The sequence below is a fragment of the Siphonobacter sp. SORGH_AS_0500 genome, assembly GCF_031453245.1.
Taxonomy (GTDB): domain Bacteria; phylum Bacteroidota; class Bacteroidia; order Cytophagales; family Spirosomataceae; genus Siphonobacter.
On record NZ_JAVIYT010000008.1, the window covers coordinates 230,686 to 346,028 of the forward strand.

The 115,343-nt window shown below is 45.2% G+C and carries 79 protein-coding genes (1 of these 79 running past the window's edge); 31 read left to right on the plus strand and 48 right to left on the minus strand.

The window, feature by feature from the left end; all coding sequences use genetic code 11:
• Positions 1-146: 146 nt before the first annotated feature.
• The 5 genes from QE357_RS24220 to QE357_RS24240 all read left to right on the plus strand — a co-directional run bounded on the left by QE357_RS24220 (position 147) and on the right by QE357_RS24240 (position 12,709).
• Positions 147-986, plus strand: coding sequence for a DUF2911 domain-containing protein (locus QE357_RS24220; RefSeq protein ID WP_309713673.1), 840 nt, complete (start codon positions 147-149; stop codon positions 984-986).
• An 879-nt stretch (positions 987-1,865) separates the two neighbouring features.
• Positions 1,866-6,029, plus strand: coding sequence for a two-component regulator propeller domain-containing protein (locus QE357_RS24225; protein WP_309713676.1), 4,164 nt, complete (start codon positions 1,866-1,868; stop codon positions 6,027-6,029).
• A 282-nt stretch (positions 6,030-6,311) separates the two neighbouring features.
• Positions 6,312-9,443 (plus strand): TonB-dependent receptor, encoded by a 3,132-nt coding sequence (locus QE357_RS24230; RefSeq protein ID WP_309713680.1) that lies wholly within the window; start codon positions 6,312-6,314, stop codon positions 9,441-9,443.
• 12 nt (positions 9,444-9,455) lie between these two features.
• Complete coding sequence (locus QE357_RS24235) at positions 9,456-11,138, plus strand: RagB/SusD family nutrient uptake outer membrane protein (protein ID WP_307144193.1); 1,683 nt, start codon at positions 9,456-9,458, stop codon at positions 11,136-11,138.
• Positions 11,139-11,206: 68 nt separating this feature from the next.
• Positions 11,207-12,709 carry a glycoside hydrolase family 30 protein gene (locus QE357_RS24240; RefSeq protein WP_309713684.1) on the plus strand — a complete coding sequence of 501 codons (1,503 nt, stop codon included), beginning with the start codon at positions 11,207-11,209 and terminating at the stop codon, positions 12,707-12,709.
• Between the two features lie 52 nt (positions 12,710-12,761).
• On the opposite strand, the gene QE357_RS24245 is transcribed toward QE357_RS24240, so the two are convergent.
• From QE357_RS24245 to QE357_RS24260, 4 genes are all read right to left on the minus strand, one after another.
• Entirely contained in the window at positions 12,762-13,169 is a 408-nt protein-coding gene (locus QE357_RS24245) for a Dabb family protein (RefSeq protein WP_309713687.1), read from the minus strand.
• A gap of 278 nt (positions 13,170-13,447) precedes the next feature.
• Positions 13,448-13,951, minus strand: a complete 504-nt coding sequence (locus QE357_RS24250; RefSeq protein WP_106636028.1) for a hypothetical protein — start codon at positions 13,949-13,951, stop codon at positions 13,448-13,450.
• A gap of 249 nt (positions 13,952-14,200) precedes the next feature.
• On the minus strand, positions 14,201-14,908 hold the full coding sequence (locus QE357_RS24255) for a hypothetical protein (protein ID WP_309713693.1): 708 nt from the start codon (positions 14,906-14,908) through the stop codon (positions 14,201-14,203).
• 414 nt (positions 14,909-15,322) lie between these two features.
• Positions 15,323-17,725 carry a TonB-dependent receptor gene (locus tag QE357_RS24260; protein WP_309713696.1) on the minus strand — a complete coding sequence of 801 codons (2,403 nt, stop codon included), beginning with the start codon at positions 17,723-17,725 and terminating at the stop codon, positions 15,323-15,325.
• Positions 17,726-18,164: 439 nt separating this feature from the next.
• On the opposite strand from QE357_RS24260, the gene QE357_RS24265 reads away from it, so the two are divergent.
• The 4 genes from QE357_RS24265 (at position 18,165) to QE357_RS24280 (ending at position 25,095) form a co-directional block, all read left to right on the plus strand.
• Positions 18,165-19,040, plus strand: coding sequence for an alpha/beta hydrolase-fold protein (locus tag QE357_RS24265; RefSeq protein ID WP_309713700.1), 876 nt, complete (start codon positions 18,165-18,167; stop codon positions 19,038-19,040).
• Positions 19,041-19,065: 25 nt separating this feature from the next.
• Positions 19,066-21,441: a family 78 glycoside hydrolase catalytic domain gene (locus tag QE357_RS24270; RefSeq protein ID WP_309713703.1), complete on the plus strand. Its 2,376-nt coding sequence runs from the start codon at positions 19,066-19,068 to the stop codon at positions 21,439-21,441.
• Between the two features lie 351 nt (positions 21,442-21,792).
• Positions 21,793-23,016, plus strand: a complete 1,224-nt coding sequence (locus tag QE357_RS24275; RefSeq protein WP_106636164.1) for a PQQ-dependent sugar dehydrogenase — start codon at positions 21,793-21,795, stop codon at positions 23,014-23,016.
• A gap of 318 nt (positions 23,017-23,334) precedes the next feature.
• Positions 23,335-25,095 (plus strand): ATP-binding protein, encoded by a 1,761-nt coding sequence (locus QE357_RS24280; protein ID WP_309713707.1) that lies wholly within the window; start codon positions 23,335-23,337, stop codon positions 25,093-25,095.
• A 4-nt stretch (positions 25,096-25,099) separates the two neighbouring features.
• On the opposite strand, the gene QE357_RS24285 is transcribed toward QE357_RS24280, so the two are convergent.
• The 5 genes from QE357_RS24285 to QE357_RS24305 form a co-directional block, all read right to left on the minus strand.
• Positions 25,100-25,510 (minus strand): response regulator, encoded by a 411-nt coding sequence (locus tag QE357_RS24285; RefSeq protein ID WP_309713711.1) that lies wholly within the window; start codon positions 25,508-25,510, stop codon positions 25,100-25,102.
• Between the two features lie 639 nt (positions 25,511-26,149).
• Positions 26,150-27,319, minus strand: coding sequence for a Pycsar system effector family protein (locus QE357_RS24290; protein ID WP_309713715.1), 1,170 nt, complete (start codon positions 27,317-27,319; stop codon positions 26,150-26,152).
• Between the two features lie 35 nt (positions 27,320-27,354).
• Positions 27,355-31,017: a BamA/TamA family outer membrane protein gene (locus tag QE357_RS24295; RefSeq protein ID WP_309713718.1), complete on the minus strand. Its 3,663-nt coding sequence runs from the start codon at positions 31,015-31,017 to the stop codon at positions 27,355-27,357.
• A 17-nt stretch (positions 31,018-31,034) separates the two neighbouring features.
• Positions 31,035-33,407, minus strand: coding sequence for a hypothetical protein (locus tag QE357_RS24300; protein WP_309713721.1), 2,373 nt, complete (start codon positions 33,405-33,407; stop codon positions 31,035-31,037).
• A gap of 184 nt (positions 33,408-33,591) precedes the next feature.
• Positions 33,592-34,935, minus strand: a complete 1,344-nt coding sequence (locus tag QE357_RS24305) for a peptide MFS transporter (protein WP_309713724.1) — start codon at positions 34,933-34,935, stop codon at positions 33,592-33,594.
• A gap of 421 nt (positions 34,936-35,356) precedes the next feature.
• Between QE357_RS24305 and QE357_RS24310 the strand changes: the two genes are divergently transcribed.
• Both QE357_RS24310 and QE357_RS24315 read left to right on the plus strand, forming a co-directional pair.
• Positions 35,357-35,566, plus strand: a complete 210-nt coding sequence (locus tag QE357_RS24310; protein WP_106636019.1) for a hypothetical protein — start codon at positions 35,357-35,359, stop codon at positions 35,564-35,566.
• A 99-nt stretch (positions 35,567-35,665) separates the two neighbouring features.
• Positions 35,666-36,085, plus strand: coding sequence for an SRPBCC family protein (locus QE357_RS24315; protein WP_309713727.1), 420 nt, complete (start codon positions 35,666-35,668; stop codon positions 36,083-36,085).
• Between the two features lie 452 nt (positions 36,086-36,537).
• Here QE357_RS24315 and QE357_RS24320 read toward each other — a convergent pair whose 3' ends face one another.
• Positions 36,538-38,103, minus strand: a complete 1,566-nt coding sequence (locus tag QE357_RS24320; RefSeq protein ID WP_309713730.1) for a serine hydrolase — start codon at positions 38,101-38,103, stop codon at positions 36,538-36,540.
• 214 nt (positions 38,104-38,317) lie between these two features.
• Here QE357_RS24320 and QE357_RS24325 point away from each other — a divergent pair, with 214 nt between their 5' ends.
• A complete protein-coding gene (locus tag QE357_RS24325) occupies positions 38,318-38,851 on the plus strand; it encodes a DUF4833 domain-containing protein (RefSeq protein WP_106636016.1) in 534 nt (177 codons plus the stop codon).
• Between the two features lie 163 nt (positions 38,852-39,014).
• Here QE357_RS24325 and QE357_RS24330 read toward each other — a convergent pair whose 3' ends face one another.
• The 3 genes from QE357_RS24330 to QE357_RS24340 form a co-directional block, all read right to left on the minus strand.
• On the minus strand, positions 39,015-40,037 hold the full coding sequence (locus tag QE357_RS24330) for a FecR domain-containing protein (RefSeq protein ID WP_309713733.1): 1,023 nt from the start codon (positions 40,035-40,037) through the stop codon (positions 39,015-39,017).
• Between the two features lie 30 nt (positions 40,038-40,067).
• Positions 40,068-40,667 carry an RNA polymerase sigma-70 factor gene (locus tag QE357_RS24335; protein ID WP_309713736.1) on the minus strand — a complete coding sequence of 200 codons (600 nt, stop codon included), beginning with the start codon at positions 40,665-40,667 and terminating at the stop codon, positions 40,068-40,070.
• Between the two features lie 122 nt (positions 40,668-40,789).
• Positions 40,790-42,130 carry an MATE family efflux transporter gene (locus QE357_RS24340; RefSeq protein ID WP_309713741.1) on the minus strand — a complete coding sequence of 447 codons (1,341 nt, stop codon included), beginning with the start codon at positions 42,128-42,130 and terminating at the stop codon, positions 40,790-40,792.
• Positions 42,131-42,617: 487 nt separating this feature from the next.
• Here QE357_RS24340 and QE357_RS24345 point away from each other — a divergent pair, with 487 nt between their 5' ends.
• The 5 genes from QE357_RS24345 to QE357_RS24365 all read left to right on the plus strand — a co-directional run bounded on the left by QE357_RS24345 (position 42,618) and on the right by QE357_RS24365 (position 48,192).
• Complete coding sequence (locus QE357_RS24345; RefSeq protein ID WP_309713744.1) at positions 42,618-43,820, plus strand: multidrug effflux MFS transporter; 1,203 nt, start codon at positions 42,618-42,620, stop codon at positions 43,818-43,820.
• Between the two features lie 52 nt (positions 43,821-43,872).
• Complete coding sequence (locus QE357_RS24350; protein WP_309713747.1) at positions 43,873-44,748, plus strand: LysR family transcriptional regulator; 876 nt, start codon at positions 43,873-43,875, stop codon at positions 44,746-44,748.
• A 75-nt stretch (positions 44,749-44,823) separates the two neighbouring features.
• Complete coding sequence (locus tag QE357_RS24355; RefSeq protein ID WP_309713751.1) at positions 44,824-45,735, plus strand: LEA type 2 family protein; 912 nt, start codon at positions 44,824-44,826, stop codon at positions 45,733-45,735.
• Positions 45,736-46,322: 587 nt separating this feature from the next.
• Positions 46,323-47,666 (plus strand): Gfo/Idh/MocA family oxidoreductase, encoded by a 1,344-nt coding sequence (locus tag QE357_RS24360; protein ID WP_309713754.1) that lies wholly within the window; start codon positions 46,323-46,325, stop codon positions 47,664-47,666.
• Between the two features lie 166 nt (positions 47,667-47,832).
• Positions 47,833-48,192, plus strand: a complete 360-nt coding sequence (locus tag QE357_RS24365) for a hypothetical protein (RefSeq protein ID WP_309713757.1) — start codon at positions 47,833-47,835, stop codon at positions 48,190-48,192.
• A gap of 8 nt (positions 48,193-48,200) precedes the next feature.
• Here QE357_RS24365 and QE357_RS24370 read toward each other — a convergent pair whose 3' ends face one another.
• Positions 48,201-49,028: a helix-turn-helix domain-containing protein gene (locus tag QE357_RS24370; RefSeq protein WP_309713760.1), complete on the minus strand. Its 828-nt coding sequence runs from the start codon at positions 49,026-49,028 to the stop codon at positions 48,201-48,203.
• A gap of 123 nt (positions 49,029-49,151) precedes the next feature.
• Between QE357_RS24370 and QE357_RS24375 the strand changes: the two genes are divergently transcribed.
• Positions 49,152-50,141 (plus strand): YhdH/YhfP family quinone oxidoreductase, encoded by a 990-nt coding sequence (locus tag QE357_RS24375; RefSeq protein WP_309713763.1) that lies wholly within the window; start codon positions 49,152-49,154, stop codon positions 50,139-50,141.
• Between the two features lie 175 nt (positions 50,142-50,316).
• On the opposite strand, the gene QE357_RS24380 is transcribed toward QE357_RS24375, so the two are convergent.
• The 3 genes from QE357_RS24380 to QE357_RS24390 all read right to left on the minus strand — a co-directional run bounded on the left by QE357_RS24380 (position 50,317) and on the right by QE357_RS24390 (position 52,308).
• Positions 50,317-51,285, minus strand: coding sequence for a zinc-binding alcohol dehydrogenase family protein (locus tag QE357_RS24380; RefSeq protein WP_309713766.1), 969 nt, complete (start codon positions 51,283-51,285; stop codon positions 50,317-50,319).
• Position 51,286: 1 nt separating this feature from the next.
• Complete coding sequence (locus tag QE357_RS24385) at positions 51,287-51,649, minus strand: DoxX family protein (protein WP_106636005.1); 363 nt, start codon at positions 51,647-51,649, stop codon at positions 51,287-51,289.
• Between the two features lie 83 nt (positions 51,650-51,732).
• Positions 51,733-52,308 (minus strand): Crp/Fnr family transcriptional regulator, encoded by a 576-nt coding sequence (locus QE357_RS24390; protein WP_309713769.1) that lies wholly within the window; start codon positions 52,306-52,308, stop codon positions 51,733-51,735.
• A gap of 125 nt (positions 52,309-52,433) precedes the next feature.
• Here QE357_RS24390 and QE357_RS24395 point away from each other — a divergent pair, with 125 nt between their 5' ends.
• Positions 52,434-52,802 (plus strand): hypothetical protein, encoded by a 369-nt coding sequence (locus QE357_RS24395; RefSeq protein ID WP_309713772.1) that lies wholly within the window; start codon positions 52,434-52,436, stop codon positions 52,800-52,802.
• A gap of 110 nt (positions 52,803-52,912) precedes the next feature.
• Here the strand turns inward: QE357_RS24395 and QE357_RS24400 are convergent, their stop codons facing one another.
• The 4 genes from QE357_RS24400 to QE357_RS24415 all read right to left on the minus strand — a co-directional run bounded on the left by QE357_RS24400 (position 52,913) and on the right by QE357_RS24415 (position 55,801).
• Entirely contained in the window at positions 52,913-53,059 is a 147-nt protein-coding gene (locus QE357_RS24400) for a hypothetical protein (RefSeq protein WP_309713775.1), read from the minus strand.
• Positions 53,060-53,536: 477 nt separating this feature from the next.
• On the minus strand, positions 53,537-53,959 hold the full coding sequence (locus QE357_RS24405) for a hypothetical protein (RefSeq protein WP_309713778.1): 423 nt from the start codon (positions 53,957-53,959) through the stop codon (positions 53,537-53,539).
• 477 nt (positions 53,960-54,436) lie between these two features.
• Positions 54,437-54,934 carry a hypothetical protein gene (locus tag QE357_RS24410; protein ID WP_309713781.1) on the minus strand — a complete coding sequence of 166 codons (498 nt, stop codon included), beginning with the start codon at positions 54,932-54,934 and terminating at the stop codon, positions 54,437-54,439.
• Positions 54,935-55,093: 159 nt separating this feature from the next.
• Entirely contained in the window at positions 55,094-55,801 is a 708-nt protein-coding gene (locus QE357_RS24415; RefSeq protein ID WP_309713783.1) for a class I SAM-dependent methyltransferase, read from the minus strand.
• A gap of 660 nt (positions 55,802-56,461) precedes the next feature.
• Between QE357_RS24415 and purL the strand changes: the two genes are divergently transcribed.
• Positions 56,462-60,118 carry a phosphoribosylformylglycinamidine synthase gene (purL, locus tag QE357_RS24420; protein ID WP_309713786.1) on the plus strand — a complete coding sequence of 1,219 codons (3,657 nt, stop codon included), beginning with the start codon at positions 56,462-56,464 and terminating at the stop codon, positions 60,116-60,118.
• Between the two features lie 55 nt (positions 60,119-60,173).
• Here the strand turns inward: purL and QE357_RS24425 are convergent, their stop codons facing one another.
• A complete protein-coding gene (locus tag QE357_RS24425; protein ID WP_309713789.1) occupies positions 60,174-61,091 on the minus strand; it encodes a cation diffusion facilitator family transporter in 918 nt (305 codons plus the stop codon).
• A gap of 283 nt (positions 61,092-61,374) precedes the next feature.
• On the opposite strand from QE357_RS24425, the gene QE357_RS24430 reads away from it, so the two are divergent.
• The gene (locus tag QE357_RS24430) at positions 61,375-62,244 is read left to right on the plus strand and encodes a sugar phosphate isomerase/epimerase (protein ID WP_307144092.1); all 870 of its coding nucleotides are present in this window, start codon (positions 61,375-61,377) and stop codon (positions 62,242-62,244) included.
• Between the two features lie 75 nt (positions 62,245-62,319).
• Here the strand turns inward: QE357_RS24430 and QE357_RS24435 are convergent, their stop codons facing one another.
• The 11 genes from QE357_RS24435 to QE357_RS24485 form a co-directional block, all read right to left on the minus strand.
• Positions 62,320-62,781 carry a GyrI-like domain-containing protein gene (locus QE357_RS24435; RefSeq protein WP_106635995.1) on the minus strand — a complete coding sequence of 154 codons (462 nt, stop codon included), beginning with the start codon at positions 62,779-62,781 and terminating at the stop codon, positions 62,320-62,322.
• A gap of 334 nt (positions 62,782-63,115) precedes the next feature.
• Complete coding sequence (locus QE357_RS24440; protein WP_309713794.1) at positions 63,116-63,853, minus strand: hypothetical protein; 738 nt, start codon at positions 63,851-63,853, stop codon at positions 63,116-63,118.
• A gap of 32 nt (positions 63,854-63,885) precedes the next feature.
• Complete coding sequence (locus tag QE357_RS24445; protein ID WP_309713797.1) at positions 63,886-64,836, minus strand: bestrophin family ion channel; 951 nt, start codon at positions 64,834-64,836, stop codon at positions 63,886-63,888.
• A gap of 66 nt (positions 64,837-64,902) precedes the next feature.
• Positions 64,903-65,259: a potassium channel family protein gene (locus QE357_RS24450; RefSeq protein ID WP_309713800.1), complete on the minus strand. Its 357-nt coding sequence runs from the start codon at positions 65,257-65,259 to the stop codon at positions 64,903-64,905.
• Positions 65,260-65,573: 314 nt separating this feature from the next.
• Complete coding sequence (locus QE357_RS24455) at positions 65,574-66,020, minus strand: hypothetical protein (RefSeq protein WP_309713803.1); 447 nt, start codon at positions 66,018-66,020, stop codon at positions 65,574-65,576.
• Positions 66,017-66,370 carry a DoxX family protein gene (locus tag QE357_RS24460; RefSeq protein WP_309713805.1) on the minus strand — a complete coding sequence of 118 codons (354 nt, stop codon included), beginning with the start codon at positions 66,368-66,370 and terminating at the stop codon, positions 66,017-66,019. The genes QE357_RS24455 and QE357_RS24460 overlap by 4 nt, the downstream gene beginning before the upstream one ends.
• 75 nt (positions 66,371-66,445) lie before the next feature.
• On the minus strand, positions 66,446-67,201 hold the full coding sequence (locus QE357_RS24465; protein ID WP_309713808.1) for an SDR family oxidoreductase: 756 nt from the start codon (positions 67,199-67,201) through the stop codon (positions 66,446-66,448).
• Between the two features lie 91 nt (positions 67,202-67,292).
• Positions 67,293-67,661, minus strand: a complete 369-nt coding sequence (locus QE357_RS24470; RefSeq protein ID WP_309713811.1) for an AraC family transcriptional regulator — start codon at positions 67,659-67,661, stop codon at positions 67,293-67,295.
• Between the two features lie 635 nt (positions 67,662-68,296).
• Complete coding sequence (locus tag QE357_RS24475) at positions 68,297-69,550, minus strand: DUF2264 domain-containing protein (RefSeq protein WP_309713813.1); 1,254 nt, start codon at positions 69,548-69,550, stop codon at positions 68,297-68,299.
• 436 nt (positions 69,551-69,986) lie between these two features.
• Positions 69,987-71,129, minus strand: coding sequence for a glycoside hydrolase family 88 protein (locus QE357_RS24480; protein WP_309713816.1), 1,143 nt, complete (start codon positions 71,127-71,129; stop codon positions 69,987-69,989).
• A 50-nt stretch (positions 71,130-71,179) separates the two neighbouring features.
• Positions 71,180-73,519: a glycoside hydrolase family 127 protein gene (locus QE357_RS24485; protein ID WP_309713818.1), complete on the minus strand. Its 2,340-nt coding sequence runs from the start codon at positions 73,517-73,519 to the stop codon at positions 71,180-71,182.
• A gap of 240 nt (positions 73,520-73,759) precedes the next feature.
• On the opposite strand from QE357_RS24485, the gene QE357_RS24490 reads away from it, so the two are divergent.
• A complete protein-coding gene (locus tag QE357_RS24490; protein ID WP_309713821.1) occupies positions 73,760-73,882 on the plus strand; it encodes a hypothetical protein in 123 nt (40 codons plus the stop codon).
• Positions 73,883-73,955: 73 nt separating this feature from the next.
• Here the strand turns inward: QE357_RS24490 and QE357_RS24495 are convergent, their stop codons facing one another.
• The 3 genes from QE357_RS24495 to QE357_RS24505 all read right to left on the minus strand — a co-directional run bounded on the left by QE357_RS24495 (position 73,956) and on the right by QE357_RS24505 (position 80,840).
• Positions 73,956-75,593 carry a RagB/SusD family nutrient uptake outer membrane protein gene (locus QE357_RS24495; protein ID WP_309713823.1) on the minus strand — a complete coding sequence of 546 codons (1,638 nt, stop codon included), beginning with the start codon at positions 75,591-75,593 and terminating at the stop codon, positions 73,956-73,958.
• Between the two features lie 24 nt (positions 75,594-75,617).
• Positions 75,618-78,638: a TonB-dependent receptor gene (locus QE357_RS24500; protein ID WP_307144106.1), complete on the minus strand. Its 3,021-nt coding sequence runs from the start codon at positions 78,636-78,638 to the stop codon at positions 75,618-75,620.
• A 282-nt stretch (positions 78,639-78,920) separates the two neighbouring features.
• Positions 78,921-80,840 carry a family 43 glycosylhydrolase gene (locus QE357_RS24505; protein WP_309713827.1) on the minus strand — a complete coding sequence of 640 codons (1,920 nt, stop codon included), beginning with the start codon at positions 80,838-80,840 and terminating at the stop codon, positions 78,921-78,923.
• A 182-nt stretch (positions 80,841-81,022) separates the two neighbouring features.
• Between QE357_RS24505 and QE357_RS24510 the strand changes: the two genes are divergently transcribed.
• Together QE357_RS24510 and QE357_RS24515 are read left to right on the plus strand one after the other, a co-directional pair.
• The gene (locus QE357_RS24510; protein WP_309713830.1) at positions 81,023-85,240 is read left to right on the plus strand and encodes a two-component regulator propeller domain-containing protein; all 4,218 of its coding nucleotides are present in this window, start codon (positions 81,023-81,025) and stop codon (positions 85,238-85,240) included.
• Between the two features lie 892 nt (positions 85,241-86,132).
• A complete protein-coding gene (locus QE357_RS24515) occupies positions 86,133-88,559 on the plus strand; it encodes a TonB-dependent receptor domain-containing protein (RefSeq protein WP_106635986.1) in 2,427 nt (808 codons plus the stop codon).
• Positions 88,560-88,608: 49 nt separating this feature from the next.
• Here QE357_RS24515 and QE357_RS24520 read toward each other — a convergent pair whose 3' ends face one another.
• Positions 88,609-89,574: an AraC family transcriptional regulator gene (locus QE357_RS24520; protein ID WP_309713834.1), complete on the minus strand. Its 966-nt coding sequence runs from the start codon at positions 89,572-89,574 to the stop codon at positions 88,609-88,611.
• Between the two features lie 94 nt (positions 89,575-89,668).
• Here QE357_RS24520 and QE357_RS24525 point away from each other — a divergent pair, with 94 nt between their 5' ends.
• The 7 genes from QE357_RS24525 to QE357_RS24555 all read left to right on the plus strand — a co-directional run bounded on the left by QE357_RS24525 (position 89,669) and on the right by QE357_RS24555 (position 97,458).
• On the plus strand, positions 89,669-90,781 hold the full coding sequence (locus QE357_RS24525) for an NAD(P)/FAD-dependent oxidoreductase (protein WP_309713837.1): 1,113 nt from the start codon (positions 89,669-89,671) through the stop codon (positions 90,779-90,781).
• Between the two features lie 251 nt (positions 90,782-91,032).
• Entirely contained in the window at positions 91,033-91,314 is a 282-nt protein-coding gene (locus tag QE357_RS24530) for a DUF427 domain-containing protein (RefSeq protein WP_106635983.1), read from the plus strand.
• A gap of 51 nt (positions 91,315-91,365) precedes the next feature.
• Positions 91,366-92,748, plus strand: coding sequence for a mercuric reductase (locus QE357_RS24535; RefSeq protein ID WP_309713844.1), 1,383 nt, complete (start codon positions 91,366-91,368; stop codon positions 92,746-92,748).
• Positions 92,745-93,695, plus strand: coding sequence for an ATP-binding cassette domain-containing protein (locus QE357_RS24540; protein WP_309713847.1), 951 nt, complete (start codon positions 92,745-92,747; stop codon positions 93,693-93,695). Before QE357_RS24535 ends, QE357_RS24540 begins: the two co-directional genes overlap by 4 nt.
• Positions 93,695-95,266 carry a glycine betaine ABC transporter substrate-binding protein gene (locus tag QE357_RS24545; RefSeq protein WP_309713850.1) on the plus strand — a complete coding sequence of 524 codons (1,572 nt, stop codon included), beginning with the start codon at positions 93,695-93,697 and terminating at the stop codon, positions 95,264-95,266. Before QE357_RS24540 ends, QE357_RS24545 begins: the two co-directional genes overlap by 1 nt.
• Positions 95,238-96,404, plus strand: coding sequence for an ergothioneine biosynthesis protein EgtB (gene egtB / locus QE357_RS24550; RefSeq protein WP_309713853.1), 1,167 nt, complete (start codon positions 95,238-95,240; stop codon positions 96,402-96,404). The genes QE357_RS24545 and egtB overlap by 29 nt, the downstream gene beginning before the upstream one ends.
• A 112-nt stretch (positions 96,405-96,516) precedes the next feature.
• A complete protein-coding gene (locus QE357_RS24555; protein WP_309713856.1) occupies positions 96,517-97,458 on the plus strand; it encodes an L-histidine N(alpha)-methyltransferase in 942 nt (313 codons plus the stop codon).
• A gap of 57 nt (positions 97,459-97,515) precedes the next feature.
• On the opposite strand, the gene QE357_RS24560 is transcribed toward QE357_RS24555, so the two are convergent.
• The 11 genes from QE357_RS24560 to QE357_RS24610 form a co-directional block, all read right to left on the minus strand.
• Positions 97,516-98,745, minus strand: a complete 1,230-nt coding sequence (locus tag QE357_RS24560; protein ID WP_309713859.1) for a multidrug effflux MFS transporter — start codon at positions 98,743-98,745, stop codon at positions 97,516-97,518.
• 161 nt (positions 98,746-98,906) lie between these two features.
• Positions 98,907-99,611, minus strand: coding sequence for a hypothetical protein (locus tag QE357_RS24565; RefSeq protein WP_309713862.1), 705 nt, complete (start codon positions 99,609-99,611; stop codon positions 98,907-98,909).
• A gap of 106 nt (positions 99,612-99,717) precedes the next feature.
• Entirely contained in the window at positions 99,718-100,305 is a 588-nt protein-coding gene (locus tag QE357_RS24570; RefSeq protein WP_309713865.1) for a Crp/Fnr family transcriptional regulator, read from the minus strand.
• Between the two features lie 244 nt (positions 100,306-100,549).
• Positions 100,550-101,458 (minus strand): helix-turn-helix transcriptional regulator, encoded by a 909-nt coding sequence (locus tag QE357_RS24575; protein WP_309713868.1) that lies wholly within the window; start codon positions 101,456-101,458, stop codon positions 100,550-100,552.
• 14 nt (positions 101,459-101,472) lie between these two features.
• Entirely contained in the window at positions 101,473-101,817 is a 345-nt protein-coding gene (locus QE357_RS24580) for a DoxX family protein (protein ID WP_307144122.1), read from the minus strand.
• Between the two features lie 25 nt (positions 101,818-101,842).
• Complete coding sequence (locus QE357_RS24585; RefSeq protein ID WP_309713873.1) at positions 101,843-102,619, minus strand: SDR family NAD(P)-dependent oxidoreductase; 777 nt, start codon at positions 102,617-102,619, stop codon at positions 101,843-101,845.
• A 508-nt stretch (positions 102,620-103,127) separates the two neighbouring features.
• Positions 103,128-106,286, minus strand: coding sequence for a carboxypeptidase regulatory-like domain-containing protein (locus QE357_RS24590; protein ID WP_309713876.1), 3,159 nt, complete (start codon positions 106,284-106,286; stop codon positions 103,128-103,130).
• 319 nt (positions 106,287-106,605) lie between these two features.
• Complete coding sequence (locus QE357_RS24595; RefSeq protein WP_309713879.1) at positions 106,606-110,862, minus strand: cobaltochelatase subunit CobN; 4,257 nt, start codon at positions 110,860-110,862, stop codon at positions 106,606-106,608.
• Positions 110,855-112,186, minus strand: a complete 1,332-nt coding sequence (locus tag QE357_RS24600) for a cobyrinate a,c-diamide synthase (RefSeq protein WP_309713882.1) — start codon at positions 112,184-112,186, stop codon at positions 110,855-110,857. The genes QE357_RS24595 and QE357_RS24600 overlap by 8 nt, the downstream gene beginning before the upstream one ends.
• Before the next feature lie 17 nt (positions 112,187-112,203).
• On the minus strand, positions 112,204-113,739 hold the full coding sequence (locus QE357_RS24605) for a PepSY domain-containing protein (protein WP_309713885.1): 1,536 nt from the start codon (positions 113,737-113,739) through the stop codon (positions 112,204-112,206).
• 46 nt (positions 113,740-113,785) lie between these two features.
• Positions 113,786-115,343: the 3' portion of a TonB-dependent receptor gene (locus QE357_RS24610; protein ID WP_309713888.1), read on the minus strand. It continues 809 nt past the right edge of the window; only the last 1,558 of its 2,367 coding nucleotides appear in the window; the start codon falls outside the window, past its right edge; its stop codon occupies positions 113,786-113,788.

The window sequence follows — 115,343 nt, forward strand, 5'->3', positions numbered from 1 at the left end:
GCTTATGGACGAAGAATGAAATAGCACTTTCACCTGCTCCTGGTGATGCTCAAGCATTTTTTTCTGGAAGTTACTGGATGTAATTTGCGGACGAATGAGCTGACGTCGGTTTCATTTCTTGATTGCAAAACATCTTTTAATTCATTATGAAAAAAGTTATTATCTGTCTGGCCAGTGCCTGTTTATTATCAACAGCGGCGATGGCTCAGGATATGAAGTTACCTTCTGCAAGCCCTAAAATCAGCCTGACCCAACAATTTGCTACGTCTAAAATCGAGCTGGAATATTCTCGTCCTTCGATGAGAGGTCGTAAAGTATTCGGTGAAATGATCCCTTACGGTAAAAGCTGGAGAACCGGAGCCAATGCTTTGACGAAAATCACGTTTGGTGAGGACGTTATCTTCGGCGGTCAGAAAGTGGCGGCGGGTGCGTATAGCTTATACACCATTCCCGGAAAAGACAGTTGGACGGTTATTCTGAACAGTGGCCTTCAAAGCAAGGGCGAGCAGTTTTTTGATGCGGCGAAAGACGTAGCAAAAGTTACCGTTAAGCCCGTTGTTTCCAAAGAAAATTACGAAACGTTTACGATTGATTTAAATGACATTACCAGCTCGTCTTTAACGCTGAATATTCGTTGGGAAAATGTAAAAGTCCCCGTGAAGATTGTGGCGGATAACCAGGAGAAAATCATTGTTTACCTGGAAAAGGAACTGAAGGGAAGTAATCCTCCCTACCAGGCCGCAGCGGGTTATTTCAATGAAGTGAATTACAAGCTGGAAGATGCCATCACCTACGCGGACAAAACGCTGGCAGTAAACCCTAACGCCTTCTGGATTCATTCCCTGAAAGCTCAAATCTACTCCAAATTAGGAAAGAAAAAAGAAGCTATTGAATCGGCTCAGAAAGCAGCAACAATGACGAAAGGTACTGATTTTGAGTTTGAATATGCTCATAAATTGGATCAGTTGAAAAAAGGAGCCAAGTAATACTGCTTGCAGCAGAATTGAATACAAATGCAAGGGAGGTTTTCTATCCCATAGAAAGCCTCCCTTGTATTGTTTTTAGTCGGATTTAGTGTGGAAAAGCTCTGCTTTAGGTCTGCTTTTGTCGAGAGCCATTACTTTCAGTATGTATCATCATTTTTTCGTAGAGACGTAATCAAGTCGCGTCTAGCTTTCCATACCATGACTGGTGTCTCACCAACCACGACATAAACAACAACCCCGGAGGGGTTAAACACGGATAACCCCTCCGGGGTTCAATTACGAATAGCCCCGGATGAAATCCGGGGAAGCAATTTCCCCAAGATCAAATAAGGCCGCAAAAAGTCATAAGCTCCTTCGCTTTGCTCGCAAACAGTGGTTGGTGAGACACCAACCACGGCATAAGGATAGGATTCAACGATTCTAAACAGTTTCTTAAATCTGCCTAAAAATTATCTAGGTAAGCCAAAAACATAACGTTTATCTTATTTAAGGTTTAATTGTAAATACTTAGATAACGATGACTAAATGTAAAACCCCTGATTTATATAATATACAGTTTACCAGTATCGTTTAATGAATTGAAGATTCAAATTGTTACTATTTATAAGAAACAATCTAATTCATCTAGTAAGTAATTATGTCTTTATTAATAGCGTAAATTACTTAGTGTATTTTGTTTGCCAGTGAGTTTATTCCATTCAATGGTTGCTTCCTAAGTCTAATTGATTGGGAATAAGAAGGTAAGCTAGCCCATCCAGAGTTCTTACGATCATTCTACATAAAATTGCTTAATTTTAAGGCTATTTTTTCTCGGACTTACTTCGGTCATTGCCGAAAGTCTTCGTTTAGATGATACGGATAAGTAATAAAAAATATCAAATGAGGGGCAGGGAAGGACGCATAACGTTCACGAGCTTACTTGCCTTGGTTATTCTGTTGCTCTTGCCTTTAATAATGCGGGCGGAAGAGCCCCATTCAGGTCGGGTGCTAAATTATTCGCTTAAAGACGGCTTGTCGCTAGGAGTGGTAAACAGTATTCTACAGGATAATCAGGGGCAGATGTGGTTTGCTACCAGCGATGGTCTGAATCGATTCAATGGAACGTCTTTTCAGGTTTTCAGGCATTCTTCTGCTCAGACCAATACGATTGCCGGAAATTACATCAAAAGCATTTTTAAAGATCGTCACGGAACCCTCTGGATTTCTTCGAGGGACGGTTTGAACGAGTTTATTGAAACGGAAGGGCAATTCAGGCGTTACCATCCTCAGCCCGAAGCAGGGGAGAAGAGCAGTGATATTAGTGACATCTCGCAGGCCAAAGACGGGAATCTATGGCTTTCGCTGAATGGATCGGGTTTTGCCTCTTTTCACGTCAACGACCATCGATTTACCTATTATACTCAGAAAACCTTAGCAGGACTTTCGACGAATGCGATCTTAAACGTATTCGAAGATTCGAAAGGGTTACTTTGGCTGGGCACTCGCGAGGGGGGCATTGATTTGTACCAGATTGACGCTCAGCGAAAATTGAAGAAAGCGTACCTTGATTATAGTCAGGTTCCTAAAGCCCGGGTTCACCGAATTTTTGAAGATCATCAGCAGAATATCTGGATTGCTACGGCCAAAGGGCTGGTGTTATTCAAACGCAATGAGTCCCGATTTTATAAACTCAATTTACCCACCGACTCGGGCAGCGAAATTTTTCTCTCTTTCGTAGAAACCCGGCAGCATCAACTTCTGATTGGTGTGCAGGAAGGCGGTTTATACCGAATTGATTTAAGCCAGTCCCGACGGCCCGAAGCGTTGCGGCTGGAACGGGTAAAGGCTTCAAACCAGTCACCTATCACCGGGCGTTCGGTACAGTCGCTTTTCATTGACCGGGATGAAAATGTATGGGTAGGTACTTACGGTGATGGCGTCTATCTAATCGGACATGAGCCTGAAAAATTTGCCCTGCATACCCAGCGAACCAGTCCGGCCAAAGGTGAAAATTTCATGCGTTTTTATGGCATGTGTCAGGACAAGGAGGGGAAACTATGGCTGGGAACAGACGGGGGCGGTATTTTTAAAAGTAACCCCAATGGTGAAATAATTAAACATTACGTGCCTGGAAATCAAGCGAGTGATTTAAAAGATGGGGCGGTGATTGCTGCCCATCGGGATCGGGAAAATAACCTCTGGTTTGGTACGTACTCCAAAGGACTCTTCCAGTATCATCCTCAATCCGATTCTTTTCAGCAATATGCTCATCAGGCTGACAATCCCGGTAGTCTGGAAAAAAACGACGTGCGGGTAATTTATCAGGATCGGCAGAAACAACTCTGGGTGGGCACGAATGGCGGAGGGCTAAGCTTGCTCAACCAGAAAACAGGTCAGTTTCAGCATTTTAAACCTTCTAACAGTAGCATTAATGCCAACGATGTCAGGGCTATTGTGGAAGATGCAAAAGGAAATCTCTGGATTGGAACCTATGGGGGCGGGTTGAATTATCTGGATGTTCAGACGAAGCAATTCAAGGCCTTTTTCAATCAATCCACCGATTCGTATTTTATCTCAAACCGCATCGTCATTTCGCTGGCCTTGGACGCGTCGGGCCGGTTATGGATTGGGACCGAAGGCGATGGGTTACTAGTCTATGACGTGGTCAATCAAAAGATGGATTGGTTCAATGATACCAATGGTCTGCCGAGCAATGTTATTAATTCCATTCAAATAGACGCAGCTCAGGTAGCCTGGGTGAGTACCAACAAAGGCCTTTCCAGTGTTCGGCTGAAAGACCGTAGGATACAGAATTTTGATCAGCAGAATAACCTGCAAAGGGGACAATTTAATCCCGGATCGAGCCTTTATGATGCCCAGAAAGATCTGATGTTTTTTGGAGGAACGGAAGGCTGGAATTCCTTCCAGCCCGGTCGCATTAAACCTTCGGGTTACCATCCCAAAGCCATGATTACGGGACTTCAGGTGTTTGACAAACAGGGTGGAAAAGGGAGCACACCGATGGAGGAATATGCGGGTAAACAATCCATCGTATTAGACCCTTCCCAAGCCGTCTTCACGATTCAGTTTTCTTCACTCAATTACGCCTATCCTGAAAACACGCGTTTCGCTTATCAACTGGAAGGACTGGACAAAGACTGGTATTATACCGATCAGGAACGCTCAGTTACGTACCGTTACTTGCCCGCAGGCAATTATGTTTTCAAGGTTAAAGTAGCCAATCAGGATGGGGTCTGGTTTGAGGATTACGTAAGCCTGCCCATTCAGATTCTGCCGCCTTGGTATCAATCCTGGTGGGCTTATGCGGGCTATGCTTTAGGTTTGGTGATGGTTTTGTACGGGTATCAGCGGTATCGGTTGAAACAGACAAGATTGACCTACGAGGTGCAATTGGCTCAGTTAGAAGCCCGGAAAGAGAAGGAGCTGCACGAAAAAAGACTTTCGTTTTTTACCTACATTTCGCACGAATGCCGAACGCCTTTAACCCTGATTATTAACCCCGTAAAAGAACTTTTGGCCAATCGACCGGAGGGAAAGGAGCAGTCGCACCTCACGCTGATTTACCGCAATGCCCGCCGTCTGCTGAGTATGATGGATCAGTTGTTACTCTTTCAGAAAGTAGAACTGGAAACGGATCAACTGAAACTTTCGTCGGTGAATCTCTACGAAATGGGTAATGAAGTTTTTCAGTGCTTTCTGCATCAGGCCGAGATGCACCAGATCACGTATACCTACACCTGCGAAAATGAAAATCTGGAAATTCCCTGCGACCGTGAGAAACTGGAAATTGCCTTATTTAATCTGATTTCCAATGCTTTAAAATTTACACCAGCGGGGGGCTCTGTCCAGGTAGTGATCCGGGAAAAAGAAAAACAGGTGATCCTAAGCGTAGAAGATTCAGGCATAGGCATTGATCAGCAGTCGGGTGCGGATATTTTTCAGCTTTTTCAACAGCAAAAAACAGAAAACAGAGCCAGCAAAGCCGGGTTTGGGATTGGGTTATACCTGACTAAAAATTACGTTGAAAAACACGGCGGTACGATTACCTATCAGTCGGAGAAAGGCAAGGGGACTTCGTTTTTTATCACACTTCGTAAGAAAGAAGTGGCTCCGCTTAGTCCCGTTTCCCAAAACCAGCCTTCGGTATTTTTGGAAGAACTTTCGGGAGCGGAAAACCTCGAATGGCTTCCAGCTCCGCTCATCCCGGCTAAAGGGATGATTTCTGAACTCGCTCAGGAAAAAGATACGCTAGTACTGGTGGACGATGAAGAAGACATCCGAACGTATTTGCGTCAGTTACTCGAAGATCAGTATCGCATCATTGAATGTGGCAGTGGAGAGGAAGCCCTTGCGGCGGCTCATCAATACCAACCCGATCTGATCATTAGTGATGTAATGATGGCCGGAATGTCCGGTTTGGAATTATGCCATCAGCTTAAATCAGAAGCAAGTTTGAGCCACATTCCTCTGATTCTGTTAACGGCAAGCTCGCGGCAGGAAATTGAACTGCAAAGCATGGAAGAGCGGGCCGATGCTTTCCTGCGAAAGCCTTTCGAGCCTAGTCTATTGTTAGCTCAGATTGCCTCCATTCTGAAAAACCGGAAGGACTTACGAAGTTTCTTTTATAATGAAATCACGCTTCAATCCAGTTCTTTCAAAGTCTCGCCAGAGTATAAAGAATTCCTTCAGGATTGCATCCAGATTGTAGAACGACACGTGATGGATTCGGGCTTTAATACAAAAGTGCTGTCCGCTGAAATTGGCTTGAGTCAGTCCACGTTGTACAATCGAATCAAATCCATTTCCGGAAAATCCATTAATGAATTCATTCGTTTTATCCGCCTGAGAAAAGCGGCTCAATTGCTGCTAAGTACGGATATTACCATTGCCGAAGCGGCCTATCAGGTTGGTATGAATGATGCAAAATATTTCCGGGAACAGTTTCATAAACTTTTCGGGATGAACCCTTCAGAATACGTCAAAAAATACCGAAAAGCCTTCCACGAAAACCAGACACTCGGCCAGCAATTCTTCAAAGGGTAAGGCCTGAAATGGGGGAGTAAATCACCGAAATGGTCAATTTTTTATGGGAAATGACCCTTTTTAATGAATTACCCCCCATCAAATGTGAGATTGTCCCCCTATGGTGCTGTTCAAATAATCCTAGTTTTGTTCGGTTAAATTATAGAACGAATCCCACTCCGTTTTTCTCCATTTCCATGAGATGAAGAAGTACAACCTGTGCTGATCCCAGCCACAGCAGAGAAACTACGGCCTGTTGATTCCTATTTTATCCTAATCATTAGATCTATTTTAAATCCGTTTATGGAAAAACTTTTTCTTGAAAAATGGGTGCTGCCTCAACCCTTCAGAGGCGTGCTGAGTAATCCAGTGAAGCAGTTATTGCTCCTGCTCCTGATCGGCATTAGCTCCGTTCAGAGTTTTGCTCAGACTACTCAGATTCGTGGAGTAATTAGCTCGTCCGACGGGCAGCCTTTACCTGGTGCCACGGTAGTAGTCAAAGGCACTACCCAGGGTACAACAACCGATAATGAGGGTAAGTATACGCTGAATGTACCTGCGAACGCCACTACAATCGTGGTTAGTTATGTAGGATACATCAGTCAGGAAGTGGGGATCGCCAATCGCAGTCAGATTGACGTTTCTCTAACCGCTAATAACGAGACATTGAATGAAGTGGTGGTCGTAGGTTACGGCACGCAGAAAAAAGCAACCTTAACCGGATCGGTTTCGGAAGTAAAAGGAGCGGACATTGTGAAAAGTCCCCAGCCTAACCTTTCGAACTCACTGGCGGGTCGTTTCTCGGGTTTCGTAGCCAACAACCGGGGCGGCGAGCCGGGTTATGACGGATCAAGCTATAAAATTCGTGGTTTTGCCACAACGGGTAACAGCGATGTACTGATCGTGGTGGATGGAATTCCCGGTCAGGTAGGCGGTCTGGATCGTCTGGACCCGAACGATGTCGAAAGTATTTCCATCTTGAAAGATGCTTCGGCGGCGGTTTACGGTTCGCGGGCAGCCAACGGGGTTATTCTGGTAACGACTAAACGCGGAACCACGGGTAAGCCTGTGATTTCCTACAGTTTCAATCAGGGCTTTTCGTCACCTACGCGTTTGCCTAAAATGGCCGATGCCGCGACTTTCGCCACGATTATGAACGAGATTGATTATTATAACAATCCGTCGGGGGGCATGAACCAGTTTTATTCAGCCGAGCAAATTGAAAAATTCCGTAACGGTTCAGATCCGATCAATTACCCCAATACCAACTGGCAAAAGGTGGCTTTGAAGCCTGTTGCTCCCCAAAATCAGCAAAGCCTGTCCATTAATGGCGGTACGGAAAACGTGAAGTATTACGTTTCGCTGGGTACAATTTATCAGGATGCTTTATACCGCAATGGAGCAACGAAGTACAAGCAGTATAACTTCCGTTCAAACATTGACGCGAACGTTACGAAAGATTTCAAAGTAAGTCTGATGCTTTCAGGTCGTCAGGAAGATCGGAAATTCCCCGTTTCTTCGGCGGGCAATACCTTCCGCTCCATTTATCGGGCTTACCCAACGGTGATTGATCAATACCCTAATGGATATTATTCAACGGGTGTGGAAAACAGTAACCCTGCCGTGCTAGGTACAGCTATGGGTGGAACTACGAATAACCCCACGTCGATTTTCAACGGTATTTTACGGGCAAGTTATAACCTCCCCTTCGTAGAAGGACTGTCGCTGGAAGGCTTCTATTCAGCGGACAAATCGTTCAATTTCTCCCGTACGTTCAGCATTCCTTACACGTTGTATAATTACAACAGTACGAGCAATACTTATCAGCCCGTCGTGGCGGGTGGTTCGGCAGGCAAACCTTCCCTGACTCAGTCGCAAACGAACATTACCAACTTAACCCAGCACATTCGTTTGAACTACGTGCGTCAACTGGGCAAACACAATGTAAATGCGTTTGTGGCTTATGAGCAAAACCGCCGCAACGACATTCTGATGGGAGCCAGCCGGATTAACTTCCCCACGGCTTCTACGCCCGAACTTTCGCAGGGGGGTGCTGCCGCTACCGACAAGAATAACTCAGGAAGCAGCGTAAACTTTACCCGTAAGAGTTACATCGGTCGTGTGGCTTATAACTTCGACGAGAAATACCTGGCTGAAGTGCAGGCCCGGGTGGACGGTTCGTCCAATTTCCCCGTAGGAAAGCAGTACGGTTTCTTCCCCTCGGTATCTGCTGGTTACCGGATTTCTCAGGAAGACTGGTTCAGGAACAGCGTAAATTTCATTGACGACTTGAAAATTCGTGCGTCATACGGAACGCTGGGTAATGATAACGTAGCTCAGTTCCAATATTACAACAACTACAGTTTCAATAACCAGTATGTAACGGGTGCCAATATCATCACCACGGGTATTGATTTAACGAAACTGGCGAACCCTCAGATTACCTGGGAGACGGCGAAAAAACTGGATATTGGTATTAACGCAACGTTCCTGAAAAACTTTAGTCTGGAATTCATTTACTTCAATCAGCAGCGTTCGGACATTCTGGCGGCTCGTAATGGTTCTATTCCAGGGGTTACGGGTATCGTAAACCCTTACGGTTCAGATCGATTATTACCTGATCAAAACTTCGGTAGAGTCAATAGCAGCGGGGTTGAGGGTTCGTTAACCTACAGCCACTCGGGTCCCTTCCGTTATAGCATTTCAGGTAATGCCACGTATGCGAAGAGCAAAATCATAAACATGGACGAAGCTCCCGGCTTATTGCCGTATCAACGTCAGACGGGTGGGCCCTTGAATACGGAGTTATTATACCGTTACCTCGGCATTTTCCGTACCCAGGCCGATCTGGATCGTTATCCACACCTATCAGGAGCACAGTTGGGTGATTTAATCATCGAAGATTACAACGGCGATGGAAAAATCACGGCAGATGATCAGGTTCGTACAAAATACGGTAACGTACCTTTATTAACGTTCGGTCTGGTGCTGAACGGCGGCTACAAAGCTTTTGATCTTTCGATGGTATTCTCGGGTCAAACGATGGTTCGTCAGTTCGTCTTACCCGAATCAGGTCAGGTGGGTAACTTCTACAGTAGCTGGGCAAATAACCGCTGGAGCCCCAATAACCCCGACGGCAGCTATCCTCGTGCTGATTCCCGGGCTTCTTCTTCGATCAACGGGGGCTTGTATCCCAGCACGTTCTGGTTCAACGATGCATCGTTCGTTCGTTTGAAAAACGTTGAGTTAGGGTATACGCTTCCGCAGGACGTATTGTCTAAAATCAAAATTTCATCGCTCCGCGTGTACGCTAGTGCCTTTAACCTCTTCACGATCACGAAAGTGAAGGATTATGATCCCGAGGGAGATAACCGTAGCGGACAATTCTATCCTCAACAGCGAATCGTGAATCTGGGTGTTAACATTAAGTTCTAATTGAGATTGATCATGAAAAATATAAAATCAACCAAACTGTTAGCGGCATTACTGGCTCTGGGGTCGATGGTAAGCTCGTGTAAGCAGGATTTTCTAAGTATCGTTCCTACGGATCGGGTTTCGGATGCGGCTATTCTATCGGATTCTGTGCTTTTTGAGGCCTATGTGGTGAATCGTTACATGGGGGTTCGCCTGACTGATAAGGAAGCCGAAGGAACGCCTCCGGGTTTTGGTCGAGGGTTCGAGTACGCCATGTGGTCGTCGCTGACGGATGAATCCATCTATAATAACGATGATAATACCTGGCTCATTCAGCGGGGACAAATCGCTCCTGAAAACACGGGTATCGCCGGAACGTTCTGGAGCCGGAGTTACCGCAGTATTCGGGAAATTAACTACGCCCTGGCGAACATTGAGCAGTTACCGATGTCGGCAGCTCGTAAACGTCAGATCAAAGCCGAACTTCGTTTCATCCGGGCTTTCCGCTATCATGATCTGATTCGTAACTATGGTAAGGCCGTACTGGTAGGCGATAAAGTTTTCCAGATTAGCGATGACCTAACCAGTCAGGAGCTGTTCAATCGTTCTTCCATTAAAGCAGGTATTGATTATGCCGTAGCCGAGCTGGATGCTGCTGCCGCTGACTTACCCTTGTCGAATGACGGAAGCTGGGCTTTAGGTCGGGCTACCAAAGGTGCCGCTCTGGCCCTCAAGTCACGATTACTTTTATACGGAGCCAGTCCCTTGTATGAAAATGCCGCCACCTGGGCTTCGGCTGCTTCGGCTGCCAAAGCGGTAATGGACTTAGGCAAGTATAGTTTATACACCGGAGGCTACGGTAACCTGTTTTTAACGAACGATAACTCGGAGATTATTTTCAGCCGGGTATACGCTCAGGGAGCCCGCCACGTGTGTCTGGAAATTTCGAATGGTCCGAATAGTTACAATGCCTGGGGTGGTAACGTGCCTTTGCAAAACCTGGTGGATGACTATGAAATGATGGACGGAACCCGTATTACGGATGCCAATACGAGCTATAATCCTAGCCGTCCGTATGCCAACCGCGATCCTCGTTTTTATGCGACGATTCTCTATAACGACGCTCCTTACCGCAACAGCACGGTTCAGACGTTCACCCCTGGCGGAAAAGACAGCAAGGATGGCCCATCCAACTGGAATACGTCTAAGACGGGTTATTACCTGAAGAAATTCATGAATGATAACCTGCCAATTGATAACCCCTGGGACGTTGCCGGAACGCAGACCTGGATTTACTTCCGTTATGCCGAAATCCTGCTTAATTACGCCGAAGCACAAAACGAAGCCAGCGGCCCGGATGCCTCGGTTTACGCAGCCGTTAATGCCGTCCGTCAGCGGACGGGCGTAGGCATGCCTGCTTTACCAACGGGGCTGACGCAGGCTCAGATGCGGGAGCGAATTCGCAATGAACGCCGGATCGAATTAGCTTTCGAAGAGCATCGTTTCTATGACGTTCGTCGCTGGAAGACGGCTTCAACCGTAGAGAATGTTCCTGCTTACGGCATTGACATCAATAAGAGCGGTACGAATTATACCTACAGTAAGAAAGTAGCCTTAACCGGTCGTGCTTTTACCGACAAACAATACTGGTTACCCATTCCACGGGCTGAAATTCAGGCTTCCAATAACAAACTGGAGCAAAATCCCGGGTATTAATCTTTCTTTGTCCCGGTGGAGGTAACTTCACCGGGATTTTTTCATCAAACCTTTCTTCTCATCCCCTCATGAAACGTATTGTTATACCCATCCTCGGATTATTTTTAAGCGGTAACGTCGCTTTTGCTCAGCAGGAAAAGTCTATTCGCATCCAGATTGATCCCAACCAGCGTTATCAGGTGGTGGAGCACTTCGGAGCTTCGGATGCCTGGTCTGGACAATTCATAGGGAACTGGCCTGCGACTCAGAAAGAAGCCATTGCTGATTTACTTTTTTCAACGGAAACTACGGCTACGGGTCAACCTAAGGGCATTGGTCTTTCGCTCTGGCGATTCAACATCGGAGCCGGAACTGCCGAGCAGGGAAAAGAAAGCGGTATCCGGGACGAATGGCGTAGGGCCGAAGGCTTCTTACAGGATGATGGAAGCTACAACTGGAACAAACAACAGGGGCAACTCTGGTTGCTGGAAGCGGCTAAGAAACGCGGCGTTCAGTCCTTTCTGGCTTTTACCAACAGTCCGCCGGTTCAGTTAACCAAAAATCATAAGGGCTTTGCTACCAACAAGCAGCCTAATTTAGATTCTGCCAACTTCGATAAGTTCGCCGATTTTCTAGCCGAAACCATCAAAGGAGTGAAAAAGAAAACGGGGGTTCTTTTTCAGTACGTAAGTCCCGTGAATGAACCCCAGTGGGACTGGAGCGACGGAGGACAGGAAGGAACACCTTTCTTTAATACGGATATTGCAGGCATTACCCGATCATTAAGTAAGGCTTTGCTTAAGGCCAAACTGCCTACAAAAATCTCCATCGCTGAGGCCGGACAGATTGATTACCTGTATTCGGAGCATAACCGAAAAGGACGCCAGAACCAGATCGCGGATTTTTTTACGAAAGGCTCAGCCAATTACGTGGGTAACCTGCCGAATCTGGTTCCTGCCATTTCAGGGCACAGTTACTTCACAACTTCGCCTTATGCTAAGGCTGTCGAGAAAAGAAAACAGTTGGCTGCGGCACTTAAACCCGGCGTGGGTTACTGGATGTCAGAGTATTGTATTCTGGGGGATAACGAAGGAGAACTCAATGCCCAGGGCCGTGATTTAGGAATCACTCCGGCTTTATACATCGCCAAAGTGATCCATAATGATCTGGTAAACGCTCAGGCCTCGGCCTGGCACTGGTGGTTGGCATTAAGCTGTTACGATTACAAAGATGGATTAGTCTACGTGGATCGGAATGAGAAAGAAGGTAAGTATTACGACTCCAAAATGCTTTGGGCATTAGGTCAATACAGCCGGTTCATCCGTCCTCAGGCCACTCGAATCAAAGCATCGACGGAAACGAGTCAGGAAGAGGTGCTGGTTTCGGCTTATAAAAACAAGAATGGTAAAGTCGTTCTGGTGGTCATTAATCCTTCCAGCGAAGCATTTAAACTACAGCTTGATAAGCCTGCCTCACTGAAGTTTTCGAAAAGTTATACTACTTCTCCATCGCAGGATATGGCTGTGGCGAAGGTTTCCTCGTCGGACTTGTCTATCGCTCCCCAAAGTATAGTTACTTTAGTGACTGAGTAAAAAGTGAATGCGTAAAAAAGGCTCGGAATTTCAAAATCCCGAGCCTTTTTCTTTATACATCAATCGCATCGTAAACCACTACTTTGTCCCATAGGGCACTGCAATCTTTGATGAATTGCTGGTGAATGGGGTGCGTCTGGTAGCTGGCCTGATCTTTCTCGTTTTCAAAAAACATAAGTTCAGAAACCGCCCAGCTTTGGTCTACTACATCGCGTTTTTCCGTATTTGCCACGATTCCAATGCGTAATTCCTTAATCGCTTCAATCTTTCTCAAGGTTTTCAAACCCGCAATGATCTTATCACGATCAGCGACGGAACCTGGGTTTTTAAGCCAGAAAAAAACGTGGTGAACGAGGGGATATTTGGCTTTCTCCGTATGAACGGGGGCGGCCATCGTTGCGGCAGTTCCAGCGGCCAAGGTAAGAGAACTAGCAAGAAAGGTACGACGCGTGTTTTTCATCAAATGGAGAATTAGAGTAAATGAAACCGAAATTCAGAATGGAAATGACGGTGTCAACAAAGATTGAATCATTACTAATCATGGCTTCCCGAATAAGCTATTCAGAAAAAGCTATTCAATAGAATGAGCAATCTATTCATTAAAAGGGGAAAATCCACTTACATGAAGAGGTTTTCGCAAGCACCAAGTCTTCTGGTCAACCGCTCAGCTAGAGCGGGCTAGGTTTGGTTCACGAAGCCAGATGGGTTTTAAAAACAAGCAACTAGTTTACGGCCCGCTTACCAACCCATGCATTTGAAGACACCAAGGATGTTATCTGCGGTCTGCTGAGGGATGACAGATACGAATGACTCATGCTCCGAATAAAGCCGGTATTGCGTTAGTCTTTTCGTTAAAAAAGCGACCAGGATGGGTTGATTTTCTCGTTCCGATAAGTCATAGGATACGTTTCCTTTACAATCCATCTTATCCATCATTTTAAGCGAATACTGACTCCCTCCTTCAAAAACGAAATAGGCTTTATCCGTTGATTTGATGCAACCATGAGCAGCTAACTTCAAATACCATATGTATTCGTTTTTATTCTTCCTGATCGTAAGATAAATGGGGTTCTGATCCTGATCAAAGATTTGAAAGTCAGCTAGTTTAATATATCCGCTGGCAACGGTTCTGACAAACTCATTACAAAAATTTTTAGGCACGGGGGAAGCGGAAGCAGATACTTGTGCAGAAGCGTTTCCAAATGCCCAAAGAAGGCACAAGGACAGTACTAATTTTTTCATTAGAAGTGGCGGCAAATACTTAGTGGGTTACAAAAATAAATAGTGACTTTAATATTCAAGACCTTAAAGTCACTATTTATCCGTTAAAAAAAGACGGCTTAGACGTATTTATAGATTATTTATTTTGCTAGTTCATCAATAGTTAAAAAATTAATATATTTTTTTATTCATATTGAAATGATTGTAAAAATATACATACAATCAAATATCAATTAATTTTTGATATACTCATAAGTATATGTACTTCAATCAATCGAGTTTAACTAATGTAAATGAAGCGACGTGAAACCCGTCCATAAAGTGAACCGAACCGCTGATGGGAATAATTCCTGTTCCTAAAGCAAGCTTAATCGTTGAGTTAGCCGCCAGTCTGATCATGTGATTTCCGCTAGTATTTAATCGAGAACTCAAACCCATAGTGGAATACTGACGTGCAATGTTATTATTGATAACAATATGCGTAAAAAAATGACCTGTTGATGAGCTAGGCGTAATAGAATAGGTAATCTGATAAATACCTCCTTTGGTTACTTTAATTGAGGTTTTATCCTCAAGAATCTGGATGTCTTTTGAATACATTAAGGAATCAAAGGCAATAGGAGTTATGGCAAAGTTAGAGCCTGTCAATGTAATACTTTCAGGATTAACTCTTAAGCCTGAAAAGTAACTGGGGGTGGTTATTTCAGATTGACGAACCAGTTTTTCCCAGGCATTCTCATGGTACGCATAGAAACCTGGTTCGTGGTCGGTTTGGTAAATCATTAGACCCGCAACGGCCGGATTTTTACCGGGACTTCCCGGACGGTTCGCGTAACTTACTCGCGGAATGAGAAGCCCCTTATCAATGGAGCTGATTTCAAACTGAGCACTAGGATCTGGATACGAGGTTCCTATACTCATTTGGGCTAACACTGAATATGAAAACAGAGTTAGCAGAAAGGCGTAGAAGTGTTTCATGGAAGGTGTGGTAGGAGGTAGGATAAATGAGCCTGATCACTAATAGAATCAGGTTTTAAAAAGCCAGAAGCTAGTTTTTAGAGCATAGGTTTGTTCCTCTTAAATAAAAAAAAAGGAGAATTAACCTATGGTAATAAAAAAGCCAATGCTGCGAAGCCAGCAGCTTTGGTGATAGTAGAGGATACATAGAAGAATTAAGTTTTAAGGTAATGGGCTAAAAATTTTCCAATACTAGGTACTTATTAAATAAACACAAAATTATTGATGGGCTATGCGTACCAGAAAGGGAATAAATCAATTTAATCTTTTAAATTGAAATGAATTTATATGACGGTTTTAAACGGTAATAAGCTCTGTAATACAACCATTTATTTACACATTAATGGAGAGAAGAGTATAGTGTGGGAAGTATCATTAGAAGTCAACTTTGTAGTAAAACAGCGGTAAAAAGCCCAGTTGATACTGCCGCTTTAAATAACTCTCTGAAGGAGCTGCTCCGGGGATTGGGACGAAGGTAACGCCCAGCACATTTTTTCTGCCGCTAATGTTGATGAGATCAATGCCGAGCTCATGATTAAGCCCTAAGGCGTTTTTTCGGAAACCTAATTTCAGATCCATTCGAAAGTAATTGGGAAATTGCTGGGTATTACGCAAAGCATCCTGAAAAACGACCTCACGTTGCAAAAGTGAAGCCTCTACATTCAGCGGTCCATAACGTCGACCTCCGGCCCAGGTTACTTTTCCGCCTGCCAGTAACGTCGTACGTTTGCGTTTGCCCACGGGCCATTCGCCGCCCGCCAGGGCATTAAGGGCAAAGCGACCGTTATAATCTGTATTTCGCCAGACCTGATCATTCGCCCGGTATTTTGAATCGTATAGCGAAGCCGTAAACAGTGCGTAATAATTCTTACTAAACTGCTTTTCAAGGGTTAACTCAACGCCGACATTGTAACCCACGCCCGTATTTTCGAGAGAATCCGGGAAGGCTCTGCTAAAAGTAGAGCCCTGATTGAGTAAAGAAAACGAAGAAGTCGAAAGAACGGAAACCGGAATCTTAGCCAATCGCTGGTAATAGGTTTCGGCTTTCAGGTGCCAGGTTTCACTCAGGCGACGATTATACCCTAATACCCAATGCTGATTGCGGGTTAGCCCCATATTTTCGTTATAACGTGAATATTGATTCCCCAGCGGTTTTTGAATAAAGTAAGTATAACTCGCCTGCGTCTGATGGTGCATGCCGTAGGCTAAACTCAGCGATTCTTTATCATTGAAGGTATACTGAAGTCCCGCTCTGGGATCAAGCCCTTTGGAATTGGAGTTTAACGTATAAACTAAAGCGTTTATTCCGGCGGTAACGGTTAATCGTTCGCTGGCTTTCACTTTTACCTGAGCAAAGGGCTGCACAAGCCAGGCCGAGGTAGCATAATCCCAGCGTCGTTCCCAGTAAGAAACCGGAAAACGGGGCTGTTCCCGTAAAATGCTATCAACGTCACTGTAACCAAACCGATCCAGAAAAACACCCGTTTTAAGGGTAGTTGAGGAGGTTAATTTTTTAGTTAAGATTGAATTAATGGAACTGCGGGCATCTTTGAAATCATACCCCATGCTGTAGTGCTTCCCTATCATCTGTCCAGAGGCCGTGTAATCAATCAGGTCGTGATTAGCCCAGCTTCGCAGGCGACTGTGCGAAAAGATGGTTCGCAGATAGGTCGTTGCATTAATCGGGAAGTCGTGTTTCACGCCGACGGTATAACTCGATGAACGGAAGTACTGATCACGGTCTTTGTCGGCGTATAAATCTTCCTGCAAATCCTCATTCTTCGAAACAACAATGTTAATAGCACTGGTGCCTCCTATCCCAAACACCGAGAACGTTCCGGCTTTAGCCGTTGGGAAATTGAGTTTGAAAGTTAAATCCTGATAGTTAGGTACGGCAGAAGTGCCAATCTGAATACCTAATTTCTGAAAAACATCAAGTGTAGAATACCGATAGGCTACCAGAAAGGAAGAACGATTTTTCCGGGAAATAGGCCCTTCCAGCACTCCCTCCAAACCCAAAAGACCTGCTTGAAGTGTTCCTTCTGTTTTTTCATTGTTACCCGAGCGAAGGCTCAGGTCAAAGACGCCCGCCAAGGCATTGCCGTATTCAGCGGGAAAGGCTCCGGTAAAAAATTCAGAATTTCCCAGGGTTTTACTATTCAGCATGGTAACCGAACCGCCCTGGCTGCCCGGAATGACAAAATGGCTGGGATTAGGAATGTTAACGCCTTCCAGCCGCCAAAGCAAGCCCTGAGGAGAGTTACCCCGAATGACAATATCATTACGCGAGTCGTCAGAACCCTGTACGCCCGCGAAGTTGGAAGCCATCCGGGCGGGATCATCCCGGCTGGCGGCATAACGCCCCGTTTCTTCCACTGAAAAAGGTTGAGAGCTGAGTAAGGCCATCTCATTTTTGGGCGTGGTTCGGCCACTTACCCGTACTTCCCGCAATTGTTGGGTATTACTTTCCAGCTCAATGGCTAAAACAGTTTCTTTGCCGCTTACTACAATTAAGTTGCTGATTTGTTTGGTGTTATAGCCCACGCAGGAAACCCGAAAAGAGCGACGGCCAACGGGTATATTGGTCAATTTGAAGTATCCTTCCGGGTCGGTAATGACACCAGCCCCCGAGCTGGAGTCCTGCATGACTCGAAAGCTTGCTCCGGGCAGGGCGGATTTGGTTTCGGCGTCTACCACGCGACCACGTACGGTTTGCGTTAGATTTTGGGCAAATGCAGCATGGGTAAAGAGTAGAAAAAATAAGTAAATATATTTCATAGGCGAAGCCAGAAAATGCAGTTGGAGTGATGCTAATTTTCCTGCAAGAAATACAAACTTCAGGAGAAAAGTTATAAGATCTTCCTTATAGAATTTTTTCTATAAGAAAATGCCCAATCGGTTAAAGGATCTTCTAAAATTGATAATCGTCGGAATCTGACGCGAGTCCTGGCTTCTGAAATCATCACCAGTTGAGAGTCGAAAGGTAAGAGAAGAGACGTTTGCGTTACTAACGCGAAATAATAGGTAGTAGAAATACAAACACCTGCCGAACGAAGGAAGTGAAAGCATAACAGGAACCCCTTTGTCTTTGATAAACAAGATTCGGTATTCACCTCTGCAATTCCGATAGAAATACTAAAGATTTCAATTCTTTTGGGATTATTGTGTCCCGCTGGCCCGATATTCGTTGCATCATTTCTACTAAACCTCTTGAAACATGTTCAGTCGATTTTCACTTTTTTGTTTCTTTACGTTAGTTAGTTTGCAAAGCTTACGAGCTCAGGTCATGAGCGATTCGCTTCAAATTGAAGGAAATTACCGAACCTTTTACTTCAATAAACCTGCCGCCACCGAAAAACCTCAAAATCTGGTGTTCGTCATGCACGGATCAGGAGGAAATGGTCGCGACATGATGCGTTCGACCGAGTCGATGGAAAAAGAAGCAAAAGCTTCCCACACCTTAGTGGTCTATCCCAGCGGCTATAAACGCTACTGGAACGAATGCCGTAAAGCGTCTCCGGCTCTGGCCAATAAGGAAGACGTGAACGAGCAGGCGTTCTTTGCGGGCATGATCGACTATTTCCAAAAAAAATACGGAGTTAATCCCAAGCGTGTTTTTGCGGTTGGCACTTCAGGAGGTGGACACATGGCTTACAAACTGGCTTTAACCATGCCTGAACAATTTCGGGCGGTTACGGCCATTATCGCCAATTTACCCGATACAGATAACATGGACTGCGTACCGGCGGGTAAGGCGGTCCCGATTATGATTATCAACGGGACAGAAGATAATGTAAACCCTTACCAGGGTGGGGTCGTTGACTTAGGACCAGCTATGAACATGGGCCGGGTACGTTCCACCGAGCGATCCTTGGCTTACTGGGCTGATTTGGCGGGTTATCAGGGAAAACCCAAGCTGGAAAAACTTCCCGATACGGACGCAAACGATGGCCGAACCATTGAAAAATATTCGTATCAGGCCCGAAATAAACCAGATGTGATTTTATTGAAAGTAATTGGCGGGAAACACGATTACCCCCATGACATTGACGTACACGTAGAAGCCCTTCGTTTTTTTCTACGTCAGAACTAAGGAGGTTGATTCAAAGGGTACGCACATGAATGTAAAAATCTGGATTCTTTACGGCTGGTTTACTATGCTTGCAACGTCTGGTTTGGCTCAGTCCATTCATCCCGATATTCTGGAAAAACCCTGGGCGGCTCACTGGATTTCTCCCGCCAATATTTCTCCTCAGGGTTACGGGGTCTACCTGTTTCGGAAAACGCTTCGGTTACCCACCCGGCCCGAGCAATATATAATTCATATTTCTGCGGATAACCGTTACAAGCTTTATGTAAACGGTAATCTGGCTTCCATGGGGCCCATTCGGGGCGATTTGCAGCACTGGCATTACCAAACGCTGGATATTTCAGGTCTTCTGAAAGACGGAGATAACCTCATTGCGGCGGAGGTTTGGAATGAAGGAGAATTTCGACCCGAGGCCCAGATTTCGCTTCGAACGGGATTGATTATTCAGGGGAACACTGCGAGCGAGGCCGGAATTAACACGAACGAAACCTGGAAAACGTTTCAACAGACAGATTATCAGCCCATTTCAGTGAAAATGCAGGCGTATTACGTAGCGGGTCCGGGCGAATTTATAAAGATGAATTCAGCCCTTAGAAACTGGCGAAACGCTGATTTTGATGACAGCCGCTGGGCTGCTGCCCGATTACTCATGCCCGGTGTGCCTAAAGATGTGAAAGGCGGTTTTGGGACGGTCAGTGGCTGGATGTTAACCCCGGCGACCATTCCCGAAATGGAACTCAAGCCGCAGCGTTTTGCTCAGATTCGTCGGGCGGCTGGTGTCAGAATTCCCGAAGGCTACCCGGCGAAAGCCTCCGCCTTAACCATTCCTGCCCACTCCACTGCAACGTTGTTGTTTGATCAGGGGGAGTTAACCAATGCTTATCCCGTTCTTTCTTTTCAGGGTGGAAAAGATGCGTCGATCACTTTGCACTATACTGAAGCTCTGTATTCGAAATTTCCCGTCAAAGGCAATCGTAATGAGATAGAGGGGAAAGTGATCATAGGAAGGAAAGATAGTTTAATAGCGGATGGAAGTCCGGCACAACGCTTTACTACCCTTCAGTGGCGGACTTTTCGTTACGTCGAAGTGAAGGTCCTTACCAAAGATGAACCGCTCATTCTGGAGGATTTTAGCAGTGTGTTTACGGGTTACCCGTTTCCCTATCAGGCCCATTTTGAAAGTGACCAGCCTGAATTATCGCAGATTATCAAAGTAGGATGGCACACCGCCCGCCTTTGTGCGGTAGAAACGTATATGGATTGTCCGTATTATGAGCAGTTGCAATACATCGGCGACGCCCGCATTCAGGCTTTGATTTCGCTTTATAATACAGGTGATGATCGACTAGTAAAGCAGGCTCTCAGTCAAATGGATCAATCCCGACAGCCGGAGGGAGTTACCCTCAGCCGCCATCCTTCTTACACGCCGCAATACATTCCTACCTTCTCCTTGTGGTATATCGGGATGCTGCATGATTACTGGAAGTATGGGAACGATCAGGCTTTTATCAAAGCTAAACTGAACGGCGTACGCCAGATTCTTGCCTATTTCCAGCAGTATCAACAGCCAGACGGTTCATTAATGGGTCTGCCTTATTGGGTGTTTACGGATTGGGTAACGGCCAGCGACTGGAATGATGGCGTCGCTCCGAAAAGCAAGGATGGGAGCTCCTGTGTGGTGGATTTACAGTTACTATGGGCTTATCAGGCAGCGGCTGAGCTGGAAAGGGAATTAGGTTATGAGGAAATCAGTCGTCGGTATGTTAAACAGGCTGAAGTATTAAAAGCGTCTGTTAAACAAAAATATTGGGAGCCTCGACGGAAGCTTTTTGCGGATCGAATGGAAAAAGACCGATTTTCCCAGCATAGTAATGCACTGGCGATTTTGACTGGGGTTATAACGGGAGCGGAAGCAAAAGACTTGGCTCAACGCCTGTTACAGGACCATAACCTAGCTTCTGCCTCCATCTATTTCAAGTACTATTTGCATCAGGCCTGTATTCGGGCTGGCTTGGGGAATGAATATCTGCAATGGTTGGGAAAATGGCGTGAAAACCTGTCCATGGGACTAACAACCTGGGCCGAAATGTCAGATATTAACGAGTCTCGCTCGGATTGTCATGCCTGGGGCTCCAGTCCTAATATTGAGTTATATCGAACGGTTTTGGGCATTGATAGCCAGTCTCCGGGATTTAGTGAAGTAAAAATTGAGCCCCATTTGGGTAACCTGAAAAAAGCATCGGGGACCATCCCGCATTCCCAAGGCCCCATTACGGTGTCCTACGAACTACAGGAGTCGGAATGGCAGATGATTATTCAGACTTCTATCCAAGGAGAATTCATCTGGAAAGGAAAGAGTTACCGTCTAAAACCAGGAAGTAATACGTTCCATATAAAAGAATAAGTTAACCAAAGGGACAAAGTGACAGCCTGTCACTTTGGTTTTGTTAGTGAGGTAACCTGTAGTCAAGAATCAGTAGGATTTTAATTCTCAAGTAAAAGTTTATTAATTAATAAGTAAAGGTATGAATTTCAGTTGTTTGGTAGCGATTTATGAAAAGCTTTGAAAGGTAGAAAAGCTTTATGAAAATCAAAGAATGATGGAGCTTACTTCCATTGATGAACCCGGCTTTAATTCTGTTGTGTTACTTTAGTAGTTCTATTTTCTACACTCCTTTATGCCTGATTTTCGCTTGAAAACAAGCCTAGGCGTTTCATAGTTTTGTTTTTGAACTTAGATCACGCCCTTAAAAAAATGACTAAACCTATCCTGACTCTATTGGCTGCCGCCGTAGCCCTGGCTTCCTGTTCAGAAAAAAAGCCTTCGCACGAAGGTTCTGCCGATAGTACGTTGGCCCCCGTTGAAACCAAGGAGCCTAACTCAGCTTACAAACCGGCTTTTGAAGGACAAACGCGTATTGCGGGGGTCAAAACTTCAACCCCTTACGAATCAAAAGCCATCAGTGATGGCCTGAAAAATCCCTGGGGCATTACCAGCCTGCCCGATGGTCGACTCATCATTACTGAGAAATCAGGGACGATGCGTATTGCCAAAGTGACGGGTGAACTGAGCGAACCTATTACGGGGATTCCAACCGTTAACCCTGATGGCCAGGGTGGTTTGCTGGGGATTCGGGTAGACCCCGATTTTGAGCAAAATCGCATGATTTACTGGGTGTTTTCTGAAAAACGCCCTGACGGTAATCTGACGGCTGTAGCGAAAGGAAAGCTTTCGGCTGACGAGAAAAAGATTGAAGGAGCAACGGTTATCTACCGGGCTACCCCCGCCTACAAAGGCGATTTACACTATGGAGGACGCATCCTGATTGACAAAGATGGAAATCTCGTGGTCAGTACTGGTGAGCGTTCAGATACCGTTACGCGTCCGCAGGCTCAATTCCTGAATTCAAGTCTGGGGAAAGTCCTGAAAATTACTAAAGACGGGAAAGCCGTGGCTGGAAACCCCTTCGAAGGAAAAGCGGATGCTAAACCTGAGATTTATTCATACGGTCACCGTAACGTACAGGGGCTGGCATTCCACCCGGTTACAGGTGATCTTTGGGAAACCGAATTCGGTCCTCGGGGTGGCGACGAATTGAACCGCATCGAGCCGGGTAAAAACTACGGCTGGCCTACAATCACGTACGGGATCGAGTACGCCGGACCCAAAGTAGGCGAAGGTATCCAGCAGAAAGAAGGACTCGAACAGCCTGTTTATTACTGGGACCCCGTCGTTTCTCCCAGTGGAATTACCTTCTATACGGGTGACGCTATTCCCGAGTGGAAGAATAATCTTTTCATCAGCGGATTGAGCAGTACACACATTGCCCGACTGGTGATTGAAAATAACAAAGTGGTTGGCGAAGAACGCCTCCTTGAGAAAGAAGGCCAGCGGTTCCGGGACATTACCCAAGGTAAAGACGGAGCTTTGTACGCGATTACGGATCAGGGGAAACTGTATCGAATCTCTAAAAAGTAGTCTGAGTATTTTTCGATAACACAAAAAGGAGCATTTGGAAACAGTGCTCCTTTTCTATTATTGAAAATTAAATCCTATATTAATGAGTGCTACATCAAGAGGTAATCATGAGAAGCAGCTTGCATTTTCTTAAGCTATTTATATAAAAAATTCATTTAAAATAAAAAATTATATAGTTGAGTTTAAATTTAATGTGGTTATTTAAGTACTTATTGCTAATTATGGACAGCCTTGATAGGGAAACCTACCTGAGCTGGTTCATATTTTTAGCATTTTATGCAACACGATCAACCTTATTAAAGTACAGTGTCTGAATACATGGAAAATATATATGAAGACCTTCCGACCTATGCCTTTTTGCAGGGCGGGGGGGAAATGGGAGAGTTAATTCGAACCTATGACTGGTCCAGTTGTCCATTGCAGACGCCCGATCAGTGGCCTTCCAGTCTTAAAACGATTATCCCGCTCATTTTACATGCCAAAGTCCCCATGTTTGTGTGGTGGGGTAAAGAACTTATTCAATTTTATAATGATGCCTACCGGGATCTGCTGGTTGCTGGTGGTCGGCATCCCCATTTTCTTGGGAAAAGTGCTTATCAGTGCTGGCCTGAATCCTGGGGGATTATTAAGCCTCTGATTGATCAGGTGTTAGAGGGTGAGGGGGTGTATATGGAAAATCTGCTCATACCACATTATCGATACGGCACTTTACTCGATTCCTATTGGACCTTCGGTTATAGTCCAATCTATGATGAGGAAAATCATCCTGTAGGAGTATTGGTTAACTGCACCGAAACTACGCAAACCGTGGTAAGCCAGCAGCAATTGGAAATCAGTGAAGCATTTTCTCAACAGATATTTCATAGTTCGCCAGTTGCCAAATGCGTATTTATGGGCGAAAATATGGTCATTCAGATGGTGAATGAAAGCATGTTAACGCTTCTGGGCCGGGACCGATCCATTATCGGGAAAACATTCATGGAAGTCATGCCTGAGCTGACGGTTACCCCCCTTATGGGTCGATTGCGGCAGGTTTTGGCAACGGGAGAAACGTATATTCAACCCGAAGAAAAACAGGAACTGATTCGGTTTGGGCAACCCTATACCGGTTATTACCACTATACCTGCTCCGTACTCAAAAATGAAATCGGAGAAAATACGGGTGTAATTGTTGCGGTCATTGAAATAACTGACCAGGTTCGGATCCGGCAACAGGTGGAAGAACGTGAGGCTCAATACCGTGACCTTTCCGAACATCTGGAGCAGGTGGTGAAATTCCGCACGGAAGAACTGGAGGCAAGCAATGAGGAATTGGTAAGTTCTAACGAAGAGTTGCAGGAGTTGAATAAGCAATTGCAACTGGCAAATGACCGGTTACAGCAATTTGCTTATGTGGCTAGCCATGATTTACAGGAACCCCTTCGAAAAATTCAGACCTTTAGTTCTTTACTCAGTCAGAAGTACGAGCAGCAATTCGATGAATCGGGACTGATGATGCTTTCGAGGATGTATAAGGCTGGAGAGCAGATGTCAACCTTAATTAATGATCTGCTTGCTTATTCGCGGCTAATATCTCCTTCCGAAGAGTTTAACACCATTTCGTTGCAGCAAATCATCGCCTCAGTCCTGGAAACGCTGGAACTCACCATTGAACAGTCTGGTGCCATCATCAGTATTGAACCTTTGCCCACGGTCAGAGGAGATGCGATGCAACTGGGACAGCTCTTTCAGAATTTGATTTCGAATGCCCTGAAATTCACCAAAAAAGACCAGATGCCCCGTATTAGTATTGCGGCTGAATTAGTACTGGAAAAGGATTTTCCAAAATCCCTTAAACCTACTGCTAAAGCGGAATGCTATCATCTGATACGCGTAAAAGATGAAGGGGTTGGTTTTGATTCTAAGTACGCCAGCCGAATTTTTGGGGTATTCGAACGCCTGCACACTAAACAGGAATTTGCAGGTACGGGTATTGGCCTGGCTATTTGTCAGCGTGTGGTAGAGAATCACGGTGGAGCGATTTACGCGGAGAGCGAAGTAAATAAAGGAGCTACCTTCCACGTATATCTACCAGCGTAAGCTCTTAACTACCCTGGGTCGGCATCACCCATGACTTATATAATTGTTGCCAGACTTCCTGTAAACCTTCAAACGTAGGAGGTTTGCTGATAAAACTACTGACTCCATTGTCGTAAGCTTGTCGGATCGTAGACTCAGTCGTGGTGGTAGAGAGCATGATTACGGGTATTTTAGACCAGCTGGAAGAGTTCTTGAGTTCCCGCACAAACTCCATGCCGTCCATGAAAGGCATGTTCAAGTCAGTTATAATCAGGGCTGGAGGCGTCTCCATCGTTTCCAGCATGTCAAGAGCATTTTCTCCATCCCGGGCAAAAGCCAGTTGGCAGTTCAACTTGGACTTATGCATGGCTGTTTCGAGCAAGAGGCGGTCATCATCATCATCTTCAACAACCAGAATAACAAAGGAGCTAGACATAAATTTATAAGAGCGGGGTAGTAGGGTAGTAGGACCCAAAATGGGAATAGTAATTATTTACTAACTGGACAAAAATACACTTAATCTTATTAACTCTATTTTCATTTGCTAATTTTCTGACTTATGTAGACCTATATCACATCAATTAGTGATTAGCATAAATCAGATGAATGTGTAAAGTAATAAAAATGGATCAGTATTAAAACAGAGGTCTTTCCGTTAATTAATTCACAGGATGCATTTTACAAAAAAACTGAGAGATTACTGTTTAGGTTTTGAACTAGTATGCCTATACGCCTTTGAACTACTAACAAATAACGGTGATTCGTTATGCTATTCATTACTTATTATGGTTGATATAAAAGACTTCAAAACTTGTATTAGCCGAAACCTCCCGAATTTTCCCTATTTGTAAACTTTCAGCGAAAACCCGGTAAGGCTTGTTCTGTGTTTTCATCAATTTCAGGTATTCAGGAACCTGAAGGGGCTGCTTTAACCTTTTCAATTCAATGAAGAAAGCCAGGTAAATAGGTTATCATTAAATTTTGTAACGCTTACAATGTATTTTTTTATTAATGAACTGAATCGGCTAATCCTTAGCTTATTAGCATAGATAAAACTAAGTTTTGTACATTCATTCTATGCTTCATCAATGAACAGAAACACGTACAAATAGGCCAGAATGGAAGCCACAAAACCAAACATAAATATGTTATAGGCAATGCGAAGAAGCTTATATTTCTTACCTAAAACCACACCCAGATAATAAATATCACGAGTCATACTGCCGTATAAAAAATCGGAATTATGCATCATGGCCGAGATCCCGTGTTCGTAATCTTTAAGACTCATGTTATAAAAGTTACCGAAGAATAGCAAATTCGCTTTTTGCTGCTCAATGTCTTCCCGACTAAAGGTCCCCTGCGTAACGTTAGGTCGCGTTGCCAGTACGGAAAAGATGATGGTAAGGACTGCCGTTGATAAAAACAGAGCCGTAGGGGGAATCAAAGAAGGGTGATTTTCAAGACGATGCGAAAGCACCGACACCACAACTGATACCATGATTGAATTGACGGAAATCATGATGTTCGCTTTACTATCCGCAATTTCACTCAGTCGAAGGTGATTGGAAGAGGTAGTGCGGAACATCGTTTCGATGCCACGTTCGGGGTTATCTTTCTTTTTCTTTTTTTCAGGAACTTCTGTTTGCTCTTTTTTATCCTGTTTTTCGAGTAAGCGTTCAAGATTTGCGGTTTTACCCGACTGGTAGATGCTGCGGGCGTAGTGGGTGAAATACTGGTGATTCTGAAAAAACAGTATATTCGCCGTTCGCCAGTCTGCTCCCGAAAGCGTATAGCCCTTCAGTAATTCTACTTCCTGCCGTAGCAGTTTCGATTTTTCTTTGTAATCAGCACTAGCCAGGTGACACAGATCGGCATCGCAGATGATTTCTTCAAGCAAAGTATTCGGTTTTTGAGGCATCCGGGTGGCTAAAATGCAGGCCCGAACCTGAGCTATGAAAGAGTCACTAAAGCCTTTCTTGTTCAGATAATCGGCGGCTAGTTCAGCACTTTTCTGTTCATGCTCGGCGGCTGAACCATAGAGGTAACCCAAATCATGAAACCACGCGGCTGCCATCACGATCTGATAAGGTTCTGTACTCAACTGATAATGCTGACTGAGGGTATGTACCGCTGCTACGACTTCCCGTGTATGCGTTAGGGTATGATAGACCAGCTCAGGGACCACTCGATCCTGATACGTCTGAACGACATGTGCTTCAACCTGAGAAAAATCCAACTCCATCATTACATCAATTTTTTGGTAAGGTAAAAGGTTTATGCTTAAAAACGGAAACCCAACGAGGCATACGGTAAAGCACCTTCGTTGGAAAAAGCCACGGAGGCATTAAAAATAAGGAGTTGAGCTGGTGAAATATACAGCCCGGCTCCGTAACCATCGTGCCATTTTTGGGAGGTTTCATTCCTGGCCCATACGCGACCTACGTCATTGAAGAGGGTCAAACCAACCGTTCCCGGGAATAAATAGGAGTTGAAATCAAAAAGCTTCGTTCGCAGTTCGATATTATGATAGACCATTTTGTCTCCGGCAAAACGGTACTTTCGAAAACCGCGAAGATTATCTTGTCCACCGAGGTACTGTAACTGATAAAAGGCTGGGTTTCCGTACGTTAATCCTCCCCCCAAACGATTCACAATCACAAATCGGGCCTTTTGGCTGAAACTGGCATGAATACTAAGATCTGTCGTAAACTGACTCAAATGATTGCGATCATTACCAAAACCCTGCAACGTGGTTGCCCGCGTGTCCCAGTGCAGTCCCCGGGTAGGCAGGGTGGGGTGATTCCGATTATCAATTAAAAACGAGGCCTGAAACCCAGCGTAGGCCTGTTGCCGCAAAAAGGTTCGGTTTTCAGGTAAGGTGTATAGATAATCTTCCAGAAAGCGGCCTCTGTTGTCTTCAAGATCTACGTTGAAATACTGAAAAACCGGGCCAGCCGTAACCTGTACCTGCTGACTCAGGTTTCGTTTTAAGGTAACGGCAACCGTGCTCAAGTCGTAACGCGTCCGGTAGTATCGGATGCGGCGATTTTTATCATAGGCTGTTTCATTTCCAATGCCAAAAAAGTTGGTAACGTTATCCGGGGCTCGCAAAATGGCATTAATCCAGAGATCATTTTTCCCAAGTACGTTGGTGAAAATTCCGTCGTATTTAATGGCGGTAGCGTTAGTGGCCAGGGCATGACTGATTAACAACCGATTCATGGAGGCATAGGGAGCCTTGCGGAAATGATGCTTCGTCAACTGAAATCCGGCCCCAAGCAAAACGCCATCGTCCACGTTAAAGCCCGCTGAAGCTAAGGGAGCGAGTCGATCGTACTGAAAGGCGTGCGCATCGAAGTGGTTAATACTGGCCGAAGTCGAGGTATGAATCTGAGCGTTTTGACTGCTCGGAAACGTATTATTTTCCGTGGAAAGGTCATAAATCAGATTTTCACATTTTTTGCTTTCGTTCACCTGATACCGATCCAAACCCGGTCCGCCGATCATACGTATTTTTATTTTTCGGGATGATTTTCCCGTCACTATAAACTGATCGTTGCCCGCCTGTCCATACACGCGAATTTCGCGGGTTTGTTTGGGGTCAAAAAGGCGGGAATAAAGTTGCTGTTTAAGCGTACTGTCTTTGCCAATCTTGAAAATGTGAAGAGCTATTTTGCCGTCATTCTGGTGTTCAATACTGAAACGCTCCATCTTATCCGAAGCGGCAATGTCTACTTCTTTGGCTAAAAAACGATAATAGGTAAGGCCATACTTTTGCAGGCGGTCCCGGCGGGCTTTCAGCGTTTTTAAAATTTCATCACCCGATTGCCGGCGAATAGGATCGGGCAAGGTCTGGATGGCTTTTTCAAACACCGCATCGCTCCAGGCCGATTGAAGCTTGGCAATCGTCTTTTCCCAATCGGCCTGACTTAAGTTATTCAGAAAGAGCCGATCAAAGTAACGGGCATTGTACATGAAACCGTTCACGTTGGACAGATTTTCCCGAAAACCCTGAAATTTGGGCTGAATCCACGAACGGGAAGCGATATACGGGAATAAACCATCAGACTTGAAAAAGACCTGATCGCGGTCACGGGGGACGGGCTGATAGACTTTCCCGTTTTTAGTTTTATGACTAATCCAACGCCATTGATCCTCGTGCCGATCCCAGTCGCCTATCAATAAATCCAGGAGTCGAGCCTCCAAAACGGCTTGTTGGTCAACCTGATTATCATTGTCTTTCTGTAAAGCTTCCAGCAATTTCGGCGTACTTACGCTTTTGTCCGAATCAGGATTGCGTTCCTCCAGTAAGCAAACGGTATTGGCAAAGTCAACGCCATACATGCCCAGGGCTGGATCATCGGGCACAAAAAAGAGCCGTGGGTGGGCATGTGGTACCGCTGCCGCCTCGGCCAGAACTGGAACGACCAGCGGAGCAAAGGGAAAAGCCGCCGAAATTTGATCCTGGATGACATCGCGGGCAACGGTTTGGCGGAGGTAATCGGGAAGGGCTTTTTCGGGGGCTTTCTGGATGGTTCGCAAAACCCATTCTTTACCGGAAGCGTCTTTCAGTCGTAATGATTTCGTTTGCTGGCCGCCGCCGCGTTGGAGAATCGTAAATCCACCCTCCACCTTGTTAATGTCAAAAACCGGAAAGGAAACGGGCGTAGCCCAGGTTTTTCGGTAATTTTCGCCAAAAAGAAGCCGATGAAATCTGCTGACTTTATCGTAATCCGACGCGATAGAAACGTGAACCGAATCAGGCCAGGTTTGGGTGGGCGTTCGAGTAGAATTTGATGGCGTTGTCAAGTTAATTCTGAAAAGTGTAGCCGAGTGAGCCAGCGTAGCCTCGGCGGCTTCATTAACTGTATAAAAATCTGACCGAACGCGACCATCCGTTAATTCATCAAGAACGACATAACCCCATTCGCCACTCACGAATGAAGCTTTCTTACCTTTTTTTACCCGTTCCCGATTGATGCCTGACCCACTGACAATGAAATTCCGATTATGATCAACGATGTGTTGGAGGGCATGGTCGTGTCCTGAGACAAACACGACGTTGGGGGCGGGCTCCAGGGCCTTTTCCAGCACTTGGGCCATGTGTTTGTAAATAGGGTTGGGTAAATCCTGAACCGTTCCAAACACGCCCCGGGCAATCGGATAGATCGAACCGATGAGGGGTAAAGGAATGTAAAGCTTGGGGTTTATATCCGTCAGCGGAAAAATATGTTGCTTTAGGGTATAGTAACCTCCGTGAATTCCATAACTACGAAAGGGCTGGTGCGTAGCCAGAATAATACCTTTATCTTTATTCAGGTAAACCAGTTCCGAAAGTCGGGCGACCACTTCATCCTGGGTTTTACAGGCACAATCCGATTCTTTCCCCGGCTTTTCGTTAGGGTGTAACCACCATTGGGTATCAATAATAATCAATACCAGATGATCATTGAGGTTCACCAGTTCCGGTCCGGGGCAGCCGCCTTTGGGCAAGAGCTGGATATGGGGAGCGTGCAAACTGTCGAGCCACTGGCCCTGCCGTTTGATTTTCTCCCATCCGTCGGCGTGATCTTTGCTCCAGTCGTGGTTACCTGGAATGAATAGAACCTGAGACGATTTGTTGAGCCCTAAGGCAGCCTGATACCGCAAAATCGTTGTTAGCGAATCGTAATCTGGCGAGCTTGAATCAGATAAACCTCTGGGATATACGTTATCTCCCAGATACAAAAGTGTCGTATGTGGATCGTCAAAGGAATACCGATTGCGAACGGCATCTACCACCGGATTTTTCCCCTTGTATAATCGCCCCGCATCACCAATTAATACCAACCGATGCCGAACCGAATCAGGTCTGGTCTGCTGAGCGTAGGTAAGGCCCGATGAAAGGAAGAAAGCTAATCCTAAGAATGCTATTAATTTATATAAGTTCAGGAAGGTATTCATCCGTTCATTATCTGATGTTATAGTCTGACCTGTTCCAGTTGTAAATCCTGCACCGGGGCCGAGTTTGTATACTGGATTCGAAGTCGAATGGCTTTCAGGCCTACTAATCCCTGAACGGGTTCAAGTTCAAGGTATTCAATTTCAGCCGCAATCTGATTTTTCTCCTGTAACTGATGAATCAGCGGTAAAAAATCCGAAATTTCCTGCTGATTCATGTACACCAGAGCAATCTGGTCGGGCTGCGTCAGGCGTTCTCCACTGCCCAAAACTACGGCTTTATCGATCCGTTTTTTAATAACTTCGTAACGAATGCTGTACGAACCTTCTACATCAAAACGATGCTCGTCTTCGCGGAAACTAATGGCAACGGGTTGAGCATGAGCCAGGATCAACTGCGTGGTTTGCAAAGGAAGGGGCAGATGCGGTAGTAAGCGATGGGTTAACTGAGCCATTTCGATCATGGACGTTAATTGCCACAAACGAAGCCGACGCAGATCATCCGCTACAAAAGGGGTTTTTGGAGCAATGGACTGACCGACGTAGATATTATATTCCATGCCGTCCGTCCGGTACTTTTCGAAGTAATGCGGATAGACCGACTGAAGTTTTTGTTCTTCCTGTTCGATGTAACTGTTAACGGTCGAGTTGATCCAGTCCAGACTTTGTTCGTAATCTCGCTGAGCCCGGTGAAAAATCCCGCTCTGCGGATCGGTTTGCCTGAAGTAAGATTCAATTGGCTCCTGAAGTTCTTTCTGAGATTGCTGCAAATGCCGTAAATAGGGGCTTACCTGCTGAATCAAAAACAAAGTAATACTTTCCTCATCGTCAGGACTAAGGTCTAGTAGCAGTACATTCTGATAATGCTTATTCCATTCCAGCAAAGCCTCGTGGCGATACTCCCGCTCTTTTACTTTTTCCAGCAAATGCTCAACGCCGGACAATTGCTGGCTCAAATCGTGCCGAACGGCCCGGTGACGTTCACTGGAAGAGTTTCGAATGTCAACGGCTCCGTAAAGTGGATATACCTGCGGAAAACGGACGCGGGCAAGTTCTGGCTGAGTAGGCTTGCGGTTCCCCGCTTTCAGGTATTGCCAGGCTACCTCATTGAATTTCCACTCCACCGCGGGTTGCAGGGACGTAAAACGCTGTCGGATTAACCGATCCACATTTTTGTTGAATTCATTAATCTGAAACAACAGTAACTCCCGCACCAGTGGCACTACTTTCTCAACTTTAAAGAGGACTTCTTCTCCCAGTGAGTCGGCGTTTTCGGAAGCCATTTCAATAACTCCAATCAATTCATCGCCTGCTTTAATGGGATAAAGCATGAAACTTTTTAATCCGTTGTTATGCAGTAATCGTAACTCTGGTTCAGCAAATTGATTTAAATCGCAAAACAGGTGTGGATGATCGTGCTGCTTTAATCGCTGAGCAATGGTTTTCTGAATGTCAGGCTGCTGTAGTAAATCACCGTGCTGTTCGCACGTTCGAATTTGCGTGAAGAAAACGCTTCGGTTACTAAACTGCGGATGAAAAACGTACGTATCGTTTACCTTAAAGAAAGGCATCAACCCGATATGAATGTCAGGAAGACCGCACAAGTCACGTAAGGCTTTCTCGAAACGGTTATAAATAAGTTCTTCGGAATCCGTTTGTAAATGGATAAAAACCTCTTTCAACTGCTGTAAGGAACTTTCTTCCGTAATGTCTTCCACCAGAAACACACAAAAACCAGAGAGTGTAAACAAATGAAGAGGTAGGGTAGAAGTCATTTGCTCGAAAGAGCGGTACCCTTTCGCAAACTCCACCCACTCATTTTGCAGCGGGGGTAATTCAGATTGATAATACTGTGGCTCTACGAAATTGACATTTACCTTTAGTCGGTAATATTTCGTAATGCCACGTTCCGTTTTCTGAAAGGATATGGATGGAGTTAACTCCTTTATAAACCGAATAGTATAACAGTTTTCCAGAATCAGCTGGTAAAAGTAGCGAAGCTTATCCGTGGGATTTTTATGTTCTTCATTCCCCATTTCCAAAGCAGGGGTAATGTACTGGATGAAGGTATCCGAAGCGTGAAAAAGCTCCAGTGGGATGGGGAGTCCAAAGGCATAGGGAATTTCCCGCTCCGTACCCACGATGGGTAACACGCTTAACTTCAGTAACTGGGCAATGGCTTCAAGCTGATCGGGCGTATAGGTTTCCTCAATAGAGTCGGCGGGGATAAGTGGATTTAGTTGTTCCAGTAAGTAATCAACCACTTGCGACTGCACGTCGCCGGCGGGAATAGTAGCCTTTCGTTGTGTTAAATACTTAATAAAAGGCTTGAAAGATAACCGAAGGTCCATCGGATGAGCGGGAATTTCGGGAAGATTCAAATGGGTATCCATTAGCAGGACTATTAATTCATGGCAATTAGAATAATAATTGAAACCGTGGGCTTTGGGTTCATTAAGTTGAAAATATTGTATGAAATACGCTTTTTATGTGATAAACGAATAGCCTTAGTTTCAAAATAATGCCGCTGTAAAGTAAAAACCTCCCAAATCGCCGAATTTGGGAGGTTTTTCTGAGTCAGGACTCTATTAAGGTATCATCGTCGGCCCCGTGTGTAAGGCGTTTGAGTGGTTTGAGTAACAAGAGAATTAACCCGCCAAAAAGTATACAGAAAATGGCAATGCCCGTGAAGGTCTGAAGCTCGCCCCAGTGTTCGGAATACGCTCCAATCATACCCGCCAGCTTCTCGCCGAGTCCGGTTGCTGCCCAGTAGGCTCCCATGATGATCGAAGCATATTGAGCCGGAGCCAGTTTGGTAATGAAAGATAACGCTACGGGAGACGAAGAAAGCTCGCCTATTACGTGAAATAAATAAGCCAGAATGAGCCAGTACATGGCAGCCTGACCCATTTGCTCGTACTGCAGAGCGGCGGCAGTCATGAAGAAAAAGCCGGAACCCATGATCATGGTACCAATGGCCATTTTCGCTAATGACGAACTTTCTTTGCCTTTCAAAGCCCGGCGAGTCCAGAAATTAGCAATCAACGTACCGAGTGAGATAACAAAAAAGCCCGTTAAGGACTGAAACCAGGAAGCCGGAATTTCCATGCCCAATAAGTGACGATTGGTTTTCTGCTCGGCATAAAGGTTCATTAATCCTCCGGCCTGTTCGTAAGCTCCCCAGAACGTAACCACAATCAGGAAAGAAAGTAACAACACCCAGATGCGGTCTTTTTCGACTTGAGTTAGCGGCTGACGAAGTTTGGCACGATCTTCCGCGTGGCTACTTTTGCCGAGAAAGTCACCCACACCCACCAGATGCTTTTGACCCTGAGCGTAGAGAATCAGGCTTAACAACATGCCAATGCCCGCCAGAGCAAAGCCGTAGTGCCAGCCGTATTGGTACGCCACCCACCCCACCAGAATCGGAGCAAACGCCGCCCCCAGGTTAATGCCGATGTAAAAAATTGTAAATCCCTTATCCCGACGTATATCATGTTGAGCGTATAACCCACCTACCATCGTCGAAATATTAGGTTTCAGCAAGCCCACACCGAGTACAATCAGGAAAATACCGCCGTAAAAGGCCTGCATGTTCTGGAAGGCTAATGTTAAATGCCCTAATGCCAGCAGTAACGCTCCAATTAAAACAGTTTTTTTCTGCCCTAAAAAGCGATCGGCTAGGTAGCCGCCGGGCAAACTGGCCATGTAGACGCTAAAGCCGTACCAGCCATAGAAAGTAAGTGCTTCAGCATTGGTCCAGCCGAGTCCGGGGTTGGCACCGGTAACTGAAGCGGTGAGGTATAGAACCAGAATGGCACGCATGCCGTAGTAACTGAATCGTTCCCAAAGTTCGGTCATAAAAAGGACAAAAAGACCTTTCGGATGGCCGAACCACTGGGCTTGTGAAGGAGGCGTCATTCGTCAATGAGATGAGGGGAAAATGGAAAAATTAGGATTAGGGGCGGGGTAACAAATCTTGAATGTACATGGGGATTCCCGAGAATCGCTTATTAAGCTGCCGAATATAATGAGTTTTTAAGTTTTGAAAGCGGGGAATGTGCTATATAGTCAGGAGGCGTTCTGGTCTGTTTTAAAACAATCGATGTAGACCGTGTACTTATAAAACTCACGATTTATGTGAAAATTTTCTGCTTTCCTTTTTTCTGTCTAGTGAAAAATGGAAGGTGGTTTATGCAGTCATTGCTAATGTTTTTTTCAACGAATGCAGGGGTATATCGTAGAAGTATGACTAGAGGGAGGTTGCTGAAAAGAGATAGCGAATCATGTTTCAACTAAGCTGGCATTCGATTTTTGAGTACAATTCTAAAACTTCAACACTATGAAAGGATTAGGAATTGGGCTTATCGTAATCGGAGCCATTATGGTCATCTGGACCGGATTTTCGTACACCAAAAAAGAAAAAGTGGTTGATGTAGGACCAATCGAAATCTCAGCCGATAAAAAAGAATCTGTTAACTGGCCGCCTTATATCGGTGGATTGCTGGTGCTGGGCGGAATCGTTATTGTGGCTACTGCGAAAAAAAGCTAATAGGGGTGATTGTCACAAATCGCCTCAACTTTGGCACTTTCAGCATCTTCGACAAGGTTAGATTTGCCGTAGGTTTGTCGTATCAAACGACACAAACCTATGGCAACTTTTGAGAAGATAACCATCGAAACGCTCATTAACGCACCCGTTGAAAAAGTATGGAAACTATGGAGCGAACCCGAACATATGATGCAATGGAACACAGCTTCTGAAGACTGGCATACAACGCAGGCAACGAACGATTTGCGTACGGGTGGTACATTTTCATCCCGCATGCAAGCAAAAGACGGCAGCTTTGGTTTTGACTTTAGTGGAACGTATACCGAGGTAATTCCTCAGTCGTTGATTGCCTATGTGCTTGGAGATGAACGTACGGTGACCATTACTTTCTCAGCCAAAGGCGATCAGACACTAGTGGTAGAAACGTTCGACGCAGAGACTACGAATCCAGTCGCCATGCAGCAGGAAGGCTGGCAGCGTATTCTGGATAATTTCAAGAAATACGCTGAGCATAACTGAGTTATTTTGAAGAGTATCGATTTGCCCTATTGCTGCCAGCTGAAAAGCTGGCAGCTTTGTTTTTGGGATAATCAAAATAGGTTTGATGTTAGTTTTTTGGGTTTACTAGTGGCTCAGGCTGCCAGCAAAAGGGCTGGCAGCGGCACTAGATAACTCTGCTATTGAAGATCTTCCAGCTATAGCTTTCTAGCTAATGTAGCCGCTGCCAGCCTTTCTGCTGGCAGCATTGCTTGGGGATAATTAAAATAGGTTCGATGTCGGGTTTTGAGTTTAGTAGGAGCTCATGCTGCCAGCAGAAAGGCTGGTAGCGGCATTACTGGGGTAGCTGTTGTTCTAACAAGTTAGCCTGACCAGCTTTTCCGCTGGCAGCGGAATCTCTAGCGGTATCTTTGTTGCTCAGCTTTTTCGGCTTTATATATTAAAGCAGTCTAAGTCAGATTCGTAATCCTAACCTAAGCCAATTTTCCTTCCAGAACCGGGCGTTTATCTTCGGTGTTGTCAATAATGGAAAGACTGCGGCGGAATTTAAGGGTGGCTTTATCGCCTTCGATGTGCACACGCAATGTATCATAATGAGCCGATTCGATGTAGCGGAGGGTAATTAAAAACGTTTGCTCATCACTCCAGGCTCCGCTGGTTGCCAAGCGGGTTGGTAATTCTTTAGGTAAGGTAGAACGGGTTAATTTCAGGGCAGTTAGGGGCAGGCTGGTAGTGCCTAACTTCCAATAGCCAATCCCTCCTTCAATGCGATGTTCACGAGTACCGTCTTTCAACATCAACGTAAAATCTTTTCCGTGAAAATTTAACTGAACCTGACTGATGCCCTGAGCATTCGACTCGACTGAAATTTTCTTACTGCTAAGGGTAGCCGTTAACGGAGAAGTGGGCGAACCCGGCGTAAGGGGTAATGCCAGCGAAGTAAGTTTTTTCTTTAATTCCTGCTGTACTCCAGCCGAACCCAATTGTCCCACGGCGGGAAGAATATGATTCCATACCGCATTCAGAATGCCTTGCATGTTACCACTTTCACTGGTCGTCACTACCACCATTTCTTTTTCAGGAATGACGATACAAAACTGGCCGAAAGCCCCGTCGCCCCGATAGGCATTATGCCGGCATCGCCAGAATTGATACCCGTATCCCTGTAGCCAGTCGTTACTTTCTTTGGGTTGATTGCCTCCTTTGGATTCTACCTGAGCCTGGGTCGCTTCCTTAATCCAATCGGCTGGTATTAGTTGTTTGCCCTGCCATTTGCCTTCCTGCAAGTACAGTTGTCCAAATTTGGCAATGTCCTCGGTGCGGAGTCTCAATCCCCAACCTCCGGTATTAATCCCTTTAGGGTCAATTTCCCAGTCGGCTCCGGTAATGTCCAGGGGTTTGAATAACCGGGGTGTCAGGTAATCCAGCAGTTTTTCTCCCGTTAACTTTTCGATCAGGGCCGAGAGCATGTAAGTCGCTCCGCTGTTATAGACGTAGAAGGTACCCGGCTGGTGCTGAACGGGTTGTTCAAAAAAGGCTTTCACCCAATCATCGGTTTGTGAAATGGGTCCAGTTGTATCCTTATCATGGCCCGTTGACATGGTTAATAAATCTTTCACCCGCATGGCGGCTAGGTTAGCACTGACACTGGCGGGAGCTTTATCAGGAAAAAAGGAAAGAATTTTGTCTTCCACCCGAAGTCGTTTTTCGCTCACCGCAAAACCAATGGCCGTAGAAGTAAAGCTTTTACTGAGCGAGTATAACGTATGTTTAAGATCGGCCTGATAGGGTTTCCACCAGCCTTCGGCGATTACTTTACCTTTCCTCAAAATCATCAAACTGTGTAGGTTGAGTTTTTCATTTTCAACGGTTTGAATGAAGTTTAGCAGGCCTTCCGAAGAAACCCCCTGAGCTTCGGGAGTTGTTCGGGGAAAAGCAGAACCGGGCGAAACGGCCCAGACCGGTAAAGACGAAAGAAGGCTGGCTTGAGCGGTCAGAAAGCCCGCTTGCTTAAGAAATTCACGACGATTTAGAGGCATGTGAGGTAGTTTTGAAAATTTTGTAAAAATCTAAGAAATATCTTCATTGAATAAAAATAAAAAATATCTACTTTTAATAGGGGATAAGGCAGAGTCAGTGGTCATAGGGTCAGGTACTTCGGTTATGGAAACAAAGGAAGAAGAATCGTGACAGGAAAACCGAAATGTTGTGCTCTTTAAACATTCATAATCAACAGTTATTACAGGAAAGCTTATGGTTAAGTTTGCACTGATTCCACTTGTATTGATAACCTTTTCGCTGGTCAATTCATTCACAGCCCGGGCGGACGGAAAGCCTCCTCTGGCCATATCCAAACAGTTGTTTTCGCTTCAGTTGAGTCGTAACTCTAACACGGTTATGTATGACGCAAACATTGGAGCAAACCAAAAACTTAATCCTGAGAAACCGATTGATGTTTACTGGATTCGTCATGAAGAACAGGGCCAACGCGAAAGCCTATCCAAAATTCAATGGAAATTGGCGTATGGATACACACATACCAAAACCAGTGCGGATACGTATTCAGTAAAGATCAATGCTTTTAAGGACCGAGCTTTTCGTGTGGAAGTGAATGAGGGAAAAGCAGTTGCTCTGGCTACGATTGATGGAAAGAAGTCTTACCTGCAAAAGATTTTCGTGCAGCTCGATCCGAATTCTTTCCTGATTCCCAAAGTTCAGTATGTAGAGCTGTTTGGGGTTGAGGTTCAGGGCAATAAATCTGTTTATGAACGCATCTTACCCAAATAAAATTTAGTATTAAATCGGATGTGAATTATTGCAAGGGCTCTTTTGTGGGTGTATAACTGGAAGTTTCGACCACTGTAGAGCACAAGACCATAATGATAAGGGGTATAACCAAAGAAGCCGATGCTGCAAGCATCGGCTTCTTTGGTTACTGAAAATGTTAACATTAACAACCCGTGCCGTCCAGAATAATCTGATTTCCGTTTTGACGAATGTGTAACTGGAAAGAATCCGCAATTACTTTAAGAATTGTGTCCAGACTGTCTTTGGTGTCGAATGGGACGTTCAACTGACAGTTCTTAATCCGATCATTAGCTAACTGAATATCTGCCTGGTATACTTCCCGAAGCGTTTCAATCACTTCCGACAAAGGCGTTTTTTCAAAAATTAGCTTGCCTGTCTTATAGGCAAAAACGTTCGGATTCAGATGGGCTGTGGTTTCAATGGTGTGCGAAGCCGAGTCAAAGGAAGCCTGCTGATTTTTAACAAGAGAAACTTCTTTCTTCATCGCTGTAAAAAGTACTTTTCCCGTTCGAACGGCTACTCTGACGTTGGAGTTATACGCCCGAACACTGAATGAAGTCCCAACCACCCGCACAGTTGTGCCATTTGCTTCAATAATAAACGGTTGCGAAGGATTGGGCGTGATGTCAAAAAAGCCTTCGCCTTTCAGTTGAACTACCCGCTGACCTTTTTCAAAACGTTGGGGATACGTCAACTGACTGCCTCGGTTAAGTAACACCATACTGCCATCGGGTAAGTGTTGCTCCAAAGCCTGTTCAGTTGCTGTAGCTACCTGCTGGGGAGCTTGTCCGAATGGATTAAACATAAACCAGCATAATCCGAAAACTACCAGAATGGCAGCGGCGGCGGGCCAGAAATTTCTACGTTTAATCGGAATTACTTTGGCTTCCGATGCTATGTCGAGCGTTTGAACAGCAGGAAGGCCAAGTTTGTTTTTGACGCTATGCCAGGCTGCTTCCGTATCCACCGCGGCGGCGGGACTTTTGAGTACGGCACTCGACTCCCAGATTTGCTGTAGACGGTCAAATTCCCGCTGATGGTTTTCCCCGTTGGTAGGGTCGTGTCTTAACAGCCACTGCTGAACCTGCTCAGTTTCAGCCTCGTTGGTTTCGCCAGCCAGGTATTTTCCGAGTAGGCTATCATCTATACTATCCTGATTAGCCATGTTGGGAAGGGTGGTTAAAAATCGTAATGGTTAGTCATACACATGAATGCCTAGTAAAATGAGTAAGGGTAAATAATCCGCTAATTCGGTCCGCAAGATTCGCAGGGCTTTCCCGATCTGATTTTCAACCGTTTTAATGGATAAGCCCAACTGATCGGCGATTTCTTGATACTTTAATTCTTCAAAACGACTCATCATAAAAATCAGTCGGCACTGCTCGGGCAATCGTTCGATGGCCCGCTGTAACTGAATATCCAGTTCGGAGGCCATTAATTCCTGCACCGGACTTTGGTAAACATCGGAACCGTCGGCTTGCACATAACTCTGATACTCTGCCTGAACGGATAGATGTTTAATTCGGTTCAGACAGCGATTATGAACGGCCCGGTAGAGGTAGGATTTCAGCGAAGTCGTAATGACTAGTGAATCGCGTTTTTCCCAGAAAGCCAGAAACATGGCCTGCACGACCTCCTCGGCATCATCCCAGTCTTTTAAAAACGAAAATCCGTATTGGCATAAAGGGGAATATTGTTGCCGAAATAACAGCTCAAACGTGCGTTCATTGCCCGTTCGAATGGCCTCCAGAAATTGCTGATCTGTTAAGATCTCCGCCCCTTTTTTGTCATTCATGATTTGATGGTCTGCTAGGATGACATCTCAAACGGTCTTTCCCCTACCGAAGGATGAATTTTTTTAATATAGGCATTGAAAGCGTGGGAGAGAAGTCACTCCCACGCTTTTGTGATTATACATCAGGCCGCTACGACCGTATTATTTTTCTTCGACAATTTTAAAAAGCGGAATAACAGAAAGACGGAAGCAAAAGTAAGTCCACTAATAAAACCTAGCCACATCCCAGAAGCACCCATGTTGCCGTGGAAAGCGAACCAGTAACCCAGCGGTAAGCCCACCACCCAATAGGCAATAGCAATGATAACGGTAGGCACCTGGACGTCTTTAATGCCCCGCAATAACCCAGCTCCGATGGCCTGCGTACTGTCAGAAATCTGGAAAACGGCGGCAAAAAGTAATAATAAGCTAGCAAGCTGTAATACTTCTGTGTTCTTATTAAAGAAAGTTGGCAACTGATCGCGAAGCAGAACGAACCCAACGGCACAAAGTGTTCCATAGATTAGGGCTGTTACCAGCGTACTCTTACCGATGGTGGCAATGAGTGGCCAGTTGGAACGTCCCAGGGAGTTACTTACCCGAATCGACCCGGCCTGGGCCAAGCCCATGGATACCATGAATGTAAAGGAAGCACAGCTCAGGGCAATCTGGTGAGCGGCCTGAGCGATGGCACTGATCGTTCCGATAATAATGCCGGAAACAGCAAAAGCTCCGGCTTCCATGCCAATCTGTAAACTGCTGGGAATGCCAATGTGCAACAATTCCCGCATGGTAGTTCCGCTCAGATACCACTGTGATTTACGAACCGCCATGTATTTCCGAAAATTAGGATGATAGATGACATAAAGCGTAATGGCGATGAAAATTAAAGTCCGCGTAATGAGCGTCGCCCAGCCTGCTCCGATGAGTTCAAGTCGGGGAAAACCTAAGTTACCATAAATGAGTAACCAGTTTAGAAAGGCATTGATGGGCAGAGCCGACAGCGAGAAAAACATGGCCGTGCGGGTAAGCTCTAGTCCATCGGTGAATTGCTTGAGCGTCATGAATAACAACATCGGAATAATAGACAATCCCATGAGTTTCATGAAGGGCAACGCCAGTGCTACTACCTCTGGGTCCTGTTTGAAATAAAACAGAATATGGTTCCCGAAAAAGAGCGTCAGAGAAATGAGCAGAGCCGTTAAGGTGCAAAGAATGAAGCCATTGTAGAGGTAATGTGAAACCTGCTGACTATCATGACGACCATGAGCCAGCGACACCATCTGCGAAACAGAAATAGTCATCCCAATACCGATGACAAACGGGATGTTGACGGTATTCAGAACCAGAGCTGCGGCTGCTAATTGTTTATAACTAATGGCCCCGACCATCGCAGTATCAATGATATGCAGCACCATCTGAGCCAATTCTCCGATAATAATGGGAAAAGCTAATCGTAAAGTTTTAAATGCCTCCGTTTTCATGACTAGTGGAAAGATAATAACGCAATTGAGCCGCGAAGGTACGGAGGATTCCAGCGAAGCCCTAGTAGAGTGACAAAGAAAGAGATGGGGAAGTGGTTTATCCCCAGATCTGTCATCCAGAGCGAAGCGAAGGACCTTATAGATTTTGACAGGTTGCTTGGCCCTGGGAAACTCCGTTAGCCCGCGTTGGAAATGTGGATGATCACGACTGGAGCGAGATTCCATCTCGTTCCTACTCATAAGGCAGGTTCCCACCTGCTTTTATGCTCCGAACCTCTCAGCCAGAGCGAAGGTAACTCACTGTACTTTGAATCAGAAAAGTTTATATCGAATCCTATACAAGTTCTAATCATAGGTTCAACAATCCTATGTTTCAGACTACCTCCAATAAGTTTATATTATTAAAATATAAGTAATAGATATTGGAAAAAGATAACAGATATGTCGATTTTTGTGTTTAAATCTAGAAATAAGACAATTAGAAACGATGAAACAGAAGCAGGGACTTATCATTACACTTGGATTATTAACTGCGGTTGCTCCATTTTCAATTGACACTTATTTACCAGCCTTCACCGTTATTTCCCGGGATCTTCAGGCCGACATTAGTTATGTCGCCTATTCATTAACCAGTTTTTTCATTGGTATTTCTTTAGGTCAGGCTCTGTGCGGTCCCTTACTGGATCGCTTTGGTAGAAAGAAACCCCTGTTGATTGGTTTGGGCTTGTATGTGCTCGCCGCTATAGCCTGTGCCAGTGTACAAAGTGTGAACTGGCTGATTGCCATTCGTTTTCTCCTGGCCTTAGGGGGTTGCGTAGGGATGGTAGCGAGTCGGGCGGTGGTTAGAGATTTGTTTACTCCGCAGGAAATGGCGGGCGTTTTATCTACTCTGATGCTGATTATGGGCGTTTCTCCCATCATCGCACCCACCATTGGCGGTTATATCTCAGAAGTAGCTGGCTGGCGGTATATATTCGGATTTCTGGCTTTGGTTGGAGTCACGTTGATTATGCTGGTGCTTCGCTATTTACCCGAAAGTAAACCCGCTGATCCCAGTATTTCCCTAAAACCTGCCCGTATTTTAAAGGATTATGGAACGGTGTTAAAAGAACCGATTTTCTCCATTCACTCCCTGGTAGCGGGTATGGCTTCGGGAAGCATGTTTTCTTACATTGCAGGTTCGCCTTTTGTGTTCATGAAATTGCATAACCTTTCTCAAACCGAATACGGCTGGGCTTTTGGATTTAATGCCTGCGGGATGATACTGGGAAGTCAGGTGAATCGTTTTTGGTTGAAACGTGCCAAAAGTGAAGAGATCCTGAAGAAGATCAGTGCATTTCAGTGGATCACGGCCCTGTTACTGATCATGGGTACCGTGCTGAACCTGTTCAATGCCATGGGTTTGTTAAGTATTATGTTCATATATCTGTTCTTCCATGGATTTATTAGCCCCAATGCAGCCGCGACGGCCTTGTTTCCCTTCAAACGTTACGCGGGTAGTGCTTCGGCGTTATTGGGTTGTATTCAGATGTTAATCGGGGCGGCGGCTTCGGGTCTGGTGAGTTACTTCCATAATGGTACCGCCCTGCCGATGGTGGTAGGAATGGCCCTTTCTTCGACCCTGGGTTACTTTTTATTAATCTCTCCGAAACTAGCCCGGCGAAATCTTCAGCCTGTAAGCGGTTCCTGAAAATCAAATCCAGTACCTTCGTAGGGCATTATCCCTATGAACGCCTGTATTCGTGGAATTACGTCAGCTAAGGTATTTTATTGAAGTCGCGAAAGAATTGCATTTTGGCAAAGCTGCTCAGAATCTTTTCGTATCACAACCCGCACTAAGTCAGCAGATTCAATTGCTGGAAAGTGAGCTGGGAGTAGAGCTGTTCGACTCGACCCGACGTAAGCAGTTCCGTAGGGTCGAATTGACCCCCGCCGGACAGGTGTTTCTCAATGAAGCTCATAAAGTAATTCGGGCGTCTCAACGGGCAGTAGAGTTAACTCGTCAAACGGCTCATAAAGGAACGCTTGTCAAGTTGGGTATCTACAAAATGTTACTTCGCGAACGGATAGTGGAGATACTAACCCTTTTTTCCGAACATTTTCCCGAAGTAAACATCCAGCTCGTCGAGTTACCAACCTACATAAGCGTACAGGAGGCTCTGGTGGAAGGGACCATTCAATTAGGAATGACCCTTTGGCCTCTTCGGCTGGATGCTTTGCAGGGACACGTGTATCGAAAAGGGCATCTTTGTGTGATCTTACCTAAAAATCATCGGCTTGCGTCTCAGGCTGAACTTCATTTAAATTCGCTCAAAAAGGAAAAATGGATTGAAATTCCGGCTACGCTTCATCCTTTTTATACACAGGTAGAATCCATTTTTCAGCAAGCGGGAATTAACCGTAAAGCCTCTATAACTCAGGAAGTTTCTTCGCTGGACTTAGTGGGTGAACTGGTAAGTATGAACCAGGGAATTGCTCTGGTACCCATCCTCTTCGACTGGACTCGTTACCCTGACATTCTCGTTAAAAACATTCAGTGGGACGCAGATCAGCATCCTTTAGAAATTGAATACGCCATTGCCTACCATCCTGAACACCTGACTCCCCGGTTGAAGTAAATGATTCAGACCTTGCCCAGCCTGCCCTAGGCATGCTTTTCTAAGGCTTTGTGGCTTATTTTTAGACACACCCTTATGAAAAAGGTTTTTATTACCCTGGTAATTCTTATCATTCTGGCTGGAACAGGTTGGTTTCTATTCAAGCGATACGAACGTAAAAATGCGAATCCGGTCTCTGGTCTGAAGCCACGCGTAGAAATGAGTTTGGCGGAAATTTCGTCCATTACCGATTCTACGATGGAAATGTCCATGAAAATGCTGATTGACAACCCCTTACCCTTGGGAATGGATATTGAAAATTTTGCTTATCAGGTAAAAGTGGATGGGGTTCAGATTATCGAAAGCGATTACATGAAGCCGCTCAAGATTGAGCCCAGAGACAGCGTTACGATTGATATTCCTACGGAGTTAAAGATTGATACGTTTTCTAAAGTGGCAAAAAGAGGAGAAGCGGCGGGTCAGGATAGTGCTTTATACCAGTTTGAAGTCTTCTTAAAACTGGCGAAACCAGTGCTGGGTCACGATACACTTCGAATCGAAATGGAAAAACGATTGCCTTTGTATCACCTTCCAGAAATTGAAGTAGTGGGCATTGACCTGGAAAAATTCAAGCTCAAAAAATCTGAACTGAATGTAGACCTTCGGTTTATTAATAAAAATGACTTCGCCATTCAGTTTAAAAACATGAGGTATTCCATCGACCTGGGTAAAGAAAAAACTACAATCAATGGTCAATCACCGGGAGTTACCCGTGTTCCTGCCAAAAGTGATAAAGTGTACCAGATTCCGGTGCAGGTGGAACTCGGAAAAATGATTAGTGCAGGCACACAAATGCTGTTTCAGGGTAAAAAATTCCCTTTCACCGTCCATCTTCGTTCGCAGATAATATCAGATAACGATATGCTCAAAAATAGCAAGTTAAACATGAGAATTAGAGGCAATATGGAAGACATGAAAGCCGCGAAGAAGATGGTGGAAATGAAGTGATAGTGAAGAGATTGGTTAAAAAGAAGTAAGCTTCTCCATTTCGGGAGAACCATAGGGGGAAGAATTTATGCTGCCATCTGTCATCGAGAGCGAAGCAGAGGAGGTAACTTGGTTGCTTCCCTGGATGAAATTCGGGACAGGGTTGCTATTTATGCCGTGGTTGGTGTCTCACCAACCACGAGGAAGTCGCGTCTTTATCCTTTCAAAACCAGAAGACGTTTCTTCGCAGCTACTGTCCTCACCTGTCCTCTCGAACGAAGAAAGACCTTCTGTAAAACGGCACGGCTAAAGTTTCCTCATGACCGAGATAAGTTAATAAAACCCAAAAGATCCTTCGCTTCGCTCTGGACGACAGGTCGGAGGTAAGGTTTTCTTCCCACGGCTCGCTCGAACGGAGGGAGAGGTTAACTCACTTTTATTTAAATCTCACTTTTAGGATAATTTTAGGAATGTTTGGGTATAAATTGAATCATGAATTCTTTATACTGAAAAGTTTGCAAAGAATACATGACTCAGAAAAGAAGTAGCTTTAATGAAAATAATGACTTACTTCTTACTGAAAACGCCTCTATTAACCTTCTATTTCCATGCAAAAATCCCGGAGAGATTTTATTGTCAAAGCCGCACTAGGAACCGCTGGTATCACTTTCGGTGGTCTGGCCCAGGGCATGTCTGCCAAAAGTTATTCCCGTATTATAGGGGCTAATGATCGTTTAAATCTGGCAATTGCCGGTTTAGGTCGTCGACTAGGAGCTTATTTTGATCCCATTGCCCGTAAAGACAGTAATGTGCAACTCATTACGCTTTGTGACGTGATGAAAAAGCAGCGGGAATCCGCCGTGAAGCAATTTTCCAAACACATTGATTACACCCCAAAGCTGGAAAATGATATTCGGAAAGTGATTGAAGACAAGAATATCGACGTATTAATCAATGCTACGCCTGACCACTGGCATGCTCCGGGAACCTGGATGGCCGTTCAGGCGGGTAAGCATGTGTATGTGGAGAAACCTTGCAGTCATAATCCCCATGAAGGCGAGTTACTGGTTGCTTTTCAGAAGAAGTATAACAAGGTAATTCAGATGGGTAATCAGCAGCGTTCGTCTCCTGAAACCATCGATATTATTCATCAAATTCATAACGGAGCCATTGGAACCCCTTATAAAGCGGTGGCTTTTTATTCAGCTACTCGCGGGGAAGTGCCCATTCCGAAGAAAGCACCGATTCCAGAAGGCTTAGACTGGGATTTATTTCAGGGACCCGCTCCTCGCACGGACTATACGCACGACACCTGGGACTATAACTGGCACTGGTACGGTTGGATGTATGGTACGGCAGAAAGTGGTAATAACGCTACCCACGAACTGGACATAGCCCGTTGGGCCTTGCAGGTTGAATACCCGGAATTTGTAGAGGTAGAGGCGGCCAAACGTCATTTCCTGGACGATGGTTGGGCGGTATATGATACGATGGATGCAACTTTCAAATTTGGTGGTAATAAAATCATCAAGTGGGATGGAAAAAGCCGCAGCGGGTATAAAACGTACGGTACTGATCGCGGAACGATCATCTATGGCTCTACGGGTAGTGTATACGTAGATCGGGATGGCTACAAGTTATACAGTCGCGAAGGTAAATTGCTGAAAGACAGCAAGGCCAAAGGTTCTGAAGCGGGTACGGCATTAGGAGGCGGTGGCGACATGACGACGGGCCATATGGTTAACTTCTTCGAAGCCATTCGGGGAAAAGCCAAACAAAATTCACCCATCGACGAAGGAGCGAAAAGTACTTTACTCTGTCACTTAGCTAACATTGCCTATCGTACCAATAAGTCATTCAAAGTGGATTCGAAAAATGGCCGTATTCAGGACAAGGAAGCCATGAAACTTTGGAGTCGGGACTACGAAAAAGGCTGGGAGCCAAAACTATAAGAATGGCATTTCTGGAAAAGCCTGGGTTATTTATTAGCCCAGGCTTTTTACTGTTTTATAAGTACTAGTTCCGTTTATCGATGGATAATAACCGTTTGTAAATAAATTAGCAATCAAGTAATTAAGTGTATCTATATTACATAGTACCTTGTAATGCAATATATCTATGAAATCATTTTCAATCTTAGTACTGGTGGGCGTGACGGCCCTTTCTTCGTGCTCTAACGAAACGAAAATTTCAGTTATTGAAAACGATACTAGTTACAAACTAGATGCAAAATTTGACAATTCCCGAACCTTCGCGGTTCGGGAATACGTCAATGATTATTATAAACCAGTTCAGGTAATCCCATTGAATTCTTCGGACGTTACCTACGCAGTAACACTGCCAGATCACACTAAATTTAGGATTGAAGCCTCCAAAGGAGAGCTTCATTTGCAGTTTGATAAAAAAGAAAATACGCCAGCGGCCTATGCTCGGCTAAAGTCTTTCAGTACAGGGCTGGGGAGTGTAATTACGAATTAATAAGCTTTCTAATAGAGTCGATCAGGAAAACTAATACAGAAATTTCCGTTTTCCTGAAGTTTGCGAAACTCCTTTGGACTCAGGCCCGTATACTGTTTAAAGTCTTTAATGAAATGACTCTGGTCATGATACCCGAACGCTTCGATGAGATCAAACCAGGGGGTATCGGGTTGATTGATTACCTGTTGAATCACTTTTTTGAATCGTAGAAAACGAAGTAGTTCTTTGGGTGAATAGCCTACGTATTTCTTAAAACGTAACTGAACCGTTCGCTCCGAAAGCGAATGATGATCGGCCATGACCTTAACGGGATTCAGTACGTCTTGATGAAACAGGGAAGCATGATCCAATAGCGTTGAAGCCGCATCCTCCGAAGGACTTAATTCGCGTAAAATATGCGAGGTAAGATAGGCTACGCGTGGATCAAAATCAGGAATATCCACTAGCGAAAGATAGAGAGCATTCAAACTCGGAAAAGCTAAAACGGATTCGTTTTCGGTTAAGCTTTCAATAGTAATTTTTTCAAGGGATAAAAAGCGAAAAAATCCATCCAGCGTAAACCCAATAACCAGTAGATCATCACCAGGTCTCAGTTCATAATTTAGCATTTGTCGAAGGGGGCCAATCAGGGTAACCTGGCTGAATGAATGCTCTGCTAATGCCTTGTTCCCAAAGGAATAACGGATGGGATCACCGAAATTAAATACCAGCATTAACTCCAGATTGGGAGATAAATGCTGAATGATAGGTTCTGAATGGATCGGAATCTGAACGGCGTAAAAGTGATCAATTACGCCTGCCAGTCGCGAGTCGGGCTTTTGTTTATACGTAATCATTCCTTAATTGATTTTCCTTACTTGGCACAAGAGAGAGGCAGGTAATCAGGGCTAGTCTGAGGAATAACTTGCTTGCAAGAACGGATTTTTCTAGGTTTCGGCTTCATTACCAGACATACGCTCATGGAAAATACATTCAAAGCTCTGCTCATCAGGGAAGAAAACGGCCAGTTTTTGAAACAAGTTCAGCAAGTACCGCTAAGCTCCTTACCTGATCACGATACCTTGATTCGGGTAACGTATTCTTCTTTAAACTATAAAGATGCCCTGTCCGCGACTGGTAATAAGGGAGTTACCCGTACTTTTCCGCACGTTCCGGGCATTGATGCGGTAGGCGTGGTAGAGGAATCTTCAGGAAAGCTCTGGAAGAAAGGAGATCAGGTTTTAGTAACTGGTTTTGATTTGGGAATGAATACCTGGGGCGGGTACGGACAGTACATCCGGGTTCCGGGCGAGTGGATAGTAGCCTTGCCCCCAAACCTACAACCTCAGGAAGCCATGGCTTTGGGAACGGCGGGCTTTACTGCCGGACTTTGCGTTGACAAACTTGTTCAGGCTGGAATTAAGCCTTCTGATGGCCCAATCGCCGTAAGTGGAGCGACGGGTGGCGTAGGAAGTATCAGTCTGCAACTGTTAAGTAAGCTGGGCTACCAGACCGTAGGTATTTCAGGCAAGAAAAATACTGATTTACAACAACAATTAAACGGAACGGAGTGGTTGGATCGGCAGGAATTCACGGACGAAAGTAAACGGGCTTTGCTGAAACCTCGTTTTGCGGGTGCCATTGATACCGTTGGTGGAAGTGTATTAACCACTCTGGTACGCTCACTTCAGTATAATGGCGTAGTGGCTGCCTGCGGAATGGCTCAATCCGGTGATTTAAACCTGACGGTTTTCCCTTTTATCCTTAATGGCGTAAGCTTATTAGGCGTGGATTCGGTTCAGGCATCCATGCCAGTCCGGCAACGGGTTTGGAACTTACTAGCCAACGAATGGAAACCCGAACAGCTAGTGAGCTTTACTAAACAATTAACGCTGGAGGAGCTCCTGGAGCAAATAGGCCAAATGTTAGCAGGCCAAACGGAAGGAAGAACGTTGGTGAAGCTTTGGTAATAAGCTCTTAGATGTTGTTGGATCGTAAGACATAGAAGGTGTTATGCCGTTGTTGGTGTCTGAAAAAGTGTCACCAACAACGGCGGAGCGATTTTGCTAGCATACTACTATACTGGTTCGGCTGTAAAAAGTTGATTATCAAACGATCGACTAACAACCAAAAACTATCAACTAATTAAATGGTAACAACCAAACGTTTCCCATCTGACACCTCCATTTCCCACAATTTCTCAATGTCCGATAACTTCACTTCTATCGTCTCTACTTTGAGCTGGTTATCAGCGGCCAGTTGAAACATTTCTGGAAGTATTTCTGTAAATAACAGCTTCATTTCATCTCTTGTCCAGCTTCCTAAACCTGATCCTGAAAGCTGAAGATCTACACTGCGTAAATTCTCTGCTGATAACTGAATTTTGTCGCCTGTTACCGAACCGATGGAAATAAATCTGGTCTTGTAGGTAAAGGAGCCATTTCCTTTTAGAGACGCAAGTAAAAGTTCAGCCGTGTGGCCCCACAAATAATCCAGGATGATATCTATGGGCGTATTATTGTGTATGGCTTTCAGCTGGGCGATAAATGCTTCATCGGTTTGTGTCGTCAAAACCGTTTCGTCGGCCCCTAATGCTACTAGGGATTGGAGCGAGGCCTGATTTCTGCCCGTAACGATTACTTTTTTCGCTCCGTAATGCTTGGCCACCTGAATGGCAATTTTACCGGTAAATCCCGTTGCTCCGTTGATTAAAACGGTTTCGCCTGGTTTTATAGCTGCTCTGAAACGAAGAGCCATTGCCGAGCCCGCAACCGCATTGGGTAAGGCACAAGCCGAAGCATCATCCATCCCATCGGGTACCTTTACTATTTTTCTTTTATCAACAATGGCTTTTTCTGCCATCATACCTTCGCCCAAAGCATAGACTCTGGTGCCGTCTGCCAGCAAACCGACCCCATCGCCGCCAATTACTATCGCGTTCTGTCTCCCGACTTCGGCTGAGTAATGAGTGCCTTTTACCCTGCCTTTGTCGAAATTTTTGATGGCTGCTGCTTTTACAGAGATTACTAATTCGTCGTCATTTTTTACGCCTGGTTCTGGAAAATCGGCGTATTGGGGCATTTCGCCCTGCTGGAAAATTACTGCTGCTTTCATTTTATTGGTTTAAACGATGGTAAGTGAAGTACGAAGTGAGTAAGAGGGCCAATGCCAGTAATGCAAAAGAAGATGAGATCAGCGAATCGCCTGAGGCAAGATGGGCAATGAACCCCGAGACAACCGTGATGAAAAAACCTGCGTAAGCCCATTCTTTCGGGTTGTTCCTAACTACAGGAAGCAACAAAGCTGCCGTTCCTAAAATCTTGGCAATAGCCAATTCTACCCGGAAGTAATCGGGAAAGCCAAAATGAACGCAAAGTCTTTTTGCTTCTTCGGAAGTTAAATACGCCTTGGCGTTTGCCAACATCCAGACCGCAAAAAGACCCGTCGATATCCAGTAAATTATTTTTTGAGACTTCATTTTACATTGCCATTGAGTACAATGCAAAACTATTCGGAGGCCTATCAGGCAAGCGATAACATATGTTATCAAATTCAGACCTGTTATTTTCCTTTCAGCAGCTTACTTTTTACCCGACTTAAATGGACAGTAGTAATCCCCAGGTAAGAAGCAATGTAATGTTGCGGGATACGCTGAATGATTTGGGGTTGGGTTTCTAGGAGATGAAGATAGCGTTGCTGCGGCGTGTCTCTTATGAAGGAGAGACAATGTTTCATGTAATGGATATTCCGGTCAAATAAGGTATCGATGAGCTTTTCACGTACTTTAGGGATTTCAAAGCCGTCACGCATGATCTGATCCATATCTTGCTTATCGATGACCCATAAAGTGCTGGGCTCTATGGTTTCCAAGGTTACAATACTTGGAATATTCTTCTTGAAACTTTCTACGGACGATACTCTTTCATTCTCGAAAAAAAACTGAAAGGTTACGTCTTTTCCATCGTTGTTAAACCAGACCCTAATACATCCTTTTTCAATAAAAAACGCCTTTTTTGAGATTTCGCCCTCCTGTATCAACACCTTTTTCGCAGGAACCTGTATTCTTTTGAAATAACTCGCATACTGATTCCATTGCTTATCGTCAAATGGCAGTATGCTTTTCAGCTTTTCTAACATAGATGGTTGCATTTTGGGAAAGATGAATGTATAATGGCAGTAGGTAGCATAAATTATGAATTTGTAGATGGTTATGCTTTATACCAACGACCTGGAGAAAGACTTTAACTCATAATCAATAGAATATGAAATTATTAGCAAAAAATGAAGAGGTTATTTCTTTCTTATCGGATAAGGAGAGTTTGATAAGTGGTACTATCAAAAAAATTAGTATACAAATTAAGAGCAATATTTTATTTATTGGTTTAGATATAACATTAATGTATTCAAAAAAGTACAAATCTATTTATCTTGAATTTGAAGCAATCAAAGAATATGGGTTCTATTATTTAGCTGATAGTTCTTTCTCAACTATTGAAATATATAAATTTTTTAAAAATGAAAATTTATTTTATATCTCATTCGATCCAACCAATGAAGAACTCATTATGGATAAAAACGACAATGATTTTATCTTAGCAGAGAAGGTATCATTGTACCAAAGTTCCGGATAGGGATAAAGAACTTGTGGCTTTACATAGCTACGCTGTTTCAAGTGTCGCGACGATAGCGTTCCACTTGGAATAGCTTGGGTAATTACTTAATACCATAATTATATTTTGTTTTAAGAATAGGAAATCTTTAAAGGTGGCCATTCATCATAATAATCCTTTTCATATTTTTCTATTGGATCTCCTGTTAAGCCTACAGCATAATCAAATAGACTAAAGTCAAATGTAAAAGGAATTTCATTATCAAAAAAATCTTTCATCAGTTATTTGATTACCTAGAAGTTCAAAGAGCTTTTCATAGGAAATGTGAGATATGTTTATGAATCCAAAAACAAAGTCAGCCTTTTTTAAAACTACCTCTAGGTTAACTTGATAAAAATATTTTTTAGCATTTTTCATTTTTTTAGTTTATTTAAAGGCTGTCTAAAAATGGTATGCTGAATAAACGCTTGTTTGAGCCTGTCATCCAGAGCGAAGGACCTTTTACGGTTGCGAACGTACTGGGGACATGAAGAAAATAGATTACCCTCAAAGCCGTCCTAGGCTTGAGAAGCTCTCTCTTTGAGAGGAAACAAGGGGAACCTTGATCATTAGATCACAACGATTGTAAAGTTTAGACAGTCTCTTAGAAATAAAAATTATAAAGTACATCTTATCTATAGTAACTAAGATGCTAAAATGAGTTTTTAAGGAGATGTGATTTTAATTAGAGTATCATCAATTAAAATGATTTAGAGTTAACTAATAGATTCTGAAATTTTAACTAACTCTTCTTTTTCTTTGTCTAATTTTTCAATGTATTCTTTTACTTCTTTATTTATATCTTCATTACTATCTAAAACATTTACTTTAAATAAAATATAGTCTTTAAAAGAATCAATATTTAAATCATTTTGTTTGTACACAATCTCATATAACTTAAGTATATCCTGTAAATTAAATTGATTATATAAATAAGAAGAATTTAATAATTGAAGTTTATCAGCAACTAAGCTTACAAGCTCTGTTGAATAAAACATCCCAGGCTCTATTTTGGAGACGAAATCAACAAAATCCTGGTCGTTACCATTTTTTTGCCTATAGTATGTAATTGCTGCTGATAGCTGCTCCTGATTCTTGTAGATTTTTTCTATGATTTCTTTTAGGTCTAAATTCATCATTTTATCTTATTTTTTTAACATAACTATTCACTTTAGATTTGCCAATTTAATTATTTTTCATATTAGTTCCAGTGGAAATCTTATATAACGATGTGGGGAGACACATTAACACTCAGTTAGAAACCGTTTCCCAATCCCTCCGCAGTCGCTCGGCTCTGTCTAGTAACGATACAGTGTAGTAGACCTCTGGCCGATGGTTGCAAGGATCTTTTGCTGAAGAAAGGTGTTCTTTATCCGCTACTAGTTCGCATCTTACCGGCCAGAAGCTCAGTAGCCACTCGGCTAGAGCCGAGCGACTGTGTAAAGGTTAGTAAAGATTCCTTAAGACCAAGCACTTCACCAAAGGGAATAAGGTTCTTCGCTACGCTCTGAATGACAGAAAAAAATGAAAGAGTAATAGCATAGCTAGGAACGACAGGAGATATTAAGCAATAAAAAAGGCACATGTTCAATCATGTGCCTTTTTGTGCGATGTGGTTAAAATCGTTTTCCGAAGGAAACACCCAGCCAGGGGCTTAATCCGAAATTGTTGATGATAGGAGTGAGCATGATCCGCCAAATCCACTCATCATAGGTGTGGCGACGGTAACCAATGCTGGGAATATAACTCGTGAAATGGTCGGCATCCGGGTTGGTTGAGGCTCCACGAAGTTTGCCATCTGCCCGGGCAAAGGTAACGCCCACGCCCATTTCAATGTAAGACTTTTCTTCTTCTAACGTAAACAAGTAGTTGGCTCCCAGTGGAATAGTGAGGTATTTGGCGTTGTGATGGTAATACCCCAGGCCTGCCCGAAGACCAAATTTAGGCTTATCCGTTAGCTGTAGTTCATAATTCAGAGAACCGTATAACCCAGGTCCACCCGCTTCGACGTATACGCTGTGTTGAGATAAACTTGCAAAAGTGGTAGGATAGGTTTGACCTGAAGCCACACCCATTATCAATAAGCAGAATATTAGTATAAAGGTTGATTTCATAAGCGAGCGTAAAATGAACAAAGGCAGCTTTTCTCTAAACAGAATTATAACCCCGGTTGTTGCTAAATCTTTTCATAGACTTGGTTTGCGATGAAAGTTTAACAGTAGCTGATAATCCAGATTCGTTGGCTGATTGCAAAGAAAGTATTTAAAATCTTCTCATTTTCGGCCACTTAAACCACTGGCACAACCGAAAAAATAGGGCTCATGCCTTACTTCCAGTCCAGCATCTTCAAATACCTGTTTTACGTAGGAAGTATTTTTAAACTTTTCAGTATAAATCCAGAGCATTCGGTAATCCTCGGGATTTCCCAGAAAAAGTTTTCCCAGGATTGGAATAACTTTTCCTAAGTAAAATTTATAAAGCAAAGCGAGCATTTTATTGGATGGCTTTGATACTTCTACAAAAGTAAACACACCTCCTGGTTTTAAAATGCGGGTTACCTCTTTGGCCAGGATTTGAAGCTGCTCCTGATTAAAGGTCTTCAAACCATAGGCACAGGAAACATAATCGAAATAACCAGTGGGTAATTGATTAGCCAAAATATTCTGACATGTAATCTGTATTTTATTATCAAATTTTCTGGCATTTTTCAGCTGACTTTGCCGAACCATTTGTTCTGAAAAGTCCAACGCCCAGATGTCTGCTTTGGGGAAATTTTTATGGAGAAATTCCCAGTTTTCACCCAATCCTGAAAGTAAATCAATGATTTGTATGGGTTCCTGAGAGGCTCCTAATTTCCGTAAAAACTGTTTTCTCCAGCGAATGGAAAACCCAAACGAGGTAATGTAATTCATCCGCTCATAAGAGCCGGACATTTGATTAAATAGTTCTTTAACGTAATCAGGTTCGTAAATGTCTGGCATCTAATGACTTAATAATATTTGGTTTGTACAGGTGCACAAATATAAAAGCGAATGCTACAGGTAATAAAAATTTGGGATCATTGGTAATGGCTTCAGAAGATTGCTTAAAATGTCGAATCGTTAGCATTATTAATGCGAATCATGGGTTTTGAAATCTTTATTGATCACGAAACGAATGGAATCATTATGGATGAGGGGGAAACAAAGCCGCTCTCTGTCATCTCGAACGTAAGGAGAGACCTTCTGGAATGGGATTGGCTTCGTTGTTCAGCAAGCGTCGATGGGAGCAAGCCTAATTTCGTTTAGGATAAGGTGTTCTCTGACCAGCTTCTGATTTGCATGCTATCGGCCAGAGGCCTAGAGCTAAGTGGTCACTCGGCTAGAGCCGAGCGACTGCGGGAGAAAACCCCTTCCTATTTAAAAAGAATTTGGTCGGAATGATCCGTTGACTTTTTGTGTTGCCCAATCAGATGAACATGCTTTCAGCCCGTGTTTGGGGTTCGGAAAGGTGGGCAAATGTAATTTTAAGCAGAAAAGGGGTGGGAAATCACTCATTTTTCATGCTCCTTCCTTCAACTTGGATTTTTTTCTGAAAAACGGTCGAATCACGCTACCTTTGTAGCAAGTACTAAGCTTTTATCTAGCATTACGACTCCAAACATGATTTATTTCTTTTCTGCCGATCAGGTTACTGTTTACGCGGTTGAAACCCAGCAGTCTTTGACTGACGCGGACATTTCTAAATTGAACTGGCTCTTCGGAGATTCATCCTTATTGCCAGAAACTACGATCAATCAGGTGTTTACGGGCCCGCGGGCAACCATGATCACCCCCTGGAGTACCAATGCTGTAGAGATTACCCAGAATATGAATATTACGGGAATCAGCCGAATCGAAGAGTTTACGAAAGTAGCGGCTGATTTCACCGGTTTTGATCCGATGGTTTCTCAGAAATATGAGGAACTCAATCAGGAAATCTTCACCATCAACATCGAACCCGAACCGATTATCGAGCTGGATGATATTGCCGCTTATAACAAACAGGAGGGTCTTTCGCTGAGTGATGAAGAGGTAGAATACCTTAATAATCTTTCAGAAAAATTAGGTCGGAAGCTTACCGATGCCGAAGTATTTGGCTTTTCGCAGGTTAATTCCGAGCACTGCCGTCACAAAATCTTCAATGGCACTTTCGTGATTGACGGTGAAGCTAAACCTACTTCTCTGTTCAAACTGATTCGTAAAACGTCGGAAACCAATCCTAATGGAATTGTTTCGGCGTATAAAGATAACGTGGCGTTCGTGAAGGGCCCTCGCGTGCAACAGTTTGCACCGAAACGTCCCGACGTTCCCGAATTTTACGAGGTAAAAGAGTTTGACTCGGTCATCTCTCTGAAAGCCGAAACGCATAACTTCCCAACGACGGTTGAGCCTTTCAGCGGTGCTGCTACGGGTTCGGGTGGAGAAATTCGTGACCGCTTAGCCGGTGGTCAGGGAGCCATTCCTCTGGCGGGAACGGCGGTTTACATGACGGCTCTTTCTCGTCTGGAAAAAGATCGTCCCTGGGAGAAGGGTGTCGCTGAGCGTAAATGGTTATACCAAACGCCGATGGACATTCTGATTAAAGCGTCTAACGGTGCCACCGATTTTGGTAATAAATTCGGCCAACCCCTGATTACGGGTTCGGTATTAACCTTTGAACACGAAGAAGACGGTCGCACGCTGGGTTACGATAAAGTAATCATGCAGGCGGGTGGAATTGGCTACGGCAAAGCCGAGCAAGCTATTAAGCACCAGCCCCAACAGGGCGATCAGATCGTTGTAATGGGTGGAGATAACTATCGCATTGGCTTAGGCGGTGCGGCGGTGTCTTCGGCTGATACGGGGAAATTCGGTTCAGGGATTGAGTTAAACGCCATTCAGCGTTCAAACCCTGAAATGCAGAAACGCGTTGCTAACGCCGTCCGTGGATTGGTGGAAAGTGATAACAACCCCATCGTTTCGATTCACGATCACGGAGCCGGTGGACACCTGAACTGTCTGTCCGAATTGATTGAAGATACGGGCGGATCTATTGATCTGGATAAGTTACCCGTGGGCGATCCTACGCTTTCAGCGAAAGAAATTGTAGGTAATGAGTCGCAGGAGCGGATGGGCTTAGTGATTGGCTCTGCTGATGTGGAAACCCTGCAACGCATTGCTGAACGCGAGCGGGCTCCCATGTATAACGTAGGTGAAGTAACCGCCGACCATCGCTTTACCATTGCGTCTCACACAAAAGACGCAAAACCGATGGATCTGGCACTGGCTGATATGTTTGGCAGTGCTCCCAAAACCATCATGGTTGACGAAACGGTAGAACGTACCTATCAGCCCGTTACTTATGATGTGTATGAATTAGAAACCTATCTGGAGGCCGTTCTTCAACTCGAAGCGGTGGCTAGTAAAGACTGGTTAACCAATAAAGTAGACCGTTGTGTAGGTGGTCGCGTAGCGAAACAGCAGAATGTCGGTCCCCTGCACTTACCCCTCAATAACGTTGGGGTAATGGCTCTGGATTTTCAGGGTAAAGACGGGATTGCTACTTCCATCGGTCACGCCCCAATCTCGGCTCTGATTGATCCGGCAGCGGGTAGTCGTAATGCGGTTGCCGAAGCTCTTTCAAACATCATCTGGGCTCCGCTTGAGGAAGGTCTGAAAAGCGTTTCGCTGTCGGCTAACTGGATGTGGGCCTGTAAGAACAAGGGCGAAGACGCTCGTTTATACCAGGCCGTTCAAGCCTGTTCTGATTTTGCGATTAGTTTAGGAATCAACATTCCAACGGGTAAAGATTCGCTGTCCATGAAGCAGAAATATCCCAACGCGGATGTGATTGCTCCCGGAACGGTGATTATCTCCGCAGGTGCCCCCTGTAATGACGTGCGTGGCGTGATTGAGCCCGTTTTACAAAAAGACGGCGGTTCGATTTACTACATTAACCTCTCGGGCGACCAATACAAGCTGGGTGGTTCTTCGCTGGCTCAGATTCTAAACCGAATTGGTAACGAAACCCCGGACGTAGTAAATGCCGAAGCGTTCAAAACCGCTTTCGATGCCATTCAGGAATTGATCAAAGCCGGAAAAATTCAGGCGGGTCACGATGTAGGCAGCGGTGGTTTGATTACGACCTTACTCGAACTTTGCTTTGCGGATCGCAACCTCGGAGCTACCCTGGACCTGACTTCCTTAGGGCAGCAGGATAGCGTAGCGAAACTTTTCGCTGAAAATATTAGTATCGTATTCCAGGCAGATGCTTCAGTTGAGGAGATTCTGACTGCCAAAGGAGTGACCTTCCATAAAATTGGTGAAGTAACGGCTGAAGCTACGGTAACGATCAAAGATCAGGACGCAAGCTGGTCACTGAACGTCGATCACCTGCGTGATGTATGGTTCAAGACGTCTTACCTGCTCGATCAGAAACAAAGTGGTGTGGCCAAAGCAACAGAGCGTTTTGAGAATTATAAAAATCACCTGTTGCAATACCATTTTCCTACACAGTTCACGGGTAAAAAACCAGTAATTGAAGGCTACCGCCCGAAAGCAGCCGTTCTTCGGGAGAAAGGAAGTAATTCCGAACGCGAACTGGCAAATGCTTTATACCTGGCGGGCTTCGAAGTGAAAGACGTTCACATGACGGATTTGATTTCGGGTCGGGAAACGCTGGAAGACATTCAGTTCCTCGGTGCAGTAGGTGGGTTCTCTAACTCCGACGTACTAGGTTCGGCTAAAGGCTGGGCTGGTTCGTTCCTGTATAACGAAAAGGCGAAACAGGCTATTGAGAAGTTTTTCCAACGCGAAGACACCCTTTCCGTAGGGATTTGTAACGGCTGTCAGCTCTTCATCGAGTTAGGATTGATTAACCCTGACCATGAAGTGAAGCCTAAAATGAAACATAACGAAAGCCACAAACACGAAAGCTTGTTTACTTCGGTAACCATTCAGGAGAACAATTCCGTGATGCTTTCAACATTGGCGGGTAGTACACTCGGGGTTTGGATTTCGCACGGTGAAGGTCGTTTTGAGCTTCCTTACGACGAAAGCGAATACCAGATCACGGCGAAGTACACCTATCACACGTATCCGGCTAACCCCAACGGTTCCAGCTTTGATACCGCAATGATGTGCGATAAAACGGGTCGCCACCTGGTGATGATGCCTCACGCCGAACGTTCGGCCTTGCAGTGGCACTGGCCTTATTATCCTGCGGGTCGTAAAGATGAAGTTTCTCCCTGGATGGAAGCTTTTGTCAATGCCAAAAACTGGTTAGTAGAGAAACAATAATTGGTAATTATTCGATAGTAAAAGCGGACCCGCGAAAGTGGGTCCGCTTTTGCCTTTATAACATCCATTTACGCTCGGTGGTGAAGGAAATCGTTAACCACATCTGGTAATCGCCTTTGATTAGGTCATACAACTCCTGACGAATCCGATCCAGTTCAATCAGGGGCTTCTGAGCCTGATCTTTAGGTAACAGGAAGTCAATTTCTACGGTATAACTGCTGCCCGTTTTAGCGACGCGAACCAGTAAATCTGTAAAACGATACTGTTGGGCAATTTTTTCCGAAGCTTCGTGAATCTTGTCTTCTACTTCGTCGTCGGGAGCAAACTGAAGTAACTCTTTGATGTTTTTCCAGAACGTACGAGCCGGAATTCGCATGAACAACAGCGAAATAATCAAAACAATGATGGGGTCTAAGTAAGGAATGATGCTGGAGAAGCTCGTATCCTTTAAAAAGTAGCTCAGCGAAAGCACGACTAAAACGCCGAAACTCAGCAAGGCATCCAGTTGCCACTCATTCGCCTCAATCAAAACGTAATCCGACTTTAATTGCCGGGCTTTTTTACGGAAGTATAATCCTAAACCAATGCAAACGATAATCGAGGTAATCAGGTAAGGAAAGGCAATGGTTAATTCTACTTTTCGTCCGCCGTTCAGAATGTCAATAATGGAAGTGGCGAAGGAATAGAGGCACAGGAAAATGATGATGAGCGATTGAACGGAGATATAAAGTGGTTCAAACTGCGAGCGGCCAAAAGGTAGGTTATCGTCGTCGGGCTTGCGGACAAAGTTGGTGACAAACAACGAAACCCCGGACATACTGATCCCGACGAGCGAAAAGAGTGCATCAAAAATAATGGATTTTGAATCGCCGAGAATACCAATGGCTACTGCCCAGACGGTTAATAGGGAGCCAATGGCAATGGAAAGTTTTATCAACTTTCGTGCTTTGAGTTTTTTACGGCGGGGGTTCATGACTATAGAAGCATATACTAACTAACCAAAAGGGAAGCGAAGAAGTTAGATTCTTTTGAAATATTTACAAATACTTAATACAGCAAAGATACCTTCAGGACTCAATTTTAAATAGTTGAAAAAGTATCAGTTTACGTTAAATTAGGAACAGTTTAAGTGGAAGAGGGATTAGAAAAGAGCTGTTTTGAATTATTAACAATAGATTCTGCTGGTGAAGGTTGGATAGGCCATATGATTTACGCACATTTGCCTTTCTCTGAACAGGCTTTTACCATCCATTAACATGCAACGTCGTCATTTTTTGAAACAATCCGGTCTTCTTGCTGCCGGTGCCTTCACGCTTCAACAGTCCAAGCTTTGGGCTGCCCCCTCTAAAACGATTAGTCCGTTCGGTGTTCAGTTATACAGTGCCCGTGACGTACTTCCCAAAGATCCTAAGGGCATCATGACCCAGTTGGCTCAATTCGGTTACAAGCAATTCGAAAGCTACAGTGGTCCTAAAGGTTTCTTATGGGGCATGGAACCCAAAGAAATCAAAACCTTCCTCGGTGATTTAGGCGTGAAAATGGTTTCTACACATTTCGATTTCGGTAAAGCAGCCAATAGCTCTGATCAACTGAAAAAAGACATCGAAATGGCAAAAGGGGCGGGCCTGAGTTACCTGTTGTGTCCTTACATCGGTGCACAAAAGAGCTGGGATGACTGGAAGAAAATCGCCGATAATTTTAATAAAGTAGGTGAAGAAGTAAAGAAAAGCGGTTTGAAGTTTGGTTACCACAACCACGATTATTCCTTCAAGCCCCTCGATGGTAAATTACCACAGGAGTTCTTACTCGAAAATACGGATCCTAAAAACGTAATGTTTGAGCTGGATCTTTGCTGGATTGACGTGGCAGGTGTTGACACCGCCGAGCACCTGAAGAAATACGGCAAACGTTACGAACTCTGCCACATCAAAGATTATACCGTAAAAGGGGGCAGACCCGTACAAAACGACATCGGTGAAGGAGCAGTGAATTTCAAGAAAACCCTGCGGAGCGTACTTGATAACAGCAGTATCAAATACTTCCTGGTTGAGCAGGAAGAATACCCCAGTTCACCCATGGAAAGTCTGAAAAAAGACGCTGAGTACATGAAGAAACTTAGTGTTTAAGATTCAGTTTTTTATACAAGAAAGGGACAGCGAGAGCTGTCCCTTTCTTGTATAAAATGCATCAGTATAACGATTCTATTCCTGTAGAGATATAAATGTTTCTACTTCGGCCTGGTCTCCGTCATGGTATTTTATCCCATGAACCGTAAAGTCAGCCTTATAAGCCCGTTTTAAGTCTTTATTGCCCCAAATTTCTACCCAGGTATTGAAAACAGCTTCGGGCATTTTTCCTTTGGATATGAATTTCTGATACACCGAAGTTTCGATGGTCATTCCTACAAAACCTTTTGGGATCGTTTCTAAGGAACGCACGGGTAAACCAATAAGGGTAGTATAAGAACCGGTAAAGTCAGTTTCATAGTCGGTGTAGACAGCATAGATATCGTCACTGACTTTGTTAGGAATTTGCTTTTGGATGTCTTCACCCCAAAATCTGCCCCATAGTGCCTCAATGTCTTTGGCAGACTGTCCGTTTGCATTGGTTGTTCTCGTTGAAATCCCGATTACATAAAATTCCTGAATGGTTTGATTACTCATTGCTTTGAATGGATTTTTTAAGATTGAGTGATGAACGACAGAAGCGTTGTATAGAAGAATAAACCTGTACAAGCTTCTGATGACCCTCTGCTGTAGATCACGTTGTAAAAGTAGAAGGCTCTTATGACAACCCTATGTCAGGAGTAGCGAACGTTATTTACGAGTATCAAACTATTCTATGAAGGTCATTGAATGACGTTTAAAGGGTTAACTGGGTATCAACAACGCTAAACGCAATGCTCGGTAACCATTTCTCAATCTGCAAAAGGTACTAATCAATCCGTTTTCTTAGGATAGGCTACTTCAAAGAACTTACGACAAAGGTTGTTAGTAGCTATTGATAAAACTTATCCATTAAACTCATTTGTTTTTGGGTAGATAAATCAAGGCAATCGAAACGCTTGTAAGAGCAGAAAGAGCCCATATCTTTATCGCCATTAATAAAGATTGCACCAATAAGAATCACGTATTTACAGGGATAATTGGTTTTACTCACCAATGTTTCAACGCGTTCGTTAATGGCTTCGTACATGACTTCTGTCGCTTCAAATAGTTGATTAGCAGCAGATTTTATTCGATCAGCCTTTTTCAAAAAGATTTGTTCGATGGTGTTCATCTGATAATCCAAATCAGTGACGTTGCCCGCTTCGATCTGGTTATTCAAAAGCTTCCCCAATGCACCTTTCGCAGCCCCACAACAGGCTGAATTTTCGCTTTGCCCTATTCGATGAATTTCCCCAATAGTCCCATCTTTGGTTATGCCAATGTGAGGGGCATAAAATACAACGACGGCTCCATCTTCCGGAACGTGGTGGGCAAAAGCATTCATTCCGGTAACTCCTGCAAAAGGATAGCCGTTTAAACCTCCCATATGAAAAGGCCCTAGCATTTCATAAGCCCTGGGTGGGTATTGAATCGCATTGACATCATCACAACACATACTATCGGCGTGCATGAGCTGGTTAGGTTTTAATCCTAATTCGTTTTCAATCACGTCGAGTAATTGGTTTACGGTATCTTCGGTTGTCTTAGCGTTTGGATACCACTTCTGTACAGTTTCTAGGTTGGTCATCAAAAGATTTGTTTTGTTTGCTCAATAACTGCTTAAAGCACAATGGTATGTTGGGCTGAGATGGCAGGTGGTAAATCTTTTTCACCTAGCATTTCTCTTAAATCTATTTCTATATTTCGGCTTATCTGCGTAATGGGAATATCGTTCGCTCCTCCCTCAAATGGATTTTCGGTACTTTCGCCAATTTGTTCTAACACGAGAAAAACCCAGCCTAAAATGATACTGAATGGAATGGTTAACCATACCATGCTTTCGCCAAATTTTTCAGTCAATTTTGAAAATTCCCCTATAAAGCCGAGCGGGAGTAATAGGCAAAACAAGTTTGTAAAGTAGAGATTGATGCTCGAAAACTGACGCGGATAAGGGAAGTTCTTAATCCTTTCGCATTTGCCTTGCTGATCGTATAAATCTTTTAACTGATTGGCTAAAGCCACATAGTTATAATCTGAAATGATACCTCGTTCATTCAACGTCTTTAGTCGTGAGGATTGCCGGGCAATGGTTTGTGTAGCTCTGTTCTTGGTAGAAAGGATGTACTGACATTCTTCTGCACTTAAAAAAGTTTTCAATTCTTCATCCAGACTGCTCTCCCATTCAGGCACTTGGTAATATTGCAGGTATTCTTTATTGTAACTTTTTGTTTTAATGTTTTCCCAACTCTTTGTTTCCCTCAGTTGAAAACGCAAGGCGGTAAGCCACGCAAAATGACGGTAGATGATTTCTTTATGTAAGGCGGCCTGTTCTACTTTATCGCTAGTGCGTACAAAATCCTTTACCATGATACCCAATGCCCTACTGCTGTTGATAATAGCCCCATAAATTTGCCGGGCTTCCCACATTCGGTTATAGGTTTGTGTGTTTTTAAATCCTGAAATAAAGGCTGTTGCGGTACCTAACAAAGCAACCGGTACCCACGGAATAGCCAACCATTTTATATCCAGGAAGTAAAAGAGCACGGTGGGAATGGTGCTTAGTAAAAGCATTTTGTAAATCTTGGTTCTCGTCCAAGGAATGAAGTGCAGGAGTTTATAGTGGCTGGCTATGTTCATTTATTTTGTACTGGATGAAAATTTACTCAAAAGAATACCTACTAAAACGACTGTGTAGAATTGCCCGGCAATCCCAATAAAAGCAGTGATGAGTTTAGTAATGTGATGATTGGGGGTGATGTCTCCAAAGCCTATGCTGGTAAAAGTGATGGAACAGAAATAGACAAGGTCGATATAGATAGCCGCTGGCGAAGAAGTATCAATCCCTTTAAAAGACTGTAAGTTTTGATACATGCAATATTGTAACAGAAAAACAGAGATTTCTATCAGTAGTAAGTACCCACAAATGGATGCGGTGATGACGTCGCTATTGATGTAACTGGGTTTTAATAAGAACCGAAGCAGTTCCAAAAACATAAATACAAAAAATACTACGTAATTGATGTTGAGAAAAGTAAAATACCAGGGCACCCCCTTAAAAAATGGGATGCCCATGGGTAGTACTAACACAACTATAAAATGCAGGTTTCTGAACCAATGCCGCCAACTGCTTTTACCGGTAAACATAAAAATGCTTCCTAGTCCTAACACCAGCATATTGATTGGCCAGATGGTTGTGGTATAGAAATCTAAATCGGTAATGAAAATTCCGATAAACAGATGTTGAACTAACGCGAAAAGCAAAAATTCGTACTTGAGTTTTTGTAACCTGCTTATTAACTCACGCATATTTATTTTCCTTGTCCAATGTCCAATCTATCAAATTTACCCTCAGCGTTTTGATGAAATTTGAAGAATACTTTGAACGTTCCCCATTGCCCTGCGAAGAAATCTCCATAAATGCTTTTACCTTCATTCTCTACCTTGTCAATGCTCAGAAATTTTTCTTTATGATTGAAAGCATTATCAAAAAATGATTTAAAGTTCAAAGTTCTGCCATCATCTGTAAAAACGGGGTCTTTTGTGAAGAAAGAATAAAAGGTAGACTTATCTCCACTTTGTAAAGCATCAAATGCTTTTTTTACCGTTTCGTTAATTAATTTACTGGTGTCCATTTTATTAATAATTTGAAGGTTTTGTAATTCTGATTTTTGAGTTGGGATTACCTGTTTACTTTGCCTACAAGCAGCGAAGCTACTTGTAGTTAGTATGATAAAAAGTGTATATAAATTTTTCATACCGTTTTAGTAAGCGGATGCTGCAAATAAATAATAATTAAATTCAGTAATAAAAAAGGTACTTCTATAGCTACCCCTTTCAAGTCTTTGTCTAATGCATGCAAACAAATAATCATTAAAATACCTGCTGCCATCAGGAAATTACCCCATACAAATGTTTTAGGAAACAAGATTAATAAGGCTGCTATCATGGTAACTAAACCGTTGACCATGATAGCAGTTTTGCTAAAGTTCCACTTACCGAACATTTCCAGCATTTCGGCTTTTCCTGAAAACATTGCGTAGCCCTGTTTCATACCCATGAATACAGCGATAAGAATCAGGATTGAGTTGATGATTTTTAGTATCATAACGAAAGGTTTATGTTAATGCCAAAGGCAAACGACGAATGCCATTTGCCTTTGTAAGAATCATTAAATCAACTTTTATCGGGTGGTGTAACCACCATTGGCAAAGATGGTTTGCCCGGTAATCCACCAGCCATCCGTAACTAAAAATTCTACTAATGGGGCGATGTCTTCAATTTTAGTTAAGCCACCCAAAGCCGACGCAGATTTATGGTAAGCAACCGCATCTTCACTTTCTTGGCCGTAGAAAAAGGGTGTATCCATGGGGCCGGGTGCAACCGCGGTAACAGAAATGCCGCGTCCGCCGAATTCCTTAGAAGCGGCTCTGGTGAAGTGTTCTACGGGAGCTTTGGCACCTGCATACGTAGAGTAGTAGCCAGTAAAGGCAGCTAACAACGAGGTCACGATGGTGCAAATTTTGCCCTGGTCATTCAGGTGTTTCCCTGCTTCCTGTAAGAAGAAATAGGCTTGCTTTGCATTTACGTCCATCATGGTGTCGTACTCTTCTTCCGTAGTTTCAGTAAACGGCTTTTTAAGTACCATCCCAACGGTGTTAATGGCAATATCTACTCCACCAAACGTTTCTTTGGCTTTAGCGAAAAGACTGGTGATATTGGCAATGTTGGTTAAATCGCTTTGAACCAGAATCGCTTCACCACCCTTGTTTTTGATTTCTGCCAGGGTTTGTTCTGCTTCCGCTTTCGTTTGATCACTATTGTAATGAACTACTACTTTTGCACCTTTTGAGGCCATACTTTTACTCAACAAACCACCCAGATTCTTTGCACCGCCTGCAATGATTACCACTTTTCCGTTTAAATCGTTCTTTGACATAGTAGGAGTATTATTAAATGTTAACCCTGCAAAGGTCAAGAAGCGGAAGGTCTATTTCATGGTGAACTTTTCGGAACTTTTATGGAGGAAGTCATTTTTTGTAGTCTTTCCGAAATTCACCAGCGGTTTGCCCGGTAAATTTTTTAAAAAACTTACCAAAATTGGAGGGATCGTAAGTTAGTTTTTTAGCTATTTCAGCAATAGATAGATCGGAGTCTACCAAAAGTGATTTTGCTTTGTTGACAATTTTAAGGTCATAGAAATGACAAGGATGATGCCCGGTTGTTTGTTGTATTGTATCGGAAAGATGGGTGTGTGAAACATACAATTCTTGAGCGATTTGATTGAGTTTTAAAAAATCGTCAAACTGACCATTTACCACGTCTTCAATATGTTTATCGAGAAAGGCGAAATATTGATTAGTAATTTCCTCGCTTCGTTTAATCTTGCTTTCAGCCATAATTATTTATAAATGTTGAAGGTAAATTTTACTAAAATAGTATACATATAATTTATATTATTCAATAAACAAAATTCTATATTTTAGAGCTTGTCAGAATTTGTTAATAATATTCTGTTTTAGTTCTACTTTCATTAATTACACCCATTCTAGAGTGTGAGCTATTTTCTTTTATACGTATCACTATTTGGTTTACGACTTCTTGTGCATCAGCTTTTCTTTGAAATAAATTCTGGTCTAATGCCATGAAGATTAAGTAGTTAAATATTTATAGCTATTTAATTTTTGTTATTTATATAAGCTGAGGTGAATTTCTTTCATACCAGATGTTTCTTCTATAGCAATTGTTTTTGTTTAAGTTCTGCTCAATTTCGCATATTTCTCAAATAAAAGTAATAATCCAGTATCTACCTAGCTTTAGGTATTGAAAATACTTAACTAGTGATTATAATTGATATTCAACTATAAGTATATGTAATCATATTGTCCTTTTGATGCTTTTACTTTCTTATCAGAAACTCTTTAGGCGTATTCGAGATATTCGAAATGACAGATTAGGGATAATTTTATTGCCCCTCAAACGAAAGGCGTTCCGGGTAAGCCTACCCGGAACGCCTTTCGTCTGTACGCTCTTATTACTTCCAGCTTTCGCTATGATCATGCGGGAAATCTTCGCTACTCCAGATTTTCTGGGCACTCCACTTTTCGGGAGCGTCCTTCCAAAATGGATCGTTTTCGGGTAAACCTAAGGGTAGAAAGATATTCGAAGCAATGTACAAACTGCCCTGATTGTTATAAAAATCGGCCAGATCGGGCTGTGAACCGTATAGGCCGATGGTTAACCAGCCTTTCTCGTACGTTGAGGGACTTTCGAGGGTTTTACGAATTACCGCCGTCAGGGCACATCGTACCTGAGCAGGTTTCAGCGTAGCAGGCAAGGCTTTTCGCCAAGCCATATCAGCCAAATGATGAAAAGCTGCTCCCCGATAGACAATAGAACGACCCGTGGCAGGGTAGGTTCCGTCGGTATTGATGAGGCGTTCCTGAATAACGGCATATCGCTCATTCCGCTTTTTGATTTTAGCAATCATGCCGTTGTAAGATCCGGTTTTCTGACCAATGACCTGCGTGATGGCGGCCAGATAGGGGTGAATGACGTAGCTGTTGTAATAATCATAGGCAAAGGTGGTGCCGTCGTTGTACATGCCATCTCCCACGTACCATTGTTCCAGTTGCTGAAGAGCATAATCGACCCGCATGGGGTCCCATTCATAGCCAAATCGGCAAAAGAACGTTTCGGTGAGAGCCGAGAACAACAACCAGTTGGAAAATACGGGTTTAAACTGACGCGTCGTACGAAGGGCTTTCGCTAGCCGATCCTGATCCGTTTTTGAAAGATGCTCGAAAAGCCAGGGAGCCCGAAGAAAAGCGTAGGCAAGGTAAGAAGCATCGACAATTTGCTGACCACCGATATTGAAGGTCATGTAATCTTTGGCCGTAGAATCCAGGGCATTTGAAATGCCTTTCAGAGCCCAGGCCCGGTACTGATTACGCAGGGCCACTTCTTCCGCCGGACCACCTTCTCCCTGAAGCCACGGAGCGATACCGCTCAATACCCGACCTAACACTTCGACGTACTGCACCTGAATGCGGTGTTCGCGGTTGTCGATGCGTTTGGAAGTGACCTTTGGCATCATGATACGCAGACTGTCCTGAGCCAGGTAATACATCACTGGACGCACCATCTGATCCATTTTGGTTAGCCAGAACTGGCGATCGTTTTGAGTTATGGGTGGATTAACGGTACCTTTTTTAGTCTTTTTTTGAGCGAAAAGAGGGCTAAAACCCAGGCAGAGGCCGAAGGTAATGAGGCAAAGAATACGTTTCATTAGGGGAGAAAAATTCAGGAAAATAAAATGAAAAATACTTTGGTTATGAATGCCACTTTTAGAAAGTAATACGGGCATACTACTGGTAGCTACACGTATATCTTTGACCTGTCATCCAGAGCGAAGGACCTTACTTAGTAGTCGCGTTTGTTCCTTATTGGCAAGTTTGCTATCTCCCGCAGTCGCTTGGCTCTGCCGAGTGAGGAAATGGAGTGCAGGACTCTGGCCGATGGTAGGTAAAGCTTTTAGGGTAAGCAAGTCTGTTAGTTTCTGGTCTATTTCTTTGCCTCAGACGGCCAGAGGCCTACAGTTATGCGGTCACTCGGCAGAGCCGAGCGACTGCGGAGGAGAAAGCAAAGCGGGCACTTGCCAAGGTTACTAACCCATCCCTTTTCTGAGCATGGATGAATGATAAAAGAACGTCACCCGCAACCACTTAATGCTTAACCGGATCAGGCTTTTTAGTGAGATGGCGATGTAATTCACAACCCGCCAGCAGAAAAGCTCCTACTCCAAAATTGGTGGTGGAATGGGCATCTACAATCTGACCGGGGATGGCTTTTTCGCCAATGGGTTGCACGTAACCAATCTTTCCGTCGGGCTGTAAAGCTACGGTTGAAAGGTACTCCCAAGCCTTGAGAGCCGCTGGTAAGTAGGTTTTTTTAGGTAAATAGCCGTGATTGATTCCCCAAAGCATGCCGTAGGTAAAGAAAGCCGTTCCGCTGGTTTCGGGACCGGGAGCGTGCTCGGGATCGAGCATGCTGCGGGTCCAGTAGCCTTCTTTCTGCTGAGCTTTTAGAATGGCTTCAGCCAGTCCCAGAAACTTGGTTTCATACGTTTTCCGGTGCGGATCATTCTTAGGTAAATCCTGCAAAACTTTGGCTAATCCGGCAAAGACCCAGCCGTCGCCACGAGCCCAGAAATCTTTTTTCCCATTCGCACTTTTATGCTTGGGATACACGTATTTAGCATCGCGGTAATATAGTTTTTCTTCCGCGTCATACATGATAGTATTGGCGTAAGAAAAGTATTCATTCAGTTTTTCCAAGTATTGTTTGTCTCCCGTCACTTTATGGAGCTTTGTCATGACAGGCATTACCATGTATAACCCGTCCGCCCACCACCAGTAGTCCGATTTCGGTGTGCTCATTTCATAAGTCATCACTTCTTTCGCTCGGGCAATTTTATGAGGTTCGGGTTTCAGGTTATACAGGTCTATGTACGTCTGGAAGCAAATCTGCCAGTCTCCAAACAATACATAATCGTCCGTTTCACCATAAGAATATTTCCAGTTTTCAGGCTGGGTTGATTTAGCTCCTTTCCATTCATTTTGTTCGGCCCAGGCTTCGGAGTATTGACGGTATTTTTCGTTTCCGGTACGAAAATACGCCTCCATATTTCCCGTGTGATACGCAGCATTGTCCCAGAAAGCTCGACCCTGTTTCGGATTTTTCGTTTGCCAGTAGTCATTTGCTTTTTCAATGTCCTGTAAAACGGCCTTGGCCGAAGGCTTCTTCTGGGCGTAGGTAACAAGCGTGCCGCACAGCAGAACAATGCTGAGGTAAGTGGTTTTAATCATGGGAGATCGTAATGGAATGGGAAGAGGAGCTCTTCCCATAAATTTGGAATTTACTTTAATAAGCGGACTTCATAAATTGGCCCGGTTTCTGAGCCGGCTGGAGCTTCGAATTTGATGAGAAGGGTATCCGATTTCTGAGCTGCTTCGGGTAAGGCATAGGTTTTCGTGAAGAAACCTTTACCGTCATTTTTCTCTAGCTGTACCTTTTCCAGGAGGGCACCATTGAGGTACAGATGAAAACGTTGCGGAGCATCATCCGAATGGAACGTTAACTGCAAGCTGCGGGCGGCCTGATTTTTGTTTTTTAATGAATAACTAAACCAGCCTTTGGCCCGACGGAAATGCACGTCTTCGTGTACGCCAATATCTGTTTTCTCACCCTGAAAGCCATGATCGGATTCGGGTTGCTGCTCACCCGTAGCAATTTTATCTACCGTCGAGTTTTCCAGCTTCAGCGTTAACTCATCGCTTTTTTCCAGTTCTTTCAGTCGGGCTTTCTGATTCTCGGGAGAGGCATAAGGCCAGTAAATCATGTACCGACTTTCATGAATTTGATAAAAAGGTTGTAGTTCAGCCGCTTGTCCCGCCAGACGGAAACGTAAATGCTGACCGGAAACGGGTTTAATACTGGCCACTAAATCATTTGGATTCGATTGGATCAGCAAAGGAGCCTGGGCTAAAGGCGTCATAGGTCCGTGGGCAATGTGACCCATCCGGCTGTCATCGGCATATAATCCAGCTAGATTCTGCTTGCCCGTGGCACTTGCCAGAACGATGGGGCCGTGTACGAACGATACCCAGGCCGAGGAATCAGGTAACACTTCGGCGGTGGTGGTCATGGGCAAGCTCAGGCTAAGTTGATCGCCGGTTTTCCAGGTGCGGTCAATGATTACGTAACCTTTATCATCCGCCGAAACGTTTACTGGTTTTCCGTTCACTTTTACCTGAAAACCTTTGGCCCAAAGGGGTTGACGCAGGTGCAAAGCCAATCGCGTAGGCTTTGTTACTTTGAAGCTTAGTCGACTCTGTTCTTCTTCGGGAAAACGCGTTTGTTGGGTTAAGGTTAATCCTTTTTCTTTCCAGGTTAAGACCGAAGGAATAAAGAGATTCACGTATAAGCTGGATGCATCATGAGCATAAATCAACTGGCCATATTTGCCGTGGTTTTCCATGCCCGAACCCACGCAACACCAGAAGCCTTCCTGCGGCTGGGAATACACGCGGTAATGTTGTGGACGCATCGGCGTAAAGTACACAAATCCGCCTTTCTCAGGGTTTTGCGAGGAGAGGATGTGGTTATATAACGTTCGTTCGTAATAATCTACGTAGGCTGAAGAGGGCTGACGGCGGTATAGATCTTCCGTCAGTTTCAGCATGTTATAACTGTTGCAGGTTTCGGGGCCTTCCACGGAATTTACCATTGACGTGAAATTGGTAGCGGGGTGAAAGTGCTCCCGCACGCTATTTCCACCGATGGAAACCGTACGATGATGTACTACCGTTTGCCAGAAGAAATCCGCTGCGTTGGCCCAGGCGGCGTCCTGATCCTGCTGAGCTACGCGTAAATAACCAATGACTTTAGGAATCTGCATGTTTGCATGCAGGCCGTTGAGTTGATCTTTCTGGTTTAAAAGTGGTTGGAGTGTCGATTGATCCGAAAAACGCCGGGCGAGCTTCAGGTATTTTTTATCCCCCGTAATGGCCGCTACATCGGCAAAAACTTCGTTCAGACCGCCGTGTTCGGAAATTAATAACTGCTGGATCTGCTCATCGCTCAACGAAGCCGTAAGGTTTAGCATCCAGTCGGTTAACGCGATCAGCATTCCTTTGGCTTGTTGATTGCCCGCAATAAGGTACGCATCCCTTAAACCCGCGAAGGTTTTATGAATATTGTACAGTGGTACCCATTTGTGGTTGAGTGAAAAAGTACCCGCGTCAATTTTTCCGTTTTTAATCTCGGCCCAGATGACCTTTCCGCCCGGAATACCTCCGACATAACCATCGCCATTTTTTCGCTGACAGGAATCCAGTACACTGACCATGTAATTCAGTCGGCGAGTTGCGTCTTTGTCTCCCGTTGCAGCAACCATTTGAGCCAGAGCCGTGAGGTAATGGCCGCCAATGTGACCATCCAAACCCGTATTTTCCCAGTTTCCATAACTTTTAACCGCTGACGAAAGTCCAGCTTCCCGGCGGTAAGGAGCCAGAAGGCGTTCGGGATTCAGTTTAAGGATGTACGCTAAATCGGTTTGTTGGGCTTGCTGGAAAGGGCCGGGTAATAGTCGGACGGATGAAAGAGGGAATGTTTCGACTTGCTGGGCCTGAGTAGAGCTGAACAGGAGCGAAAGCGTCAGTGCTGATCCGAGGGTTTTGAGGCTTAACTTTTTCATGTAATACCAGAAATTCCTTTTCTATTATGAGGTTAACGTTTTCTAATATGAGGTTAATGTTGAAAGATAACCTTCATTTTAGAATTTAATTATTAAATGCCGATTTAATACGCTGGCCAGTTGACCTTTTAACGAAGGCGGACTGTTTTCATAATGGAACGAGTAACCATAGAAAAGGAATGTCTTTCAATTGATTAAGGTAGTAACGTGTCTCCTCGTTCGTCCGCGACTATGTTGCGAATGCCTGAGAAAAGCGTCTGCGACGCTCAGTGTTACAAACGCGGAGGGCGTATTGCTGGCAGCGTGGCCCGGCCAGATTTTCGCTGGCAGTGGTATGCCCGTAAAAGTAAAATCGTTTACTAATTTTATAGAGCAAACCCAATAAAACACAAGAATCCTGGCTGGAGTAACCCAGCCAGGACTTTTCATCGAATCACTAATTATACCCAGGGTTCTGTTCCAGTACGGCATCTTTATTAAGCTGAATTTCCGTTAAAGGAATAGGCATTAATAAATGCGTATTGCTCAGACCGCGAGTCGGGTTAAAGCCATTGTTTCCGTTCAGACGCGTGGCACGCTCTACCAGCGTTTTGGTTCGCATGAGTGTCATCCGGCGGTTTTCTTCCCCAACCAGTTCCCGAACGCGTTCATCCAAAACAAAATTGAGGGTCATCTCTGAGGAAGAAACTTTACCTACACTCGGATAACCTGGGAAGGCCCGCTCGCGAAGCGTATTGATGCTGGTTGCGGCTGCTTCGAGTTTCCCCTGTTTTACCTGAGCTTCGGCCAGTAGCAAATAAGTTTCACCGAGACGCATCAGTACCATGTCCTTGATCATCGCATAGCCAAACGTATCGTTTGGATCGAACTGATACCATTTGGTCGTGTGCGGTGCCAGGTTAAATACCGTATCTGCTCCTGCGTAGGGGACGGGTTTACCGAAGGTCGATGGTTTGCTGGCATCGTTATAAACATATCGGCGACGAATGTTGTAGGGCGAGTTACGAATGTCTCCGGGCTTATAAAGTTCATAAAGAACCCAGTTACTCAATCGCAGACGACCCAGTGCCCGACCTCCCGTAGAATCGGAGAGAGCCATACCCGGTACATTGTGGTAAGCCGCTCCCCATACCCGGCGGTGTTGCGGGTTATCGGTGATACCACCAACAACGGTATTGGGGTTTTCCTGCTCCAGTACCCAGATCGCTTCCGTGTTACCCTGTACCCGACGCTGGTTTCCGTAAATGAACATGTCGTGGTAATAGTCACCGGGTTGCGTCGACTGAATGCCGTAGCGACCTTTCACTAATTTGAATCGACCACTGTTGATGATGCTCTGTAACTGAGCCTCTGCCAAATCGGGTTTGTCCATTCGCAGGTAGGCTTCCGCCAGCAGTTGCATAGCCATGAATTTATTCGCCCGGCCATAAAGCTTTCCTTTAGTGTTACTCCCCACGCTTTCAATGTCGGGTAAGTTATTTACTGCAAAGGTCAAATCTTCTACGATCACTTTATTTACCTCATCGAGTGAAGCCCGTACGAAGTCTGTTTTAGGTGCGGACAGAGCTTTCGTAATAACCGGAACCCCACCAAAACAGGTTGCCAGGTTGTTATAGGCGTAAGCTCTGAAAAACTTGGCTTCAGCACTGATGCGATTTTTACCTCCCTGACTGATTGCCGTTAAACTGGGGTCCTCAACAGAGTTAATGATCGTATTGGTGAGGTTTACCATGATGTAGTTCCGGTTCCAGAAATAACTTGCTGCTCCGTCCGTAGGCGTTAGCAGGGTATAGTTGTAATACGGAATTTCGATCCCTTGCTGATTGGGCGTTGCATTGGCAACGTCCGTACCTACTTGCCAGACGCTAAGCCAGCCTTGTTGACCAGACCAAGAGTAATACGTACTGGTATGGTTGTAAAGACCCACCAGCGATGAATTAAGACCCAGCGAATCATTTAACGTAATGGGGGTATACGAAGAATAAGGTTTTTCGTCAAGAAAGCTTTTCTGACAGGAAGACGTTGCCAGTACTACCGCCGCGAGGGCAGCCAGCTTTACATATATTTTTTTCATTATGATCAAGATTAGGGTCGCGTATTAACGAAGCGAAACATTTAAGCCTAGTACCAGCGAGCGGGTCAATGGATAGTTATTTGTCCAATCCCCAGAGCCTCGACTGCTTTGTACTGCTTCGGGATCCCAGCCAATCCAGTTAGTAAAGGTGTACAGGTTCCGACCACTGGCGTATACCGTGAGACTACCGAGACCTAATTTATTCGCCAGATTCTGGTTCAGATTGTAGCTCAGCGTTACGTCCTTGATCCGGGTATAACTCGCGTCCGAAGCATAACCATATCCCCGCGTATTACGGTAGGCCAGCGAAGGCCGGGTATTGCTCTGATTGTCAGCCGTCCAATAGCCTACGGCGATAGGCGTATTCCGTTTTCCGGTTTCATCGGCGTAGGTAAGGTCGGCGTTGTTACGAGTTACCCCCTGTACAGTTTGCAGGAACACACTCAGGTGGAAGTTTTTGTAATGGAAGGTGTTAGTTAAACCGCCCGTCCATTTAGGAGCCGTTTGTCCGAGAATAATCCGGTCGCCATCGGGGGTAATCTTGCCATCGCCATTGAGATCGGCAAATTTCAAATCTCCAGCTACGGCACTTGGATCCTGATCGGCTGGGTTTTCGCCCTGTTGCCATACGCCAACCATTTTGTAGTCATAGATGACACTGATGGGCTTGCCAATAAACCAACGGTTTCCTAAGTCATCTTTTTTGTCTCCGTACAGGTCCACGATGCGGTTCCGGTTCGAAGCAAATACCAGTGTCGTTTCCCACTTGAAATCTGAGGCGGTCAGGTTACGAGTGTTCAGTGTTACTTCAACCCCTGTGTTGGAGGTTTCGCCCAGGTTATCAAATACGCTGGAATAGCCCGTCATGATGGGTAAACTCCGCAGTAAAAGCAGGCCTTTGGTGCGGTTCTTGTATAACTCCACACTACCGTTGATGCGATCATTGAAAAGTCCGAAATCAACGCCTAAGTTCTGGCTCACCGTCGTTTCCCATTGCAGGTTGTTGTTACCCAGGTTACCGGGGAAGGTGCCGATGGTACTGATGCCGTTGAAAGGCGAGCGACCTGTGCTGGAAGTAGTAATGGTTCGGTATACACTGATGGCTTCGTTACCTGTTTTTCCGTAGGAGAAACGCAATTTCAGGTTATTCACGATGCTCTGGTTTTTCATGAATGCTTCATTGCTGATATTCCAGCCCAAAGCAGCCGAGGGGAACAAACCATATTTCGTAGTGTTACCTCCAAAAACCGACGAGCCGTCATTCCGGGCAGTAACAGTGAACAGATACCGACTATCGTAGGAGTAATTAATCCGGCCCATCTGAGAATTCAGGGCATAACGGTCCGCATACGAGGTGCTCGACTGCGTGGCTCCGGCACCCAGGTTATTGAACGAAAGCTGATCATTCACAAACCCCGTAGATGAACCCGTCGTAGTACCGTACTTCCGTTGTTGAGCACTGTACAGACCCGTAAAATCGAAGTGGTGCTTACCGAAGTCTTTGCTGTAGGAAATGATGTTTTCCAGCGTGAAACTGTTGGTTTCCGAGTAAGACGTGTACGCCGATCCCAACAAGTCATTGGCCGCTCGTCCGCTATAGCTGCCGAAGCGGGTTGGAATGTAGGAATAACCAATGTTCATGCGGTATTTCAGACCTTCCAGTTTACCGGGTAACTTCACCTCCACGTATCCGTTGCCGTTCAGATTGGTATTGCGATCCAGTCGGTCGGTCGTCAGGCCCAGCAAGGGGTTAGCGTACAACTGCTCAGGGAACATGGGGAAAATCTTGTAAGTCCCGTTGGTATTGTACATCTGACCGTAAGGGCTCATGGCCGAAGCATTCAGCAAATTGGCCCGACCGCCATCGCGGTTGTTATTGGCAATAAAAAGTGAAGTTCCAACGGTCAGGAAGTCCGTCAGGGTAACGTCCAGATTGGAACGGAAACTGGCCCGCTTGTACTGATAGCCCTTAACTACGCCTTTCTGATCCAGGAATTCCCCGGAAACAAAATACCGAACGTTGGGAGAACCACCCGAAATACTCAGGTTATGATCCTGTAAAACGCCCGTTTGGGTAGATTCCTTAATCCAGTCGGTAGTAATACCAGCGTTGTAGTTAGGAAGCTCGTCGTAGTTAGGAACCGGGAAAGGAGCTTTCTGACCCGTTTGTGTGATAAAATCAGCGTACTTCTGTACGTATTCAGCTCCGTTTCGTGGACGAAGAATGTGAGCAAACTCTTCAAACCCTACGTAATTGTTGTAACGAATGGTAGGCTTGCCCGTGTTTCCACGTTTGGTGGTAATCAGGATAACCCCGTTGGCTCCATTCGTACCGTAGATAGCTACGGCAGAGGCATCCTTCAGGATTTCCATCGACTCGATGTCGTTGGGGTTAATGTCGTTCAGCGAACCTCCGGTTTTACTCAGCGGAATACCATCCACTACCACAAACGGGCCCGAGTTGGCATTGATCGAGTTTTGCCCCCGAACGATGGTGGTAGGCGTTGCACCGGGAACAGAGGAAGGCTGGGAGATGTTTACCCCCGCTACCGAGCCCTGAACGGCCTGCAACACGTTGGTAACGGGCAACTGCGACAGACGAGCTTTAGGTACGGAGGCAACCGCCCCTGTAATATCCGATCGCTTCTGCGTACCATAACCCACAACGACCACCTCACTCAGAGCCCTGCTGTCGTCTTTAAGCTGTACGTTCAGGGTCGTTTGAGAACCTACGACTACCTCCTGAGTGGCATACCCTACGTAAGAGAATACCAGTATGGGGTTTGTTGCCCGGTCAGGAATCTGGAGTTTGAAGTTCCCGTCGGAGTCCGTGTTGGTACCCAGGTTCGTTCCTTTGAGCGAAACACTCGTACCAGGAATCCCCTGCCCGTTGGCATCGGTCACCTTACCAGTGATAATGATAGCCGCCTGAGTACTTCGGTTATTGGTCGAAGGTACTAATGACTGGCCGGTCCAGGGCTGAGCAAATAATCCACCTGGCTGGTGTAAAATCGCTCCACAAATGAGTAGCCATTTGAATTTCATAGAATGTACAGGAGGGGTGTCTAACTATTTGTAGAATTAATGTTCAATAGAAGGACATTGGTTAAACTTATTACTTGAATAGTCCAAAAGTAGAGGGGCAGGTGCAGAAGAGTAGGGGAAAAATTCGTCAAAAAGCGGGGGTAAATTTGATTCGATCCAATTCAGGATCAGATCATTAAATTTTGAGTGAGAATTGTACGGGCTGAAATGAATTTACCACCAAAAAAAAATCAGCTGACGCAGATGCACCAGCTGATTCGATACGATTGGAGACTATTGAACTTATTTTTTCTTTTTCAAAGAGACGGGTTTTATACCATTAAACGTGGGTTGAACTTTCTTAATGCTGCCGTCGGCGTTAAACGTTAAAGCATCAATACAGGTTTCGCGATTGTAGCCCGCCGCATCACCCATCGTGATTCCGTCGGGATAATGGAAACGGTGGTAAACGATGTACCATTCGTCTTTACCGGGAATCTGAATGATGGAGTTATGCCCTGTTCCGTAGATGCCCAGATTCTTATCTTTTTCAATAACGATGTTGTTTGCAGGAATCGTAATAGGTCCCAAAGGTGATTTGGAGGTACCGTAACGAACGCGGTAATTTTCGCTACGAGTGTCGTCTTCCGACCAGAAGAAGTAATACGTCCCTTTCCGATATACGACATAGGTGCCTTCCCGGAAGGTAGGGTCAGGAGTAATAACTTTCTCAGTTTCGGGCTTAATCGAAAGCAGATCATCGCTAAGCTCAGCAACGGCCATATAGCCATTCCCCCAGTATAAGTAACTCTTGTTGGTTTTGGGATCAGTGAATACATCTGGATCAATCTCCTGACCCCCATTTACCCCTTTAGGATGTTTATCAATAAATGGCTTCCCGAAATCCGTGAAAGGACCCGTGGGCTCGTCCGCCGTAGCTAATCCGATTTTCTGGGCTCCTGAATAAAAATAGAAGTACTTATACTTGCCGTTAATCTTTTTCTCCACAATACACGGTGCCCAGGCGTTACGGTTGGCCCAGGTAGTTTGCTTGGGCAAATCCAGAATGACGCCTTCATCATGCCAGTTGACGAGGTTATCCGAAGAAAATACTTTGAAAGAAGTTCCTGACCAGGAATGATAACCATCACTAGTGGGATACAGGTAGAACTTACCCGTTTTCTCAGCGTATAAGATCTCAGGATCAGCGTAATAACCACCCAGAATGGGGTTGTTGGCTAAGGGCCATTTCTGAGTCAATGCCTGATACTCAGCATTGGTAATGGGAAGAACCGTACCGTGGCGAGGCAGAAAATTCATCGAAATTTCATGATCGACCTTCGTGAATTTCTTCAGATCCTTACTTGTCGTAAACTCGTAGCGACCCTTCGTATAAACATCGTACATCAAAATGTACGAATCCGAATTATTAAGCTTGAAAACACCCGAGCCTTCAACGGGATCTTTAGTCTGCTGCAAATACTCGTCATGCTGGGTGTAAGGGCCCGTTAAATTCTTCGCTGTAGACTGCTTGATTCCGTTACCATTGCCTTCCGTTTTATAAAACAAATGATACACGCCATCTTTATTAATAATGTCGGCATCAATGCAGGAACCGCCCTGTGGGTTGGTAAAGAGTAACTTAGGGGCACTTTCTAAAGCCGTAAAATCGGCATTAGCGTAGGCATAGTAGACCTTATCCGCATCCTGACCAAAACGCATGGACCAGTAGATCATGTATTTTTTCGCAACAGGGTCGTAAATGGTTTGGGGTGCCCAAACGCGATTTACGTCTTTAAACTCGGGGTAAGTTTTGGTTATGTCAATTTTGCTGGATTCCCAGTTTACCAAATCCTTTGACTTGAGTAATACCATGCCGTGATTCGGCCCCCAGCCATATTTAACGGTGTGCATATCCGTTGCCACCATGTAAAACGACTGGCCATCTTCCGAGCGAAGAATATGCGGATCCCGCACACCGCCCGTTGCACTAATCGCCTCCGAAGCAATGACAGGTTGATTATAATTTAAAGCTTTGTAGTTATAACCATCTTTGCTAACCGCAAAACGAATGGCTTCCTGATTATTTCCTTTTCCAATGAAATAGACAAACAGGTAAGCTGAATTAGGTTCTTTTTTCGGGGGAGTACTGGCTAACGTTGGTTCCAGACAGCCGATCAGCATGAACAGAACGAATGAAAGCCACTGCAAACGTAAAATCATAGATTTAGGGAAATATGTGAATGGTTACTTGTAAATGAAAAAGAATTAGGTCAACTTATAATACCCTCGTTGCGTAAAATCTTATTCACTATGTCATTTATTAGTAGGCAAAAATACATTCAGTTTTAATGGGAAGACAGGCTAGAATTCGTCAAAACAGAGGTGCATTTTAGTTAATGGGTATGCAGGGCATTTACAAATACGTCTTTTTCTTCTGGGGCCTGGCCCTTTTTCCTTTCCTGAGCTCAGCTCAGTCTGAGACGGGACAGTTTCGATTTGAGCACATTACCGTGAATGAGGGCCTCTCTCACAGCGATGCTATGTGCGTAACGCAGGACCCCTTAGGTTTCATCTGGATCGGAACAAACAAAGGACTGGATCGTTACGATGGGCATGAGCTGAAGAAATACGAATTACCCCTCAATGATCAGACAGGAACCGCAGTCAACCGCATCCGCACCTTACACATCGACCAGAAAGGTCATCTCTGGACCGGTGTTGAGCGGGCGGGACTTTATTGGTATAATGCCGATTATGACCGCTTTTTCAGCATCAGGGAACGGCCCGGTGCTCAGTCGCACCCTCTACTTGTGCAGCAACTGGCTCGGGTCAATATCAATGCCATGGCCTCCGATGCTTCCAATCGCATGTGGATTGCTACGCATCAGCTAGGGCTTTTCTGTATTCAGTTTACTCCCACAGGAGCCATTCAATATATCCGGAAAATCGATTTACCCGGCTTATCAGAACCTACCATTACCCGACTCAGCCTAGATCAGCGGGGGCAGTTATGGATTGGTACGATGGATCATGGGTTATGGGTACTGAATCGTCCCGGCACTTCTACGATGGCCACTCAGGTGAAGGTCCTTAAAGATACTAACATCCGGGCCTTACATCTCGACCGTCGTGGTGATTTATGGATTGGCAGTGGAGGCCAGGTCTTTTGGGTCGATTCAAAATCTCTGTCGAACGGGATAAATATCCAGCCTGAAGCTTTAAAACGGAGTTTTGCAGAAATTGAAAGCCTGTATCTGGATTCTGCTCACCGACTTTGGATTGGCACGAGTTATGGGCTTTTGCTAGTGAATGCCGGTACGCTTGCGGGCGTTCCGGTGGATGAAAAGCAGGTGCATATTTTTCTTCCCCATGACAATGATCCTCATAGTATTAACTCGGTTCGGGTACATAACATGATGGAAGACCGTTTCCATAATGTCTGGCTGGCAACCTCGGCGGGCGGTTTGAATTTGCTGAAGCTTCAATCGAAAGCCTTTGGGCTACTTCGTCGGCAAATGTTAGGATCAACAACCCCGGCTCATAACTATATCAACGCCGTTTATAAAGACGAAAAAGCCCAGCGGCTCTGGATGGGAACCCGGAACGGTTTTGCGAGTTATGACCTGAAAACCAAAACCTATCGTGACTACCTGAATCGTCCGACTTTTGGTCAGGATAATGGTGTAGACGTGTCCGCCTTTTATCAGGATCGAAAAGGAACGCTTTGGATTGGAACCCGTTACCGGGGTCTGATGCGATTGACGGGTACGGGCGATCTGTTTTCTCTGCCTGCTATGCCGCTGAGTTCCGGCTGGAATTCTGTCAGTATTGAAAACATCACGCAGGACCGTCACGGGATTATTTGGATAGCCACATTCAACGCCGGAATTCTGGCTTATGCCGAAGACGGCACCTTTCTACAGGCCTTTTCGTCGCAGAATAAAACGATGCCAACCCGGCAGTTTACTTCTTTATTATACGATCCTTCGCAAGACGTTCTTTGGGCCAGCACCCGAGATCGCGGCGTATTGAAACTGAAAATTACGGGCAGTAAATTACAAGTACTGAAAGAGTTTGGACATCAGCCGGAAAATATTCACAGCCTGAAAACTAATTACGCCTGGCCTTTAGTAAAAGACCGGCAAGGGAATATCTGGGTAGGAACCATTGGCGGGGGCTTGCATCGGATTTCAGCAAAGAACGAAACCATTGATCGATACGACAGACGAGTTCCAGAAAAGGACGTAGAAAGTATGTTGATGGATGAGTCGGGTAACCTTTGGATTGGAGGAGCGGGTTTATACGAATTTAATCCGCAGAAGAACCAGCTCTTACATTATGATGTGACGGATGGTTTACAGAGTAATTCCTTTAAAGTTGGAGCGGCTTTTCGCTCAAATGATGGGACGCTTTACATGGGTGGAATCAATGGAATTACGTATTTCAAACCCGCCGACATTCGCCCGAATCCGTATCCACCACTGGTTCAGATCACGGATCTTAGAATTCACAATCAGTCAGTTACTGCTGGCGATACCCTGAATGGGCGGGTTTTGATTAGTCAATCCTTCGCCGACTCGCCGAAAATGGAGCTATATGCTTCGGAAAACGATTTTTCCTTAACCTTCGTTGGATTGAATTACGCCAATCCTAAAAAACAGCGATACGCTTACCAACTGGAAGGATACACGAAGGATTGGGTGGAATTACCTGCCGGACAGCGGACGGCCAGTTTTTCCAATTTACCGGCCGGAGACTATATTTTCCGCGTTCGGGCGACGAATGGCGACGATGTCTGGTCTACGAATTCGCTGAGCTTACCTATTACCGTTTTGCCTCCCTGGTGGAAAAGCTGGTGGGCCTACGTAATCTATGCATTGGTAATCAGTGGTGCGTTATTCGTGTATCGAGGTATTGCTACGGCTCAGCAGGATCTGAAAAATAAGCTGGCTTTTGAAAAATTCCAGAACGAAAAAGAGAAGGAATTAACGGATTTGAAACTGCGGTTTTTTACGAACGTTTCGCACGAATTGAGAACGCCCTTGACCTTGATTTTGGGGCCTATAGAAGAACTGTTATCAAGTAGAAATCAATGGCCGGGCCTTAAGGAAAAGGTAGTGCTCATGCACGGTCAGACCCGTAAGCTGTTGGATTTGGTCAATCAGTTACTCGACTTTAGAAAAGTGGAATCCGGCCATTTGAGCCTGAAAGCGAGCAAGGAAAACATTACTAGTTTTGTAACCGAGTTATTCCTCATCTTCAAGTTAAAAGCCGAAGAGAAAGAATTGGATTATGAGTTGATAAGTCCGCAGGAAGCCATTCCGCTTTACTTTGATCGTGACAAACTGGAAATCATCCTGACCAATCTGCTTTCTAACGCCTTTAAATATACGCCATCTAAAGGGAAGGTGCGTTTTTACCTGGAGGTGGTTGGAGATTATCACCAGAACGGCGTGTTTACCAAAGGTCATCTCACGAATCATTACCTGGAGATTCGGGTGCGTGACTGGGGCACGGGGATGCAGGAAGCGGAACTGGAGCATATTTTTGATCCTTATTACCAGGCTTCACACACGGAAACCTTACGAGTGATGGGTTCCGGGATTGGTCTTTCGCTGGTGAAGCAGTGGGTTGAGCGGCATCAGGGAGAAATTAGCGTTGTCAGCTCGCCCGGCAACGGAACCACCTTTACCGTTCGTCTGCCTTTTGGTCCGGCTCATTTACAGGAAGGCGATTTACGTACGGCAGAGCCCGTAATCGATACGTCCATAACCCCCGAAAATCTGGAAACCCTGGCAGAACCCCTTTTACCACCCAGCCGATTGCCTAACTCTCTGCGATTATTAATTGTGGAGGATAACGAGGAACTGCGGACGTATTTACAGCAATTATTCGTTGATGATTTTGAAGTAATAACTGCCAAAGATGGGCTGGAAGGTTGGACTCAGGCTTTAACATATTTGCCCGACTTGATTGTCAGTGATATTATGATGCCTGGAAGCGATGGGTTGGAGTTATGCCGGAAAGTAAAGCAGCACCCCAAAACTGCTCACATTCCAGTCGTATTACTTACGGCCCGGGCGGCGGCTTTGTATGAACTGGAAGGACTCGAAACGGGAGCGGACGATTACGTCTCCAAGCCTTTCCATCCGAAAGTTCTGGTCGCCAAGGTTACGGGTTTGCTACAAAACCGAATGAAGCTGCGGGAGTATTATCACCGTCAGATTTTGCTGGAACCGGGTGAAGTAGTGATTCCTGATGCCGACAAGCAATTCCTGGAAAAAGCAATGCAGATTGTTGAAAGCCAGCTCCAGGAACCAGACTTTAACGTGCAAATACTGGTTCAGGAAATGGGTATGAGTCAGTCGGTCTTTTATCGCCGACTCAAAAGCATTACCGGACAAACCGTGGTCGAATTCATTCGCGATGTACGAATGAAGCGAGCCGCTCAGTTACTAGCCAGCACGAACATCCGCGTGTCTGATGTGGCGTATCAGGTAGGAATTGAGGATGTAAAATACTTCAGGAAGATGTTCCAGAAGCTCTATAATGTTCCTCCTTCAGAATACGCCAGACAATTTCGAACGACGGAAGTAGTGGATGATTTGTCGGAGCTCTGATTCTAAATGAGTTACACTTGTCTCTAACGGGGTTAAAGGGCTAATGACTTCCTTTTTATGAAATCATATCCCAATACTTCGGAAGGTCCTTCGTTTGGGATGGCCAGTAAAGGGGGAACTAACTTAGGTAAGTCCTCAAAAGGTATAAATTACAAACAGACTTAGACTGACAATTAAAGCGGCTAAGCCGATGATAAGCCACTGTTGAAAACGACTGGTACGTTGGGTTGGGTAGTTGGACTTCATGCTTACTGATAATTTTATACAATAATAGGTAGGAAGTCGCTCGCAAGAGGGTGTCTTTTTCGCTTCAAATAGGGGTCAAAATTGATAGGGCGGCTACAATTAGTAGTTAGTTCTGCTAAATAGATAGGTATATCGATTCATAAGTCTTAAAACGCGGTCTAAAATGTGTAATTGAAGACCTTGATATGAATCGAAATATGGATGCTAGGCTTGAGGGATAACGGCAGGAGGAACCTGCATTAGGGTAGGAACGAGATAGAATTTCGCACCAGTAAGTAGCAGGCTTATTTCTTCACCTGTCCTCTCGAATGAAGTGAGAGAATTTGAGGTCCCTCGCAGTCGCTCGGCTCTAGCCGAGTGACTGCGGAAACAACCCCGGAGGGGTTGAATATGAATAGCCCCGGATGAAATCCGGGGACTCGTACGGTTACAAACGCTTTCCCCAAAAATCCGCGTTGAAAACGCGGACTAACGTAGAGTCATCTTCCCTGAGTAAAAGCCGACAACTTATTTTTTGTATACTTTATCCTCCGCTTGCAACATTTTCATTTTTCCTTACTCTTTGGTAAAAACAACGAGACTCTAAGCCTAATGTCCTTTCAGTCCGCGAGCTTTTGCGGATAGAACCTTCAAACATTTTCCTACGATGAGATTTTTACTTTCCATGGCCATATTGGCTTTATGGGCTGGAAATACTTTGGCCCAATCCACGCATCCCGGCAGCCTGACGGGTTCGCTGGTAGATTCTACGACCCGCCAGAAAATTCCCTTTGCTAACGCCGCTCTTTATCAGGGAACCACTTTAATCACGGGAGCTACCACGGATAGTGAAGGAATTTTCCTGATCCAGTCACTGCCCTTGGGAAAGTATACGCTTACCGTATCCTCCGTCGGTTACCTGAAGCGGAGTCTGGAAGTGGTATTAAGTAGCCATCAACCTAAGCTTGAGCTGGGAACGTTAGCAGTAATTTCGGAAAACCGAACGCTGAGCGAAGTAACTGTTTCGGCTCAAAAGGCTCTGTTTGAAGAAAAAGGAGACCGATTGGTTTATAATGCTGAAAAAGACATTTCTAACGTGGGCGGCTCGGCGGCGGATATGCTTCGAAAAGTGCCGGGTTTAAGTGTAGATTTGGATGGAACGGTTCAGATGCGGGGAAATAGTAACATTCGGGTACTGATCAATGGAAAACCTTCGGCTCTGATGGCCCGGAATCTGGCCGATGCCCTCCGCCAAATGCCTGCGGATAACATTCGCTCGGTTGAAATAATCACCAGTCCGGGAGCGAAATACGATGCAGAAGGGTCGGCGGGAGTCATTAATATCATTACCAAGAAAGCACTGAAGGGCTTTAACGGTTCGGTCATGGCGTCTCAGGGTACGCTAAACCGCAGTATAAACACGAAACTAGCCTTAAAGACGAATAAACTTGGGTTTGCTTTAACGGCCAATGGTAACCAGTTTCGGAATATTCGTGAATCAGAACTAATTCGGACGACGCTGGTGGATGGAAATCCGTCCCGCTATTTAAATCAGAAAAGCAAGGCTGATAACGTCGGAACGGGTGGTTATACTGAAATGAGTCTGGATTATGATCCTGATTCAACCAATCATATTAATTTTTCAATCAATGCCTGGGGTGGTTCGTATCCTAAAAACAGTGTAGTAGTTAATCAATTATCTGATGCGAATCATACCCCCCTACAGACGTTTCGCAATGAAACCCGTTTTCGAAATCCGTACGGGAATAGCCAATTTGATTTAGGATACACAAAAACATTTCGCAAACCCGAACAGGAATTTTCTTTTCTGACGCAATTCAGTCGAATGCCCGATAACTATTTCTACGACACTGATCGCTATAACTTTGAGAATCAGCTTATTTTTCGGCAGAAAAGTATGAATTACAGTAGAAACAAAGAATTCACTTTACAGGCAGATTATACGCATCCCTTCCAATGGCGAACCAGCCGGGATACCACTCGCCTGAAATTAGAATTGGGCTTGAAAGCCATTCGCCGGGATATTGGCAGTGAGTTCAATGTCGAACAATCCGTGGATGGTCAATCTCCGCTGATCCCTGACCCGACGCAATCCAACGACTTTGTTTATCTGCAAAACGTCTATTCGGCGTATGTGGCTTTGCGGGCTGAAACCAAGTCCAAATTTAGCTTCAACTTGGGCACGCGATTGGAACGCACCGTCATTGATGGTGATTTCCAAAGTACGCAAACGCATTTAGCGAATGCGTATAATAATCTGATTCCCAGTCTTACTATTGCAAAGAAGGTAGGTACGCAGACCTTTAAAACCAGTTACACCCAACGTATTCAACGACCCATGCTTTGGTATTTGAATCCCTGGGTAAACGCCAGCGATCCGCAAAATCTGGAAACGGGTAATCCTTACCTGAAGCCTGAACTCAATCATGCTCTGGAAGTGGGGCATAGCATGTCTACCAAAGCCGGATTATCCGTTAATACTGCTTTATACGCCCGAACGACAAATAATGCCATTGAATATTTTCGAACCGTGGATGCTACTGGCGTAGCCATAAGCAAGCCCCAAAACATGGGTCAACGCAAATCGCTGGGATTGAACATCAACGTATCGGGACAGGCAAGGAAAAACTGGACTTTAAACGGTAGCGTTGATTTTCGATACATTGATATCTACAGTCCGGCTCTTCAGCAGGGCAATTCGGGAGGTATAAGCAATTTCAGTGTCAACAGCACCTACAAATTTCCGCATAATATCACTTTTCAGACCAATGCGAACGTAGGCACTGGTTGGATCAATTTACAGGGCCGGGGTACTGGGTATTACTGGTATGGTTTTGCCCTGAAGCGGGAATTCTGGGCGAAAAAAGCCAGCCTTACACTGGGGGTCAATAACCCTTTCAACCGGGGAATGCGACAAACCTATCAGCAGTTCTCCCCCACATTTGAGTCAACTACCCGCTCGTTTTATGTGAACCGTTCGGCTCGTTTAGCTTTCGAGTGGCGGTTTGGCAAGATGACCACCTCTGGAAAACAGGGCCGAAAAATCAGTAATGATGACGGGGGAGGCCGTTAAACAAAGCAGTAATAACCTCAGCTGGGCGAATCTAACCGCCTGGCTGAGGTCATTCCTTAGGCTTGATGCGACTAAACTGTTTCGGCTTTGTCCCGATGTGTTCGTAAAAAACTTTCGAAAAATGACTCAGGTTGGTAAAACCCAGAGCATAACCTACTTCAGAAACAGAGCGTTGCTCGGCTTGTAGTAAGCGGGCGGCCTCTTTCATTCGGAATTCCTGGTAATAACTGAAAATGCTGTTCCCAAAAATCTGTTTGAATAAACGCTTCAGCTTGGTTGGACTCATGTGAGCGGCTAAAGCCAGTTCGTTAATAACGGGCGGCGTATCCAGGTGTGCCAGCATGTGTTCTTTAGCCCGGTAAATGGCTTCCACATCCTGACTATTCAGGGCATATACCTGTTTCTCCTCTCGCTTCTCCAGAGCTATTAACAACTGGCAGATCAATTCTTCCGCCTTGATTCGGGCCCAAAACAGTTCGAAGGTTTCGCTGATGGGTTGATTCACGAGTTCGTCGATAATCTTTTGAATAGGGGGATGAACCAATTCTTCAAAAATCAGAGGTTGCGTATTCGTGAGCAAGCTTCGTAAAATCGGCGATTTTTCCGACGCAGTGAAAAGACCCTTCAGGTAATGAGCATCGACTTCAATGTTAATCACTTCCGTATTGGAGTGAATAGAAATGACACTTTCGGTATGCAGTTGACTCGTCGCAATTAATACGCTAGGAACCCGCTTTTTTAAGGAGTGTAAGCCCGTTTTGACCAGGACATGCTGAAACTTGAAAAGAATCGTTGGCGTAGGAGAAGCTACGTCTGGATTTTCCAGAATCAGATCTTCCTTCAACTCATAATTCAGAATCAATAATCGAAGATGTTCCGTAAAGACATAGCCTGTGCAGTACCCGGAACCCTGGTCTGCCGGGATTTCAACGCTATGGTTCTTTACCTCCGTGTTTAAACGGAGAGCCAATGAGGCTAATACCTTAGGGATCGTAGGAAATGTTTCTGCAGGCATGAAATGTCTTATACGACTATTTTTTGGTGTAAAGTAGCTATTTTACCCGTAAAGTATCATAGACTTTTGTGTAGTTATTAACGAACGCAAAATCATGATCCTTACCAATAAAAAAATAGCAGTGATTGGAGCGGGCCCCGTAGGCTTGACCATGGCCCGATTACTCCAGCAGCACCATATCGACGTAACTGTTTACGAGCGGGATGCCTACGCGGAGGCAAGAATCTGGGGTGGCACGCTGGATTTACACAAAAATTCCGGTCAGGAAGCCATGAAAGCAGCGGGGTTACTGGAAAGTTATTACGTCCAGGCCCGACCTATGGCAAGAACTATCGTTGATGAAAAAGGGGGAGTGTTGGCTGTTACTGAACCCACGCCCGAAAATCGATTCGATAACCCTGAAATAAATCGAAACGATTTAAGAAAAATGTTGCTCGAAAGTTTAGCGACTGATACCGTCGTTTGGGACAGAAAATGCACGGGGCTGCAAGAGCACCACGGAAAATGGCTATTGTCCTTTGAACATCAAATTCAGGCGGAGGCTGATGTGGTCATAGTCGCCAATGGGGGAATGTCCGGCATTCGAAGGCTGGTAACCGATGCAGAAGTAGAGGAAACCGGAAGTTTTATCATTCAGGGAGAAATCGTTGAGCCGGAAAAGCATTGCCCCGAATTCTACCGACTGTGCAATGATACGATTCTGATGAGTTCGTATCAGGGGAACGTGCTGGTGGTAAACCCCAATAATAAGGGAGCCTTAACGTACGGAATTATAGCTAAAAAACCTGATGACTGGGCGTTTAGTACCGGCCCGGCCTTTCGGGATGATATCATGCCTTTCCTTTCTTCAAGGTTCCGCCACTGGGGGGAATGTTACCAGCAATTATTCCGGGTTACTCCTTCTTTCTGGGCGTTACCTATCCGAAAATTACCCTTAACCAAACCCTGGAAAACCAATCGTCCTTTACCAATTACGCTCATCGGAGATGCCGCCCATTTAATGCCTCCTTTTGCGGGTAAAGGTGTCAATACGGGTTTGGAGGATGCCTTATTATTAGCCCATAATCTGACGAACGGAAAATTCGAAAGCATTGACGCCGCCATTCAGAACTACGAAGAGCGAATGATGATCTATGCTTCGGCGGCCCAACAGGAATCCATCGAGAACGAGCGAATGATGATTGCTGATACTTTCTCTTTTAGCTGAATCTCTATTCGTCAGAATCTTATGTTTCGAGTAATCATCGAGCCTAGCCGCTGCCAGCGTTTTTGTTGGCAGCGGCTAGGTTAAGCAGGCAAGTAATCATTGCTCGCTTCTTTGGGTAGTTAATGGTAGCTAACGAGTAGAGTTATGAATAGGCTAGTCACAGGGCTTGAATCAGGAACGTTAATGCCTGGTTTAACGTGAGTATAGGTATAATTTTTTTAACAAATGGTTATGCATACTTACGAACAACTATGAAAGCCATTTGGAATGATCAGGTGATTGCAGAAAGCGATCAAACCATTGTGATCGAAGGTAACCATTACTTCCCTCCTGAGTCCATTCATCGGCAATGGCTCATTGATTCCCCAACGCATACGGTGTGCCCCTGGAAAGGAGTAGCCTCTTATTTTACCTTGCTGGTGGATGGTCAGGAAAATAAAGATGCCGCCTGGGTATATCCAGACCCTAAACCCGCGGCGGCTGAAATCAAAGCCTATGTAGCTTTCTGGAAAGGCGTTCGGATCGAAGCCTGATTCCTTCCTTCATTTATTCATCATACCTCTTCGGTTTTCTTAGTGTTTTACATGAAAAAGTACGATATTATTATCATTGGGGCCGGACAGGCGGGTGTTCCCCTAGCCATGAAATATGCGAAAGCTGGACAAAAAACAGTCCTGATTGAAAAAGAATTAGTGGGAGGCTCCTGCGTTAATTATGGATGTACGCCTACCAAAACCATGATTGCCTCTGCTCAACTGGCGTACAAGGTGGCTCACGGTGCCGAGATGGGGATTGATATTTCTGGCTATCAGGTCAATATGACTAAGATTCGGGATCGGAAAGAGGAAGTGGTAACGATGAAACGTTCGGCTTCGGAAGAAAAGCTCGAAGAACTGGAAAATCTGGATCTGATCTACGGTAACGCAAAATTTACGGGTGATAAGACCTTAGTCGTAAGGGGAAAATCGGGAAAGGAAGAAGCATTAACGGCGGACCTGATCTTCATTAATACGGGAACGCGGCCTTCCATTCCTGATGTCGAAGGACTTTCGGAGGTTGACTATTTAACCAATAAATCCATTCTGGAATTAACCGAAGTTCCTGACCATTTACTCATCATTGGCGGAGGTTACATTGGTATGGAATTTGGCCAGATGTTTCGTCGGTTTGGAAGTGAAGTTACCATTGTAGAATCTTCCGAACGATTGCTATCCAAGGAAGATGAGGACGTGGTTAATGCATTGGAAAGCATATTGACCGATGAAGGAATTACGATTCTAAAAGGCTATAAACTAGAAGCAATATCGAAAAAAGATGCTTCCATTGAAGCCAGTCTGGCGTCTGATTCGGGTGAAAAAAAGGTATCTGCTTCTCATGTTTTGATTGCCGTAGGTCGCGAGCCCAACAGCCTTGATTTAGGGCTGGAAAGTACAGGTATTAAGGTTGATGAAAAAGGATACATCCAAGTGAATGAGACCTTGGAAACATCAGTATCCGGCATTTACGCTCTGGGGGAAGCCAACGGCGGTCCCGCCTTTACCCACATCGCGTATGACGATTACCGAATCGTGTCCGAAAACTTACTCAACCAAGGAAACCGCTCTACCAGTGATCGTCCTTTTCCTTACTGCATGTTTACTGATCCGCAATTAGGTCGGGTAGGGTTAACCGAACAGGAGGCCCGCAAAAAAGGATTGGCTATTCAGATTGCTAAAATGGAGGCCAAAAGTGTAGCCCGTTCGCAGGAAGTGGGCGAGACCTGTGGCCTGTGGAAAGTGGTGCTGGAAAAGGAAACGGGTAAAATCCTCGGAGCAGCCATTCTGAGTTCGGAAGGCGGGGAAATTATGTCGTTTTTAGAGATAGCCATGATGGGTAATCTGACGTATGAGCAATTGCAAAATGGCGTTTTTGCTCATCCTACCTACGCCGAATCGCTAAATAATCTTTTTACAAAACTTGAAGAATGATCGTTGCTGAGCGGCTAACCAAGGCGTTCGATGGATTGAAAGCCGTTGATAACGTGTCTTTTGAGGTGAAAGAGGGCCAGACGATGATTTTGTTGGGCACCAGCGGTTGTGGGAAAACCACCACGCTGAAAATGCTGAACCGTTTGATCGAAGCGGATTCGGGGCGGGTATGGATTCAGGGGAAAGATATTTTCTCAACAAAACCCGAAGAACTACGCCGAAACATGGGGTACGTTTCCCAAAATAATGGGCTGTTTCCTCACCTGACAGTAGCCGAAAACATTGCCGTAGTTCCCGGCTTATTGAAGTGGGAAAAGTCGAAAACCCGGCAACGGACCGAAAGCCTTCTGGACCAGTTGAATCTGCCTTATCGGAGTTACGCTCATAAATATCCTGATGAATTAAGTGGAGGTCAAAAACAACGCGTGGCCCTGGCCCGAGCGTTGGTGTCCGACCCACCCCTGTTATTAATGGACGAACCTTTCGGAGCATTAGATCCTCTGACCCGCTCAGCTATCCACCAGGAATTCAGAGAATTACCTGAACTACAACGCAAAACCGTAGTCATGGTAACTCACGACATGGCCGAGGCTTTTGAACTGGGCGACCAGATCGCTTTGATGCATCAGGGAACGATCCGGCAGCTAGGAACGCCGGAAGAACTAATGTTCAGACCCGCAAGCGACTTCGTCAAAGATTTCTTTCAGCACCAACGGTATCAGCTTGAGTTAAAAGCTTTGAAACTAAAGGAGATATGGCCTTTTCTTTCGGATAGTCAGGAGTTAATTACGCCAACCCTTCAGAGTGAACAAAGTCTTTGGGAGGCGATGGAATGGTTGGCAGAAAAGAAGCCCGCAGTGGTGAAAAATGAGTTAACGAATTCCTTAAAAACCCTCAGTTTACCGATTCTTCAAACCGCGTATCAGCAGTATAAAGACCAGTTTTAATGGAGCAGACTTTAGGGCAATTCATGCAGCAGCAGGCTCCCAAGCTTTGGCAACAAACGTTGACTCATACCGGGTTAACCTGTATGTCACTGCTATTGTCCGTACTGGTAGCCCTGCCATTGGGCATATTCATCGCCCGGAAACCCAAAGCCGCCGGAGTGGTATTGGGTATCGCGGGTATATTACAAACCATTCCCAGCATTGCTCTGCTGGGTTTTCTGATTCCATTGCTGGGCATCGGGGCTATCCCTGCCATTACTGCCCTGTTTTTGTATGCTTTATTACCCGTCATTCGGAACACATTTACGGGCATTACCGGAGTAGATCCTGCCATTACCGAGTCTGCTCGGGGTTTGGGGATGAATTCCTGGCAGGTGTTAACTCAGGTAGAAATACCTCTGGCCCTGCCCGTGATTCTGGCGGGTATCCGTACGGCGGCGGTGATCAACGTCGGCGTAGCTACCCTGGCGGCTTACATTGCTGCGGGTGGGCTGGGCGAATTCATTTTTGGCGGAATTTCCCTTAATAATACCCACATGATTCTGGCGGGAGCCATTCCAGCGGCCTTGCTGGCTCTGGCTTTCGATGTTGTATTGTCCTTCGTCCAGAAACTGTCGAGTCGTCGCCTTCGCAAAGCGGTATGGATTATCCCTGCGATCTTGTTATTAAGTAGTTCGGCTTACGTTATTCCCAGCTCCCAGCAAAAGATGTTGGCTGGGTTTACTCCCGAATTTATGGGCCGCGAGGATGGGTATCTGGGACTTACTTCCGTGTATAAACTCGACATTCCGACGGTGGTCATCAGCGATGCGGTCATGTATAAAGCGGCCTTCGAGCAAAAAATTGATGTCATCAGTGGCTACAGCACCGATGGCCGCCTGAAGGCGTATGATCTGGTAACCTTAACCGACGACAAAGGTATTTTTCCGCCGTATTATGCGGCTCCGGTGGTGCGGGTGGAGGTGTTAAAAACCTATCCAGAGGTGGAGCCGACGCTTAACCTGCTGGCCGGGAAAATCAATGACTCCGTCATGACCGAGCTCAATTATCGGGTGGATTATCGTAAACAGTTACCCGAACAGGTAGCCCGCGAATTTCTACAAAGCCAAGGGTTGTTGAAAAATCAGGAAACTTCTAGAGAAGGAAAAATCCGGCTGGGCTCTAAAATTTTTGGCGAGCAGTACATTCTGGTACATATGTATAAACTGCTGCTGGAAGGGTATACGCCGTTATCGGTTGAATTGAAAACGGGTTTGGGTGGTACGAAAATCTGCTTTGATGCCCTCACTCACGGAGAAATTGACCTCTATCCCGAATACACAGGAACGGGTTTATTAACCATTTTAAAAGCCTCGACCGCTCAACAGAAGCAGCTCGGACCCAACCGCGACCGGGTCTATGCTTTTGTTCAGAAAGAGTTTCAGAAAAAGTACCAGTTACAGTGGCTTAGTCCCATTGGATTTAATAATGCGTACGCACTCATGATGCGGCGTTCGCAGGCTCAGGCCTTTGGCATACACACCATATCAGACTTATCAACCTATGTTTCCAACCACCATCTCCAGCCTTAAGGAAGCCTATCTGGAAGTAAGGGATTACTCCAGAATGATTTGCGAACCGCTTGAAATTGAGGATTATGTTCCGCAACCCGTGGCTTTTGTGAGTCCGCCCAAATGGCACCTGGCTCATTCTACCTGGTTTTTTGAAACCTTCATTCTGAAAAATTACAAGCCTGATTATCAGGTTTTCCACGATGACTTTAACTACCTCTTCAACAGTTATTATAACAATGTAGGAGATCGGGTGCTGAGAACGGATCGCGGTAACATGACCCGCCCTTCCGTTGAAAAAGTCTACGCCTACCGCCAGTATGTCGATCAGCACATGGAAGATTTGCTGGATACGCTGGAAGACCCCGAAGCATTGAAATTGATTGAGTTGGGGCTACACCACGAACAGCAACATCAGGAACTGCTGGTTACGGATATTAAATACATTCTGGGCCATAACCCTACTTTCCCGGTGTATTCCCACGAACAATCTTTATCGGACGCCAGAAATCGGCAAAGCGGCTGGCTAAGTGTAGAGGAAGGCGTATATAACGTAGGGTATGCAGGTGATGGCTTTTGTTTCGATAATGAATTAGGACGACATAAGGTCTACATACAACCCTTCGAAATCAATAAATCGCTAGTTACAAATGCCGAATACCTGGAATTTATGCAGGCAGGAGGCTATACAGACTTTAATCTGTGGCTGGACGAGGGATGGTCATGGGTTAAAGAAAATGAAATAAAAGCCCCTATGTATTGGCATAGAATTAACGGGGAATGGCATACGTATACATTAGCGGGCCTGGAGAAGTTAGATCCTGATGCCGTATTGAGTCACGTTAGTTATTACGAGGCTGCTGCTTTTGCTCAGTGGAAAGGCCTGCGTCTGCCTACCGAGTTTGAGTGGGAAGTAGCCGCCGACCAGCTTGACTGGGGGCAACGCTGGGAGTGGACGAATAGTGCGTATTTACCCTATCCGGGTTTCACGAAAGCGGCAGGAGCTGTGGGCGAGTATAATGGAAAATTCATGGTGAATCAAATGGTGCTCCGCGGGGCTTCCGTTGCTACTTCTCCCAAACACAGTCGCAAAAGCTATCGTAACTTTTTCCACGCACCCGAACGCTGGCAGTTCACCGGCATTCGTCTGGTGAAATGAGTTGTTAGTTATTAGTGGTTGGTAGATAGCATAGAATTAATAACTAACAACCAGAGAAACCAACCGCCAGAAAACAAAAAACATCAACCCAAACACGAACAACCTCACACGAATGGTTACTACGGCATTTCATCAGGCAATTGAGGAGGGTCTATCCGCTTCCAGTAAATACATTTCTTCCCAGTTTTTTTATGATGACCAGGGAAGCCGGATTTTTCAGGACATTATGCGAATGCCTGAGTATTATCCCACCAGTTGTGAGTTTGAAATCCTTTCATTTCAGGCTTTACAAATTATTAATAAACTGGATTTTTCCGAGCCTTTCAATATCGTGGAATTAGGGGCGGGAGATGGTATCAAAACGCTTCAACTGCTTCGTAAACTCACGGAATTGGGGGCCTATTTTAACTATGTCCCGATTGATATTTCGGCAGAGGCCATTCAGGCTCTGGAAGAAAACATGTCCCGTGAATTACCTTCTTTATCCATTAAATCATTGGTAGGGGACTATTTCACGCAGATGGAAGTACTGGCTCAATCGGACATTCCATGTCTGTTTTTATTTCTGGGAGGAAACATTGGTAACTACGAAGCCCCGCAAGTGGATGATCTGTTAAGCCAGTTTTACGAGCAAATGAAACCCGGAGATAAATTACTGACGGGTTTCGATTTACAGAAAAACCCAATTACCATTCGCCGGGCTTACGATGATTCACAGGGAATTACGAAGGCTTTTAACATCAACTTATTACACCGCATCAACCGCGAAATGGGTGGTATGTTTTTACCGGATCAATTTGATTTTTATTGCGACTACAATCCTAAAAATGGTGAGGTAAGAAGTTATCTGGTAAGCTTAAAAAGCCAGGACGTGTACATCGAAGATCTGGAACGCAGCTTCCATTTTGATCAGAATGAACTCATCTGGACGGAGTTATCCCGTAAATATACGTTTGCTGAAATAGAGCAGTTAGCCAGAAAAAATGGATTTAAAGTAGTGAATCATTTTCTGGATTGTAAACATTACTTTACCGATAGTTTGTGGGTGAAGTAAGGCTTTTTAGAAAAAAGGAGTGGTATTTATGTTTGGATACCACTCCTTTTTTATTGATTAATGGAAAAGAGCAGCCTCAGAATCCTGCTGCACGTCTATCTGTCGGGTAATCGTTCTTCTTCCGACCAACAATACCAGCAAAGCAATGCTGGCCGATCCTGCCATCCCTATGACCATCGGCAAAGCAGAAGGTTCTTCAAACTGACTCATCAATACCGATATCAGCGTACCCATACCCATTTGTAACGCTCCCATCAGAGCCGACGCACTTCCTGCATTCTTGGTAAAGGGAGCCAGCGATAAAGCCGCTGCGTTAGGGTTCGTAAAACCAATGCAACTCAGAAATAAGAACAGGAAGACCAGGGTAATGGGCAGCGTCAGCCAGCCGCTAATGGCTACAAACAGGAAAGTAAAGGCAATGATCACCTGACTAGTCAGAGCTACAATTACAATTTTTTCGCTTTTGTAGGTACGAAGTAATAAGGTGTTGACCTGACTTGAGCCAATAAAACCAACAGAAAGAAAGGCGAATATCCAGCCGTAGACTTTTTCATCGGTATGGAAAACCTCCATAAACAAAATGGGTGAGCCGGAGACGTAGGCAAAAAGTCCCGAAAAAGCGATGGCTCCGGTGAAAGCATAGGTATAAAACTGAGGCTCCCGTAAGACCTTCCAGAAGTTGAGCAGGATAGGTTTTGGCTTTAGCGAAATCGAAGAATCGGGCTTGTAACTGTCTGGTAGCCACAAGAAAACGGCTAGTAAGATAGCTATTCCCATGCCCGTAAGAATAATAAATACCATTTCCCAACCGTAAGCCGAGGTGACATAGCCACCCACGGTGGGGGCAATCATGGGGGAAGCCCCAACGACCAGCAGAAGGAGAGAAAATACCTTGGCATTATCCTGCACGGGAAATAAGTCACGTACCATGGCAACCGATGCCACCGCCGCGGCACAACTGCCAATAGCCTGAATAACCCGCATGAAGATGAGAGCATTGATATCATCGGCAAACGCACAACCGGCGGAAGCCAGGATGTAAATGACCAGTCCAATAAACAATGGTTTTTTTCGGCCAAAGCGGTCGAGTAAAGGACCATAGAGTAGTTGTCCCACGGATATACCAATGAAAAAGCCGGATAGGGAAAGCGAGACTTTGGCAGCGGTTGTGTTCAGGGCTTTGGCAATGGCCGGAAAACCCGGAAGGTACATATCAATGGAAAAAGGACCTAACGCAGTAAGACTGCCCAAAATCAGAATTAAAAAGAAATACGTTTTTTTAGACATTAGGAAAGAAAGAGTAAAGACCCCAGCTAATGAAGAAGGATTAAGTTTGATAATTACTATACACTAAAACGGAAGTAATAATTTCAAATACCCCAAAATTAGGGCTGAACTCAACCAAACCGGTTCTTTAGTAACGACTCTGGGGAATCGTTTACAGGCAGTTAGGAAGTAACGTTGCCCATTAACTTCTGCTTTAAAATTTCAGCCCGCTCCCGGCCCGCCTCGTAATGAGGATCAAGTTTGATGGCCAGTTCCAGGTATTCCAGCGATTGCGGTCGGTGCTTTTTCGACTGATGCTGATTGGCCCAGGCCCAGTAAGTAAAACTCATCGTTTTGGCGTCTGCATAGATAGAATTCTGCTGGTATTTTTCAATGATCGACTGGAAATCATGCCGGGCTACTTTGCGTTTGCTAAAGAAAAACCACGGCAGATTCTCCGCCACACTTCCCCGCAGAAATTCAGGAGTACTGGATACCGTAGCGTAGGTACGAACCGCTTCATCAAATAAAGCAAATGCTTTGCCGAGCAGACTTAACTTCTTCGTCTCGGCTCCTACCAGCGAAAGAGCGGAGGCACGATAGGCCAAAATAACCGGGAGCAATTCAGGCGTCGCATCAGAACTTTCCGCTAATTCCGTAAGTAGATCGAAGCTTTTCTGAGCGTAGCCCCGGTAACTGGTTTTGGACAAAAACGACAGGTTGAGGGCTACTTCGTGATAAACCACCCCGAGCCTGACTTTAGGAAGTTCATTTGGATGACGGGTGGCTTCCTGCTCAACCGCCACTAGTTTGTCCTTCAGGTAAGTGTGGTCAATGATTTCGATGACGTCCTGTAACTGTTGTTCGTAACTTCTAACCTTTTCCAAAGTAAGAAGCTGAGGGTTTAAATGGGTAGCTGCCATGAAGAGTGTCTTTGTGTGTTAAGATGGCACAAAGGTCAGCCCCTCATTAGGCTCCAGACGTTGACTTAAGTTAGCTTCGTTCCTGCAAGGCAATTCTTTTCCGAATTCGGCTCAAACTTTCGGGGCTAATTCCCAAAAAGTTTGCAATGTATTTCTGTTGTACTTTCTGAAACAGATCGGGGTGTTTTTTTAGGAGATTCTTATACCGCTCCTCGGGCTTCTCGGACGACAGCGACATAGCAATTTCGGTAGCTCGTTGGGCAACCATTTCAGCCATTAACCTCCCAAAGGTTTCGTATTTGGGACATTGCTGGTATAACTGAAGCAGGTTTTCTCTTTTAATCAGCAACAGGTCTGTTTCCTGCAACGCCTGTAACGAAAAAATACTGGGCACGCGGTGGGTAAGGCTAGTCAAGTCGGTCAAAAAACTATGCTGAAACGAAAAGTCGCAGGTTTTCTCGACGCCCTCTTTGGTATGAAAATGGCGAACAATCCCCTCGTTAACGAAAACAATGAACTGGCAGACATGGCCTTCCTGCAAGAGAAATTCATGGCGTTGTAGGTGCAGAGGCACAAAATACGTGTCTAGTAAGGCAAGTTCTTCAGAGGTTAACGAGACAAATTGCTGGCAGTAGTGTTTGAGGAGTTGAGTAGTCATGAATGAACCTGAGGTACCGTACCGATTTTGGTTGCCAATATTAACTACTCTTGGTCAGGTTTCAGTTATGATCTATTCACTTGAGTGAGGGGGAAGCTTGCAGATGCTTTCTAACAATTCATAATCGTCAAACGGTAAACCTAACTCCCGGGGCTGGTCTGCGACGCTCAGGGTTACAAACGCAGATTAAAGAAGAAAAAAGAAATACGTTATGGCTGTCATTGAAAAAGGTACATCTAGTTGCTCAATTAAAGGATTGCCTGAATTCCAGAGGACTCTGTTTTGTCTTAGTTTTGAAGAGTTTACTGAAGGACTGTGAATGCTCAAAACCCAAGTCATACGCAATTTCGCTAACCGTCAGATCGGTGGTGGATAGTTTTTCCTTCGCTTTGTCAATGAGTTTATTGTGCAAGTGTTGCTGCGTGGTCTGGCCCGTTAGTTGCTTTAATAAACTATTCAAATATTTGGGAGACATCTGAAGCTTGTCTGCGATATACTGAACGGTGGGTAATCCTTTCGTGAGTAAAGCGTCGTTATCAAAATAATGGGTTAATACTTCTTCCAGTCTATCCAGCGTTTTATGACTACTAATTTTTCGGGTAATAAACTGACGCTCATAAAACCGTTGGGCATAAGTGAAGAGCAACTCCAGTTGGGCTATAATAACCTCTTGACTGAATTTATCGATATTTGAATGATACTCACTTCGAATATGATCTACAATACCGTTAATGATGGATTCTTCCTTATCTGACAGAAACAAAGCTTCACGGGCCGCATAAGCGAAATATTCGTATTGCCTGATTTTTTTGGCTAAAGGCGTATTCCAGAGAAAATCGGGGTGAATAAACAACATCCATCCTTCCAGATTCACCGGGATACTTTCGTCCTGCCCCCGCAGAATTTGTCCGGGAGACATAAACGCCATCAACCCTTCGTCGAAGTCGTATTTCTGTTGACCGTAGAGGAGTTTGTCACAGCCTCTTTTAAGCGACACGACGTAAAAATCAAGCAGAACCGCCCGGATATCCGAATGATTTTTAAATCCAGATACATCAATAATCCCAATCAGGGGATGATGAGGCTTGGGCAGGCCTAACAGGTGGTGGATTTCAGATATGGATTTAATTCGGTAGGGTTTTTCAAGAGCCATAATGAGGTTTCATTTTAAGGTTCGAGGGGATGTTTTAGCCAAATGAGAACCAACGGCAGGGCAAGAAAGGGGATTTCCATCAAAGCAAAGCGACTTTGCCCGGCATTTAAGGCAAAAGCCATGAGTAAAACGATACTAATAGCATTCAAACTATTACCAAGGAAAAAGGTTGGCGGGAAAAACAGCATCAACCCTACCACGATCGAAAATACGCCTAAATATGGAAGAATGGTTTTGTTAATACCCAATTGTGTCATCATCTCGGTTTGCTCAGGACTGGTAGCCTGGAAAGAATCCCATCCGTGTTTAATACTTAAAAACGCGGAAACAAGCAGGAGTAATAGGCTAATTATTTTCATACAAGAATAGTAAAAGATTGAGAAACTAATTTCCGTACATGGTTGATGCCCCCATCCTGGCCTGCTGAGAAATGATGAATCGGGGAGCCAATCGGCTAAGAATTCGGATTACTTTAGACAGACCGGGAAAAACCTCATCTTTATCTTTCCGCATGCCTTCGATGCCCGCGGCCACAATTTTTTCCGGAGCCATCAGTAAGCTGGAATCAAAGCCGTCTTCGTTCTTGAATTGATCATTTAGGGGTGTGGACGATCCCGGAGCTACCAATTCAATTACCTTGACCCTGGTGTTTTTTAACTGCACCCGCAGAGCCATTGTATAGGCACGTAATCCGGATTTGCTGCCGCTATAGATGGGTGAAATCGGTAATGCTAGCAATGCAATACCAGAAGTAACGTTCATGATAGCCGCGTGGGGCTGTTGTTTGAGGTGGGGCAAAAACTGTTGCACCATTCGGATCGGCCCCATCAGATTGATTTCTATTTCACGGGTAATATCCGGCAGGGTCTGAGGCTGGTGAAGACTAAGTTTCCGCATCTCACCAGCGTTGTTGATGAGCATATTTAGGTTCGGAAATTGGCGGATCACCTGTTCATGCAAATCAATGATGTCTTCCACCTTACTCACATCACTTTGAATGATATGGACATCAGGAAGTTTTTGCTTTACGGCCCGTAACTTTTCTGAATTTCTGCCAGTAATGATAACGGTATTTCCCATAGCCAGGAGCTGGGAAGCGAATTCATAGCCAAATCCACTTGTACCGCCCGTAATAAGGATGGTGTTGTTTTGTAGTACCATGGTCTCTTTGTTTGATTGGGACAAAGTTCGATCTGGTTCAGGCAACGGATGTAGCCAAAAAAGACAATCTTGAAGTGAAAAGAGAGGAAGTTATTGCTGGTAAATCAGGGAGGGTTTGGAAGGCAGAAGGAACCTGCCGTTAGTTTAGGAACTAGATAGAATATCGCAGCTGAGGTTAACTCATACCTGTCTCAAATGTTGGAAGAGACCTTATTGTAAAAGGGGACGGGGTATAATCGAACTACTCTGGAGGCATTGCAAAGCTTCTACACGAGAGAAAATAATAAATGGGTTATTCGTAAATAACCAAGATTAATAACTCTTTTTCCAGGTAATGATATAAAAGTGTAAAGCGGAGTTCTATATAAATAGAAACTAAAGCAAGCAGCCCGCAGCCCAAAGGTGGAGTAAAAATCTATCAATCGAAGTCATAGAAATACTAAACAAAAGGCTGCCCGAATTCCGGGCAGCCTTTGTTGAAATAAGTTAATTACCTTAGGGGACAGTTCTAGAAACCATATCTGGCTCCCAACTGGAACTGATAAGGGTTGCCGCTTAGGTTAGATACCCCTGCGTTGGTATTCACTGCGTATTTGTAATTGTTGGTAGTGGGGTCAAATCCAGCACGAGATAATAAGGCAGTAGCTCCCAAAGCGTGATTAACGCCCCAGTCTCTCTTCAGCATGTTAGCCACGTTAAACAGGTCGCAGGAAAGCTCCACGTATTGTTTCTGGAACGTTTTCATTTTGTAAGTCAAACGCATGTCAACAGTTCCATAGAAGGGGTTAACGCCACCATTGCGTTCGGCAACTTTACCGAAGCTATTACGGATGTAATCCTTCATGCTATTCTCCACCTTGGGGTTATTTAAAATAGCATTAATTCCGTCTTTCAAGTATTGGGGAGTTTCGGCTTTGTTAGGATCAAAAACAAAGGCTAAATCGTTCGTTTCTACGAAGTCACCGTTGATGTTACCGTTAACAATCATCGAGTAACGAGTGCCGCTGAATCCTGAGAAGCGAAAGCCCAGATTAAAGCCATAGAACGAAGGGGTATTTCCGTATACGACTACCTTGTTTCTGAAATGGTTGTCCGAATAATTCATTTTGTTCAATGTACGGGGATCTCCAGCCGTGTATTGAACCAAGGTGGCCGTATTTGCTACGTTTCCGTTGTACGAAGTATTATCCATCGTCTGGTTCCAGGTATACGAGGCTGCGATTTCACCGTCCTTATAGTATTTGTAGTTCGCATCCACTACTAACGCAGCCTGATTTACCTTCCCTAAGCTTTCCAGTTCCAGAATACGACCCACTTGGTCTGTTTTGCGGCCCAGCGTCCAGTTCTGAGAGCCGTTTGAAGTGTTAATGCTAGATGCAGGAACATACACTGGACGATTTCCTTCCTGAGATAAGGTGAAGAAAGGCTGGTCTACCATGTTTTTGTCGATATACGTGTAGTTATTACGAGCAAAAGACATGTAACCAGCGATACTCATGCGGAAATTACGAGTAAAGAAGTGGCTATACGAACCGTTGATTTTGTATACCGTTGGTACTTTAGCATCCTTACCATTCATGTTAATGGTGTAGAGTTTCGGAACGCTGGTATTATTAACTAAGTCAACGCCCGGAGCCGAAGCGGGATTTTTACGGTAGGCAGGAAAATCGGGGGTAGGAACCAGATTTCCGGTTACGTCGATACTTACGATCTTACTACCATCGAATAACATATTGTTAATCATAGAGTAAGGGTTCAACGCCGATCCTAAAATACCACCGCCGACACGGATGATATCTTTACCGTTCTGATGGATGTCCCAGGTAGCCTGTACGCGAGGTTGTACCTGAAGCGTGGTTAGTTTATTATCAGTGCGTAAGCCCAGCGTGTTGAATACCGTCTGATTAAAGTTAGCCCGAGTCAGATAATCAGTATAGTCGATACGAACCCCAGCGGTGATGTCCAGACCCGGTCTGATCGTCGTTTGTGCCTGAGCGTATACATTGGGACAAAGAATATCGAAGATGATGTTATGATTGTTATTCAGATATACATCCCGCGTAAAGCGATAAGGGGCCAGATTATTGAAGGCTGTTAAACCAGTAAACCAGAAACGACCATTGGTTTCACTACCGTAAATCGAATTCTGTTTGGTATAGGTCAGACCCGCTCCAAACGTAAAGTTGAATTTGTTAGTATTCACATACAAATTGTTTACGAGCTGGATCAGGTGGTTATTGAAATAATCACCTCCATAGCGTTGACCACCGAGCTGAACGTTGGTATACAAAAATTTGGTAGTGTCACTAGGGTTGACCGATGCAATATTACCAACCGTTGCTCTCGGAATGTTATCCGAGGGTAACTGGGGATTGGCAAACATTTGGTTATACTCCCAAAAATGTTGCAACTTCAACTCGTTCGTCACTTTCGTATTGATGGTTGTTCGTAATGAACCCATCAAACTGTTCGTCATACTTTTACGGGTACTGTATACTTCATAGAGGTTAATAGTAGTATTATCGCCGTCCGACTGGTTATCCATATCGTAAATGAAGTTATTACGAATCGTCAGCAGGTTTTTGGAATTGAGCTGCCAGTCAATACGACCAAACAGGGCATGGGTATTTTTAAAGCGGTTAAACTGACCAAATTGCGGAGCATTGCCAACGCCGTATTTGCTACGGGCAATCTTTAAAAATTGGTCTTCTGTGGCCTGGGTAATGTTGTACCGCAGAACATCGGCTGCGGTTTGAATCGGAGCAATCAATAGAGGTAAGGTACTTTCCTGACGATCCCAGGCCACAAAGAAGTGAGCTTTATCTTTGACGATAGGACCACCCAGCGAGAATCCGTACTGAGACGTATGGAAAGGATAGTTTCGAGGCTGGCCATTCAATCCGTAGCGGCTTGCAAGTCCATTGGTTCTTAAGAAGGTAAAGGCACTCCCGCTGAGGGTGTTAGTACCCGATTTGGTAACGGTACTAATGGTTCCACCCCCTGCATTGCCATACGTAACGTCATATTGATTCGTAACCACTTGAAATTCCCGTACCGCTTCCATCGTAATGCTGTAGGCTCCGGCAGTTTGCCCCCCGGCAATGGTTCCCCTCGCAGCCATACCATCAATGGTGTAATTGGTAGCAGAGCCTAGTTGCCCACCCAAGCTATTACCCGTACTTAAGGGAGAAAGGTCTGAAAGAGTACTGAAGTTACGTCCGTTGACGGGCAGTCGATTGATGTCCTTGGCCGTTACCGCCGTGGCTGTCCCGATGTTTTCGATCTTGTTTCCTAAAGAAGTTGCAGAAATAACTACATCTTGCAACTGTTCCGTCTTTTCTACCAACTGGAAGGAAAGCTGTAAAAGGTCCCCCTGGTTGAGTGAAAATCCAGTTTGTGTCTGGGTCGCCATTCCTACGTACTGAACCGTAACGGAATAAGGAGAACCCAGGGGCAATTCCTTCATGAGAAACTCGCCTTTCTCATTTGAAATGGTAGCGGTCTTAAAACCAGTAGACTCATTTTTAATCTGTACTGTAGCCTTATCCAGGGGCTTGCCGTCCTGAGTCGTTATTTTTCCAGCAACACCTGCCAAGTTGGTTTGAGCACTGGAAAAATGGGCAATAAACAGAATAAAGATTAATAAAAATTTGGGGAGATTGACCATGGTATATGCATGTTTATACTACGGCCCAAATATCCCCAGACAACATTTTTTAGATATTAATGATCTGTTATGTTACATTGAATTATTGGCGTGCAATGTTTCCCCATTGTTTACAAAATGCCATTTCTAGTGAAAGAATAGGAAAAAATGGTAGATCGCTCTTGGTTTTGTACAATAGTTGACAAAAACTGGTTACAAGATTAGTCCGCGTTTCCAATGCGGATTCAGGGGAACAGCATCTGCGACGCTACCGCATGATAAATACTATTGGCCAGCATCCACAACACGGTTGCGAATGCTGGCCAATAGTCCAACAAATTTATTCCGACCGCACCTCTAATAAACTTTCACTCTTCAGATACATCTGCTGCAAGGCCTGTAAGGTTTCAGGATTGGGGTTTTCCCAGAGTTCGCGTTTGGCGGCTTCGAGTAGTCGTTCGGTAATGGCATTGAGAGCCCAGGGGTTACTTTGTTCAAAAAACTGCTGTAATCTGGGATCAAGAGCGTAGGTTTCGGCCACTTTTTCGTACATCCAGTCTTCCATGACCTGAGCCGTGGCATCGTATCCAAAGAGGTAATCCACCGTAGCTGTTAACTCCAGCCCGCCTTTATAGCCGTGCCGCTGAATGCTTTCCAGCCATTTCGGATTAACCACTCGCGAACGAAACACCCGAAGGGTTTCTTCTTTCAAATCCCGTACGACGGGCTGGGCTGGATTCTGGGAGTCACCAAAATAATGCTTCGGCTGCTGACCCGTCAGGCTACGAATGGTGGCAATCATTCCGCCATGAAATTGCAGGTAATCGTCACTATCGAAAATATCGTGTTCGCGGTTATCCTGGTTATGTAAGGCCACCTGAACGGTGCTGAGTCGTTGTTGAAATTCCTGTCGGGCGTCCACTCCCTGAGCACTTTTACCGTACGCGAAGCCCCCCCAGTTCACATAAGCCTGAGCAAAGTCGGCATCGGTTTGCCAGTTCTTTTCGTTAATCAGGGGTAATATTCCGGCTCCGTAACTCCCCGGAGCCGCTCCAAAAATGCGGAAGCTGGCCCGCTCTTCGGCTTCTTCAATGGGCAGTTCGGAAAGCTCGGCTAAATCGCGGAGGTAATGTTTACGAACAAAATTTTGCTCATCCGACTCATCCAGAGCAATAACCTGCTGGACGGCCTCGTCGATTAACTCAATCAAATGCGGAAAAGCATCCCGGAAAAATCCACTGATTCGGGTCGTTACATCAATTCGGGGACGCCCTAATGCTTCGATGGGAATGACTTCTACCGAAGTAATCTGCCTACTTTCAGCCTGCCAGATGGGACGAACGCCGAGCAGAGCCAATACTTCGGCTACATCATCGCCGTGGGTTCGCATCGCACTGGTGCCCCAAATGCTGATCCCCACACTTTCAGGATACGTGCCCGTTTCTTTTTTATGCCGATCCAATACTTCGCGGGCCAGTTGCTGACCTACCTCCCAGGCCGCCTGTGAGGGCAGGGCTCGTGGGTCTACAGCGTAAAAATTGCGTCCCGTGGGCAGAATATGAGCCATGCCCCTGGTGGGAGCCCCACTAGGTCCAGCAGGAACGTAACCGCCTGAGAGTCCATGTAACAAGTGATGAATCTCGTTTTCGGTCTGAGCCAGGTTGGGAATTAGTTTTGTACAAACGTATACTAAAATGGGCCTCAGCGACTGCAAGCTGGAAGCGTCTTTTAAAAACGTTTCGCTCAATACCTGATCAATGCGGGCAGGCTGAAAATGATACTTGTCCAGCAGCGAAAACAGATGCTTCCCTAGCTCGTTAATGGTTTCAAGGGCATCGGAAAGCGTGATGATGGGTCGGCTGGCTAAGGTCTGAAAATCAGCCCGAACGCTGGGTAATCGCTGCCCTTTAGGCTGATGTAAATCAGGCAAATCAAAAATCCGGGCGATGGTGTCGGGCAAGGACGGGTAATCCAGATTGGAAAGCCGCGTCATGGATTGCAGCATATCAACCAGAGCCTCGCCCTGCGGCATTTGACCGAGCGTATGCAGTCCGTTTCGAATTTGGGCGGCCCCCAGTTCACATAAGTATCCGTCAATGTCTTCGATGAGGTGGGCAATGTCCTTACCTGCCATTTCCGTCAGCGTCACCGGCACGCCTTCCGGGGTTAGCTCATCGTCCCATTCGTGTTTATGATCGCCGTGATCGCGGCTGAGCATCGCAGAAAGATCCGCCTGCAAATTGGTCTGTTGAATTAACTCCCAGATTTGCCGTTGCAGCAAAGGCAGCTTGGCCGGATCGAGCGTTTCTACCTGATAATATTCATCGACCAACTGCGTTAACTGAGCCAGCTCGCCGTAACTATCCGCCGAAGTCATGGGGGGCGTCAGGTGATCTACCACCACCGCGTGAGCCCGTCGCTTGGCCTGCGAGCCTTCGCCGGGATCATTAATGATGAAGGGGTAAAACAGGGGCATATCGCCCAGAATGGCATCGGGGAAACAGTTTTCGGAAAGACCAATGCCCTTGCCGGGTAACCATTCTAATGTGCCGTGTTTCCCTACGTGAACGATGGCGTCGGCCCGGTAACTTTCTTTGATCCAGCGGTAAGCTGCGTAGTAATGATGCGTGGGGGGTAAATCGGGCTGGTGGTAAATGGCATCCGGGTCCATGCCGTAACCCCGGGGCGGTTGCAATAACACCACCACATGGCCGAGATCAATACCCGCCAGAGAAATACAGCCCTCGTGAACGTACGTTTCACCCGGTGGGGGTCCCCACTGCTTTAGCATTTTCTGCTGCAACGCTTCTGGTAACTCTTTAAACCAACCTTCGTAGGTTTTGGCCGGAATGCGGGCAATGGCCCGGGAAAGTTGTTCGGGCGTTAAGTAGGTTTCATCGTACGAACAGCGGTCAATTAATTCATGAATGAGCTGAGTGCCACTTTCTGGAAGATTATCCACACAATACCCTTCCGCCAGCATCGCTTCCAGCATCTGCATTAAGGAGGCCGGAGCATCTAGTCCTACCGCATTTCCGATCTGGGAAGCCTTGCTGTTGGAATTCGTAAAAATAAACGCAATTTTCTTCTGAGGGTTCGGTATGTAGCGAAGCCGGGCCATTCGGTAGGCAAGTCCCGTGATACGTTCCACCCGGTTTTCGACGGGCTCGTAATGCGTTACTTCCTTATTTTTTTCCTTGAATGAAAGCGGAACGGTAATGATTCGCCCGTCAAATTCGGGAATGGCTACGTTCATGGCCGTATCCAAGGGGCTTAACCCGCGGCTGGATAACTCCCATGGAATGCGACCCATGCCGCTGGTAATGGCCTGAAGAATGGGTACATCCAGAGCCAGTAAACTTTCCTGCGGTTTATTACCCGTTGCCCGCACGTCTGTCATGGCGTAGGAAACCGTGTTAATCAGGGCATCAATCCGAACGCCCTGATTAAAAAAATCAAAGGCATAAGGTTGTCGGGTTTCAGGGTTTACCGTTTTTAAGGAAGAGGTATAAATGGGTAATACATTCACTGACTTTTCTTCCAGCGAACGAATCAGGGCATCCACAAAAGGCGTGTTTCCACTGATCCAGTGGGAACGATAGAAGGTAATACCGATGGTAGGAAGCTGAGGCTGATAATACCGCTGCCAGTCACTCCACTCCGCATTTTCGGGTAATTCTGGATGGTAAATGCCGTGTTCGGGCAGGGTCAATGGAGCTTCCGATCCAAAACCTGTCATTAATAAATGATCGGCAACGTAGTACAACAGGGACGTTAAGTTAGCATAACCTCCCGCCTGAATATACGCTAATACGTCCTGCTGAATGGCGGGAGAAACGCTCGAAATCGCCGCAAATTCTGGGTTTAAATCGCCCGTTCCACTAATAACGATCAGGTGTTGATGGTGCTTTTTGGCCCGTTTAACCAGTTCACTAAAACCTGGAATACTACTGGGGCGACCGTGAATCCGAACGATAATAATTTGAGCCGCTCCAATTTCCCGTTCCAGTAACTGAGCCATGTGGGCTTCGCTTTTGATGGCGAGCAAACTCATACCCAGGGTCTTCGGAAAATCATCGGGTAAATCCTGCATCGCCCGACTCAGGGTTAATAAGTCGGTATCCGCGTGCGTGAGAAAGACGATTCCGTCCGTGGGGGATGGCGTAATACCCAGCAGCGTTGAGGTCTCCGAACCCTTCCAGGTATAATATTGAAATACAAATTCGCTGATTTCTGCCGGGGGTGTTAAGAACCGATCCGCCGCAATCATCGAATCGATGTAATCAAAAATTGCCCGGATGTGCCATTCGCTGTTAATCGAATGAAACCACACAGAATGTCCATCGAATAGCAAGGTCGCTACGTTGGCCAGCGTGCAGGGGCCGAGGCAGCCGCCTTTGGTTAGGTGCACCTTGTTACGCATTTTCCGGCGAAGCCATTCTTCCTTATACACATCCACCAGCACCGGGGCATACCCCCGGTCGGTGCGACCGCAACAGCAGGCGTTGTAACAATAGGATAAATGTCCGCGTCGCTGGACGATATTAATGGCTTTGCCATCGGGTCGCATGACCCGCTGCCGCTTGATTTCAGACATGGCTAGTAGTGAGGCGGCCCGATTGCTCAAGCCAGTCCATGATAAATTCGGGCTGCTCCGCCCAGTAGATATGAGCGTAAGTAGCTAATGTATTTTGATACTGAAAAAGTTTGGTAGTTACGGGGGCTCCTTTCGCCGAGGTGATCGTCGCAACCGAAGGCAACGATTCATCTTCCTGAATCTTGGAATAATGAAATTCATGCCCCCGAAATTCCCGGCCTTTCCAGTGCATCCGGCGATACCCCAGCGTTAACTTTCGGTTTTGCATGGTCGTCTGGTAAGGGAAAAGACCGACCATGTCAAACGTTTGATTGGCATCGTTGGTCATCCTTTTTCCCAAATACATCAACCCTCCGCATTCGGCATAAGTGATTCCTCCGTTTTCACTGTAGGCACGAATGCTTTCCAGCATCGAACGGTTTTTACTTAACCTTTGGGCATGTAGTTCAGGATAACCGCCGGGCAAATACAGAAAATCCGTTTCGGGTAAAACGGCATCCTCAAGCGGGCTAAAAAAGGTAAGATCAGCCCAGGGTTTCAACGCTTCGAGATTGGCGGGGTAATAAAACGAAAAAGCCTCATCCTGAGCTACGGCCATTCGAAAGCGTTTGAATGGCCGTCCGCTGTTCCGTTGGGGAGTGCAAATTTCACGGTTGCATAGTTCCAGTAACCGATCTACCTGAACCGTTTGCGGAAGGGCATCGGCGATGCGTTGAATAATGGCTTCGTAATCGGTTTCCGAAGAAATATGTAAACCCAAATGCCGCGAGGGAATCTCAAAATCGGGGTTTGACGGTAAATAGCCGAGCACTTCAATGCCCACGTCTTCACTGGCTTCCTTCAAAAACTGGTAATGTGTTGGGGTATTGACGTTATTGAAAATGACCCCTGCGATCTGAATTTCGGGTTTAAAGTGTTTATATCCGTATAAAAGCGGAGCCGCCGAATAGGCCATGGCTTTGGCATTTACGACGAGAATGATGGGAATGCTAAGTAAGGTAGCCAGGTGAGCACTACTGTTTTGCATCCGATCCGATCCATCAAAAAGGCCCATGACGGCTTCACTTACGGCGATGTCCGACGGGCTGGCGTATCGGGTATATAACTCCTGTACGTGAGCTTCTGAAGAAAGAAAGGTATCCAGATTCAGGCTGGTTTTTCCGGCTGCCGTAGCGTGATGACGCGAGTCAATGTAATCCGGGCCACATTTGAAAGGTTGAACGCGGTAACCCCGTTGCCTCAGCACGCGGAGTAACCCCAGCGTCAGAGTAGTCTTTCCGGAGCCGCTGGAGGGAGCCGCAATCATGAAGTGTGTCACGTTCATTATACTCAAGTGCTACTTTAGTTAGAATTGATAACTGACTTATCAACAGTGTTTTTAGAACTACTGGTTAATGCCTTTCTGGCTTTTGAAATCTTTCGTTTCAGCCATTTGTAGGTTAAGACCAAACCCGTACTGCTGGCGGCCATGCCCCCGAGTAATAAGGCGATGAGCGTAATATCCCAAAGCGGTCGGCGGTAGAATAGAAAGCTAAAATCCAGGCTGTGCAAACCGTGGTAGAGCCAGCGTTCGAGCCGGGTCAGGCTTTGATGTTTATAGACTACCTGACTCGTTTTTAAATCTACGTAATACCAGATTTGTTCCGGGGTGTCCAGTTTTACTCGTAAAATCGGTAATCGTTTTTCTCCGTTTTTCGAGTAATAGTAATCATCGTAAGCAGTAAGAATTTTTGTTTCCAATACCGGGCTTTGGGGATGCAAGGTACGAATGCTTTGCTCGATTGTCCCTGAATCAAAACGTTCAAAGGGTTCTGCTCCCGTCTGATTCGCTAACAGAAGTCGGGTATGATGGTCGTCCTGAAAAGCCAGGTAATAGGGCTTACCGTTGAATTGAATCAACTGAATTTCTTTGATCGTTAAATCATTCGACAACTTCTGAAAAGCATGGGCGGGAGTAACCGTGAAGAGTGTAGGGTTAAGCGGGCCGCCCATCCACTGCTCGGTTTCTTTGAGAGAAAGTCGGCTGGAAGGGGCCCAGTTCCAGGGACTCATGGAAAACAATCCGCTCAGAACCCAGGTGAAAGCGAAAAAGCCAAAGATAAATCCGGTATAATGATGCCAGCGAAACCAGCGTTTTTTGTAAGGACTAAAAGCCAGTGAATCAGGATTTTTTCGTGTAAAACGAAGGAACCCCATCCCAATGCCAGCCAGGCACATCATGCAGCCCATTACCGAAATCCAGATGACTACCTGACTCCAGACGGGCCGCTGCCGAATCAAAAAAGTCGGATAGATCCAGTGCGGAATGGGGCCCAGCCAGGCCAGGAAGCGTTGACGAGCCGTAACACTTTGCACGACTTCATTTGAAAAAGGGGAAACGTAGATATACGCACCGTCGTTCATTTTCAGTCGATACACTTCAGGCAGATAGCCCTGGTAGCGGTGGGCAGCCATCCACTGGTCAATTTGGGTTAGCTTTTCGACTTGCCTGACTTCCGCTTTTGTCCAGTTTTGGGCTAATTTACGGGCTAAGGCTTCATTCCCGTAGGGTAGAACGGTAGCGGAATCAGCGTAAAGACTCAGGTGACGGTTTTGTAAAGTAATGATCCGGTAGACCGGACGATTCAATACCATGCCCAGACGGATAGATTTGATAGAATCACTGAGCCCTGTTTTATCAAGAACTTCTGCTGGAGTAAGCAGACAGGTACTCCAATCTATCTTGGCCGTTTGCTGAAACTTCTGATGGGATTTTAGGGTGGGATACGACACGTACATCATCATGATTCCCGACAGAAACCAGATGAGAAAAATCAGGCTTAGGGCAAACCCGAGATACCGATGAATCAGCCGTACCGCTTTAGTAAATCTTTTCACAGAACATGGTAAAAACCGCTGATTTTCAGACCAGCGGCTTAAGAGTTTAGAGTTGATAACTAATCGTGAGTAGGTAATGTCGGGTAGCTCCGGGATAAAACTGCCGGGTTAGAATTACGTTTGTAAAGTAACGTTCGTTGAACAGGTTATTCACATTGGCCCGAATATCTACCCGGCTCATCTGGTAACCCAGGGCCGCATCAACCGTTTTGTAAGCGGGTAATTGGTACGTATTGGCAGCGTTCGCGAAGGCCTTGCTCTGGAAGTTAAAGCCTGCTCCGGCATTTAAGCCTTTCAAAGTCGTTTGCTGAATGGTGTAATTAATCCAGGCATTCACCAAGTGTTTGGGAGCGAGAATAGCCGCGTTTCCGGCAACGGGATTTACCTCGGCACTGGCAAAAGGTAAATATTGAGCCTGCGTGAAGGTATAACCTGCCGTAAGATCAAGTCCGGCGACTGGATTACCCTGAGCTTCTATTTCAACCCCTTTCGATTCTGCCGAACCTATGCGTTTGAAGATACCACCGGACAAACTTTCCACCTGATTATCTTTCCGCATGTAGTAAATGGAGGCATTGGCCGAAAACCTGGAAGATAATTCCAGTCGGGAACCCACTTCCGCCTGATAACCCGTTTCGGGATCGAAGGTCTCGCCGTTGGGAGCCACGCGACGGGAAGGCTTGAAGTAAGTTGAATAAGAAGCGTATACCGATAATGGTTCAATGGGTTGATACACCAGCCCTAGTCGATACGTCAGGGCATTACGGGCAATGGTTGAGGTGGCCCCGTAAGAGGTGACGTGACGTTCCCGATCCACCTGATCGGTATAATAATCTCCTTTGAAGAGGTCGTAACGTAATCCGACTAAGGCTTTGATTTTCTCGGAAAAACGGATGAAATCCTGTAGATAAATGCCGTGAACCGTTTCTATCGTAGCCCGGTAGTAAGTATCATAATAGTTGAGGTAGCCTTGGTTTTCGATAGGGTTGACAACTGGAATTTTAGCAAACTTGCCGGGCCCATCAATTGTACCGTTGTACGTTTTTCGGTCCAGATAGTTCAGCGAATAGCCCAACAATACTTTCTGCGAAATTTTGCCTGTATTCCAGTCATAGGTTAACTCCAACTGGTTTTGGAGGGGTTTGGTCAGGTGATTGAAGTAATAGGGGAACGAGCGGGTAATGGAATCGAGTCGGGAATTGAGGCTTAACTCTTCCGTTGAGAAATAGTCAATGTTATCATCCGAATACGAAAGTTGATTCGAGAGTTTCAGGTGAGGCGTTAACTCCCGCACGTAACGAAGCTGGAAATCCGTCCGTGTGTGTTTTAGAAAATCAGCAGGATCATTATAGCGAGTCGTGATATCCATGCCGGGTACCAGAGCCCCACCTGCCAGTACTGGAATGCCTGAATCGGTTCGGTAAACATCCTTGTTGGCTCCCACGGCAAGATAAAAGTAATCTTTGCTGGTGGGCGTGTATTCCAAAGCTACGTACGCATTATTGGTAGCCACACCCGCCTGCCGAAATCCGTCGGTATTAGACACGCCAAAATCCATGCGGTAACGAAGTTGGGTGTTGATGGAACCACCTGCTCCGGCCCGC

Excerpts from the sequence above, each read along its gene's own strand:
- QE357_RS24220 (WP_309713673.1), top strand. The coding sequence starts at position 147 with ATGAAAAAAGTTATTATCTGTCTGGCCAGTGCCTGTTTATTATCAACA.
- QE357_RS24225 (WP_309713676.1), top strand. The coding sequence starts at position 1,866 with ATGAGGGGCAGGGAAGGACGCATAACGTTCACGAGCTTACTTGCCTTG.
- QE357_RS24230 (WP_309713680.1), top strand. The coding sequence starts at position 6,312 with ATGGAAAAACTTTTTCTTGAAAAATGGGTGCTGCCTCAACCCTTCAGA.
- QE357_RS24235 (WP_307144193.1), top strand. The coding sequence starts at position 9,456 with ATGAAAAATATAAAATCAACCAAACTGTTAGCGGCATTACTGGCTCTG.
- QE357_RS24240 (WP_309713684.1), top strand. The coding sequence starts at position 11,207 with ATGAAACGTATTGTTATACCCATCCTCGGATTATTTTTAAGCGGTAAC.
- QE357_RS24245 (WP_309713687.1), bottom strand. The coding sequence starts at position 13,169 with ATGAAAAACACGCGTCGTACCTTTCTTGCTAGTTCTCTTACCTTGGCC.
- QE357_RS24250 (WP_106636028.1), bottom strand. The coding sequence starts at position 13,951 with ATGAAAAAATTAGTACTGTCCTTGTGCCTTCTTTGGGCATTTGGAAAC.
- QE357_RS24255 (WP_309713693.1), bottom strand. The coding sequence starts at position 14,908 with ATGAAACACTTCTACGCCTTTCTGCTAACTCTGTTTTCATATTCAGTG.
- QE357_RS24260 (WP_309713696.1), bottom strand. The coding sequence starts at position 17,725 with ATGAAATATATTTACTTATTTTTTCTACTCTTTACCCATGCTGCATTT.
- QE357_RS24265 (WP_309713700.1), top strand. The coding sequence starts at position 18,165 with ATGTTCAGTCGATTTTCACTTTTTTGTTTCTTTACGTTAGTTAGTTTG.
- QE357_RS24270 (WP_309713703.1), top strand. The coding sequence starts at position 19,066 with ATGAATGTAAAAATCTGGATTCTTTACGGCTGGTTTACTATGCTTGCA.
- QE357_RS24275 (WP_106636164.1), top strand. The coding sequence starts at position 21,793 with ATGACTAAACCTATCCTGACTCTATTGGCTGCCGCCGTAGCCCTGGCT.
- QE357_RS24280 (WP_309713707.1), top strand. The coding sequence starts at position 23,335 with ATGGAAAATATATATGAAGACCTTCCGACCTATGCCTTTTTGCAGGGC.
- QE357_RS24285 (WP_309713711.1), bottom strand. The coding sequence starts at position 25,510 with ATGTCTAGCTCCTTTGTTATTCTGGTTGTTGAAGATGATGATGATGAC.
- QE357_RS24290 (WP_309713715.1), bottom strand. The coding sequence starts at position 27,319 with ATGATGGAGTTGGATTTTTCTCAGGTTGAAGCACATGTCGTTCAGACG.
- QE357_RS24295 (WP_309713718.1), bottom strand. The coding sequence starts at position 31,017 with ATGAATACCTTCCTGAACTTATATAAATTAATAGCATTCTTAGGATTA.
- QE357_RS24300 (WP_309713721.1), bottom strand. The coding sequence starts at position 33,407 with ATGGATACCCATTTGAATCTTCCCGAAATTCCCGCTCATCCGATGGAC.
- QE357_RS24305 (WP_309713724.1), bottom strand. The coding sequence starts at position 34,935 with ATGACGCCTCCTTCACAAGCCCAGTGGTTCGGCCATCCGAAAGGTCTT.
- QE357_RS24310 (WP_106636019.1), top strand. The coding sequence starts at position 35,357 with ATGAAAGGATTAGGAATTGGGCTTATCGTAATCGGAGCCATTATGGTC.
- QE357_RS24315 (WP_309713727.1), top strand. The coding sequence starts at position 35,666 with ATGGCAACTTTTGAGAAGATAACCATCGAAACGCTCATTAACGCACCC.
- QE357_RS24320 (WP_309713730.1), bottom strand. The coding sequence starts at position 38,103 with ATGCCTCTAAATCGTCGTGAATTTCTTAAGCAAGCGGGCTTTCTGACC.
- QE357_RS24325 (WP_106636016.1), top strand. The coding sequence starts at position 38,318 with ATGGTTAAGTTTGCACTGATTCCACTTGTATTGATAACCTTTTCGCTG.
- QE357_RS24330 (WP_309713733.1), bottom strand. The coding sequence starts at position 40,037 with ATGGCTAATCAGGATAGTATAGATGATAGCCTACTCGGAAAATACCTG.
- QE357_RS24335 (WP_309713736.1), bottom strand. The coding sequence starts at position 40,667 with ATGAATGACAAAAAAGGGGCGGAGATCTTAACAGATCAGCAATTTCTG.
- QE357_RS24340 (WP_309713741.1), bottom strand. The coding sequence starts at position 42,130 with ATGAAAACGGAGGCATTTAAAACTTTACGATTAGCTTTTCCCATTATT.
- QE357_RS24345 (WP_309713744.1), top strand. The coding sequence starts at position 42,618 with ATGAAACAGAAGCAGGGACTTATCATTACACTTGGATTATTAACTGCG.
- QE357_RS24355 (WP_309713751.1), top strand. The coding sequence starts at position 44,824 with ATGAAAAAGGTTTTTATTACCCTGGTAATTCTTATCATTCTGGCTGGA.
- QE357_RS24360 (WP_309713754.1), top strand. The coding sequence starts at position 46,323 with ATGCAAAAATCCCGGAGAGATTTTATTGTCAAAGCCGCACTAGGAACC.
- QE357_RS24365 (WP_309713757.1), top strand. The coding sequence starts at position 47,833 with ATGAAATCATTTTCAATCTTAGTACTGGTGGGCGTGACGGCCCTTTCT.
- QE357_RS24370 (WP_309713760.1), bottom strand. The coding sequence starts at position 49,028 with ATGATTACGTATAAACAAAAGCCCGACTCGCGACTGGCAGGCGTAATT.
- QE357_RS24375 (WP_309713763.1), top strand. The coding sequence starts at position 49,152 with ATGGAAAATACATTCAAAGCTCTGCTCATCAGGGAAGAAAACGGCCAG.
- QE357_RS24380 (WP_309713766.1), bottom strand. The coding sequence starts at position 51,285 with ATGAAAGCAGCAGTAATTTTCCAGCAGGGCGAAATGCCCCAATACGCC.
- QE357_RS24385 (WP_106636005.1), bottom strand. The coding sequence starts at position 51,649 with ATGAAGTCTCAAAAAATAATTTACTGGATATCGACGGGTCTTTTTGCG.
- QE357_RS24390 (WP_309713769.1), bottom strand. The coding sequence starts at position 52,308 with ATGTTAGAAAAGCTGAAAAGCATACTGCCATTTGACGATAAGCAATGG.
- QE357_RS24395 (WP_309713772.1), top strand. The coding sequence starts at position 52,434 with ATGAAATTATTAGCAAAAAATGAAGAGGTTATTTCTTTCTTATCGGAT.
- QE357_RS24400 (WP_309713775.1), bottom strand. The coding sequence starts at position 53,059 with ATGAAAGATTTTTTTGATAATGAAATTCCTTTTACATTTGACTTTAGT.
- QE357_RS24405 (WP_309713778.1), bottom strand. The coding sequence starts at position 53,959 with ATGATGAATTTAGACCTAAAAGAAATCATAGAAAAAATCTACAAGAAT.
- QE357_RS24410 (WP_309713781.1), bottom strand. The coding sequence starts at position 54,934 with ATGAAATCAACCTTTATACTAATATTCTGCTTATTGATAATGGGTGTG.
- QE357_RS24415 (WP_309713783.1), bottom strand. The coding sequence starts at position 55,801 with ATGCCAGACATTTACGAACCTGATTACGTTAAAGAACTATTTAATCAA.
- purL (WP_309713786.1), top strand. The coding sequence starts at position 56,462 with ATGATTTATTTCTTTTCTGCCGATCAGGTTACTGTTTACGCGGTTGAA.
- QE357_RS24425 (WP_309713789.1), bottom strand. The coding sequence starts at position 61,091 with ATGAACCCCCGCCGTAAAAAACTCAAAGCACGAAAGTTGATAAAACTT.
- QE357_RS24430 (WP_307144092.1), top strand. The coding sequence starts at position 61,375 with ATGCAACGTCGTCATTTTTTGAAACAATCCGGTCTTCTTGCTGCCGGT.
- QE357_RS24435 (WP_106635995.1), bottom strand. The coding sequence starts at position 62,781 with ATGAGTAATCAAACCATTCAGGAATTTTATGTAATCGGGATTTCAACG.
- QE357_RS24440 (WP_309713794.1), bottom strand. The coding sequence starts at position 63,853 with ATGACCAACCTAGAAACTGTACAGAAGTGGTATCCAAACGCTAAGACA.
- QE357_RS24445 (WP_309713797.1), bottom strand. The coding sequence starts at position 64,836 with ATGCTTTTACTAAGCACCATTCCCACCGTGCTCTTTTACTTCCTGGAT.
- QE357_RS24450 (WP_309713800.1), bottom strand. The coding sequence starts at position 65,259 with ATGTTTTTGGAACTGCTTCGGTTCTTATTAAAACCCAGTTACATCAAT.
- QE357_RS24455 (WP_309713803.1), bottom strand. The coding sequence starts at position 66,020 with ATGAAAAATTTATATACACTTTTTATCATACTAACTACAAGTAGCTTC.
- QE357_RS24460 (WP_309713805.1), bottom strand. The coding sequence starts at position 66,370 with ATGATACTAAAAATCATCAACTCAATCCTGATTCTTATCGCTGTATTC.
- QE357_RS24465 (WP_309713808.1), bottom strand. The coding sequence starts at position 67,201 with ATGTCAAAGAACGATTTAAACGGAAAAGTGGTAATCATTGCAGGCGGT.
- QE357_RS24470 (WP_309713811.1), bottom strand. The coding sequence starts at position 67,661 with ATGGCTGAAAGCAAGATTAAACGAAGCGAGGAAATTACTAATCAATAT.
- QE357_RS24475 (WP_309713813.1), bottom strand. The coding sequence starts at position 69,550 with ATGAAACGTATTCTTTGCCTCATTACCTTCGGCCTCTGCCTGGGTTTT.
- QE357_RS24480 (WP_309713816.1), bottom strand. The coding sequence starts at position 71,129 with ATGATTAAAACCACTTACCTCAGCATTGTTCTGCTGTGCGGCACGCTT.
- QE357_RS24485 (WP_309713818.1), bottom strand. The coding sequence starts at position 73,519 with ATGAAAAAGTTAAGCCTCAAAACCCTCGGATCAGCACTGACGCTTTCG.
- QE357_RS24490 (WP_309713821.1), top strand. The coding sequence starts at position 73,760 with ATGCCTGAGAAAAGCGTCTGCGACGCTCAGTGTTACAAACGCGGAGGG.
- QE357_RS24495 (WP_309713823.1), bottom strand. The coding sequence starts at position 75,593 with ATGAAAAAAATATATGTAAAGCTGGCTGCCCTCGCGGCGGTAGTACTG.
- QE357_RS24500 (WP_307144106.1), bottom strand. The coding sequence starts at position 78,638 with ATGAAATTCAAATGGCTACTCATTTGTGGAGCGATTTTACACCAGCCA.
- QE357_RS24505 (WP_309713827.1), bottom strand. The coding sequence starts at position 80,840 with ATGATTTTACGTTTGCAGTGGCTTTCATTCGTTCTGTTCATGCTGATC.
- QE357_RS24510 (WP_309713830.1), top strand. The coding sequence starts at position 81,023 with ATGCAGGGCATTTACAAATACGTCTTTTTCTTCTGGGGCCTGGCCCTT.
- QE357_RS24515 (WP_106635986.1), top strand. The coding sequence starts at position 86,133 with ATGAGATTTTTACTTTCCATGGCCATATTGGCTTTATGGGCTGGAAAT.
- QE357_RS24520 (WP_309713834.1), bottom strand. The coding sequence starts at position 89,574 with ATGCCTGCAGAAACATTTCCTACGATCCCTAAGGTATTAGCCTCATTG.
- QE357_RS24525 (WP_309713837.1), top strand. The coding sequence starts at position 89,669 with ATGATCCTTACCAATAAAAAAATAGCAGTGATTGGAGCGGGCCCCGTA.
- QE357_RS24530 (WP_106635983.1), top strand. The coding sequence starts at position 91,033 with ATGAAAGCCATTTGGAATGATCAGGTGATTGCAGAAAGCGATCAAACC.
- QE357_RS24535 (WP_309713844.1), top strand. The coding sequence starts at position 91,366 with ATGAAAAAGTACGATATTATTATCATTGGGGCCGGACAGGCGGGTGTT.
- QE357_RS24540 (WP_309713847.1), top strand. The coding sequence starts at position 92,745 with ATGATCGTTGCTGAGCGGCTAACCAAGGCGTTCGATGGATTGAAAGCC.
- QE357_RS24545 (WP_309713850.1), top strand. The coding sequence starts at position 93,695 with ATGGAGCAGACTTTAGGGCAATTCATGCAGCAGCAGGCTCCCAAGCTT.
- egtB (WP_309713853.1), top strand. The coding sequence starts at position 95,238 with ATGTTTCCAACCACCATCTCCAGCCTTAAGGAAGCCTATCTGGAAGTA.
- QE357_RS24555 (WP_309713856.1), top strand. The coding sequence starts at position 96,517 with ATGGTTACTACGGCATTTCATCAGGCAATTGAGGAGGGTCTATCCGCT.
- QE357_RS24560 (WP_309713859.1), bottom strand. The coding sequence starts at position 98,745 with ATGTCTAAAAAAACGTATTTCTTTTTAATTCTGATTTTGGGCAGTCTT.
- QE357_RS24570 (WP_309713865.1), bottom strand. The coding sequence starts at position 100,305 with ATGACTACTCAACTCCTCAAACACTACTGCCAGCAATTTGTCTCGTTA.
- QE357_RS24575 (WP_309713868.1), bottom strand. The coding sequence starts at position 101,458 with ATGGCTCTTGAAAAACCCTACCGAATTAAATCCATATCTGAAATCCAC.
- QE357_RS24580 (WP_307144122.1), bottom strand. The coding sequence starts at position 101,817 with ATGAAAATAATTAGCCTATTACTCCTGCTTGTTTCCGCGTTTTTAAGT.
- QE357_RS24585 (WP_309713873.1), bottom strand. The coding sequence starts at position 102,619 with ATGGTACTACAAAACAACACCATCCTTATTACGGGCGGTACAAGTGGA.
- QE357_RS24590 (WP_309713876.1), bottom strand. The coding sequence starts at position 106,286 with ATGGTCAATCTCCCCAAATTTTTATTAATCTTTATTCTGTTTATTGCC.
- QE357_RS24595 (WP_309713879.1), bottom strand. The coding sequence starts at position 110,862 with ATGTCTGAAATCAAGCGGCAGCGGGTCATGCGACCCGATGGCAAAGCC.
- QE357_RS24600 (WP_309713882.1), bottom strand. The coding sequence starts at position 112,186 with ATGAACGTGACACACTTCATGATTGCGGCTCCCTCCAGCGGCTCCGGA.